This window comes from Streptomyces sp. NPDC043996, assembly GCF_056435225.1.
Genome location: NZ_JBWKEY010000005.1, coordinates 173,015 through 287,497, shown reverse-complemented (window position 1 = coordinate 287,497; position 114,483 = coordinate 173,015). Strand labels below are relative to the sequence as shown.

At 73.1% G+C, this 114,483-nt stretch carries 96 protein-coding genes and 1 pseudogene (2 of these 97 only partly in view); 50 read left to right on the top strand and 47 right to left on the bottom strand.

Annotation, left to right across the window (positions count from 1 at the left end; translation table 11 throughout):
- Nucleotides 1-321: the 3' portion of a DUF1266 domain-containing protein gene (locus tag AC07A4_RS15390; protein WP_478598057.1), read on the top strand. It extends 942 nt beyond the left edge of the window; only the last 321 of its 1,263 coding nucleotides appear in the window; the start codon falls outside the window, past its left edge; it ends in the stop codon at nucleotides 319-321.
- A gap of 2 nt (nucleotides 322-323) precedes the next feature.
- Here AC07A4_RS15390 and AC07A4_RS15385 read toward each other — a convergent pair whose 3' ends face one another.
- The 5 genes from AC07A4_RS15385 to AC07A4_RS15365 form a co-directional block, all read right to left on the bottom strand.
- Nucleotides 324-878 (bottom strand): hypothetical protein, encoded by a 555-nt coding sequence (locus AC07A4_RS15385; RefSeq protein WP_478598054.1) that lies wholly within the window; start codon nucleotides 876-878, stop codon nucleotides 324-326.
- Nucleotides 879-905: 27 nt separating this feature from the next.
- Nucleotides 906-1,313: a peptide-methionine (R)-S-oxide reductase MsrB gene (msrB, locus tag AC07A4_RS15380; protein WP_478598052.1), complete on the bottom strand. Its 408-nt coding sequence runs from the start codon at nucleotides 1,311-1,313 to the stop codon at nucleotides 906-908.
- A 14-nt stretch (nucleotides 1,314-1,327) separates the two neighbouring features.
- On the bottom strand, nucleotides 1,328-2,734 hold the full coding sequence (gene murC / locus AC07A4_RS15375) for a UDP-N-acetylmuramate--L-alanine ligase (protein WP_478598049.1): 1,407 nt from the start codon (nucleotides 2,732-2,734) through the stop codon (nucleotides 1,328-1,330).
- Between the two features lie 385 nt (nucleotides 2,735-3,119).
- Nucleotides 3,120-3,593 (bottom strand): indole-3-glycerol phosphate synthase, encoded by a 474-nt coding sequence (locus tag AC07A4_RS15370; RefSeq protein WP_478598047.1) that lies wholly within the window; start codon nucleotides 3,591-3,593, stop codon nucleotides 3,120-3,122.
- 133 nt (nucleotides 3,594-3,726) lie between these two features.
- Entirely contained in the window at nucleotides 3,727-4,563 is an 837-nt protein-coding gene (locus tag AC07A4_RS15365; RefSeq protein WP_478598045.1) for a pyrimidine reductase family protein, read from the bottom strand.
- A gap of 46 nt (nucleotides 4,564-4,609) precedes the next feature.
- Between AC07A4_RS15365 and zapE the strand changes: the two genes are divergently transcribed.
- The 3 genes from zapE (at nucleotide 4,610) to AC07A4_RS15350 (ending at nucleotide 8,135) form a co-directional block, all read left to right on the top strand.
- Nucleotides 4,610-5,704 carry a cell division protein ZapE gene (zapE, locus tag AC07A4_RS15360; protein WP_478598042.1) on the top strand — a complete coding sequence of 365 codons (1,095 nt, stop codon included), beginning with the start codon at nucleotides 4,610-4,612 and terminating at the stop codon, nucleotides 5,702-5,704.
- Between the two features lie 57 nt (nucleotides 5,705-5,761).
- Nucleotides 5,762-7,144 carry an alkaline phosphatase PhoX gene (locus tag AC07A4_RS15355; RefSeq protein ID WP_478598039.1) on the top strand — a complete coding sequence of 461 codons (1,383 nt, stop codon included), beginning with the start codon at nucleotides 5,762-5,764 and terminating at the stop codon, nucleotides 7,142-7,144.
- 175 nt (nucleotides 7,145-7,319) lie between these two features.
- Nucleotides 7,320-8,135, top strand: coding sequence for a polyphosphate kinase 2 family protein (locus AC07A4_RS15350; RefSeq protein WP_478598912.1), 816 nt, complete (start codon nucleotides 7,320-7,322; stop codon nucleotides 8,133-8,135).
- Nucleotides 8,136-8,139: 4 nt separating this feature from the next.
- Here AC07A4_RS15350 and AC07A4_RS15345 read toward each other — a convergent pair whose 3' ends face one another.
- Nucleotides 8,140-9,288: a methyltransferase gene (locus tag AC07A4_RS15345; protein WP_478598037.1), complete on the bottom strand. Its 1,149-nt coding sequence runs from the start codon at nucleotides 9,286-9,288 to the stop codon at nucleotides 8,140-8,142.
- Between the two features lie 258 nt (nucleotides 9,289-9,546).
- Between AC07A4_RS15345 and AC07A4_RS15340 the strand changes: the two genes are divergently transcribed.
- Together AC07A4_RS15340 and AC07A4_RS15335 are read left to right on the top strand one after the other, a co-directional pair.
- Entirely contained in the window at nucleotides 9,547-10,428 is an 882-nt protein-coding gene (locus AC07A4_RS15340; protein WP_478598034.1) for a polysaccharide deacetylase family protein, read from the top strand.
- A 24-nt stretch (nucleotides 10,429-10,452) separates the two neighbouring features.
- Nucleotides 10,453-11,181 carry a peptidyl-tRNA hydrolase gene (locus AC07A4_RS15335; RefSeq protein WP_478598031.1) on the top strand — a complete coding sequence of 243 codons (729 nt, stop codon included), beginning with the start codon at nucleotides 10,453-10,455 and terminating at the stop codon, nucleotides 11,179-11,181.
- A gap of 5 nt (nucleotides 11,182-11,186) precedes the next feature.
- Here the strand turns inward: AC07A4_RS15335 and AC07A4_RS15330 are convergent, their stop codons facing one another.
- A complete protein-coding gene (locus AC07A4_RS15330) occupies nucleotides 11,187-11,795 on the bottom strand; it encodes a hypothetical protein (protein WP_478598029.1) in 609 nt (202 codons plus the stop codon).
- A 252-nt stretch (nucleotides 11,796-12,047) separates the two neighbouring features.
- On the opposite strand from AC07A4_RS15330, the gene AC07A4_RS15325 reads away from it, so the two are divergent.
- From AC07A4_RS15325 to AC07A4_RS15300, 6 genes are all read left to right on the top strand, one after another.
- The gene (locus tag AC07A4_RS15325; RefSeq protein ID WP_478598909.1) at nucleotides 12,048-12,815 is read left to right on the top strand and encodes a DUF4142 domain-containing protein; all 768 of its coding nucleotides are present in this window, start codon (nucleotides 12,048-12,050) and stop codon (nucleotides 12,813-12,815) included.
- Between the two features lie 100 nt (nucleotides 12,816-12,915).
- On the top strand, nucleotides 12,916-14,205 hold the full coding sequence (locus tag AC07A4_RS15320) for an MbnB/TglH/ChrH family RiPP precursor modification enzyme (RefSeq protein ID WP_478598026.1): 1,290 nt from the start codon (nucleotides 12,916-12,918) through the stop codon (nucleotides 14,203-14,205).
- A gap of 148 nt (nucleotides 14,206-14,353) precedes the next feature.
- Entirely contained in the window at nucleotides 14,354-15,442 is a 1,089-nt protein-coding gene (locus AC07A4_RS15315) for a TIGR04222 domain-containing membrane protein (RefSeq protein ID WP_478598023.1), read from the top strand.
- Nucleotides 15,443-15,693: 251 nt separating this feature from the next.
- Nucleotides 15,694-16,476: a DUF4142 domain-containing protein gene (locus AC07A4_RS15310; protein WP_478598021.1), complete on the top strand. Its 783-nt coding sequence runs from the start codon at nucleotides 15,694-15,696 to the stop codon at nucleotides 16,474-16,476.
- A gap of 72 nt (nucleotides 16,477-16,548) precedes the next feature.
- Nucleotides 16,549-17,340, top strand: a complete 792-nt coding sequence (locus AC07A4_RS15305) for a TIGR04222 domain-containing membrane protein (protein ID WP_478598018.1) — start codon at nucleotides 16,549-16,551, stop codon at nucleotides 17,338-17,340.
- Between the two features lie 127 nt (nucleotides 17,341-17,467).
- Entirely contained in the window at nucleotides 17,468-19,126 is a 1,659-nt protein-coding gene (locus tag AC07A4_RS15300) for an alpha/beta hydrolase (protein WP_478598016.1), read from the top strand.
- A gap of 48 nt (nucleotides 19,127-19,174) precedes the next feature.
- Here the strand turns inward: AC07A4_RS15300 and hemQ are convergent, their stop codons facing one another.
- Complete coding sequence (hemQ, locus tag AC07A4_RS15295; protein WP_478598013.1) at nucleotides 19,175-19,894, bottom strand: hydrogen peroxide-dependent heme synthase; 720 nt, start codon at nucleotides 19,892-19,894, stop codon at nucleotides 19,175-19,177.
- A 4-nt stretch (nucleotides 19,895-19,898) separates the two neighbouring features.
- The gene (gene hemG / locus AC07A4_RS15290) at nucleotides 19,899-21,377 is read right to left on the bottom strand and encodes a protoporphyrinogen oxidase (protein WP_478598010.1); all 1,479 of its coding nucleotides are present in this window, start codon (nucleotides 21,375-21,377) and stop codon (nucleotides 19,899-19,901) included.
- 163 nt (nucleotides 21,378-21,540) lie between these two features.
- Here hemG and AC07A4_RS15285 point away from each other — a divergent pair, with 163 nt between their 5' ends.
- From AC07A4_RS15285 to AC07A4_RS15245, 9 genes are all read left to right on the top strand, one after another.
- Entirely contained in the window at nucleotides 21,541-22,578 is a 1,038-nt protein-coding gene (locus AC07A4_RS15285; protein ID WP_478598008.1) for a DUF4349 domain-containing protein, read from the top strand.
- A 98-nt stretch (nucleotides 22,579-22,676) separates the two neighbouring features.
- Nucleotides 22,677-24,053, top strand: coding sequence for an FAD-dependent oxidoreductase (locus tag AC07A4_RS15280; RefSeq protein ID WP_478598005.1), 1,377 nt, complete (start codon nucleotides 22,677-22,679; stop codon nucleotides 24,051-24,053).
- 564 nt (nucleotides 24,054-24,617) lie between these two features.
- The gene (locus AC07A4_RS15275; protein ID WP_478598003.1) at nucleotides 24,618-26,789 is read left to right on the top strand and encodes a hypothetical protein; all 2,172 of its coding nucleotides are present in this window, start codon (nucleotides 24,618-24,620) and stop codon (nucleotides 26,787-26,789) included.
- Nucleotides 26,790-26,974: 185 nt separating this feature from the next.
- Nucleotides 26,975-28,522 carry a GT4 family glycosyltransferase PelF gene (gene pelF / locus AC07A4_RS15270; protein ID WP_478598001.1) on the top strand — a complete coding sequence of 516 codons (1,548 nt, stop codon included), beginning with the start codon at nucleotides 26,975-26,977 and terminating at the stop codon, nucleotides 28,520-28,522.
- Nucleotides 28,523-29,566: 1,044 nt separating this feature from the next.
- Nucleotides 29,567-30,910: a hypothetical protein gene (locus AC07A4_RS15265; RefSeq protein ID WP_478597998.1), complete on the top strand. Its 1,344-nt coding sequence runs from the start codon at nucleotides 29,567-29,569 to the stop codon at nucleotides 30,908-30,910.
- A 26-nt stretch (nucleotides 30,911-30,936) separates the two neighbouring features.
- Nucleotides 30,937-31,938, top strand: a complete 1,002-nt coding sequence (locus AC07A4_RS15260) for an SDR family NAD(P)-dependent oxidoreductase (protein WP_478597995.1) — start codon at nucleotides 30,937-30,939, stop codon at nucleotides 31,936-31,938.
- 24 nt (nucleotides 31,939-31,962) lie between these two features.
- Nucleotides 31,963-32,676, top strand: coding sequence for a nucleotidyltransferase family protein (locus AC07A4_RS15255; RefSeq protein WP_478597993.1), 714 nt, complete (start codon nucleotides 31,963-31,965; stop codon nucleotides 32,674-32,676).
- 7 nt (nucleotides 32,677-32,683) lie between these two features.
- Nucleotides 32,684-33,616: an NAD-dependent epimerase/dehydratase family protein gene (locus AC07A4_RS15250; RefSeq protein WP_478597990.1), complete on the top strand. Its 933-nt coding sequence runs from the start codon at nucleotides 32,684-32,686 to the stop codon at nucleotides 33,614-33,616.
- Nucleotides 33,613-34,272 (top strand): spherulation-specific family 4 protein, encoded by a 660-nt coding sequence (locus AC07A4_RS15245; RefSeq protein ID WP_478597987.1) that lies wholly within the window; start codon nucleotides 33,613-33,615, stop codon nucleotides 34,270-34,272. Before AC07A4_RS15250 ends, AC07A4_RS15245 begins: the two co-directional genes overlap by 4 nt.
- 2 nt (nucleotides 34,273-34,274) lie before the next feature.
- Here AC07A4_RS15245 and hemE read toward each other — a convergent pair whose 3' ends face one another.
- The gene (gene hemE, locus AC07A4_RS15240) at nucleotides 34,275-35,339 is read right to left on the bottom strand and encodes a uroporphyrinogen decarboxylase (protein ID WP_478597985.1); all 1,065 of its coding nucleotides are present in this window, start codon (nucleotides 35,337-35,339) and stop codon (nucleotides 34,275-34,277) included.
- Between the two features lie 357 nt (nucleotides 35,340-35,696).
- Between hemE and AC07A4_RS15235 the strand changes: the two genes are divergently transcribed.
- The 5 genes from AC07A4_RS15235 (at nucleotide 35,697) to AC07A4_RS15215 (ending at nucleotide 42,414) form a co-directional block, all read left to right on the top strand.
- A complete protein-coding gene (locus tag AC07A4_RS15235) occupies nucleotides 35,697-36,356 on the top strand; it encodes a DUF3000 domain-containing protein (protein ID WP_478597983.1) in 660 nt (219 codons plus the stop codon).
- Between the two features lie 245 nt (nucleotides 36,357-36,601).
- Nucleotides 36,602-37,264, top strand: coding sequence for a response regulator transcription factor (locus AC07A4_RS15230; RefSeq protein ID WP_030687574.1), 663 nt, complete (start codon nucleotides 36,602-36,604; stop codon nucleotides 37,262-37,264).
- Nucleotides 37,265-37,342: 78 nt separating this feature from the next.
- A complete protein-coding gene (locus tag AC07A4_RS15225; protein ID WP_478597981.1) occupies nucleotides 37,343-38,626 on the top strand; it encodes an HRDC domain-containing protein in 1,284 nt (427 codons plus the stop codon).
- A 432-nt stretch (nucleotides 38,627-39,058) separates the two neighbouring features.
- Nucleotides 39,059-40,285 (top strand): thiolase family protein, encoded by a 1,227-nt coding sequence (locus tag AC07A4_RS15220; protein WP_478597979.1) that lies wholly within the window; start codon nucleotides 39,059-39,061, stop codon nucleotides 40,283-40,285.
- Complete coding sequence (locus AC07A4_RS15215; protein ID WP_478597976.1) at nucleotides 40,282-42,414, top strand: 3-hydroxyacyl-CoA dehydrogenase NAD-binding domain-containing protein; 2,133 nt, start codon at nucleotides 40,282-40,284, stop codon at nucleotides 42,412-42,414. The genes AC07A4_RS15220 and AC07A4_RS15215 overlap by 4 nt, the downstream gene beginning before the upstream one ends.
- Nucleotides 42,415-42,471: 57 nt before the next feature.
- On the opposite strand, the gene AC07A4_RS15210 is transcribed toward AC07A4_RS15215, so the two are convergent.
- Complete coding sequence (locus tag AC07A4_RS15210) at nucleotides 42,472-43,506, bottom strand: PLL family lectin (protein WP_478598907.1); 1,035 nt, start codon at nucleotides 43,504-43,506, stop codon at nucleotides 42,472-42,474.
- Nucleotides 43,507-43,625: 119 nt separating this feature from the next.
- On the opposite strand from AC07A4_RS15210, the gene AC07A4_RS15205 reads away from it, so the two are divergent.
- Nucleotides 43,626-43,994, top strand: coding sequence for a PIN domain-containing protein (locus AC07A4_RS15205; RefSeq protein ID WP_478597974.1), 369 nt, complete (start codon nucleotides 43,626-43,628; stop codon nucleotides 43,992-43,994).
- A 23-nt stretch (nucleotides 43,995-44,017) separates the two neighbouring features.
- On the opposite strand, the gene AC07A4_RS15200 is transcribed toward AC07A4_RS15205, so the two are convergent.
- From AC07A4_RS15200 to AC07A4_RS15180, 5 genes are all read right to left on the bottom strand, one after another.
- Nucleotides 44,018-45,091: a C40 family peptidase gene (locus tag AC07A4_RS15200; RefSeq protein ID WP_478597973.1), complete on the bottom strand. Its 1,074-nt coding sequence runs from the start codon at nucleotides 45,089-45,091 to the stop codon at nucleotides 44,018-44,020.
- A gap of 26 nt (nucleotides 45,092-45,117) precedes the next feature.
- A complete protein-coding gene (locus tag AC07A4_RS15195; protein ID WP_478597971.1) occupies nucleotides 45,118-45,600 on the bottom strand; it encodes a poly-gamma-glutamate biosynthesis protein PgsC/CapC in 483 nt (160 codons plus the stop codon).
- Nucleotides 45,597-47,366, bottom strand: coding sequence for a poly-gamma-glutamate synthase PgsB (pgsB, locus tag AC07A4_RS15190; protein ID WP_478597968.1), 1,770 nt, complete (start codon nucleotides 47,364-47,366; stop codon nucleotides 45,597-45,599). Before pgsB ends, AC07A4_RS15195 begins: the two co-directional genes overlap by 4 nt.
- 5 nt (nucleotides 47,367-47,371) lie before the next feature.
- Nucleotides 47,372-49,600 (bottom strand): HAMP domain-containing protein, encoded by a 2,229-nt coding sequence (locus AC07A4_RS15185; RefSeq protein ID WP_478598904.1) that lies wholly within the window; start codon nucleotides 49,598-49,600, stop codon nucleotides 47,372-47,374.
- Between the two features lie 268 nt (nucleotides 49,601-49,868).
- On the bottom strand, nucleotides 49,869-51,071 hold the full coding sequence (locus tag AC07A4_RS15180; RefSeq protein ID WP_478597965.1) for a CapA family protein: 1,203 nt from the start codon (nucleotides 51,069-51,071) through the stop codon (nucleotides 49,869-49,871).
- Nucleotides 51,072-51,163: 92 nt separating this feature from the next.
- Here AC07A4_RS15180 and AC07A4_RS15175 point away from each other — a divergent pair, with 92 nt between their 5' ends.
- Nucleotides 51,164-52,072 (top strand): hypothetical protein, encoded by a 909-nt coding sequence (locus AC07A4_RS15175; RefSeq protein ID WP_478597963.1) that lies wholly within the window; start codon nucleotides 51,164-51,166, stop codon nucleotides 52,070-52,072.
- 123 nt (nucleotides 52,073-52,195) lie between these two features.
- Here the strand turns inward: AC07A4_RS15175 and AC07A4_RS15170 are convergent, their stop codons facing one another.
- The 10 genes from AC07A4_RS15170 to AC07A4_RS15125 form a co-directional block, all read right to left on the bottom strand.
- Nucleotides 52,196-53,719 carry an amino acid permease gene (locus tag AC07A4_RS15170; protein WP_478597961.1) on the bottom strand — a complete coding sequence of 508 codons (1,524 nt, stop codon included), beginning with the start codon at nucleotides 53,717-53,719 and terminating at the stop codon, nucleotides 52,196-52,198.
- Between the two features lie 707 nt (nucleotides 53,720-54,426).
- Complete coding sequence (gene dxs, locus AC07A4_RS15165) at nucleotides 54,427-56,364, bottom strand: 1-deoxy-D-xylulose-5-phosphate synthase (protein ID WP_478598902.1); 1,938 nt, start codon at nucleotides 56,362-56,364, stop codon at nucleotides 54,427-54,429.
- Nucleotides 56,365-56,588: 224 nt separating this feature from the next.
- Nucleotides 56,589-57,890, bottom strand: coding sequence for a sugar ABC transporter permease (locus AC07A4_RS15160; protein ID WP_478597959.1), 1,302 nt, complete (start codon nucleotides 57,888-57,890; stop codon nucleotides 56,589-56,591).
- Complete coding sequence (locus AC07A4_RS15155; RefSeq protein ID WP_478597957.1) at nucleotides 57,887-58,681, bottom strand: ATP-binding cassette domain-containing protein; 795 nt, start codon at nucleotides 58,679-58,681, stop codon at nucleotides 57,887-57,889. The genes AC07A4_RS15160 and AC07A4_RS15155 overlap by 4 nt, the downstream gene beginning before the upstream one ends.
- Nucleotides 58,682-58,871: 190 nt before the next feature.
- A complete protein-coding gene (locus AC07A4_RS15150) occupies nucleotides 58,872-59,969 on the bottom strand; it encodes a substrate-binding domain-containing protein (protein ID WP_478597955.1) in 1,098 nt (365 codons plus the stop codon).
- 122 nt (nucleotides 59,970-60,091) lie between these two features.
- Nucleotides 60,092-61,291, bottom strand: coding sequence for an ROK family transcriptional regulator (locus tag AC07A4_RS15145; RefSeq protein WP_478597952.1), 1,200 nt, complete (start codon nucleotides 61,289-61,291; stop codon nucleotides 60,092-60,094).
- Between the two features lie 228 nt (nucleotides 61,292-61,519).
- Nucleotides 61,520-62,452 (bottom strand): carbohydrate ABC transporter permease, encoded by a 933-nt coding sequence (locus tag AC07A4_RS15140; RefSeq protein WP_478597950.1) that lies wholly within the window; start codon nucleotides 62,450-62,452, stop codon nucleotides 61,520-61,522.
- Nucleotides 62,453-62,469: 17 nt separating this feature from the next.
- Nucleotides 62,470-63,399, bottom strand: coding sequence for a carbohydrate ABC transporter permease (locus AC07A4_RS15135; RefSeq protein WP_478597948.1), 930 nt, complete (start codon nucleotides 63,397-63,399; stop codon nucleotides 62,470-62,472).
- Nucleotides 63,400-63,448: 49 nt separating this feature from the next.
- Complete coding sequence (ngcE, locus tag AC07A4_RS15130; protein WP_478597945.1) at nucleotides 63,449-64,885, bottom strand: N-acetylglucosamine/diacetylchitobiose ABC transporter substrate-binding protein; 1,437 nt, start codon at nucleotides 64,883-64,885, stop codon at nucleotides 63,449-63,451.
- A 454-nt stretch (nucleotides 64,886-65,339) separates the two neighbouring features.
- Nucleotides 65,340-65,858 (bottom strand): ankyrin repeat domain-containing protein, encoded by a 519-nt coding sequence (locus AC07A4_RS15125; protein WP_478597943.1) that lies wholly within the window; start codon nucleotides 65,856-65,858, stop codon nucleotides 65,340-65,342.
- Nucleotides 65,859-65,998: 140 nt separating this feature from the next.
- Between AC07A4_RS15125 and AC07A4_RS15120 the strand changes: the two genes are divergently transcribed.
- Nucleotides 65,999-69,868 (top strand): GH92 family glycosyl hydrolase, encoded by a 3,870-nt coding sequence (locus AC07A4_RS15120; RefSeq protein ID WP_478597940.1) that lies wholly within the window; start codon nucleotides 65,999-66,001, stop codon nucleotides 69,866-69,868.
- Here AC07A4_RS15120 and AC07A4_RS15115 read toward each other — a convergent pair.
- Entirely contained in the window at nucleotides 69,822-70,295 is a 474-nt protein-coding gene (locus tag AC07A4_RS15115; RefSeq protein ID WP_478598899.1) for an ATP-binding protein, read from the bottom strand. The genes AC07A4_RS15120 and AC07A4_RS15115 overlap by 47 nt on opposite strands.
- A gap of 84 nt (nucleotides 70,296-70,379) precedes the next feature.
- On the opposite strand from AC07A4_RS15115, the gene AC07A4_RS15110 reads away from it, so the two are divergent.
- Genes AC07A4_RS15110 through AC07A4_RS15095 form a run of 4 tightly spaced genes read left to right on the top strand, consistent with a single transcriptional unit; the run spans nucleotide 70,380 to nucleotide 74,023 of the window.
- On the top strand, nucleotides 70,380-71,207 hold the full coding sequence (locus AC07A4_RS15110) for a helix-turn-helix domain-containing protein (protein WP_478597937.1): 828 nt from the start codon (nucleotides 70,380-70,382) through the stop codon (nucleotides 71,205-71,207).
- On the top strand, nucleotides 71,204-71,401 hold the full coding sequence (locus tag AC07A4_RS15105) for a DUF397 domain-containing protein (protein WP_478597935.1): 198 nt from the start codon (nucleotides 71,204-71,206) through the stop codon (nucleotides 71,399-71,401). The genes AC07A4_RS15110 and AC07A4_RS15105 overlap by 4 nt, the downstream gene beginning before the upstream one ends.
- 9 nt (nucleotides 71,402-71,410) lie before the next feature.
- Nucleotides 71,411-72,088, top strand: coding sequence for a DUF7019 family protein (locus AC07A4_RS15100; protein WP_478597932.1), 678 nt, complete (start codon nucleotides 71,411-71,413; stop codon nucleotides 72,086-72,088).
- Nucleotides 72,089-74,023: a HEAT repeat domain-containing protein gene (locus AC07A4_RS15095; RefSeq protein WP_478597930.1), complete on the top strand. Its 1,935-nt coding sequence runs from the start codon at nucleotides 72,089-72,091 to the stop codon at nucleotides 74,021-74,023.
- 174 nt (nucleotides 74,024-74,197) lie between these two features.
- On the opposite strand, the gene AC07A4_RS15090 is transcribed toward AC07A4_RS15095, so the two are convergent.
- Nucleotides 74,198-74,926, bottom strand: a complete 729-nt coding sequence (locus AC07A4_RS15090) for an ArsR/SmtB family transcription factor (RefSeq protein WP_478597928.1) — start codon at nucleotides 74,924-74,926, stop codon at nucleotides 74,198-74,200.
- Nucleotides 74,927-74,994: 68 nt separating this feature from the next.
- Here AC07A4_RS15090 and AC07A4_RS15085 point away from each other — a divergent pair, with 68 nt between their 5' ends.
- Nucleotides 74,995-75,639, top strand: coding sequence for a flavin reductase family protein (locus AC07A4_RS15085; RefSeq protein ID WP_478597926.1), 645 nt, complete (start codon nucleotides 74,995-74,997; stop codon nucleotides 75,637-75,639).
- Nucleotides 75,564-75,758 (top strand): annotated as a pseudogene (locus AC07A4_RS15080) (hypothetical protein); the annotation flags it as partial. The gene AC07A4_RS15085 and the pseudogene AC07A4_RS15080, both read left to right, overlap by 76 nt.
- Nucleotides 75,759-75,786: 28 nt before the next feature.
- Here AC07A4_RS15080 and AC07A4_RS15075 read toward each other — a convergent pair.
- Entirely contained in the window at nucleotides 75,787-76,734 is a 948-nt protein-coding gene (locus tag AC07A4_RS15075; protein WP_478597923.1) for a GlxA family transcriptional regulator, read from the bottom strand.
- Between the two features lie 71 nt (nucleotides 76,735-76,805).
- Between AC07A4_RS15075 and AC07A4_RS15070 the strand changes: the two genes are divergently transcribed.
- Nucleotides 76,806-77,153, top strand: coding sequence for a cupin domain-containing protein (locus tag AC07A4_RS15070; RefSeq protein WP_478597921.1), 348 nt, complete (start codon nucleotides 76,806-76,808; stop codon nucleotides 77,151-77,153).
- A gap of 136 nt (nucleotides 77,154-77,289) precedes the next feature.
- Complete coding sequence (locus AC07A4_RS15065) at nucleotides 77,290-77,682, top strand: VOC family protein (protein ID WP_478597918.1); 393 nt, start codon at nucleotides 77,290-77,292, stop codon at nucleotides 77,680-77,682.
- A gap of 63 nt (nucleotides 77,683-77,745) precedes the next feature.
- On the opposite strand, the gene AC07A4_RS15060 is transcribed toward AC07A4_RS15065, so the two are convergent.
- Both AC07A4_RS15060 and AC07A4_RS15055 read right to left on the bottom strand, forming a co-directional pair.
- Complete coding sequence (locus tag AC07A4_RS15060; protein WP_478597915.1) at nucleotides 77,746-78,621, bottom strand: hypothetical protein; 876 nt, start codon at nucleotides 78,619-78,621, stop codon at nucleotides 77,746-77,748.
- A 320-nt stretch (nucleotides 78,622-78,941) separates the two neighbouring features.
- Nucleotides 78,942-79,565 (bottom strand): MerR family transcriptional regulator, encoded by a 624-nt coding sequence (locus tag AC07A4_RS15055; RefSeq protein WP_478597912.1) that lies wholly within the window; start codon nucleotides 79,563-79,565, stop codon nucleotides 78,942-78,944.
- Between the two features lie 91 nt (nucleotides 79,566-79,656).
- Here AC07A4_RS15055 and AC07A4_RS15050 point away from each other — a divergent pair, with 91 nt between their 5' ends.
- On the top strand, nucleotides 79,657-80,994 hold the full coding sequence (locus tag AC07A4_RS15050; protein WP_478597909.1) for a flavin-containing monooxygenase: 1,338 nt from the start codon (nucleotides 79,657-79,659) through the stop codon (nucleotides 80,992-80,994).
- Between the two features lie 67 nt (nucleotides 80,995-81,061).
- Here the strand turns inward: AC07A4_RS15050 and acnA are convergent, their stop codons facing one another.
- Nucleotides 81,062-83,776, bottom strand: coding sequence for an aconitate hydratase AcnA (gene acnA / locus AC07A4_RS15045; protein WP_478597907.1), 2,715 nt, complete (start codon nucleotides 83,774-83,776; stop codon nucleotides 81,062-81,064).
- Nucleotides 83,777-84,335: 559 nt separating this feature from the next.
- Here acnA and AC07A4_RS15040 point away from each other — a divergent pair.
- Entirely contained in the window at nucleotides 84,336-85,865 is a 1,530-nt protein-coding gene (locus AC07A4_RS15040; RefSeq protein ID WP_478597904.1) for a helix-turn-helix domain-containing protein, read from the top strand.
- Nucleotides 85,866-86,138: 273 nt separating this feature from the next.
- Here AC07A4_RS15040 and AC07A4_RS15035 read toward each other — a convergent pair whose 3' ends face one another.
- A complete protein-coding gene (locus tag AC07A4_RS15035; protein WP_478597902.1) occupies nucleotides 86,139-86,537 on the bottom strand; it encodes a RidA family protein in 399 nt (132 codons plus the stop codon).
- On the bottom strand, nucleotides 86,534-87,679 hold the full coding sequence (locus AC07A4_RS15030; RefSeq protein WP_478597899.1) for an acyl-CoA dehydrogenase family protein: 1,146 nt from the start codon (nucleotides 87,677-87,679) through the stop codon (nucleotides 86,534-86,536). Before AC07A4_RS15030 ends, AC07A4_RS15035 begins: the two co-directional genes overlap by 4 nt.
- Before the next feature lie 139 nt (nucleotides 87,680-87,818).
- Between AC07A4_RS15030 and AC07A4_RS15025 the strand changes: the two genes are divergently transcribed.
- Together AC07A4_RS15025 and AC07A4_RS15020 are read left to right on the top strand one after the other, a co-directional pair.
- A complete protein-coding gene (locus tag AC07A4_RS15025; protein WP_478597897.1) occupies nucleotides 87,819-89,489 on the top strand; it encodes an AMP-binding protein in 1,671 nt (556 codons plus the stop codon).
- Between the two features lie 9 nt (nucleotides 89,490-89,498).
- Complete coding sequence (locus AC07A4_RS15020; protein ID WP_478597895.1) at nucleotides 89,499-90,308, top strand: PaaX family transcriptional regulator; 810 nt, start codon at nucleotides 89,499-89,501, stop codon at nucleotides 90,306-90,308.
- A gap of 7 nt (nucleotides 90,309-90,315) precedes the next feature.
- Here AC07A4_RS15020 and AC07A4_RS15015 read toward each other — a convergent pair whose 3' ends face one another.
- On the bottom strand, nucleotides 90,316-92,640 hold the full coding sequence (locus tag AC07A4_RS15015; protein WP_478598897.1) for a bifunctional salicylyl-CoA 5-hydroxylase/oxidoreductase: 2,325 nt from the start codon (nucleotides 92,638-92,640) through the stop codon (nucleotides 90,316-90,318).
- Nucleotides 92,641-92,642: 2 nt separating this feature from the next.
- On the bottom strand, nucleotides 92,643-93,470 hold the full coding sequence (locus AC07A4_RS15010) for an enoyl-CoA hydratase family protein (protein WP_478597893.1): 828 nt from the start codon (nucleotides 93,468-93,470) through the stop codon (nucleotides 92,643-92,645).
- Between the two features lie 151 nt (nucleotides 93,471-93,621).
- Between AC07A4_RS15010 and AC07A4_RS15005 the strand changes: the two genes are divergently transcribed.
- Nucleotides 93,622-94,101, top strand: coding sequence for an ATP-binding protein (locus AC07A4_RS15005; protein WP_478597891.1), 480 nt, complete (start codon nucleotides 93,622-93,624; stop codon nucleotides 94,099-94,101).
- Between the two features lie 211 nt (nucleotides 94,102-94,312).
- Here AC07A4_RS15005 and argF read toward each other — a convergent pair whose 3' ends face one another.
- The 5 genes from argF to AC07A4_RS14980 all read right to left on the bottom strand — a co-directional run bounded on the left by argF (nucleotide 94,313) and on the right by AC07A4_RS14980 (nucleotide 102,183).
- Complete coding sequence (gene argF, locus AC07A4_RS15000; RefSeq protein ID WP_478597888.1) at nucleotides 94,313-95,329, bottom strand: ornithine carbamoyltransferase; 1,017 nt, start codon at nucleotides 95,327-95,329, stop codon at nucleotides 94,313-94,315.
- Between the two features lie 133 nt (nucleotides 95,330-95,462).
- Nucleotides 95,463-96,689: an arginine deiminase gene (locus tag AC07A4_RS14995; protein WP_478597886.1), complete on the bottom strand. Its 1,227-nt coding sequence runs from the start codon at nucleotides 96,687-96,689 to the stop codon at nucleotides 95,463-95,465.
- A gap of 171 nt (nucleotides 96,690-96,860) precedes the next feature.
- Nucleotides 96,861-99,449 carry a polynucleotide kinase-phosphatase gene (locus AC07A4_RS14990; RefSeq protein ID WP_478597884.1) on the bottom strand — a complete coding sequence of 863 codons (2,589 nt, stop codon included), beginning with the start codon at nucleotides 99,447-99,449 and terminating at the stop codon, nucleotides 96,861-96,863.
- Entirely contained in the window at nucleotides 99,446-100,957 is a 1,512-nt protein-coding gene (locus AC07A4_RS14985) for a 3' terminal RNA ribose 2'-O-methyltransferase Hen1 (protein WP_478597882.1), read from the bottom strand. Before AC07A4_RS14985 ends, AC07A4_RS14990 begins: the two co-directional genes overlap by 4 nt.
- A 161-nt stretch (nucleotides 100,958-101,118) precedes the next feature.
- Complete coding sequence (locus tag AC07A4_RS14980) at nucleotides 101,119-102,183, bottom strand: GlxA family transcriptional regulator (RefSeq protein WP_478597880.1); 1,065 nt, start codon at nucleotides 102,181-102,183, stop codon at nucleotides 101,119-101,121.
- Between the two features lie 132 nt (nucleotides 102,184-102,315).
- Here AC07A4_RS14980 and AC07A4_RS14975 point away from each other — a divergent pair, with 132 nt between their 5' ends.
- On the top strand, nucleotides 102,316-103,254 hold the full coding sequence (locus tag AC07A4_RS14975; protein WP_478597877.1) for an NAD-dependent epimerase/dehydratase family protein: 939 nt from the start codon (nucleotides 102,316-102,318) through the stop codon (nucleotides 103,252-103,254).
- Between the two features lie 41 nt (nucleotides 103,255-103,295).
- On the opposite strand, the gene AC07A4_RS14970 is transcribed toward AC07A4_RS14975, so the two are convergent.
- Nucleotides 103,296-104,219, bottom strand: a complete 924-nt coding sequence (locus AC07A4_RS14970) for an LLM class F420-dependent oxidoreductase (RefSeq protein ID WP_478597874.1) — start codon at nucleotides 104,217-104,219, stop codon at nucleotides 103,296-103,298.
- Between the two features lie 261 nt (nucleotides 104,220-104,480).
- On the opposite strand from AC07A4_RS14970, the gene AC07A4_RS14965 reads away from it, so the two are divergent.
- Nucleotides 104,481-104,723 (top strand): hypothetical protein, encoded by a 243-nt coding sequence (locus AC07A4_RS14965; protein WP_478597871.1) that lies wholly within the window; start codon nucleotides 104,481-104,483, stop codon nucleotides 104,721-104,723.
- A 197-nt stretch (nucleotides 104,724-104,920) separates the two neighbouring features.
- Here the strand turns inward: AC07A4_RS14965 and AC07A4_RS14960 are convergent, their stop codons facing one another.
- The 4 genes from AC07A4_RS14960 to AC07A4_RS14945 form a co-directional block, all read right to left on the bottom strand.
- Complete coding sequence (locus AC07A4_RS14960) at nucleotides 104,921-105,418, bottom strand: DUF6099 family protein (RefSeq protein WP_478597869.1); 498 nt, start codon at nucleotides 105,416-105,418, stop codon at nucleotides 104,921-104,923.
- Between the two features lie 394 nt (nucleotides 105,419-105,812).
- A complete protein-coding gene (locus AC07A4_RS14955) occupies nucleotides 105,813-106,136 on the bottom strand; it encodes a nucleotide pyrophosphohydrolase (protein ID WP_478597867.1) in 324 nt (107 codons plus the stop codon).
- A 25-nt stretch (nucleotides 106,137-106,161) separates the two neighbouring features.
- The gene (locus AC07A4_RS14950; protein ID WP_478597865.1) at nucleotides 106,162-107,343 is read right to left on the bottom strand and encodes an AAA family ATPase; all 1,182 of its coding nucleotides are present in this window, start codon (nucleotides 107,341-107,343) and stop codon (nucleotides 106,162-106,164) included.
- A gap of 171 nt (nucleotides 107,344-107,514) precedes the next feature.
- Nucleotides 107,515-107,895 (bottom strand): cell division protein SepF, encoded by a 381-nt coding sequence (locus AC07A4_RS14945; RefSeq protein WP_030682464.1) that lies wholly within the window; start codon nucleotides 107,893-107,895, stop codon nucleotides 107,515-107,517.
- Between the two features lie 213 nt (nucleotides 107,896-108,108).
- On the opposite strand from AC07A4_RS14945, the gene AC07A4_RS14940 reads away from it, so the two are divergent.
- The 6 genes from AC07A4_RS14940 (at nucleotide 108,109) to AC07A4_RS14915 (ending at nucleotide 113,570) form a co-directional block, all read left to right on the top strand.
- The gene (locus tag AC07A4_RS14940) at nucleotides 108,109-108,336 is read left to right on the top strand and encodes a hypothetical protein (protein ID WP_478597862.1); all 228 of its coding nucleotides are present in this window, start codon (nucleotides 108,109-108,111) and stop codon (nucleotides 108,334-108,336) included.
- A 44-nt stretch (nucleotides 108,337-108,380) separates the two neighbouring features.
- Nucleotides 108,381-110,615, top strand: coding sequence for a heavy metal translocating P-type ATPase (locus tag AC07A4_RS14935; RefSeq protein ID WP_478598896.1), 2,235 nt, complete (start codon nucleotides 108,381-108,383; stop codon nucleotides 110,613-110,615).
- Entirely contained in the window at nucleotides 110,612-111,106 is a 495-nt protein-coding gene (locus AC07A4_RS14930; protein ID WP_478597860.1) for a copper chaperone PCu(A)C, read from the top strand. Before AC07A4_RS14935 ends, AC07A4_RS14930 begins: the two co-directional genes overlap by 4 nt.
- A 118-nt stretch (nucleotides 111,107-111,224) precedes the next feature.
- Nucleotides 111,225-111,863, top strand: a complete 639-nt coding sequence (locus AC07A4_RS14925) for an ATP-binding cassette domain-containing protein (protein WP_478597857.1) — start codon at nucleotides 111,225-111,227, stop codon at nucleotides 111,861-111,863.
- Nucleotides 111,864-111,906: 43 nt separating this feature from the next.
- Nucleotides 111,907-112,815 (top strand): metal ABC transporter permease, encoded by a 909-nt coding sequence (locus AC07A4_RS14920; protein WP_478597855.1) that lies wholly within the window; start codon nucleotides 111,907-111,909, stop codon nucleotides 112,813-112,815.
- A complete protein-coding gene (locus tag AC07A4_RS14915) occupies nucleotides 112,734-113,570 on the top strand; it encodes a metal ABC transporter solute-binding protein, Zn/Mn family (protein ID WP_478597852.1) in 837 nt (278 codons plus the stop codon). The genes AC07A4_RS14920 and AC07A4_RS14915 overlap by 82 nt, the downstream gene beginning before the upstream one ends.
- A 52-nt stretch (nucleotides 113,571-113,622) precedes the next feature.
- On the opposite strand, the gene AC07A4_RS14910 is transcribed toward AC07A4_RS14915, so the two are convergent.
- Nucleotides 113,623-114,483, bottom strand: the 3' portion of a protein-coding gene (locus AC07A4_RS14910) for a class I adenylate-forming enzyme family protein (protein WP_478597849.1). Its footprint extends 795 nt past the window's final position; only the last 861 of its 1,656 coding nucleotides appear in the window; its start codon lies off the right edge, out of view; the stop codon is at nucleotides 113,623-113,625.

Genomic DNA, 114,483 nt, shown 5'->3' with positions numbered 1-114,483 from the left:
GCCGACGGTCTGCTGCCCGCGGACGGCCGGGTGTCCTCCGTGGCCGCGTGGGACGTCGGGCGCGCCTCCAAGATGGCCCGCTGGGGCCGCGGCGCCCGCTACGCGACCCACGCGGAGCTGGAGTCCGCCCTCACCCGCGCGTCCGCCGCGGCGAAGGAGGCCTACGGCTCGTGGGAGGAGTTCTCCGCGGGCTACGTCCTCGGCCGCTGTCTGCACTTCGACGAGGAGGAGTTCGGCGCCTGGTACACCACGGTGCTCGCCGCCCACCGGGCCCTGACGAGCGACCCGGACAGCCCGTGGCTGACGGTGCCGTTCCGCTGACGTCACCCCCGCGGCGGGAGCCGCCCGGCCAGCGTCCCCGGCGGCACCCGCGCCGCCTGTGCCGCGTCCTGAGGCGGCAGCTGTCCCGCGTACCCGCCCTCGGTCCACACCAGCTTCTTGAACTGCTCGGGGGTCAGCAGGCCCCGCCAGGGCGTGCCGCGGGGGCAGAACACCGCGTCGCAGCCGGGGCAGTAGCGGGCGGGGCGCCACAGGCGCTCGGCCCGGGCGGCGCCCGCCCGCACGGTGGAGCGCCTCCGCCGGTCCTCACGCAGGACGAGGGACGTCACGACGACGATCACCACGGTGAGGGCGAGCGCCCCGAAGACGTACAGCGGCTTGCCCTGCCGCTCGCCCATGGCGGCCCAGCCGAGCGTCAGCGCCACGAGCACGGCGCCCTCGGCGGCGTGCCCGAGTGCCGTCCGGGCCGCGAGGGGCGCCTTGCGCAGGCGCCCGCGCAGGGACCTCGGGCCCGCGGCCTCGTCCACCGCGACGGCTCCGGGCCCGCCGCAGCCGGGGCAGCTGGCACCGGCCGGCCGCGCGGCTCCCGCCGTTGACATGCCGCCACGCTACTCGCGCGGGGCGGCTTAGTCGTCGGCCGGGGTAAGGCGAAGCGAGATCGAGTTGATGCAGTAGCGCTGGTCCGTGGGGGTCGGGTAGCCCTCGCCCTCGAAGACATGGCCCAGGTGGGAGCCGCAGCGGGCGCAGCGGACCTCGGTGCGGACCATGCCGTGCGAGGTGTCCGAGAGCAGCTCGACGGCGTCGCTGTCCTTGGGGTCGTAGAAGCTCGGCCAGCCGCAGTGCGACTCGAACTTCTCGGTCGACCTGAAGAGCTCGGCGCCGCAGGCACGGCAGGAGTAGACGCCCGCGGTCTTCGTGTCCGTGTACTCGCCCCGGAACGCGGGTTCCGTGCCCGCCTGACGCAGCACCGCGTACTCCGCGGGGGTCAGCTCGGCGCGCCACTGCTCGTCGGGCTTGTCGACGTCGTACGACATGGAACGCATCCCCTTTACTTGGACGGCTGGCCCAGGTGGTCCAGGATCCGCGGGCCGAGGTCGGTGACGTCGCCCGCTCCCATGGTGAGAACGAGATCGCCGGGGCGGGCCATTCCCGCGATCAGCTCCGGCGCGGTGGCCTGGTCGGCCGCGGCGCGCACGTCGGCGCCCGCGGCACGGGCGGCGTCGATGATGAGTGCGCTGGTCACACCGGGGATCGGGTCCTCGCGCGCGGGGTAGATGTCGAGCACCACGGAGGCGTCGGCGAGGGCCAGGGCCGCGCCCATCTCGGTGGCGAGCTCCTGGGTGCGCGAGAACAGGTGCGGCTGGAAGAGGACGAGCAGGCGGCTCTCGGCGGCGGCGCCGCGCATGGCCTCCAGGTCGGCGGTCATCTCCGTCGGGTGGTGCGCGTAGGAGTCGATGACCTGGACGCCCGCGGCCTCGCCCTTGAGCTGCAGGCGGCGCTTGACGCCGGTGTACGAGGCGATGGCGGGGGCCAGCTCGGCGGCGGGGATGCCGAGGGCGGCGCCCGCGGCGAGCGCGGCGACCGCGTTGAGCGCGTAATGGCGGCCGGGGACGGAGACGGCGAAGCGCAGCTCGGTGCCGTCAAGGACGGCGGTGACCTCGCTCTTGAGGCCCTTGGGGGTCACGTCCGTGACGCGCACGTCGGCGTCGGCGGCCTCGCCGTAGGTGACGACGCGCGGCCCGGACGGCTTCTTCGCCAGGCGTCGCGTGAGCTCCCTGGCGCCTTCGTGGTCGGCGGAGATCACCAGCGTGCCGCCGGGCACGATTCGGTCGGCGAACGTCTCGAAGGACTCGTAGATCTCGTCCATGGACGCGTAGTTGGCGTGGTGGTCGAGCTCCACGTTGAGGACGATGGCGACCTCGGGCGCGTACTTGTGGAAGCTGCGGTCGCTTTCATCCGCCTCGGCGACGAAGATCTCGCCGGTGCCGTGGTCGGCGTTGGAGCCGGGCGCGTCCAGGTCGCCGCCGATGGCGTACGACGGGCTGAGGCCGAGCGCGGCGAGGCTGACCGCGAGCATGGACGTGGTGGTCGTCTTGCCGTGCGTACCGGCCACGGCCAGCGGGCGCGCGCCCTCCATCAGCGCGGCAAGCGCGTCCGAGCGGTGCACGACCGGGATGCCGAGCTCGGCGGCGCGGGCCAGCTCCGGGTTGTCGGCGCGGATCGCGGAGGAGACGACGACGCAGCTGGCGTCGTCGGCCAGGTGCGCCGCCGCGTGCCCGATGTGCACGGCCGCGCCGCGCGCGCGCAGGGCGTCGGCGGTCGCGGAGTCCTTGGCGTCACTGCCCGCGACCTGGGCGCCGCGCTGGGCGAGGATCTTCGCGATGCCCGACATCCCGGCGCCGCCGATGCCGATGAAGTGCGGTCGGTCCATGGCGGTGGGAAGGCCGGATGCCATACGAATTCTCTCCGAAGCTGCGGTGACGTTAGCGGCCCCCACCCTACTGTCCCCACCTCACCACCTGAGGACGAGCACGCGGCGCGGATACTCAGCCCGTCCGGCGTTTGAGGACAAGCGCGAAGCGCGGTGATCCAGCCCGTCCGGCGCTTGAGGACAAGCGCGCAAGCGCGATGATCCAGCCTGTCCGGCGTTTGAGGACAAGCGCGCAAGCGCGGGTATTTCAGCCCGTCCGGCGTTTGAGGACAAGCGCGCAGCGCGGTGATCCAGCCTGTCCGGCGTTTGAGGACAAGCGCGCAAGCGCGGGTATTTCAGCCCGTCCGGCGTTTGAGGACGAGCGCGCAGCGCGAAAGCGGGGCCCGCCGGGCGAGGCCGAGCGCGGCGGCTACGGCTCAGCGTGGGAGAACAGCTTCAGCACCGGCACCCCCACCTTGTGCCGCGCCCGCGAGGCCCAGTCCCGGTGGAAGAACTCCTCCACGTAGTGGGGGTCGGTGAGCACGATGACCTCATCCGCCCCCGCCGCGTCCACGAGCTCACGCAGCGCGTCCAGCGGGTGGTCCTCGATGAGCCTGCCCTCGGCCCTGCCGCCCGCCGCCCGCAGGGCGGTGAGGGACACGGCCAGGGCCTGCTCGCCGGGCTCGACGGCCGCGGCCCCCTCGGGCACGCTCCCCTCGCGCGCGGCCTCGTCGAACTCGCCGAGCGCGACGTCGTCGATCGCCCGCAGCAGGCGGTCCGCCTGGTCGCCGCGGGGCTGCAGGAGCACGTGGAAGGTGACCGGCTCGTCGCCGTGCAAGGTGGTCACGAACTCCACGTCGGCGGACGTCAGGGCCTTCTCGATCATCAATACGCTTGTGAACACGACAGGCGCCCTTCTCCTCCGTGGGCCGTGGCAAAGGCCCCTGCGGAAACCATCCTGCCCCGCGCCTGGACGGGGGCTGCGCACTTTAGTGTGCCCCGCCGAAGCGAAACGGAACGGTGGATTCCGCCGATTCTCAGGACCGACGGTATCGGGTGAAGAGGAACCCGGCCTCTTCCAGTACGGACACCAGTGCGAACCGTGCGGGTACGGGTACCCCGGGCCCCCCGGCGATACGCTGCGCCCCGCCCGCCGTGAGCATCGGGGAGACCGTCAGGCACAGCTCGTCGAGCGCGCCCGCCGCCACGAACTGGCCGAGCAGCCGCGGCCCGCCCTCGGTGAGCTGCCGCGTGAGCCCCCGCTCGGCGAGCTCCCGCACGGCCCGCTCGGGCTCCACCGCGGCCCCGTCACCGGCGATCACGACCTCGGCGCCCGCCTTGCGCGCGGCCCGGACGCGGTCGGCGGGCGCCCCCGCGCCGGTCACCACGAGCGTGGGCGTCAGGGGCGAGGTGAACAGCGGCAGCGTGTAGTCCAGGTCGAGCCCGGCGCTGACCACGGCGATGGCGGGCGCGGGGGCCTGGCCCGCGGCCGCGCGCCGCCCGGCGAAGGCCTCCCGCGCGCGGGCCGGGCGGTAACCCTCCTGGCGTACCGTCTCGGCCCCCACGACGACCACGTCCGCGAGGCCCCGCAACGTACCGAAGATCCGCATGTCGGTGGCGTCGGAGATGGGCTGGGAGCGGCCGTCGTGCTGGGCGGCGCCGTCGAGCGTGGAGACCATGTTGGCGCGCAGCCAGGCGCCGCGGGGGCGGTCGGCCGCGGGCGGGTAGGCGTACGCGTCGGCGAGCTCGTCCAGGGTCCACTCGCGGTCCCCCTGAGGGGTACCGGAACCGGTACCGGAATCAGCACGGGAACCAGCCCTGGAATCCGCGCTGGAATCGGCTGTGTGGTCGGTCACAGGGAACAGGCGTCGCATGCCCGGCAGTCTTACACGGCGCTGATCAGGCCTACAGTGGAGAACCGTGTCAGCCACCACCGCTGCCCCCGGGCAGAGCGCCATACCCGAAGCGGGCCCCTCGTCCCTGTGCGCCCGCGAGCCGCGCGTGCCCGCGGACCGTCTCGTCGCCGAGATGGTGCCGCCGCCGCGCTTCGACGCGGTCCGCTTCGACACGTACATCCCGGACCCCAACCAGCCGAGCCAGACCGCGGCCGTCGGGGTCCTGAGCGCCTTCGCGGGCGGTCTCGGCGGGGCGCACGCGAGCGGCTCCGGCAAGCGCCGCTGGTTCCAGCGGGCCAAGCCCGCCGCCCCGAGTGGCCCCCGGGGCGTCTATCTGGACGGCGGCTACGGCGTCGGCAAGACCCATCTGCTCGCCTCCCTGTGGCACGCCACCCCGGCCGAGCCCGCGCTGAAGGCCTTCGGCACCTTCGTGGAGCTGACGAACCTGGTCGGCGCGCTCGGCTTCCAGCAGACGGTCAAGACCCTCAGCGGCCACCGCCTGCTGTGCATCGACGAGTTCGAGCTGGACGACCCGGGCGACACGGTCCTGGTGTCGACGCTGCTCGGCAAGCTCGTCGACGCGGGCGTGGCGCTCGCCGCGACCTCCAACACGCTGCCGGGCAAGCTCGGCGAGGGCCGGTTCGCCGCCGCCGACTTCCTGCGGGAGATCCAGGGCCTTTCCGCGCACTTCAAGGCCTTGCGCATCGACGGCGACGACTACCGCCACCGGGGGCTGCCCGAGGCCCCGGCGCCGTACACCGAGGAGCAGGTCACCAAGGCCGCGTACGCCACCGAGGGCGCGAGCCTGGACGACTTCCCGCACCTGCTCGACCACCTGGCGCGGGTCCACCCGAGCCGGTACGGCGCGCTGACCGACGGCCTCAAGGCGGTCTGCCTGACCGACGTCACCCCGGTGCCGGACCAGTCGACCGCGCTGCGCCTGGTGGTGCTCGCCGACCGGCTCTACGACCGCGAGGTGCCGGTGCTGGCCTCCGGCGTCCCCTTCGACCGTCTCTTCGGCGACGACATGCTCAACGGCGGTTACCGGAAGAAGTACTTCCGGGCGATTTCGCGGCTTACGGCGCTGGCCAGGGACGCCAAGGGGCTCGTGCGCGACTGAGTCGCGTGGTACACACATGCGGGTCATGTTCCTGTCCGCCAGCAGGAGGTTGCCCGTATGTCCGACACACGACCCAGCGCGACCAGACGTCAAGTGCTCGCCCGCACCGGCGCCTTGGGCGCGTCGATCGCGTTCACCGGTGCCCTGTCCGAACTGTTCGCGGGGACCGCGACCGCGGCCGCCCAGGGCAAGGCGGGCTACGGCCCGCTCGTGCCCGACCCCCAGGGCCTGCTCGATCTGCCTAAAGGTTTCCGCTACAAGGTCCTCTCCCGCGAGGGCGACCCGCTGCGCTCCGGCGAGGGCAGGGTGCCCAGCAACCACGACGGCATGGCCGCCTTCCGCGGCCGCCGCGGCGGTGTGCACCTGGTGCGCAACCACGAGAACCGCGTCACCGCGAAGATCGGCGTGCCGACCGTCGATGGACTGACCTACGACCCGGCCGCCAAGGGCGGCTGTACGGCGCTCGCGCTCGACCACCGGGGCGACGTCACCGGCGAGCGCGTCGCCATCGCGGGCACCGCCGTCAACTGCGCGGGCGGGCCGACGCCGTGGGGCACCTGGCTGACCTGCGAGGAGACCGAGGACAAGGCCGGCACGAACGGCTACACCAAGGACCACGGCTTCATCTTCGAGGTCGACCCCGTCGACCCGCGCCGCACCGGCGCCGTGCCGCTGACGGCGATGGGCCGCTTCCAGCACGAGGCGGTCGCGGTCGACCCGTGGCGCGGCGTGGTGTACGAGACGGAGGACGCGTTCCAGAAGCCGTTCGGCCTGTTCTACCGCTTCCTGCCGGACCGCCCCGAGGGCGGCCGCGGCTCCCTGCGGGCGGGCGGCCGCCTCCAGGCGATGCGGGTGCCCGGCGTCCCCGACCTGTCGGCGGTCCAGGAGCCCGGCGCGTCCTTCCGCGGCGTCGAGTGGGTCGACGTACCGGACCCGCTCGCGGTGTCCACGCCCATCCGCCACCAGGACTTCGGCCCGAAGGGCATCACCCACGCCCAGAAGCTGGAGGGCTGCTACTGGGGCGGCCGCTGCGTCTACTTCGTGTCGAGCTACGCGCGCAGAACGGAGGGCTCGGCGGGCGACCACTACGGCCAGGTCTGGCGCTACGACCCGGCGCGCCGCTGCCTCACCCTGGTGATCGTCTTCGGCCCGGACACCGACGTCCAGCTGCCCGGCGAGTCCCCCGACAACATCTGCCTGGCCCCGAGCGGCGGCCTGATGGTGTGCGAGGACGGCGGCGGCGCCCAGCACGTGTACGGCGTGACGCGCGGCGGCCGGGTCTACGCGATGGCCCGCAACGCCAAGGACATCGGCACCCCTGAGGAACCCGAGTGGGGCGAGTTCGCGGGCGTCACCTTCTCGCCCGACCACCGCACGATGTACGTGAACTGCTACACGCCCGGAACGACGTTCGCGGTGACGGGCCCCTGGCACGAGTGACCCCCGTGCCCTACGAGTAGCGCCGGTTCCTCCCCGGACGCAGGATCAGGGGAGGAACCGGAAGGGGTGCGCGGTGGCGAAGTCCAGGAACCCGAAGAAGCCCGGGAAGCCCGGGAAGCCCGGGAAGCCCACGAAACCCGGAAAGGCCGCCGCCCGCCTCTCCGACCTGCTGCGGATGCCCGAGGGCGACCGGATCGACCTCTCCTCGTACGACGCCCGGGCCACGCCCGGCGGTCCTTCCGGCAAGGCGGACGGGCTCCTGGCGACCGCCCGTCTGGGTGAACGTCTCGCGGACCTCCAGGAGCGGCTGTACGCGGCCAGCACGCAAGGGGAGCGGCGGCGCCTCCTGCTGGTCCTGCAGGGGATGGACACCAGCGGCAAGGGCGGCACCGTCAAGCACGTCATCGGCCTGTTCAACCCGTCCGGCTGCCGCATCAAGGCGTTCAAGGCGCCCACGCCCGAGGAGCTGAGCCACCCGTTCCTGTGGCGGATCGCGCAGGCGCTGCCCAAGGCCGGCGAGATCGGCATCTTCGACCGCTCGCACTACGAGGACGTCCTCATCGCCCGCGTCCGCGAGCTCGTGCCGCGCAGCCAGCTGGGCCGCCGCTACGGCCAGATCAACCGCTTCGAGCAGTCCCTAGCCGACGACGGCGTGACGGTCGTCAAGTGCTTCCTGCACATCTCATACGAGGAGCAGCGCGGCCGCCTCCTGGAGCGCCTCGACAACCCCGACAAGCACTGGAAGTTCAACCCCGGCGACATCGCCGAGCGGGCGCTGTGGCCCGCCTACCAGGAGGCGTACGAGCTGGCCCTAGAGCGCTGCTCGACGCCGTCGGCCCCCTGGTACCTGATCCCCGCCGACCGCAAGTGGTACCGCAACTGGGCGGTCAGCACGCTGCTCCTGGAGCACCTGGAGGCGCTCGACCCGCGCTATCCGAAGGCGGACTTCGACGTGGCGGAGTGCCGTCGGCGGCTGCTGGCCGAGGGCTGACCGGCTAGTCGGCGGGGGCGAGCCGCCACAGCGATGTGACTTCGGCGCCGCGGGCGGCGTGCAGGGGGTCGCTGGCGTCGGAGGCGCGGGGGTGGCGGGGCTTGGCGTCGTGCCGGTCCAGGACGCGCAGGCGGGCCGCTTCGAAGGCGTCGAGGAGTTCCTGCCGGGTCCTGAGGCCCAGGTGCTCGGCCAGGTCGGAGATGATCAGCCAGCCCTCGCCGCCGGGCTCCAGATGGTCCGCGAGCCCCGCGAGGAAGGCCTTCAGCATGGCGCTGTCCGGGTCGTACACGCCCTGTTCGACCGCGGAGGTCGGCCGCCCCGGGAGCCAGGGCGGATTGCACACGACGAGCCCGGCCCGCCCGGCCGGATACAGCGCGCCGCCGTCCACCACGTCAACGTGCCCGCCGTGCCCGAGCCGCTCCACGTTGTCCCGGGCGCAGGCCAGGGCGCGCGGGCTGCTGTCGGTGGCCGTGGTCAGGCCGACGCCCCGGTGGGCGAGGACCGCGGCGAGGACGCCGGTGCCGGTGCCGAGGTCGAAGGCGGTGCCGGTGGCGCCCCGCGCGGGCGCGGGCAGCGGGGCCGCGGCGACCAAGTCGACGTACTCGCCCCTGACCGGCGAGAACACCCCGTAGTGCGGGTGGATACGGCCGCCTGCGGCCGGGATCTCCACGCCGTTCTTGCGCCATTCGTGGGCGCCGATGACGCCGAGGAGCTCGCGCAGCGAGACGGCGGTGCGGCCCTGGGGCGGGCCGTAGGCCTCCGCGCAGGCCTGCCGGACGTCCGGGGCGCGGCGCAGAGCGAGGCCGTGGTCGTCCTCCAGGACCACCAGGAGCATGCCGAGCACCCGGGCGCGGTGTCCGCGCGCCTGGCGGTGCCGGTGGAACGTCTCGGCCGGGGTGGACCCCGGCTTCGGCGAAAGCCGGTCCAGGCGCCGCCCCAGCGCCTTCAGGAGCTGCCGGGCACCCTGGTAGTCCCCGCGCCACAGCAGCGCGGTGCCCTCACAGGCCAGGCGGTACGCGAGGTCGGCCCGCGTCCGGTCGTCCGCGACGGCCACCTTGCGGGGAGCGGCCATCCCGCTCTCGGAATGCCAACGGGCCCCGCGAGTGGCCCCGGACTCCGGCCCCGAGGGCTCGGTCCAGCTGATGTCGGACATCGACGCGCAGTCACTCCTAGCAGTCACCAGGGCGCCGATGGACGCCCCCAGGACGATGACACACGGCGCCCACCACTCCAAACGAAGCGCGAGATCCAGCCCGTCCGGCGTTTGAGGACGAGGCGCGAAGCGCCCATGCTTGTGAGCGGGGCCCGGGGCGGCAGCCCCGGTTTCGGGAAGGGGCGGGCCTGGGGCGCACCGCGAGGGACACCCACCACTTACCCGATTTACCGCCCATATCCAGATACCGTCCCCTCCGTGATCACCCGCACCCAGAGGTGGACCACCACCCTCGCCCTCACCACCGCCACCCTCACCGCCTGCTCCACCCCCACCAACATCCCGGCAACACCCCCACCCCCACCCGCCGCCACCACGAGCCCCACACCCCCACCCCCACCCCCCACCCTGGCCCCCGGCCCCCAGGGCCTGACCCCGGTCTTCAAGAACGCCCCCCGCACGGGGGGCGACACCGTGGCGCTCACCTTCGACGCCGACATGACCGCCGACCAGGGCCCCCGGGCCACCGCGGGCGAACGCTTCGACAACCCGGCCCTCGTCGCCACCCTGCGCCGCCTGAAGGTCCCGGCGACGTTCTTCATGACGGGCCGCTGGGCCGAGCAGTACCCGGACCAGGCACGGGCCATCGGCGGGGACCCCCTCTTCGAGGTGGCCAACCACTCGTACAGCCACTACGCCTTCACGGGGAACTGCTACGGCCTGCCGACCCTGCCCCGCGCCCGCATGCGCGCCGACGTGGAGCGCGCGTTCACCGCGTTCCGCCGCGCGGGCGTCCGGCGCCCGGTGCCGTACTTCCGCTTCCCCGGCGGCTGCCACGACCGCGCGGCGCTGCGGGCGCTCGCGCCGGGCGGGGTCACGGCGGTGCAGTGGGACGTGGTGGGCGGCGACGCGTTCGCGACGGACCCGGACGCGGTGGCGCGGCAGGTCCTGGCGGGGGTGCGCCCGGGCTCGGTGGTGGTCCTGCACTGCACCCACAGCGCGGCCCCGGCGACGGAGCGCGCGGTCCGCCGCATCGTGCCCGAGCTGCGCGCCCGCGGCTTCCGCCTGGTCCGGGTCTCGGAGCAGATCGGCGCCGCCCGCGCCCGGGGCGAGGCCCGGGGACCGTCCGGAAAGGGCTGATCAGCGCCCTGGCAGACTGGACGGGTGACCGCTTACGAACCCCAGGCCCACAGCCCCTTCCGTGCCGAGCCCTCCGCGCGGGACGAGGCGCCGCAGTTCGTGCTGCCGCTGGTGGCCCGCATCGAGCGCGGCGCTCCCCCGGCCCGTACGGACGCCCTGGAGACGGCGGCGCGGGCGGTCCTGACGATCCTCAGCGACGAGCGCGCGCACGGCGAAGGCGTGTGGGCGCGGGCGATGCGGGACTGGCAGGACGCCCGCATCCGCAAGGTGGTGCGCAGGGCGCGGGGCGCGGAGTGGCGCCGCGCGGAGGCGCTCGACGGCATCACGGTGGGCGGCGCCGCGGCGGAGGTCCGCGTCTATCCGCCGGTGCCGCTGGACGGCTGGCCCAAGGACCTGGTCAAGCTCCAGGTCTCGGGCACGGAGCTCGACGACCCCGAGCCGCCGCTGCCCCCGGACCCGGACGCCCCGGTCCTGTGGCTGAACCCCGAGGTCACGATGTCGGCGGGCAAGACGATGGCGCAGGCGGGCCACGGCGCGCAGCTGGCGTGGTGGGAGCTGTCCGGCGAGGACCGCGCGGCCTGGCGGGACGCGGGCTTCCCCCTCGCGGTGCGCACCGCGACGCCGCCGCTGTGGCGCGAGCTGACGGCCAGCGGCCTGCCGGTGGTGCGGGACGCGGGCTTCACGGAGATCGCCCCGGGCCCGACCGTCGTCGCCGAGGGCGGCCGCCGCCTCTGCCCGCTGCCCCGCCACTGACACGGCTACTTGACGTTCCCGCCGAAGACCACCGCTTCCATCGCGTAGTCCGGGGTGACCTCGATCTGCACGTACGTCTGGGACTTGGGCAGTTCGCAGGCCACCCGGGCGGTGATGGCGCGGCCGGGGCGCAGATGGGTGCGGGGCGGTCCGTGGAGGCCGCGCTCGCTGTCGAAGATCTCCTCGCCGTCCCGCGCGGCGGTGCCGTACTGGCACAGGACCGAAAGATCGCCGACGTCGACGACCTTGCCAGTGCCGTTCTTGAGCTTCAGGGTGAAGGCGACGTACGGGGTGTTCTCCGGCGCCGCGTACGCGCTGGAGACGCCGCGGGCGAAGCGGGACAGGGAGACCTCGGTGCCGTTGTCGTAGACGGCGGTCTCGGTGAGCTTCCACGTGCCGTCGCCGCGCGCGTCCCGTCCGTCCGCGCCGGGCATCCCGGAGGGCTCCGGGGTGGACTTCGGGGGATGCGTCGGGACCTCCCGGGTGCCGCTCGCCGTCACCGTCTCGGTGACCGTGACGGCCGGGCGCGGCTTGCCGTCGCCGTCGCCGCAGGCGGTGAGCGCGGTGGTGAGGACGGCCGCGGCGAGCAGCGCGGCGCCGGCTTTCCCGTGCATGGTGGTGCCCCCCAAGTGCGGTACGCGGGCCACCAATTGTGGAGTCGGCGTGTACGCCGCGTTCGGCTTCCGGGGCGCTTCGTGGCCGATACGTGACCGAGCCGCGCCCCTGATGTGAGGGGTGACTCCGGTCACACCCCCGCATACCCCTGAACGCGCCCCTCGCGCCTCCCGTACCTTCCCGTACCACCAACTGGCTTGGACGGGGGTCCAGGAGCGGCCCGGGAGGCACTGTTGCGGCGCACCATGCCCATCAAGCACATCAACGGCACGGCTCTGATCGTCGCGGCCCTCGTCGTCACCGTCGGCGCCCTTGCCTTCCCCGTGTGGTCGTACGCGGACCGCTCGGGAACCGGCGAGGCGAACCTCAACGCCGGGAGCGTGTCGACGCGTTGGGGCCCGCTTTCGGCCACCGACCGGGACTTCCTGGTGCGGGTGCGGCTCGCCGGTCTGTGGGAGATCCCGGCCGGGCAGCAGGCCGTGGAGCGGGCGCCGACCAAGGCCGTCAAGGAGGCGGGCGACCATCTGATCGTCGGCCACACCGACCTGGACGAGCGGGTGCGCTCCGTCGCCTCGCAGCTCGGCGTGGAGCTGCCCAACCAGCCGAACGAGCAGCAGCAGGGCTGGCTGCGGGAGCTGACGCGGGCGCGCGGCGACACCTACCCGCGCAAGTTCGCGAACCTGCTGCGGGTCGCGCACGGCAAGGTGTTCAGCCTCGTCGCCCAGGTCCGGGACAGCACCCGCAACTCGCTGGTGCGCCAGCTGGCGACGGACGCCAACCAGACCGTCCTCGACCACATCACCATGCTCGAAGGCACCGGCTTCGTCGACTTCGACGCGATCGCGGACGGCAACGCCGCGAACTCCACGGCGAGCCCGACAGGACCGCCGCCGCCCGGCGGCGACGCGCCCCCGCGGCCCGACCCCGCGGGCCCCACCGGCGATGTCTCGGGCACCTCACGGCCATCGCCCGGGCCTCCAGGGACCGTGAACACCGATCGTCCCGAACCTCAAATGTAGCTCTGAATCCGCTGATCAGAAGGTTCGGGCACCCCGGTCACGGTCATGACACCGGCGTCGAAGGAGGATGGCGAGAGCATCCGAGGAACCGGGGGGAATCATGGTGCGACTGGGTACGGGGATCGGCTGGCGACCGGAGATCGCCGACGCCGTGGAGCGCATGCCCGGCGTCGACTGGGTCGAGGTCGTGGCGGAGAACGTCTGCCCGGGGCATCTGCCCGAGGCGCTGCTTCGGCTGCGCGAGCGCGGCGTCACGGTCGTGCCGCACGGCGTCGGCCTGGGGCTCGGCGGCGCCGACCGGCCCGACGAGCACCGGCTCTCCGCGCTCGCGGAGCGTGCGGAGGCCCTGGGCGCGCCGCTGGTCACCGAGCACATCGCGTTCGTACGGGCCGGTGGTCCGCTGACCGCGACCCAGCAGCTGGAGGCGGGCCACCTGCTGCCGGTGCCGCGCACCCGGGACGCGCTCGCGGTGCTGTGCGAGAACGTGCGCGCCGCGCAGGACGCCCTGCCCGTGCCGCTGGCGGTGGAGAACATCGCCGCCCTGGTCTCCTGGCCCGGCGAGGAGATGACGGAGGGGCAGTTCCTGTACGAGCTGGTGGAGCGGACCGGCGTACGGCTGCTCATCGACGTCGCCAATCTGCACACCAACCACGTCAACCGCGGCGAGGACCCCGCCAAGGCGCTCGCCGAGCTGCCCGTGGAGGCCATCGCGTACGTGCACGTGGCGGGCGGCTTCGAGCGGGACGGGGTCTGGCACGACAGCCACGCGCACCCGGTGCCCCAGGCCGTCCTCGACGTGCTCGCCGAACTCGCCGCGCGCACCGCGCCGCCGGGCGTGCTCCTGGAGCGCGACGAGAACTTCCCCGAACCCGGGGAGCTGGAGCGGGAGCTGGCCGCGATCCGCGCCACGGTGACGACGGCCGCCCCGCCCGCGGCCGCCGCCGAGCGGCCCGCCCGCGTGGAGCCCGCCCCGCCCGCCGTCCGCGAGCGCGTCGCCCTGGCCCAGGCCTCGCTCCTGTCGGCCCTCGTGGCCGGGACGCCCGCGCCGGAGGGCTTCGACCGGGCCAGGATCGCGGTGCAGAGCCGGGCGCTCGCCGCCAAGCGGGCGGACGTGGTGGCGAAGGTCGCCCCTGAGCTGCCGGAGATCCTCGGGCCCGGCTACCGCGAGGACTTCCTCGCGTACGCCGCGCACCGCCCGATGACCGCCGGATACCGGCGCGACGCCCTGAACTTCGCCGAGCACCTGCTGCTCGCGGGCCGCCCCGAGGACGCCGACGCGCGCGGCCGCCTCACCCGCTGGTGGCTGGACCGCTCGGGCCCCAAGCCTCTGGAAGGACGCCCGGTCACCCGCTGGCTGCGAGCGGCGCGCTTCGCGCTGCGCAGAGCCTAGGGGCGGGGGCGGGCCCGGCGGCGCGCCCCCGGGGCGTGGGCCGCGCGGGTCCCACCGGTCCGGTGCGCGGGCCGCCGCACGAGCGGCATCACTTCGATCACATCTCGTCCGGCCCTGGCGGCCGGGCGCTTCACGGGGGACCCATGTCATGCGGCACACACCAGCCAGTCACGTCACGCACAGCCACGTCACGCACCTAGCGACCCCGCAGCACGAGGCCGCCGAGGCCTTCATGGTCGCCTACTTCCTGTTCCTCGCCGCCTTCTGCGCGGTGCTGGTGATCGGCGTCGCCGTCGCCCGGCGTCGCTCCGGGCGCCTCGCCGGGATCACCCCGGCCGGCTCCCTGGACGACGCGTATGAGGCCGCGTTCCTCGCGGGCGGCCCCGGCCGGGTGGCCGACGCCGCGCTCGCCGCGCTGCGGGAGGCGGGGCACGTCGCCATCGCGCACCCCGGTGTCGTCGGCGTCGCCCCGGGGGCCTACGCCCGGCACCCGGTGGAGCACGCGGTGCTCGCCACGTACGCCGCCGCGCCCAGCGGCGCCCTCAACTGGCTGCGCGCCGCCGTGATGCGGGCCCCGGCCGTGCAGGCGCTCGGGGACGCGCTGACCGCCCGCGGCCTGATGGTGCCGCCCGGGCCGATGCGCCCCTGGCGGCGCCGGGCCTTCGCCTTCGCGCTCCTGTGCGTCGCGGTCGTACCGCTCGGCCTGCTCATCGAGACGACGGTCTCGAACGGGCCCTCCGACCCCGTCGTGCCCGATGCGGCGTTCCTGCTCGTGGTGCCCGGCATCGTCATCGGCGTGCTCTGCTCGCGGGCCGCGAGGGACCGGGCGACCGCGAAGGGCCGGTTCGCGCTGAAGCTGCACCGCGTCCGCACCCGCAAGCAGGACCTCGGCGCGGCCCACCAGGTGGCCGTGCTCGGGCTGCGCGGCATTCAGGACGCCGACCTGCGCAAGGAGTTCACTACGGCGCGCCGGCTGCGGGTGGGCCACCCGCCGACCGTCCCGGTCTCCGCGTCCTCGGCGCACCCGGGCCCCCTCGCCGTGTGGACCGGTGAGCCGATCACCTGGTGCGCGGGCGACTCCGGCTGCGGCGGTGCCAGCTGCGGCGCCGCGAACCGCGACGGCGAGGGCGGCGGGCGCGGCTCCGGCTGCGGCAGCGGAGGCGGCTGCAACGGCGGCGGGGGCTGCGGATCGAGCTGCGGGGGCGGCTGCGGCGGGGGCGGCGGGGGCGGCGACTGAGGCCCGGCACAGGAACAACGGCTGGGGCGGGAGCGTGGCCGGGCGTCACGCTCCCCGCTCTCCCGGGTGGGCGGAGCGCCGCGTACGCGCCCCGCCCCCAGGGCCCTTCACCGGCCCCTCCACCATCCCGCGGGCGTGCGCGACCGATCCAAGTCCGCGGGATCGTACGGACGTTGACGTACGCGGCGCGCTCAGGCGGCGCCGCGGCCCTCCGGCACGCACTAGCGTGCGGTGGCGCTACAGGAGGCGTCATGCGATCCCGATTCATCACGCGATCCCGATTCATCACCGGCAACGGCCTCGTCCTCGCGGGGCTCGTCGCCACCCTGGCCGCCCTGGCCTTTCCCGTCTGGTCCTACGACGACCGCTCCGGCACCGGTCTCGACGCCCTCAAGGCGCAGACCGTGTCGACCGAGTTCGGGCCGCTGTCCGCGCTCGACCGGGACTTCATCACCAAGGTGCGCCTCGCGGGCCTGTGGGAGCTGCCCGCAGGGCAGCAGGCCGAGGAGCGCGGCACGAGCCGCGCCGTGCACACCGCGGGCGAGCACCTCGTGGAGGGGCACACGTTCCTCGACGCGCGCGTGCGCGAGGTCGCCGCCGCGCTCCGCCTCGAACTGCCCAGCCAGCCCACGGCCCAGCAGCGGCGCTGGCTCGCCGAGCTGAGCGCGGCGCGCGGGGCCGCGTACGACACGGCGTTCGCGAACGTGCTGCGGCTCGCGCACGGCAAGGTGTTCGCCATCGTCGCGGAGGTCCGGGCCAGCACCCGCAACTCCCTGGTGCGGGCGCTCGCCGACGACGCCAACACCACCGTCCTCGACCACATCAAGGTCCTGGAGGCCACCGGGCTCGTCGACTTCGACGCCCTGGCCCGCGCGGCCGCCTCCGCGGCGCCCGGGCCCGTGACCCGCTCGCCCGCGCCGCCGGGCCCGGTGGACGGCTCCCCTCCGCCCGCGACCCCCGTCACACCGACCCCCGAGTTCTCCCTGCCGCCCGCCGTCTCCCGGCCCAAGCCTCCCCCGCGCCCCGGCCCCTGACCGGCGCGGAGGGCGTCCACATCCTGGAAACCCGGTGGCGCCGTCACAAGGCCTTCACATAGAAACGGCCGCATGGTCTGGCTTCCGTTGCTGCTTCTCGCCTGCGCCCTCGCCGCCGTGTCCTGCGGGCGGCTGTGCGTGGCCGCCGTGCGGGCCGCCGCCGCCGAGGCCAAGGGCGCCCACCAGGCGCGCCAGCTCACGCTCTACGAGGCGGCGTTCCTGTCCGGCGGGCCCGCGCGGGTGGCCGACGTGACGCTCGTGTCGATGGCGCGGCGGCGCCGGCTGCTGCTCGCGCACACGGGCTGGGCGACCGTCGTCGACCCCGTCGCCGGGGACGAGATGGAGCGGTCCGTGCTGGGCGCCATCGGCCCCGGCGGGCAGTCGCGGATAGCGCCGGTGCGCCGGGCGGCGGCCGCCGCCGACGCCGTGCGGGTGCTCGCCGACCGCCTGGTCGCCGCGGGGCTCGCCGTGCCGGACGGCGCCTGGTCGGGCATCGCGGGCGCAGCCCGGCAGGTGCGGGCCGCGGCGGCCGCCGTGGCGGTGCTCGGCGGCTGCGCGACGCTCCTTCCCGGGCAGGCGCGCGGCGGCGGCCTGCCGGTGGCCGCCTGGTTCGCGCTGCCGCTCGTGCTGACCCTGAGCTGCCTGGCCATCGCCCGCTTCGAGGTCCCGGTCACGCGCTGGGCCTCGCCCGCCGGGCAGCGGCTGCTCGGCGCGCTGCCCTCGCGCGACGGACTGACCGCCGTGGCCGTGCGCGGCGTCCGCGCGCTCAACGACCCGGGCCTGCGGGCCGCGCTCTCGCACCGGGACCCGAACCTGGACGGCCACCGCGAGACGGGCCACGAGACAGGCCAAGGGGGTCATTGAGCCGACACCGGCGGGCCGGTGCTTTACCTGGCGAGACCACGGGCGAATCATCCCTTTCATCACATCTGACCGCGCCTGCGCGCGTCACCCCCGGCCCTGAGCCGCACGAAAGGGACACCCCACAGCGATGAGAGCCGTAGCCGCCGCCCTGTACGCCACCGCCGGATCCCTGGTCCTGACCGCCCTCGTCGCCGCCCCCGCGGACGGCTCCCCCGCCGCCTCCACCAGCTCGAAGACGTCCCCCGTCCCCGAGGCGCACGGCACCGCCGTCGCCGCCGCGCGCGCCGCGGCCGCCGGGATCCGCTTCGGCGCCTGTCCCGCCGCGGAGGGCCTGCCGCCGTCGGTGCGCTGCGGCACCGTCACCGTCCCGCTCGACTACGCCCGCCCCGACGGCGAGCGGATCTCCCTGACCGTCAGCCGCGCCGAGGCGAGCGGCCGCCACGGCGGGCACGAGGTCGCGCGGCAGGGCTCGCTGGTCTTCAACCCGGGCGGACCCGGCGCGTCCGGCATGTACTTCCCGCTGGTGCGGGGCCTGCCGGAGTTCCAGCGCCTGGCGGCCGCCTACGACCTCATCGGCTACGCCCCGCGCGGCGTCGGCCGCTCCGCGCCGCTGTCCTGCCAGGACCCCAAGGAATTCACGAAGGCGCCCACGCAGTCGCCGGTCGTCCCTGACGCCGCCGACAAGGCCGAGCGCGTCGAGCGGGCGAAGGCCTACGCGCGCGGCTGCGCCGAGCGGACCGGGGACGCGCTGCGGCACTACACCACCCTGAACAACGCCCGCGACCTGGACGTCCTGCGCGCCGCCCTCGGCGAGGAGAAGCTCACGTACATGGGCGCCTCGTACGGCACCTACTTCGGCGCCGTGTACGCGACGCTGTTCCCGACGCACGTGCGCCGCATGGTCTTCGACTCGGCCGTCAACCCGGACCCGGACCAGATCTGGTACGCCAACAACCTCGACCAGTCCGCCGCCTTCGAGCGGCGCTGGGCGGACTTCCGCGCCTGGGTGGCCAAGCACGACAAGACGTACCGCCTGGGCACGACGCCCGAGGACGTGCTGCGCGCGTACGAGAAGGTGCGGGCGGCGGTGACGCGGAAGCCCGCGGGCGGCACGGTCGGCTCCGACCAGCTGCACTCGGCGTTCCTGCAGGCCGGGTACTACGACGACTACTGGCCGATGCGGGCCACGGCCCTGTCGCAGTTCCTCAAGGGCAATCCGCGGCCGCTCGTCGAGCAGGCCGGGCCGCGGCCCGCGGCGGCCGCCGAGGACGAGAACGGCAACGCCGTGTACACCGCGGTCCAGTGCAACGACGCCGCCTGGCCCACCGACTTCCGGGTGTGGGACCACGACAACACCGACCTGGCGCGTGAAGCCCCGTTCGAGACGTGGGACAACGCCTGGATGAACCTGCCGTGCGCCTACTGGCCCGCGCCCCGGCAGGAGCCGGTGGACGTGTGGGCACCGGCGACCGCGCTGCCGCCGACGCTGATCCTGGCCGCCGAACGGGACGCGGCGACGCCGTACGCGGGCGCCCTTGAACTGCGCGACCGGCTCGGCGGCTCGGTCCTGGTGACCGAGCGCGGCGCGGGCACCCACGGCATCGCGGGCGGCCCGAACGCCTGCGTGAACGCCCACATGGACGCGTACCTGCTGGAGGGGCGGCTGCCGGACGCGGACGCCGAGTGCGGCCCGCACCCGGAGCCAGGTCCCCTGTCGGGCGCGCGGGCGGCGGCCCCGGCCGAGCGGGCCGGGGTCTGGCCCCGGGCGGCCCTGCCGCGCCGCTGAGCCGCTGAGCCGCCGCGCCCCGGGCCGGGGCGCGGCGGTCGCGCGGTCCTAGGCGAGGCCGTCCACGAGGTCCGCGACGGACTTGCGGCGGCCGGTGTAGAACGGCACTTCCTCACGTACGTGCATCCGGGCCTCGGAAGCGCGCAGGTGGCGCATGAGGTCGACGATGCGGTACAGCTCGTCGGCCTCGAAGGCGAGCAGCCACTCGTAGTCGCCGAGCGAGAAGGAGGCGACGGTGTTGGCGCGCACGTCCGGGTAGCCGCGGGCCATCTTGCCGTGGTCGGCGAGCATGCGGCGGCGGTCCTCGTCGGGCAGCAGGTACCAGTCGTAGGAGCGCACGAAGGGGTAGACGCTCACGTAGTTCCGGGGCGTCTCGTCGGCGAGGAACGCCGGGATGTGCGACTTGTTGAACTCGGCGGGGCGGTGCAGCGCCATGTTCGACCACACCGGCTCCAGGGCGCGGCCGAGCTTGGTGCGGCGGAAGAGGTTGTACGCGGTCTGGAGCTCGTCGCTGGTCTCCGCGTGCCACCAGATCATGACGTCGGCGTCGGCCCGGAGCCCGGACACGTCGTAGACGCCACGGACCGTGACGTCCTGGGACGCGAGTTTGTCGAACAGCTCCTGGACTTCGTCCGCGTAGCCGAGGCGGCTCTCGGGAAGGGCGTCGCGGAGCTTGAAGACCGACCACAGCGTGTAGCGGATGACCTCGTTGAGGTCCTTGGCCTTCTTGCCCGCGTTGGGGATCTTGGCGGGGGCGTCGTCACTCATGGGGCTATTCTCCCGCGCCGCCGTGCAGGCTCCGCACCGGGTGGGCGGTGAGCTCCGCGACGCCCGCGAGGTCCCCCGCCAGCTGGTCGACCGCCGCGTACGCGCTGGCCACGCAGGCGGGGATGCCCACGCCGTCGTACGCGGCCCCGCACACCGCGAGGCCGGGCAGGCGCCCCACGTGTGCGCGGACGCGGGCCACGCGCGCGTGGTGGCCGACGGGGTACTGGGGCAGTCCGTCGTGCCAGCGGGTGACGCGGGCGGCGACGGGCCGGGCCGTGAGGCCGACGGCGGCGCGCAGGTCCGCGCGCGAGACGTCGATCAGCTCGCTGTCGTCACGCTCCAATTCCTTCTCCTCGCCGTGGCGCCCCACCGAGGTGCGCAGGACGCACAGGCCGGGGTTCTCGGCGGCGATCCAGCCCCATTTCTGGGAGGCGAACGTGGACGCCTTGATGGTGTGGCCGTCCACGGGCGGCACGAGGAAGCCGCTGCCCTCGGGCAGGTCCACGTCGGCGCGCCGGTAGGCGAGGGTCATCAGGGCCATGGAGGCGTACTCGACGGCGCGCAGCTCGGCGGCGGCCGCGGGGGCGGCGTCGCCCAGGAGCCGGGCCGCGTGCGGGGCCGGTACGGCGAGCACCACGGCGTCCGCCTCGATCAGGGCGTCGTCGACGAGCACCTCCCAGCCGTCGGCTCCCGCGTGGCGCAGGCCGTGCACGGGGCTGTTCAGGAGGATCTCGCCGCCGCGGGCGCGCACGGAGTCCGCGACGGCCAGCGGCAGCCGGCCCACGCCGCCCTCGATGCCCATGAACACCGGGCCCGTCCGCTGCCGCGCGGCGGCCTGCTCCTGGAGCGCGCGCACCCCGTCGAGCAGGGAGGCGTGGGCGCGGGCGGCTTCGTACAGCTGGGGCACGGCCATGCGCAGCGACAGGCGGTAGGCGTCCCCGGCGTACACCCCGCCGAGCAGCGGCTCCACCAGGCGGTCGACGACCTCGCGGCCGACGCGCGCCGCCACGTACTCCCCGACGGCGATGTCCTCGCCGACGTCGGTGGGCGGCAGCTCCGCGTCCCGCGCGATGCGCGCGATGCCCTCATCGGACACCACGTCGGCGAGCGCCGACGGGTCGCCGGGCACGCCCATCACATGGCCCTTGGGCATGGGGCGCAGGGCGCCGCGCGTCCACAGCGATGCGCTCGCCGTGGCGGGCGCCTGGAGCGCGTCGGCGAGGCCCACTTCGCGGGCGAGGGTGACCGCCTCGGGGCGGCGCGCCAGCATCGACTCGGCGCCGAGGTCGACGCGGGCGCCCTCGATCTCGCCGGGCAGGAGCTTGCCGCCGACGCGGCCGGAGGCCTCCAGGACGGTCACGCGGGCGCCCGTTTCGAGCGCCCGGTGCGCGGCGGCGAGTCCGGCGATGCCGCCGCCCACGACCACGACCCGGGTCCGCTGTCCGCCGTGCCCCTGACCTGTATGGGTGTCCGCTGCGCGCATGCCCCCACTGTCTCAGACGGCCCCGCGGCCCGGGCGGCGGTGTCCCGCCGGGCCGAGTCCCGCCCGTGACCTCGCCGGAACCGCTTCGGAACCGTCGGGGCCGAACGAGACGGGCGCCTCGGCCGTCGTAGGGGCACAGCCACGACGAGCTCGGGGGTACGGGATGGGGACGGGCGGGGCATCGAAGAAGACGGCGCGGGGCGGGGGCGCGCGGGCCCTTGCCGTCGCGCTGCTCGCGGGCGCGCTCGCGCTCGCGGGGTGCGGCGGGGGCGGGAGCGACGACGGCGGCGGCAAGGGCGCGGCCCGGCCCGAGCGGGCGGCGGCCGGTGACAGCGGCGCGGACGTGGCCCAGGGCGACGAGGGCGCCGCGCGCGAGGGCGGGCAGGCGGGCGGCAAGGCCAAGCGGCCGCCCAAGGACTTCCGGCCCGAGGGCCCGCACGTCATCCGCACCGTGACGCTGACCGTGCGCGTCAAGGACGTGCCGAAGGCCCTTGAGCGGGCGCGCGCGGCGGCCGAGGAGGCGGACGGCCTGGTCGGCGACGAGACCACGGACCGCGACGGGCGCGGCCGGGAGCGCTCGCGGGTGGTGCTGCGCGTCCCGCAGGAGCGGTACGAGGGGGTCCTCGACGACCTGGAGGGCACCGGCAGGCTCGTGGAGCGCAGCGCCAAGGCCGAGGACGTCACCGAGGAGGTCGTCGACGTCGAGAGCCGGATCAAGACGCAGCGGGCGAGCGTGGCGCGGGTGCGGGTCCTGATGGACAAGGCCACGAAGATCAGCGACATCGTGTCCCTGGAGGGCGAGCTGAGCACGCGTCAGGCGGACCTGGAGGCGCTGCTCGCGCGGCAGGCCTCGCTCAAGGACCGCACGGCGCTCGCGACGATCACGCTCACGCTGACCGAGTCCCCCTCGGGCGGGGGCGGGGGCGACGGCGGGGGCGACGAGCCGACGTTCGTGGACGCGGCGAGCGGCGGCTGGGACGCGTTCGTGACGATGCTGCGCTGGGTGTCGGTGGCGCTGGGCGCGGCGCTGCCGTTCGTGGCGGGCGCGGCGGTCCTCGCCTTCGCGTGGCTGCGCTGGGGGCGGACGCGGCGGCCGGGCGCGGGCCGGGCGGCGGCGCCGTCGGCCGCGCCTGAGGCCGCTCCGGTGCCCGCGCCGCCCCAGCGGGCCCCCGCGGCCCCTCACACTCCGGACGGTGACTGACCGTTCCGGTGGGGTGCGTTGTCCGACGCCACGGGGGTGGGCGTCGGGCAACGCGCCCGTGCTCCTGGGCCGTTGACCGGCGACGTAGCGTGGGACGCATGAGCGAACGACTGGTGGTCATCGGAGGCGACGCGGCGGGCATGTCCGCCGCGTCACAGGCACGCAGGCTCAAGGCGCCCGGCGAACTGGAGATCGTCGCGTTCGAGCGCGGCTCCTTCACCTCCTTCTCGGCGTGCGGCATCCCCTACTGGGTCGGCGGCGAGGTGTCCGAGCGCGACGACCTGATCGCGCGGACGCCCGAAGAGCACCGGGCCCGCGCGATCGATCTGCGGATGCGAACAGAGGTGACGGAGATCGACCCGGCCGGGCGCCGGGTGCGCTCCCGGGACCTCGCCTCGGGCGCCGAGGAGTGGACGGCGTACGACAAGCTCGTGATCGCCACCGGCGCGCGGCCGCTGCGGCCGCCGCTGCCCGGCATCGACGCGCCGGGCGTGCACGGGGTGCAGACGCTGGACGACGGCCAGGCCCTCCTTGACACCCTCGCGGGCACCGAGGGCCGCCGTGCCGTGGTGATCGGCGCGGGCTACATCGGCGTGGAGATGGCGGAGGCGCTGCTGCGCCGCGGCTATGAGGTCACGGTGGTCAACCGCGGCGAGCAGCCGATGTCCACGCTCGACGCGGACATGGGGCGGCTCGTCGGGGACGCGATGACGGGCCTGGGCATCGCGATGGTGAACGACGCCGAGGTCACCAAGATCCTCACGGGCGAGGACGGGCGGGTGCGGGCGGTGGCCACCGAGGACGCCGAGTACCCGGCGGACGTCGTGGTGCTCGGGATCGGCGTCCGGCCCGAGACGGGGCTCGCGCGGGCCGCGGGCCTTCCGCTCGGCGAGCACGGCGGGCTGCTCACCGACCTGGCGATGCGGGTGCGCGGCCCCCTCGCGGACGGGGCGATCTGGGCGGGCGGCGACTGCGTGGAGGTCCTCGACCTGGTGTCGGGGCAGACGCGGCACATCGCGCTCGGCACGCACGCCAACAAGCACGGCCAGGTCATCGGCTCGAACGTGGGCGGGGGTTACGCGACGTTCCCGGGCGTGGTGGGCACGGCCGTGAGCAAGGTGTGCGACCTGGAGATCGCGCGCACCGGGCTGCGGGAGAAGGACGCGCGGGCGGCGGGGCTGCGGTACGAGGCGGTGACGATCGAGTCCACCAGCCGGGCCGGGTACTACCCCGGGGCGGCCCTGATGACGGTGAAGATGCTGGCGGAGCGGCGCACGGGGCGGCTGCTCGGGGTGCAGATCGTGGGCCGTGAGGGGGCCGCCAAGCGCGTCGACGTCGCGGCGGTCGCGCTGACGGCGCGCCTGACGGTGGAGCAGATGACGGCCCTGGACCTCGGCTACGCCCCGCCGTTCTCCCCGGTCTGGGACCCGGTCCTGGTCGCGGCCCGCAAGGCGGTCCGCGCGGTGGGCGTCTGACCGGTTCGATCGCCGCTCCGCGGCTCGTCCTCAAACGCCGGACGGGCTAGAACTGCCTCAGCCACGGCCGTGCGCAGTCAGCCCGTCCGGCGCTTGAAGACGAACGCGCCAGCACGACGATCCAAGCCCGTCCGGCGTTTGAGGACGAGCGCGTCAGCGCGACAGTTCGAGCCCGTCCGGCGATTGAGGACGAGGCGCGGAGCGCCGATCGACGGGGCGCGAACACGCCGGGCGCACGCCCCACCGGTGCAGACGCCAAGTACTTCGGTGGCGAGGCAGGGCGAACCCCCGTGAGCGGCCACGCGTTCCCGAAGACGGTGCAGGCGTCAACGATCCACGGCTCCCCACCCCACCCGCACACCCCCTGTCGCGGGCCTCAGGAGTTCCCCGTTCTTTTCCGCCAGATCTCGCGGAATCGGCGCGGCACCCCCAGGCGAGTCGCACCATGTGACGCGTCAGAGCGGCACGGGCACGCACCGCGACGTGTACACGGGCCGTTGGGGGGCGAGCCCTGCGGTGCGTTCCCTCGCCGCGGAACCGACCGTGGAGGGGACCGCGACCAGAATGAACCGCACCACTCGAGCGGCGGCACTCGGGGCCGGCGCTCTGCTCATCGCGCTCTCGCTGCCCGCCCGACCGGCGGTGGCGGCGGGGCAGCCCCGGATCGACCTACGCGTCCTGGTCGTGACCGACGGAGGTCCCGCCACCGCGGCGATCGCCGCCGAACTCACGGCCGCAGGCACCCCGTTCACCACCGTCGACCTGCGCCAGAGCGGCCGTCCCGCAATCGACGCGGGCTTCCTCGCGGACACCGTGGACGGCAGGCCGCGCGCCAGGTTCCAGGCCGTCGTGCTGCCCGACGACAACCCGTTCGGGTCCGGCTCGGCGGAGTTCGCCGCGCTCGCCGCCTACGCGCGGACGTACGACATCCCGCAGGTGGACGCCTACACCTACGCCCGCCCCCAGACGGGCCTGAACACCCCGGAGTACAGCGGCCCCCTCGACGGCACCCGCGCCGAGGTCACCGCCGAGGGCAGGGCGGGACCGTTCGGCTATCTCGCCGGGGCCGTGCCCTTCGAGGACAACTCGCCCACGGTGACCGAGAGTTACGGCCATCTGGCGAAGCCAGCGCCGGGCGCCGACTTCACCCCGTACGTGGACGCGGCGATCCCGGGCGGCTCCGGGCGCGGCGCGCTCGTCGGCGAGTACCGCGGCGACGGACGGCGCCAGCTGGTCGTGACGTTCGTGTACAACCGGCACCAGCGGCAGTTCGCGCTGCTCGCGCGCGGCGTCGTCGACTGGATGACGCGCGGGGTGCGCCTCGGCTCGTCGCGCCAGCACTTCTCCGTGCACGTGGACGACGTGTTCGGCTCCGACGACCGCTGGGACCCCGTGCTCAACTGCACGCCCGGCGACGTCGACTGCGAGCCCGGCCAGGGCACCCGGGACGGCATCCGGATGGCGCCCGCGGACGCCGCCCGCGCCGCCGCCTGGTCCAAGGACCGCGGCCTGCCCCTCGACCTGGCCTACAACGGCGGCGGCAGCGAACTGTTCCGCGACGAGAACGACGGCGAGGACCCGCTCGCGGACGCGCTCGTCGACGAGCCGGACTCCTTCCGCTGGCTCAACCATACGTACGACCACCCGTTCCTCGGCTGCGTCCAGGACACCGCGCAGGTGCCCTGGAAGTGCGCGCGGAACCCCGACGGCACCACCCGCTATGTGTCCCGCACCGACATCGACGAGCAGATCGCCGACAACAGCGCGTGGGGCTGGGACAACGGTCTCCCGCTGGACGACGAGGAGTTGGTGACGGGCGAGCACTCCGGCCTGAGGGTGCTTCCGCAGCAGCCCGACGACAACCCGAACCTGGCACCGGCGCTGCGCGACAACGGCGTGGGCTGGCTCGGCTCGGACCACTCGCGCGAGCCAGGACAGCGCCAGGTCGGCCCGGCCCTGACCGTGCCCCGCTACCCGATGAACGTCTTCTACAACGCGGGCCGCGTGGCCGAGCAGGTCGACGAGTACAACTGGATCTACACGCGCAAGGCCGACGGCGGCAGCGGCCTGTGCGAGAGCTCGCCGGTCACGACGTGTCTGGACAAGCCCCTGGACCTCACGACCGGGTACGCCGACCACATCGTGCCCGTGGAGGCGTCGATCGCCCTCGGACACGTCCTCTCGGGCGATCCGCGCCCGCACTTCGTCCACCAGTCGAACCTCGCCGAGGACCGCATCGCCTATCCGGTCCTCGACCGCGTGCTCGACGCGTACGCGTCGCTGTTCGCGCCGTCCGCGCCCCTGGTCACCCTGCGGATGGCCGACATCGGCGCCGAACTGCGCTCCCGCGCCGCCTGGGACGCCGCCCTCGACGCGGGCCGCGTCACCGCGTACCGCGTCGGCGACACCGTGACCGTGCAGGCGCCGCCGGGCGTGGCGGCGACGGCCACCATGCCCGCCGGGACCCGGCGGCAGCTCCCCACCGGCGATGACGCGTTCGGGGCGCCCTACGCGGGCAGATCCTCGGGCTGGGTCTCCCCCGATCCGCTCCAGGACCGCGTCACGCTCACGCTGCCGTCGGCGCCTGCGGCGAGCGGTCCGGCGAGCGGTCCGCCCGGTGGGGCCCCGAAGGCCGACACCGCCGCCCCACGGCTCCCCGTGCCGCCCGGCGCGGCGCGGCACGTGCCGCCGGGGGCCGCGGGTCACACCCCCGCGCCCCTCCCGGCCGGCCGCTGAACCAGCGCGCGCCGGGGCCAACGGGGGCCGTCGCTCCCGCCCGCGCGGCGGGAACGACGGGGAGCCCCCTCCCCCACTCACTCCGACTCACCCCCCACCCCTCTCGCACCCAGGCGACGCGGCGCGTCCCCCACCTCCGGCACCTCGCCGCCCGCCCCGCGCAACGTCCTCGGGGAGCCCCACCCATGCCCACGCCGTCCGCGACGGTGCCGTTGCCCGCACCCCCCGCCCGCCCCCGCGTCACCCTGCTGACCGAGGGCACCTACCCGCACAGCCACGGCGGCGTCAGCGTCTGGTGCGACCAGCTGGTACGGGGTATGCCCGACGTCGACTTCGACGTCATCGCGGTCACCGGCACCGGGTGCGAGGCCCTCGCCTGGGAGCTGCCGCCGCACGTGACCGCGCCGGTCTGCCTGCCCCTGTGGGCCCCGGCCCCGCCCGGCCGCGCGCCCCGCGCCCGTACCCGGCGCCAACTCCTGGCCACCTACGAGGAGTTCCTCGCCACGCTGCTCGACCCGGCCGCCGAGCACGGCTTCGCCCCTGCCCTGTACGAGCTGGCCGCGCACGCCAGGGCCGGAGCCCTCGGCCCGGTGCTGCGCTCGCACCGCGCGGTCGCCGCGCTCGCCTCGGTGTGGCGGGCGCCCGGACTCGCGGTCGCCGGGGCCCGGCCCAGCCTGCACGACGCCGTCACGGCGACGGGCCTGCTGGAGCACGCGCTGCGCCCGCTCGCGGCGCGTCCGCCCGAACACGGCGTGGCCCACGCGGTGAGCGGCGGCATCGCGGCGCTGCCCGGCCTGATTGCCCGTCACGAGCACGGGGTGCCACTGCTGCTGACCGAGCACGGCGTGTATCTGCGCGAGCGCTACCTGGGCTACCGCACGGGCCCCTACCCCTGGCCGGTGAAAGCGGTGCTGCTCGGGTTCTTCCGGCTGCTCGCCGAGGAGTCCTACCGCGGCGCCGCGCTGATCACGCCGGGCAACCGCTACAACCGGCTCTGGGAGGAGCGCGGCGGCGCCGACCCCGCGCTGATCCGCACCGTCTACAACGGCGTGGACCCCGAGGCGTTCCCGCCCGCGGGCCCGGAGCCCGGAGCGCCCACCCTGAGCTGGGCCGGGCGCGTCGACCCGATCAAGGACCTGGAGACGCTGATCCGGTCCTTCGCCCTGGTCAAGAAGCGGGTGCCCGAGGCGCGACTGCGCCTCTTCGGCGGCACCCCGCGCGGCGGCGAGGCCTACCGGGAGCGCTGCGAGGCCCTCGCCGCGTCCCTCGGGCACGGTGCCGCGGTGGTCTTCGAGGGCCGCGTCGAGCACATCAAGGACGCCTACGCGGCGGGCAGCGTGGTCATGCTGTCCAGCATCAGCGAGGGCTTCCCCTTCACCCTGATCGAGGCGATGTCGTGCGGGCGCGCCACGGTCTCCACGGACGTCGGCGGGGTCCGCGAGGCCGTGGGCGACGCCGGGCTCGTGGTGCCGCCGCGCTCCCCGGAGGCCATGGCCGAGGCGGCCGTCACCCTGCTCCTCGACCCCGCGCGCCGGGCCGCGATGGGCGAGGCCGCCCGGCTCCGCGTCATCGAGCAGTTCACCCTGCGCCAGACGGTGGAGGCGTTCCGGGAGATCTACCGCGAGCTGTCCACGGCCCGCACCCCACCCCTCCACGACACCCACGAACCCCCGCTCCCCACCCGGTCACCGGCCAATCCGGCCCCCCGCACCGAAGGCGAGGCCGCCGGATGAGCGACCCAGCCCCGCCACCCCACGAGAACGGGCCCCCAGAGCACCACCCACCGCCCTGCGCACTGCCCGCCAACCACCCCGGGAGGTGCCCCCGCGCCACACGGCCGCAGGGCCGGAACCCGCGGCCACGGCCAGCCACCCGTCCTGGGCCGCGCCCGACGCCGCCACCACGCCCCGACCCGGCGCCCCAAAAAGCCCAGCGCCAGGTGGCACCGGCCGCCCCGACGGCCCCCCACCGACAGCGAGGCGGCCCCATGAGCGGCCCCACACCCCTACCACCACACGAGAACAGCCACGCCGCACTCACGCGGCACCACCCACCGCCCTGGGCACTGCCCACCAACCACCCCAGACACGGCCCCACACCACCCACCCGCAGGGCCAGGACCCGCGCCCAAGACCAACCACCCGCCCGCCGCCCGCCCTGGGCGGCACCCGACGACGCCGCCACGCCCCGACCCGGCGGGACCCACCCCCCAGACGCCCAGCGCCAGGTGACATCAGCCGCCCCGACGACACCTCCCGACACTCCGGCGCCTCGGCCCACCCCCACACCACCACCCCCCACCGAAAGCGAGGCCGCCACATGAGCGGCCCCAACGCCCTGCCGCCCCGCGAAGACGGCCACGACGCACTCACACAGCGGCACCCACCACCTTGGGCACCGCCCGGCGACCTCCCCAGGCGCGGCCCCGCACCACGCAGCCGCAGGGCCGGACCCACAGCCACCCGACACCGCCCAACACCCCGCCCCACCCCCACACCACCACCCCCCACCGAAAGCGAGGCCGCCACATGAGCGGCCCCACAGCCCTGCCACCACACGAAGACGGCCACGACGCACTCGCGGCGCGGCGCCCACTCTCCTGGGCACCGCCCGACGCCCACCCAAGACACGGCCCCACACCACACGACGGCACGACCGGACCCACAGCCACAGCCACCCGACACCGCCCAATACCCCGGCCCACCCCCACGCCACCCGGCCGCAGGGCCGGAACCCACGGCCAGCCGTCCGCCCGGCGCCGACGCCCGTCCTGGGCGGTGCCCGACGACGGCGGGGCGCCCGCCGCGCCGGACGGGGCCCGCCCCCGGAACCCACGCCCCGACCTGCGCCCGGCCCGCCCCGACGACCCCGTCGACGCGCTCGCCGTCGAGCTGGCCGATGCCGTCGAGACCGCCGTGCACCCCTATGAGGTCGCCGCGGTCCTGGAGTCGCGGGGCATGACCGCCGACCGCGTCCAGGAGGCGTACGGGCACCCGGACCTGTTCTCGCTCGCCGACGCGCTGTACCGGCGGGTGCCGCGCGGCCAGCCCGAGCCGCCGCCGCCACCCGACCCGTGGCGGCCCGACCACGCCCGGTGCGCGCTGCGCGGGCTGCTGTTCGCGCTGCCGGGCGTCGCCTATCTCCTTGCCGCGGGCGCCTGGGGCGCGGCGGGCCCGCACGGTCTGATCGCCGCCGCGCTGGTGTCGTGGGCCTGGTCGCAGGCGCTCAGCCACCGGGCGTACGTACGGCTCGCCGCGGGGCGCCACGAGGCCGCGCGCGCCCTGCTGCGCGGGGCCCCGCCCGGCGTCGCCCTCGCCTGCCTCGCGGGGCTCGCCGTGGCGGGTCCCGGGGCCGCCGCCGTGTTCGCCGCCGGGCAGTCCTGCTACCTCGCGGCCGCCGGGGTGCTGCTCGTGCTCGGCGGTGAGATGCCGCTCGCCGCCGCGCTCGCCCCCGTCGTGGCGGGCGCGGCGGCGCTGCCCTGGTGGCAGCCGCCCTGGGCGCTGCGCCTGGCGCTGCCCGCGCTCACCGTGCTGCTCGCGGCGGGCGCGGCGGGGCGCGCGCTGCGGGCCGCGCTGCGCGCCGACCCGGCGCCCGGGCCCGCGCCGCGCCTCGCGCGCTCGCTGCCCTACGGCCTGTTCGGCCTGGCGGCGGGAACCCTCGCGACGGTCGCGGGCCAGCGGGACCCGTACGCCGTCATCGTGCTGACCCTGAGCATGGGCCCCGCCGAGTGGCTGCTGTACCGCTACCGAGGGCTCGCCGTGGCCGCGCTGCGGGCCTCCGCCACGCCGCTGGGCTTCCGGCTGCGGTCCGCCCGCGCGCTCGGCCTGTGCGTGGCGGCCTACCTCGCCGCCCTCGCCGTGGCCGCCCCGCTGCTCGACGGGCCGCCCGCGCCGCTGCTCGCCCTGGGCGCCGCCCTGTGGACGGCGCTGCTGCTCCAGGCGTTCGGCGCGGCCTGGCCGTCCGCCGCGCTCTGTCTGGGCGCCGCGGTCACCGCCGTGGCGCTGCCCCGTCTGACCCAGCTGCCGCCGGACACCGCCCAGCTCCTGGGCTGTTCGGGCGCGTCGGTGGCCCTGCTCGGCGCCGCCGTCGGCCACTTGGGCCGCCCCACCGCCCACCTCTGAACCACCCACGACCGCCTGGAGATCACATGACGTCCGCTCCGCTCGCCGCCGTCACCGGGGCCGAGGGCTTCATCGGCTCCCACCTCACCGAAGAGCTCGTCGCCGCGGGCCACCGCGTGCGCGCGATGGTCCAGTACAACTCCTTCTCGTCGTACGGCTGGCTGGAGGCCCTGCCCGCCGACGTGCTCGCCGAGGTGGAGGTCGTCCTCGGCGACGTGCGCGACCCGGGCTCGGTCCGGGCGCTCGTCGCCGACGCCGAGACCGTCTACCACCTGGCCGCCCTGATCGCGATCCCGTACTCGTACCAAGCGCCGCACTCCTACGTCGACACCAACGTCACCGGCACCCTCAACGTCCTCGAAGCCGTGCGGCACGCCGAGGTCCCGCGCCTGGTGCACACCTCCACCAGCGAGACGTACGGCACCGCCCAGACCGTGCCGATCACCGAGGACCACCCGATCAACACCCAGTCCCCGTACGCCGCTTCGAAGGCGGGCGGCGACCGGCTCGCCGACAGCTACCACGCGAGCTTCGGCACGCCCGTGGTCACGCTCAGACCGTTCAACACCTTCGGCCCGCGCCAGTCCATGCGGGCCGTCATCCCGGCCGTCATCGGCCAGGTCGCGGCGGGGTCGCGCACGATCACGCTCGGCGATCCGCGCCCCACCCGGGACTTCACGTTCGTCAAGGACACCGCCCGCGCCTTCCTGGCCGTGGGCACCGCGCCCGGGGACGCCGTCGTCGGGCGCACCCTCAACGCCGGTACGGGCGGCGAGATCTCCGTCGGCGACCTGGTGCGCCTCATCGGCAAGGTGATGGCCGCCGACCTGGAGATCACCGAGGACAAGCGCCGCGTCCGGCCCGCGGCCTCCGAGGTCATGCGCCTGGTCGCGGACGCCACCCGGCTGCGGCAGGCCACCGGCTGGGCCCCGGTCCACTCCCTGGAGGAAGGCCTCGCCCGCACGGTCGCGTTCTTCCGCGACCCGGCCAACCTGGCCCGCTACAAGACGGACGTCTACAACATCTGACACCCAGTCACAGGGGAGCTCCCCATGCACGCAGTCATCCTCGCCGGAGGCAAGGGCGTCCGGCTCCGCCCGTACACCACCGCGCTGCCCAAGCCGCTGGTCCCGATCGGCGACCAGCACGCGATCCTGGAGATCGTCCTTCGCCAGCTCGCGGCCGCCGGGTTCACCAGCTGCACCCTCGCCATCGGCCACCTCGGCCACATCATCCGCGCCTACGTCGGCGACGGCTCCCGCTGGGGGCTCGGCGTCGGCTACTCCACCGAGGACAGCCCGCTGGGCACCATGGGCCCGCTCCTGACGATCATGGACAGGCTGCCCGAGCGCTTCCTCGTCCTGAACGGCGACATCCTCACCGACCTCGACTACGCGGACGTGCTGCGCCGCCACCAGGAGTCGAAGGGGCCGCTGACCATAGCGACGTACCCGCGCGAGGTGCGCATCGACTTCGGGGTGCTCACCACCGAGGACAGACGCGTGGTCGCGTTCACCGAGAAGCCGAGCGTGGACTACCGCGTCTCCATGGGGGTCTACGGCGTCTCCCGCGACACCCTCGCCCCCTACACGCCGGGCCTGCCGCTCGGCTTCGACGAGCTGGTCCTCGACCTGCTGAAGGCCGGGAACCCGCCGCACGCCTACGAGTTCGACGGCTACTGGCTCGACATCGGCCGCCCGGACGACTACGACCGCGCGAACGCCGAGTTCACCACGCACCGCGCCCTGCTGCTCAAGGGAGCGTGAGGCAGCCATGCGGATCCTCGTCCTCGGCGCGAGCGGATACCTGGGCGGGCACGTCGCCGGGCGGCTGCGCGCCCTGCCCCGCGCGCGGCTGCTCACCGGCGGCCGGACGCCGGGCGCCGACCTGCGCTGCGACCTCGCCACGGCCACGCCCGGCGGCCTGGCGGAGCTGCTCGCGCGGTCCGCGCCCGACGCCGTGGTGAACTGCGCGGGCGCGGTCGGCGGCACCGCCCTGACCCTGACGGAGGTCAACTCCCGCGGCCCCGCGGCGCTGTGCGAGGCGCTGCGCGCGGCGGCCCCGGGGGCGCGCCTGGTGCACCTGGGCTCGGCCGCCGAGTACGGCCCGCAGCCGCGCGGCGAGCCCACCGGCGAGGACGCCCACGCCCACCCGGTGGCTCCGTACGGCGCCAGCAAGCTGGCGGGCTCCCTGGCGGTCCTTTCGTCCGGCCTGGACGCGGTGGTCCTCCGGGTGACGAACCCGGTGGGCCCGGGCGCCCCCACCGCGAGCCTGCCGGGGCGGCTCACGGCCGAACTGCGGCGCGCGGTGGGCGTGTCGCCGCACGCCACGGTCCGCGTGGGCGATCTGTCCGCGTACCGGGACTTCGTCGACGTGCGGGACGTGGCGGCGGCCGTGGCGCTCACCGTGACCGCGCCCGCCCCGGTGCCGCGGCTGCTCAACGTGGGCGGCGGCCGGGCCGTCGCCGTGCGCGACCTGGTGCACGCCCTGGTGCGCGCGGCGGGCTTCCGGGGCCGGGTCGAGGAGTCGCTGCCCGCCGTCGGCCGCTCCGCCGCGGTGCCCTGGCAGTGCGCCGACGTCACGGCCGCCGCCCGCGCGCTCGGCTGGCGGCCCGCGCACTCCCTCGCGGACGCCGTTGACGCGCTGTGGGCCGCGGACGGCGCGCCCGCCGCCGCGCGCCGGGAGGCCCCCGTGGAGGGGCCGTGAGCACGCTGCTCGTGCCGCTGTACGTCCACCCGGCCGTGGACCCCGCGGCCTGGCGGGCGCTCGTCAGGGCCGCGCCCCGGCTGTACGGCGTGGTGCTCAACGCCGCCGACGGTCCCGGCGCGGCCCCCGACCCGGCGTTCGCCTCGGCCGCGCGCGAGCTGCGCGCGGCCGGGGTGCCGGTCCTTGGGTACGTCGACACGGCGTACGGCGAGCGCGCGGTCCGCGAGGCCGCCGCCGACCTCGACCGGCACCTCGCCTGGTACCGGGTCGACGGCTGCTTCTTCGACCGGGTCGCGCCCGGCCGCCGCGAGCTGCGCCACTGCAAGCGCCTGGTGCGGTGCGCGCGGGGCCGCGGGGCGGCCCCGGTGGTCCTGAACCCGGGCACGCACCCGGCACCGGGCTACGCGCGCGCCGCCGACCTGCTCGTCACCTTCGAGGGCCACTGGACGACGTACCTACGGTCGTTCAGCGCCCCGCCGTGGACGGCACGGCACTCCCCCGACCGCTTCTGTCACCTGGTCTACGGGGTGCCGCCCGCACTCGCCCCGCTCGCCGCGCGCACGGCACGCCGCCGCGGCGCGGGCGTGCACTGCGCGACGCCGGGGGCGGGCCCCAACCCCTGGAGCACCCCGCCGGTGCCGCGCCTGGAGGTGTGAGGTCAGGAGGCCGTACGGGTGTGCACGTGCTCCACGAGCCGCGTCAGGGCGTCGGGGTCGGTGCTGGGCAGGACGCCGTGGCCGAGGTTGAACACATGGCCCTCCAGGCCCGCGGCGGCGGCGAGCACCTCGTCCGCCTTCGCCTCGACGGCCTCGCGGGGCGCGAACAGGACGGCGGGGTCGAGGTTGCCCTGGAGCGCCTTGCCGGGGCCGACGCGGCGGGCGGCCTCGTCCAGCGGCACCCGCCAGTCGACGCCGACGACGTCGGCTCCGGCCTCGCCGAGCAGCCCGAGCAGTTCGCCGGTGCCGACGCCGAAGTGGATGCGCGGCACGCCGTACGAGGCGACCGCGTCGAAGACCTTCCGCGACGCGGGCATGACCGAGCGCCGGTAGTCGGCGGGCGCGAGGGCGCCCACCCAGGAGTCGAAGAGCTGCACGGCGGAGGCGCCCGCCTCGATCTGCACCTTGAGGAAGGCGCTGGTGATCTCCGCGAGCCGGTCGAGCAGGTCGGCCCACAGCTGCGGGTCGCCGTACATGAGCGCCTTGGTGTGCTCGTGGTTGCGGCTCGGGCCGCCCTCGACGAGGTAGCTCGCGAGGGTGAACGGCGCACCGGCGAATCCGATGAGCGGCGTCGCGCCGAGCTCGCCCGTGAGCATGCCGATGGCCTCGGTGACGTACGAGACGTCGTCCGGGGTGAGGTCGCGCAGCCGCGCGAGGTCGGCGCGCGAGCGGATGGGCCGCTCGACGACGGGCCCGACGCCGGGCTTGATGTCGAGGTCGATGCCGATGGCCTTCAGCGGGACGACGATGTCGCTGAAGTAGATCGCCGCGTCGACGCCGTGGCGGCGCACCGGCTGCAGCGTGATCTCCGTGACCAGGTCGGGCCGCATGCAGGACTCCAGCATGGCGGTGCCCTCGCGGACCTTGCGGTACTCCGGCAGGGAGCGCCCGGCCTGCCGCATGAACCACACGGGCGTGTGCGGCACGGCCTCACGCCGGCACGCCTTCAGAAAGGCGGAGTCATACGTCGCGGTCTGCTGGCCGGTGGCCTCGTCATTGACACTCACCCGCAAAGTCTCGCACGGAGCGAAGCCACGCTTGAAAGCCGTCCAGACCAAGCGCGCGGCGCGAGACCCCCGGCCAGGCAATCTCAGCCACCGGCGCCCAGAACAAGCGCGCAGCGCGACAACCCCGGGCCAGGCAATCTCAGCCCGTCCGGCGTTTGAGGACAAGCGCGCAGCGCGACAAACCCAGGCCAGGCAGTACCAGCCCGTCCGGCGTTTGAGGACGAGCGCGAAGCGCGACAAACGCCCCCCAAGGCCACGGGAGAACGGCACCCCGGAGAGAGCGGAGCGCATCCCGCGAGGGGTGCCCGGGGGTGTCTGTGCCTGCACGAGCCCGCCGTTCCCCTTAATCTTCCCCGCATGGCTGCGGCTCAGGGACAACGGTCGGACGGCGCCGACGAGATGGACAGCGCGCGGGAGGCGGTGGCGGACACCGCTCCGCCGCCGTTCCGCGCCGCGGTGGACGGGCTGCGCGGGGCACGGCTGCGGCCGCAGATCGAGGTGGAGCCGACCCGGCCGCCCCAGCGCCTCGCGCCCTTCGCGTACGCCCTTGAGGCGGCCGTCGTGGAGGACGACGAGGACCTGGCGGACGGGCGGCTCGTGCTGTTGCACGACCCGGCCGGGCACCCCGCCTGGAACGGGCAGTTCCGGCTGGTGACGCTGGTGCGGGCGGAGCTGGAACCGGAGATGGCGGCCGACCCGCTGCTGCCGGAGGTGTGCTGGTCGTGGCTGACGGGCGCGCTCCAGACGCGCGGCCTGTCCTGCGGGGATCCGAGCGGCACGGTCACCCGGGCCGGTTCGCACTACTTCGGCGGGCTCTCCGAGCGCCCGCCCGCCTCCCAGATCGAGATCCGCGCCTCGTGGACGCCGCGGGAGGGCGCGGGGGGCGTGCCGGACACGGGGGCGCACCTGGCGGCCTGGTGCGAGCTCCTGAGCCAGATCGCGGGCCTGCCGCCCGCGGGGCCCGTGGACGGCTCGGTGGTCACGCTGCCGCAGCGCCGGGGGCCGCGCAGCGGCTGATCCCGGGCACCGCGCCGGGGTGGGGCGTGTGCGCCGGCTTGACGCGCCGGGTCGGGGATACCGCCAGGTGAATGGTCGGATGATCGATCACATGTCCGAATCGCCCGAATTTGTTACTCACCAAATCGTGATCATCCCCTAAAGGCGGCCGCACCAGGTGCCGAAGAGGTCTGTGACCTTGAAACGTACGGTTCGCCCCGGCTTCTTCCCCGAGCCGGCCCGTCCCGCCACCCCCAGGAGGCCTGGTGTCCGTTCTCCTCGAGCAGCCCGCAAGCCTGGTCGCCTACCGCCCGAACAAGCCGACCGCCATGGTCGTCGTGGCCGACCCCCGCGTCCGCTCCACCGTGACCCGCCACCTGTGGGCCCTCGGAGTGCGGGACGTCATCGAGGCCTCGTCCATCGCTGAGGCTCGTCCCCGCATCGGCAACCCCCGCGACATCTGCGTCGCGGACGTCCACCTTCCCGACGGCTCCGGCCTGACCCTCCTGTCCGAGACCCGCGCCGCGGGCTGGCCCAACGGCCTGGCCCTGTCCGCCGCCGATGACATCGGCGCCGTGCGCAACGCCCTCGCGGGCGGCGTGAAGGGGTACGTCGTCACCGGCACCCGTACGAACGTCGGGCTCCCCACCCGACCCGGTGCCGCCCCCATCGGCTCCGCCGCCGCCCGCATGCACCGCCGCCCCCCGGGTGCCCCGAGCCACCCGGGCGGCTACCGCGAGTTGTCGGGGCGGGAGGTCGAGGTCCTCCGGCTCGTCGCCGAAGGGCAGTCGAACAAGGCGATCGGCGTCTCGATGGGCCTGTCCGCCCTGACCGTCAAGAGCCACCTCGCCCGCATCGCCCGCAAGCTCGGCACCGGAGACCGGGCGGGAATGGTAGCGGTGGCCCTGCGCACCGGCATCATCCACTGACCGATTTACACCCCCTGAGCGCCCGTCGACGTAACGTTCCGTCGACGGGCGCCGTCCGTTCACAGATACCCTTGACAGGTGACCGACGCCCAAGAGACCGCAGCAGACAGCTCACTGCGAACCACCGGAGGCGCTCCTCCGGACGAAGGCGTCACAGGCGTCTCCGTCGACGGGACACCCACTCCGCTGCTCGAACCGCGCGACGGCATCCCGCCCGTCGTCTCGGACCCGGACACGCTCGCGCAGGTCATCGCGGCATTTGCCGCCGGTACGGGACCGGTGGCCGTGGACGCCGAGCGCGCCTCCGGCTACCGCTACGGCCAGCGCGCGTACCTCGTCCAGCTCCGCCGCGAAGGCGCGGGCACCGCGCTGATCGACCCCGTCGCCTGTCCCGATCTGTCCGGCCTCGGCGAGGCCCTGGCCGACACCGAATGGGTCCTGCACGCCGCCACGCAGGACCTGCCGTGCCTGCGGGAAATAGGCATGATTCCGTCGACCCTGTTCGACACGGAGCTCGCCGGGCGCCTCGCCGGGTTCCCGCGCGTCGGCCTCGGCGCGATGGTCGAGAGCGTCCTCGGCTTCGTCCTGGAGAAGGGCCACTCCGCCGTCGACTGGTCAACCCGCCCGCTGCCCGAGCCCTGGCTGCGCTATGCCGCGCTCGACGTGGAGCTCCTCGTCGACCTGCGCGACTGCCTGGAGAAGGAGCTCGACCGGCAGGGGAAGCTGGAGTGGGCCCGGCAGGAGTTCGACGCCATCGCCAGCGCCCCGCCCGCGCCGCCCCGCAAGGACCCCTGGCGGCGCACGTCCGGCATGCACAAGGTGCGCCGCCGCCGTCAGATGGCGGTGGTACGGGAGCTGTGGACGGCCCGGGACCGCATCGCGCAGCGCCGTGACGTGTCGCCCGGCAAGGTCCTCAGCGACGCCGCGATCGTGGAGGCCGCGCTCGCGCTGCCCGCGAACGTGCACGCCCTCACCGGCTTGCCCGGCTTCGGGCACCGCATGGGGCGCCGCCAGCTCGACCAGTGGCAGGCCGCGGTGGAGCGCGCCAAGGCGCTGCCCGAGGCGGAGCTGCCGCAGCCGGGCCAGGCCGTGACCGGGCCGCCGCCGCCCCGGTCCTGGGCCGACCGTGACCCCGCCGCCGCGGCCCGCCTGTCCGCCGCGCGGGCCTCTGTGTCGGAGCTGGCCGAGCGGCTGAGCATGCCGCAGGAGAACCTGATCACCCCGGACACCGTCCGCCGGGTGTGCTGGGAGCCCCCGGCTCCGGCCTCCCCCGACACCGTGGCCGAAGCCCTCGCGGGCCACGGCGCCCGCCCCTGGCAGATCGAACTGGTAGCCCCGGCCCTGGCCGCCGCCCTGGCCTGAGCCCGGCCCTTCCCTGCGGGTGGGTGGACGGTTACCCGCCGCTACCGCGGCGGGTTTCTCCCACCCACCCACCCGTTCACCCGGCGGTGCCACCTGCGACCGGGACGCGGAGCGCTGCGGCTGGTGCCGAGCGCGCGGGCGGACTCCCCCCCACCCACCCCCTCACCCGCAGCGCGGTGAGGCCGCTGGCGCGCCGTGCTGCCCGGAGGCTTGGCCTTGCACTCCCGAGCGAACGGGTGGGCGGGTGGGAAACCCCCGCCGCGGTAGCGGCGGGCACCCCCCCACCCACCCGCACCGCCACTCGCACCCCCACCCCACCCCCACATGTGACATGCACCTCCCCCGGGCAGCCCTTGGCCTACTAGTTACCGGTAAGTAGCATGACCCCAGGAAGCGCGCCGCAGGCGCACCGCACCCTGGAGGAGAGCCATCGTGCCTCGTACCGTCAGGGACGTCGTTTTCGTCGACGGCGTCCGCACCCCGTTCGGCAAGGCGGGTCCGAAGGGCATCTACCACGAGACCCGTGCCGACGATCTGATCGTGAAGGCGATCCGGGAGCTCCTTCGCCGCAACCCGGCCCTCGACCCGGCCAAGATCGACGAGGTCGCCGTCGCCGCCACCACGCAGATCGGCGACCAGGGGCTCACCATCGGCCGCACGGCCGGGATCCTCGCGGGCCTTCCGCAGTCGGTGCCGGGCTACTCGGTCGACCGGATGTGCGCGGGCGCGCTCACGGCCGTCACGACGACCGCCGGGTCGATCGCCTTCGGCGCGTACGACGCCGTGATCGCCGGTGGTGTCGAGCACATGGGCCGCCACCCGATGGGCGAGGGCGTCGACCCGAACCCCCGGTTCGTGAGCGAGAAGCTCGTCGACGAGTCCGCCCTGTTCATGGGCATGACCGCCGAGAACCTGCACGACCGCTACCCCTCCATCACCAAGGAGCGCGCGGACGCGTACGCCGTGCGCTCGCAGGAGAAGGCGGCCAAGGCCTACGCCAACGGCAAGATCCAGCAGGACCTGGTGCCGATCTCCATCCGGAACACCAACGCCGAGGTAGGCGAGACCGGCTGGGGCCTGGCCACCCAGGACGAGCCGATGCGCCCGGGGACCACCCTGGAGAACCTGGCGGGCCTCAAGACGCCGTTCCGCACGCACGGCCGCGTCACCGCGGGCAACGCGGCGGGTCTCAACGACGGCGCCACCGCCTCGATCATCGCCTCCGAGGACTTCGCCCGGGAGAACGGGCTTCCGGTGAAGATGCGGCTGGTGTCGTACTCCTTCGCGGGCGTCGAGCCGGAGGTCATGGGCTACGGCCCGATACCGGCCACGGAGAAGGCGCTCGCCCAGGCGGGCCTGAGCATCTCCGACATCGGCCTGTTCGAGATCAACGAGGCCTTCGCCGTCCAGGTGCTCGCCTTCCTTGAGCACTACGGCATCGCCGACGACGACGCCCGCGTGAACCAGTACGGCGGCGCCATCGCCTTCGGCCACCCCCTCGCCTCCTCCGGTGTCCGTCTGATGACGCAGCTGGCGCGGCAGTTCGAGGAGCAGCCGGAGGTCCGCTACGGCCTCACCACCATGTGCGTCGGCTTCGGCATGGGCGCGACGGTCATCTGGGAGAACCCGCACCACAAGGACGCCGGAGGCGACAAGTGAGCACCACCACCGCTGAGCTCCTGAAGGGTGCCGCCGAGCTGTTCCCGGACGAGGTCGTCACGCAGGCGCACGTACGCCACCTCGACCTGCCGTACGGGGCCGGGCGCTTCGCGCTGATCACCCTCGACAACGGCTTCGACCACACCAAGCCGACCACCTTCGGCCCGCAGTCCCTCGCGCACCTGAACGCCGCGATCGACCAGGTCGAGAAGGAGGCCGCCGAGGGCGAGATCGTCGGCGCCGGCGTCACCGGCAAGCCGTTCATCTTCGCCGTCGGCGCCGACCTCAAGGGCGTCGAGCTCCTGAAGCGGCACGAGGACGCGCTGGCCATCGGCAAGGGCGGCCACGACGTCTTCAAGCGCCTCGCGGGCCTCGCGGTGCCGACGTTCGCGTACTACAACGGCGCCGCCATGGGCGGTGGCGTCGAGGTCGGTCTGCACTGCACGTACCGCACGGTGTCGAAGGCGCTGCCCGCGTTCTCGCTGCCCGAGGTCTTCCTCGGCCTGGTGCCGGGCTGGGGCGGCTGCACGCTCCTGCCGAACCTGATCGGCGCGGACCGCGCGGTTTCGGTCATCATCGAGAACTCGCTGAACCAGAACAAGCAGCTCAAGGGCGCGCAGGTCTTCGAGCTCGGCATCGCCGACGCGCTGTTCGAGGGCGCGGACTTCCTGGAGCAGTCCCTGCTGTGGACGGCGTCCGTCCTCAAGGGCGACGTCGAGGTGGCCCGCGCCGACGTCGACCGCGGCGAGGCCTGGGACGCGGCGGTCGCCCGCGGCCGCGCGATCGCCGACTCCAAGGTGCACGGCGCGGCCCCGGCCGCCTACCGCGCCCTGGACATCATCGCCGCCGCGAAGGACGGCGACGCGGCGAAGGGCTTCGACGCCGAGGACACGGCGCTCGCCGACCTCATCATGGGCGGCGAACTGCGCTCCGGCATCTACGCGTTCAACCTGGTGCAGAAGCGCGGCAAGCGCCCCGCGGGCGCCCCGGACAAGAACCTGGCGCGCCCGGTCACCAAGGTCGGCGTCGTCGGCGCCGGTCTGATGGCCTCCCAGCTGGCCCTGCTGTTCCTGCGCCGCCTGGAGGTGCCGGTCGTCCTGACCGACATCGACCAGGAGCGCGTCGACAAGGGCGTTGCCTACGTCCACGCCGAGATCGACAAGCTCCTCGGCAAGGGCCGGATCAACCAGGACAAGGCCAACCGCCTCAAGGCCCTGGTGACGGGCGTCCTGGACAAGGCCGAGGGCTTCGCCGACGCCGACTTCATCATCGAGGCCGTGTTCGAGGAGATCGGCGTCAAGCAGCAGGTGTTCGCGGAGGTGGAGGCCGTGGCCCCCGCGCACGCGATCCTGGCGACGAACACCTCGTCCCTGTCGGTCACCGAGATGGCCTCGAAGCTGAAGCACCCCGAGCGGGTCGTCGGCTTCCACTTCTTCAACCCGGTCGCGATCCTGCCGCTCCTGGAGATCGTGCGCGGCGAGCAGACCGACGACGCGTCCCTGGCCACGGCCTTCGGCGTCGCCAAGAAGCTGAAGAAGACCGCGGTCCTGGTGAAGGACGCCCCGGCGTTCGTCGTGAACCGCATCCTGACCCGCTTCATGGGCGAGATCCAGAACGTCATCGACGAGGGCACCTCGGTCGAGGTGGCGGAGAAGGCGGTCGAGCCGCTCGGTCTGCCGATGTCCCCGCTGGTGCTCCTGGAGCTGGTCGGCCCGGCCATCGGCCTGCACGTCTCGGAGACGCTGAACCGCGCCTTCCCGGAGCGTTTCACCGTGTCGCCGAACCTGAAGGCCGTCGTCGAGGCGGGCAAGCGCGGCTTCTACGTCTACGACAGCGGCAAGCCGGAGCTGGACCCGGAGGTCGCCGCGCTCCTGAAGCAGGGCGACTCCGTCCTGACCGAGGAGCAGGTGCGGGCCCGTGTGCTCGACGCCGTCGCCCAGGAGATCGGGCTCATGCTCGACGAGGGTGTCGTCGCCGAGGCGCAGGACATCGACCTGTGCCTGATCACCGGCGCGGGCTGGCCCTTCCACCTGGGCGGCATCACGCCGTACCTGGACCGCGAGGGCGTCAGCGAGCGGGTGAACGGCAAGCGGTTCCTGGAGCAGGGGCTCGCCAGCGTCCCCGCGTGAGACGATCCGCGCGCATGAGTGCCCGGCACGCCGACTGGCGTGCCGGGCACCGGCGTGTCAGCGGCCCGTGACCGGCTGCTCCCAGGCCTTGAGGGCGAGGCCCGGCTCGTCCTTGCGGCGGGTCAGGCGCAGCGCGTCGGTGCCGGGGACGTAGGTCGCCGCGACCACCCGGCCCTGGGCGTCCTCGGCGAGCGCGATCCGGGTGTCGACGGGCAGGGCAGGGCCCGACTCCGTCCACCAGGCGCCCGCCGACTCCAGTTCGGTGGGGTACGCGGCGAACGCGACCCGGCCGCTGTCCGCGCGCTGGGCGAGCAGCGTGCAGTCGTGGCCGTCGAGCGAGCAGCGCACGGCGGCGACGGGCCCCGGGCCCGCGGCGGTGAGCAGCCGCACCGGCTCCTCCTCGCCGCGCCAGGCGCACAGCTCGCCGTCCTCGGCGGTGAAGAACAAGGTGGTGTGCTCGGCGGACGTGGCGAGGGCGCGCAGGGTGCCGGGGCGGGCGCGGAAGGGCAGCGGCTCGTCCATGACGGGCACCTTGCCCGGCCCCGACTGGCGCCAGCGCAGGATCGCGTCCGGCGTCGTCGCGTACGCCACGACCCGGCCGGACCCCGCGGTCACGACGGCGAGTTCGCCCCGTACGTCCGTGCCCTTGAGGTCCCGCCAGGGGCCCCAGCCGCCCTTCTCGCGCTGGCCGCGCATGCTCACGCCGCCGCCCCGGTTCGGTACGAACACATGGGCGCGGCCCTCGGCGTCGACGGTGACGGCGGGCACGCCGGTGCGGTCGCCCGTCTTGTTCGGGTGGCCGAGCGGGTTCCAGTCGAGGGCGGCGAGGTGGGGCTGGAAGTGCGTGGCGTGCACCAGGCCGGACTCGCCGGGGACGGTGGGGCGCCAGGACACCAGGTGGGCGTAGGTGTCGGCGCCCTGGGCGACGGCGAGCACCGGGTGCACGCGCTGGTCGCCGCCGAGCACGCGGGGCGGGGACCAGTCGCCGCCGGGCAGGCCCTCCGCGCGGCACTCGACGGTGTCGCCTTCGGGTCCGAAGACGTAGACGCACAGGCTGCCGCCGCGTCCGCGTATGAGCCAGTCGCCGTTCACGGCCGAGGTGCTGAGGGCTGGGGGCATGCGGCTATTCCGGGGCGATGGAGGGTTGCGGTGCCCCCCACTCTAATGGTCCGGGGCCCGGTGGCCCCACCCGGGCGTGCGACCCTGGCCGCATGGAGAGAGTGACCCTGGTGGTCGATGCCGCGAACGTGGTCGGTTCAGTGCCGGACGGCTGGTGGCGGGACCGGCGGGGGGCCGCGGAGCGGCTGCGGGACCGGCTTGTGGCGGTCGCCGCCGAGGGGGTCCCCGGGGTGCCCGGGCCGCTGGACGTGGTCCTCGTCGTGGAGGGCCGGGCCCGGGGTGTGGAGTCCGTGCCCGGGGTGCGGGTGGAGTCCGCGCCCGCCAGCGGCGACGACCACATCGTGCGCGTGGTCGCCGACGCCGCGGGCCCGTGCGTGGTCGCCACGGCGGACCGGGAGCTCCGGGACCGGGTCAGCGCGCTCGGTGCGGTGTGCGTGGGGCCGCGGACGGTGCGGCCTTAGCTACCGGGCGGCCCGGGGGCGGACTACAGCCTCTTCGCGCTGCGCAGCGCCGCCGCGTAGTACCCGTTGCCGTCGAGGCGCGACGTGCCGCCCTTGTCGCCGATCGTCGGTCCGTTGACCTCTTCCCGGCTGGAGATGAAGATCTTGTGGCCGTCCGCGTCGTGCCCGAGGAAGATGCCGACGTGGTCGAGGCGCTGCTTGGTGCGGGCGTCGAGCTTGAAGAACACCAGGTCGCCGGGCTGGACGACGTCGATGGTCTTGGGGCGGTCGGTGGCGCCGACGCCCTTGAGGGGCAGGACGGGCGCGCCGACCTTGCCCCGGGCCATGCCGTTGGCGGTGCGCGGCAGACCGTCACCGGCGTCGTCGCTGGCCATCAGCGGGTAGCGCGCGCGGTAGCCGAAGACGGTGCGGATGAACCCCGAGCAGTCGATGGCGCGGGCCCGCTTGGCCTCGGGCTGGATGGTCGTGCCGTCGCGGAAGGTGTAGGGGATGCCGAGGTAGTCGTAGAAGTCGGACTGCTCCTCGCGCAGGTCGTTGCCCTGGCTGCCGTTGGGGTTGAGGGGTCCGAAGTTGGCGTCGCCCGCGTAGGCGATGCCCTCGTCGTCCTTCTTGACCGGCGCGCCCTGCACGTACTGGAAGGAGATGGCGAAGACGTCGTCCTCCTCGCTGCCCGCGTACTGCTTGTACCAGTCCTTGAACCACTTCTCCTTCTCGGCGCCCTTGCGCCAGACCTCCGGCATCAGGCGGACCCAGTCGTCGGTGACGACGCGGGACTTGGTGCTGGTGGGCTCGGCGAAGGTGCGGCTCGGGCCGGTGAGCGTCGCGGTGCGCGCGCCGTCGGTGAACGAGGCGAGCACCTTGCCGCCCTCGGTGCGGAGGACCGAGCGGTCGGGGTTGCGCAGGCGCTCCCAGGACTGCTTGCCGCCCTGCGCCGAGGCGCCGTTGTCGAGGCGGCCGGGACTGTCGGTGACGGCCTGCACCTCGGGCGTCTTGTCCTTCTCGTCCTTGCGCAGTTCGACGGTCAGGAAGGCACTGCCCGCGAGCAGGGCGAGCACGGTCGCGGCGTGGAGGGCGGGGCGCTTCTTCTTGGGCGGCATAGGTGGCTCCGGAAGTCGGGACGGATTCAGGCGGAGGGCATGAAGCCGAGGAGGATCCCGGCGGTGAGGACGACATAGGCCATGAGGGTCACCGAGCCCGTGGCGAGCAGGGTGGGCCCCTTGGGCTGGCGCACCAGCTGGTAGGCGATCAGGCCCGGCACGATGAAGCCGAGGGTCTGGTTGCTGTACATCAGCGGGAATTCGAGGGAGAGCACGATCATCACGGTGGCCTGGAGCACCACGCCGGTCAGCACGACCGCCGCGAACAGGCGCTTGCCGTACAGGATGATGAAGCGCTGCATGAGGAGCGTGCAGACGTACGTCAGGACGGTGACGCCGACGACCATGGCGGCGCGCTGGAGGTCCTCGACGAGAGTCAGCGCGAGCCAGCCCGGCGTGATCATGCCGCCGGGCGACAGGTTGGTCGTCAGATAGCAGACCAGGGAGAAGAGCAGCCCGAGCGCGATGCCGATCGCGGCGATCTCGGGGGTGAGGACGGAGGGGATCAACGGGGCTCTCCTGGGCTGTGCCACTGCTGCGGGTCGTCGGCGGCGGGGGAAGCGGGCGGGACACGCGGCTCGAACAGGCCGCGGGGCTCAGCGGGCTGAGCGGGCTCGGGTGCGTGCGGCACCTGCTGGTGCGGATACGCCTCGTACGGGGCGGGCTCGTACGCGGCCTCCTGACCGTAGGGCTCCTGACCGTAGGGCTCCTGCGGCACGTAGGCGTCCTGCTGCGCGTGGCCCTGGTGGCCCTGCGCCGCGTACGCGTCGTACTGCTGGTGCTGGTGCTGGTGCTGGTCGTAGCCCTGCTGCCCGTACTGCGCCTGCTGTCCGTGCTGGGCGTACTGCTGCTGGTCGTAGCCCTGGTGCTGCGCGTACTGCTGCTGGTACGCCCCGTACGGCTGCTGCTCCGCGGCGCGCTGGGCGGGCACGTGCACGGGCGCGGCCGGGGTGAGCTGGTGGTGGGCGTAGCGGTGCTCGTACGCCTCCGGGTAGTGCTGGTACGGGTCGATGTGCGGCTCGTACAGCGGCGTCGACTGGGTTTCCTCGGGGCTCGCGCCGGGGGCGGGGGCCGCCGCGGCGGGCTCCTCGCTCTCGTCGGCCGGGAGTTCCGCGAGGTGCTCCAGGAGCACCTCGCCCTGGCCGTGGATGTTGCCGATGGCAACGAGCGAGGAGTTCGGGCCGAGCTGGCCGAGCAGCTGCCCCATGAACTCCTCGGGGTCGCGCCGGTCGCCGCCGAGGTCGACGGCGCGCGAGCGCCACTCGGCGGGGATGGCGTCGATGGCGGACTTGGCGGGGTGGCCGATGACGAAGACCTTCTCCGGCTCCAGGTCGGGGATGATCTCGCCCATCTGGCCGTTGCGCTCGACGCGGTCGGGGCGGCAGTTGATGACGACGTTCAGCGGCCGGTGGATGGCGCCGAGGTCGAGCAGCTGGTTGATGTTCATCAGCGTCGACTCGGGGTCGTTGGCCGCGAACACGTTGGCGAAGCGGAGCTTCTTGTCGTCGTGGGTGACGTACCGCTCGACGGAGAGGACACCGGGGTCCGGCGGCGCGTCGTACATGCCCTGCAGGGCCGTCTCGCGCTCCACGCCGAGGAGTTCGGCGACCTTCAGGGCGATGGCCACGTTCTCCTTGAACGTGAACCAGCTGAAGCCGCGCAGCTCCTCGTCGCTGACCGTGTCGGGGTCGGCGTAGATGAGCTGGCAGTTCCGGGCGTCGGCCTCCTCCTTGAGGATGTCGAAGCGGTCCTTCTCCGCGGTGACGCAGATCCCGTCCTCCGGCATGGACCGGGACAGGGAGCGGGCGACGTCGTCGAGGGTGGGGCCCATCTCGGCGAGGTGGTCCTCACGGACGTTGCACAGCACGCCGATGGTGGAGCGGATCAGCTTGGACTGGTTGATCTCCTGGAGCGCGGGCATGACCGCCATGCACTCGATGACCAGGGCGTCCGGGTTGTACGCCGCCGCCCGGCGCACGATGCCTATCTGCTCGACCACGTTGGCGATGCCGAACTTGCGGTAGACCGGCTCCTCGGTGGCGTCCGGGTGGATGAACCGGGCGGCGGTGCCGGTGGTCTTGGCGACCGTGGTCAGATCGCCGCCGCGCAGCGCGCCCGCGCACAGGCGGGTGATGGAGCTCTTGCCGCGGATGCCGTTGACGAGCACCCGCGTGGGTATGTGCTCCAGGTTGGTGAAGTGCCGCCGCTGCTCGATCACCCCGGCGACGAGCAGGACGGCGCAGCACACCACGAGCACGGTGAAGAGGAAGTACACGGCGTTCAGTTCCTTCCGGCGAGCGGCGCCGGGGCACCGTCCCGCTTGCGCTGCGAGCCCAGTTGCTGCCGGATGAGCTCCAGGCTGCGGGTGACGGCGCCGACCTCGTCGTGGTGGACCGGGAAGAGGACGGTGCGGCGGTCGCCGTCCGCGAGCTTCTCGGCCTGGTCGGCGAGGTTCCGCAGCGGGCGTACGACGACGATGTGCAGCCAGCCCAGGCAGGCCGCGGCGGCGGTGATGCCGAGAAGACCGGCGAGGACCGTGCGGTTCTGCAGCGTGTACTCGGGGATCGGCAGGCCGGACGCGGGCTGCCAGCTCACCACGGTCCAGCCGACGGACTCGGCGGCGCCGCCCCCGGCGAACGGGGACGCGGCGGCGATCTCGATGTCGTCGCCGTCGCGGTACAGCACGCCGCTGGGCCGCGGGTTGGCGCCGACCTTCTGCCCGGCGCCCTCGACGAGGCGGTCGAGACGGCCCGCGGGCAGGCCCTGGAACTCGCGGTAGCCGGTGTTGCCGCCGAGGATCTTGCGGTCCTTGTCGACGACGCGGACCGTGCCGAGTCCCGGGCGCTTGAGCAGCGAGTTCAGGAAGTCGATGCGGAACTCGCCGACGACGGCGGTCCCGGCGCGGCCCGGCACCTCGGCCGTGCCCAGGATCACCGGCTCCTTGCCGTCGTCGTCGAGGACGCGGATCGCGCGCGCGGACGGCTTGTCACCGGCGGCGCGCGGGTCCGAGCCCGCCTCGGAGAGGACCTCGCCCTTGGCGTCGAGCACGTACAGGGACCGGTAGCGGCTGTGCTGGTTGAGGGTGTTCTCGAGGACCTTGTCGATCTCGTCGGGCTTGGTGCGGGCGCCGATGAGCGAGGCCACCGAGGTGAGGTCGGCGTGGCCCTCGTTGAGGGCGCGGCGGACCCGGTCGGAGATGGTGTCGGTGCGCTCGCGCTGGTCGTTGACGAGCTGCTGCGGCACCTGGACGTCGTCCCCGGCGCGGTTGAGCAGGAGAAGCAGCGGCGCCGACCACACGAGCAGCAGCACGCCGCAGACCGCGAGGAGCGTGCGGGCGCCCGGCTTGCGGCGGCCCTTGGGGGTCTTCGCGGCGTCGGCGCTCTCGCCGAGCAGCTGGCGGCGCAGCCGTTCGAGGGCGGCGCCGATGCGGGCGGCCTCGCCGTGCTTGGGCACGGTCACCGGGCGGCTGAGGTCGCCGCGGGTGAGGCGGCGGCTCTCCAGGAAGAGCCGGATCAGCGGGCGCTGCACGGTGCGCAGGAGCACGAACACGGTCAGGCCGCCGATGAGGAGCAGGGCGCCCGCGGCGATCAGGCCGAAGGCGGAGCTGTCGGCGCGGTCCTCGTCCTCGGTGACGGGCACCATGGCGACGACGCTGAGGCCGAGCCGGGTCGCCACGGTGGACTCGCCCGCCTCGGGCGCGGCCAGGGAGGCGTAGCCGCCGATGGCCCGCTCGCCGAGGAAGCGCTCGCCGATGAGGTGGCCGCTGACGCCCTTGTAGCCGCCGGAGCCCGGCTCCTTGGACATCAGCGGGTGCTGGCGGGACTTCTTGGCGGCGGCGCGGGCGAACGACTTGATCTGCTGGTTGGCCTGCTTGACCTCTTGGCGCTCGGTGGGCCCGCTGACCTGCTCGGGCTCGGGGATGCCGTCGGTGCTGAGGATGCGGCCGTCCTGGCCGACGACGGCGATGGAGCGGAACTCGCCGAGGCTGATGCCGGGGAAGCGCAGGCTGCTGGAGGCGACGAGCAGCTGCTGCGGCTGTCCCTTCCAGGTGAGCACGGCGAAGGACAGCAGCCGGGTCTCGCCGTTCTCCAGGCGGACCATGCGCGGCTGGAGGCCGTCCTCGTCCTTGAGCTTGGCGCGGTCGATGGCCGCGAGCGGCACGTTCTCGCCGCGCGCGGCGAGGAGCTTGCCGGAGCGGATCTCGACGACGGCGGTGCCCATCCACTTCTGGTACACGCTGCTGATCTTGTCGAGCACGGCGTCGGCCTGGACCGGCTCACCGGCGTTGAAGAGACCGGCGGTGCGCGTCAGGTCGGTGACGGACTCGTCGATGGAGGCGCGCAGCGCGATGGCGCCGTCCTCGGCGAAGTGCTGCTGGGACTGCTTGACCGCTTTGGGGACGGCCTCTTGGCCGACGCGGCCGAGGGTGAGGGCGGTGACGCCCGCCAAGGCGAGGAGCAGGACCGACAGGACGGCTATCGGCGGCCGGATGCCGCCGATGAGGGACATGTCGGTCCTTCGGCGGACCTTGTGCCGCCGCTTCGTGGGCGAAGCGGCCAAGGGGGTGCTCCTCTCCTGGAGTGACACAGTGTGGTGACACGGCGTGTGGGAATCGCGCCATGGCGTGACAGGACGCACGGGGCGATCGGAATGTCATGACCCATGACGGGGCTGGATGGATGTACGAGAATAACCAGGTGTGAGCTACGTCAAAGATCCATCCCCGGCCCGGCGTTGACCCGCACCGGGGAATTCACCTGCGGTTCTCCGGAACTTCTCAGTCCGGCATGTTCTGCAACGGGACGAGCCCGTGGCTGCCCGCCCCGCGGTTGAGCAGGGTGCCCTCGGTGCGCTCGAAGGCGACGCGATAGCGGGAGCGCCGCTCGCCGCCGACGTCCTTGCCGTCACGCAGCGTGGTGGCGACATCGAGGAGCCGGTAGTCGTGCACGGCCCCCTTGGGCAGCTTCCCGGCCTCGTCGGGGTCCGGCGGGATCTCCAGGAACGTCGGCACGTACTTGGCGTTGACGTCCCAGCCCTTGTCACGCTTGGTGAACTCGAACCAGCCGATGACGCCTTCCTCGGTCAGGCCGCTGGGCTTCTCGTGCCGTGCGACCTGGTTGCCGAGCCCGTACGCGATCCAGGTGTCGCCGATCTTCTCCATCGGCTGTACGACGTGGGCGTGGTGACCGATCACCAGGTTGATGCCGGTCTCCTTGGCGATCCTGCGGGCCAGCTCGACCTGCGGGGTCCCGGCGTTGGGCTGGTACTCCTTGCCCCAGTGGATGCTCAGGATCACGACCTCGGCGCCCGCGGCGCGGGCCCGCTTCTCGGCGGCGGCGATGGCGTCGAAGTCGGTGAGGTTGGCGATCCACGGCTTGCCCTTGGGGACCTCGTGGCCGTTGAAGTTGAGCGCGTACGACAGCTGCGCGACCTTCACGCCCTTGACGTTCGTGATCAGCGTCTTCTTCGACTCGGCCTCGGACCGGTACGAACCGGTGTGCTTCAGGCCCGCCTTGTCGAGCGCGTCCAGGGTCCGGGTGACGCCCGCGGCCCCGTGGTCGATCGAGTGGTTCGAGGCGGTGGAGCACTGGTCGTAGCCGACGCCCTTGACCGCGGTGGTGATCTGCGGGGGCACGGCGAAGTTCGGGAAGCCCTCGAACGGGCCCTCGGGGGTGCCCACGACCGGCTCGAAGTGGCAGATGCCGAGGTCGGCCTTGCTGATCACGGGCTTGATCCCGGCCATCAGCGGTCCGAAGTCGATGCCCTGCTCGCCCTTGCCCGTCGCCTTGGCGTCCTTGCGCGCCTGTTCGGTGAGTTGCGGGTGGATGAGGACGTCGCCCGCTGCGGCGACGGTGAAGGTGGGGTCGCCGGCGGACTTGTCGTCGTCGGAGCCGCCGAAGGGGCCGCAGGCGGTGCCCGCGGCGAGGACGAGCGAGGCTGCTGCGCTGACCGGTATGAGCCTGCGAGAGGGACGTGTCATCACGGGGATATCTTTATACAACCATGACTCGCGCTCCAATTCGGTTCATAACAAAAGCAAAGCGACGAGGGCCCCTTACCTTGGTGGCCCTGGTGGCCCTGGTGACCGCCGGGATGGTCCTGAGCCTCACTCAGTGCGGCTCACCCTCCGAAGGACCGGGCGGCCACGCGCGCGCGGGCGTCGAGGAGGACCTGGAGGAGCGGATCACCTCGTACACCGCCTCCTTCCACGAGGACAGCGGCTACCGGCGCCCCTCCTACGACCAGCGCCGCGCCGCCGCCCAGGGCGTCGCCCTCCTTGTCGACCGCGAGCGCCGCCGGGCCGAGCGCCGCCTCGCGGACGTGGACATGGAGGTGCGCACCCTCACCGACGCCGCCACCGGGCGGCGCTACGCGGAGGTCGTGGACCGCTCCGAGGACGCGGCGTCGCCGCGCGGCTGGGGGCGCGTGTACGTGGACCTCGACCACCCGGTGCGCTGGTCCGCGCAAGTGCCGCACCCCGTCGCCGACCTGGAGACCGAGCGGCTCGGCGCCGCGCTCATGCGCCGCTCCCCCGGCGGCGTACTCATCATCGCTGGCGCACATCGCAAAGCCGGACGCGGCGACGAGGCCGATGTGGCGCACCAGCGGAAGAGCGTGTTCCACGCGATCTGCGACGAGCTGGCCGACCGTGGACTGCCCGGCGTCCAGCTGCACGGCATGGCCGATGGTTCGGCCCCGGACCACGACGTGGTCGCCTCCACGGGCCGGGGCCGCGCGGCCGTCCACGAGGGCCGCGATCTGGCGCGGGCGCTGAGCCGCAGGGGCTATGAGGTGTGCCGCGCCTGGGCCCGGCCCTGTCCGCTGGAGGGCCGGGCCAACGTCCAGGGCCGCAACGCCAAGGCCAAGGACACCCCGTTCCTGCACGTCGAGTTCGCCCCGAAGCTGCGCGAGCGCCCGAGGCACCGGCGGGCGGCGGTCGCAGCCCTGGCCGAGGTCACCCGCGACTGGCACCGCTCGTAGCCCACGGCCGCCGCCCGCGTTCCTGACCCTGCTTCTGCCCGTCTTCTTGTCCGGCGGGCCCGCCCCGCCCGGTCCGTACGGCCCCTCAAGGCTGCCCGGCCGGGTCGTCGGGCCCCCGGGCGGCTACTGGGAGTCGCGCCCCGGCGGGCGCAGCACTTCGCCCACCGTCGTCTCCTCGTGCTGTCCCAGGCGGCTGTGCGAGCGCCCGTAGAGGAAGTACACGACGACGCCGAGCGCCATCCAGCCCGCGAAGCGGACCCAGGTCTCGGCGGGCAGGTTGAGCATCAGCCACAGCGAGGCGGCGACGGAGACGATCGGCAGGACCGGCACCCACGGGGTGCGGAAGGAGCGGTGCAGATCGGGGCGGGTGCGGCGGAGGATGATCACGCTGACGGCGACGATGACGAAGGCGAACAGGGTGCCGATGTTCACCAGCTCCGCGAGTTCGCTCAACGGGGTGAACCCGGCCACGACGGCGATGATCACACCGAGGAGGATAGTCGGCCGGTGCGGGGTCTTGAAGCGCGGGTGGACGCGGGAGAAGAAGCGCGGAAGCAGCCCGTCGCGGCTCATCGCGAAGAACACCCGGGTCTGGCCGAGCAGCAGGATCATGCAGACCGTGGTCAGGCCGACGGCGGCGCCGAAGCTGATGAAGCCCGCGTACCAGGGGTGCCCGGTGGCCTTGAACGCGTCGGCGAGCGGGGCGTCCACGGACAGCTCGCTGTAGTGCTGCATGCCGGTGACGACGATCGACACGGCCACGTACAGCGTCGTGCAGATGAACAGGGAGCCGAGGATGCCGCGCGGCATGTCCCGCTGCGGGTTCTTCGTCTCCTCGGCGGCGGTGGCCACGATGTCGAAGCCGATGAACGCGAAGAACACGACCGAGGCGGCGGTGAAGATGCCCATCACGCCGAAGTTGGCGGGCGCCCAGCCGAACATCAGCTGGATCAGCGGCGAGTGCAGACCGCTGCCCGCCTCCACCGGCTGCGACTCAGGGATGAACGGGTCGTAGTTGTCGCCCTTGATGAAGAACGCGCCCGCCACGATCACCACGAGCACGACCACCACCTTGATCGCGACGACGATCGAGGTGATCCGCGCGGACAGCTTCATGCCGAGGACGAGGATGCCGGTGAGGACGAGGACCAGCGCGGCGGCGAGGATGTCGAAGCCGAAGCCGTCGGCGCCGTCGCGCCCGCTGAGCGCCTCCGGCAGCTGCCAGCCCGCGTTGTCGAGCAGCGAGGCGATGTACCCCGACCAGCCGACGGCCACCACCGCCGTGCCGAGCGCGAACTCCAGGACGAGGTCCCAGCCGATGATCCAGGCGGGCAGCTCGCCGAGTGAGGCGTACGAGAACGTGTACGCGGACCCGGCCACGGGGAGCGTGGACGCGAACTCCGCGTAGCAGAGCGCCGCGAGCGCGCAGACGACGCCGGCCACGACGAAGGCCAGGGCGACGGAGGGGCCCGCGTTGTTCTTGGCGACGGTGCCGGTGAGGACGAAGATGCCGGTGCCGATGATGACGCCGACGCCGAAGACCGTCAGGTCGAGGGCGGACAGGGATTTCTTGAGCGCGTGCTCGGGTTCCTCGGTATCGAGGATCGACTGCTCGACCTTCTTCGTCCGGAACAGGGTGCTGCTCACTGGCGTACCTCCCACGCGTGTCGTCTTCGACATGATCGAGAGGGGACGTACTCCGGGTGACCCGGCGCGGGCCGATTCACGCGAAGGGAGCCGTTACCTGGGGCTGACTGGGTGGACTCCCCCCACGGTACGCCGGGGGTCCCGCGGCCGCGGTGGGGTTTGTCTCTCCCACCCACCCGCCCGTGCGACCCGTCTGGCGACTGCGGCTTCCCGCCCTTCCCTGCCGCTACCGCGGCAGGTTTTCTCTCCCACCCACCCACCCGTGCCGGCCGTATGGCGGTTGCGGCTTCCCGCTTCCCCGCCGCTAACGCGGCGGGTTGTTCTCCCACCCGCCCGCCCGTGACGGCCGTATGGCGACTGCGGGTTCCCACCCCGCCTGCGGCGAGCAGGGGCTGACCCGCAGCAAACGGCGGAAAGCAGGAACCCGCACCCGCCCCACGGCCCGCACGGGTGGGTGGGTGGGAAAGACCCCGCCGCGATAGCGGCGGGACAGAGCAGGAGGCCGCACCCGCCATACGGCCCGCACGGGCGGGTGGGTGGGGGGAACAACCTGCCGCGGTAGCGGCAGGAAGAGGCAGGAAGCCGTACCCGCCCGGCAGACCGCACGGGCGGGTGGGTGGGAGAACTACCTGCCGCGGTAGCGGCGGGAACCCGCACCCGCCCGCGGCGGACCGCACCGGCGGGGCCGCCAGCCCGGCCCGGCGGCGTCAGTCGCGTACCGGCGCCTCGACGGAGTCCACCGCGGTGGAGCGCCCCCGCTCCTCCCGGCCGTCCAGCTTGGCCACGAGCCCCGTGACCTGACGGGCGACGTCCGGCGCGGTCAGGCCGATCTCGGTCATGACCTCCTTGCGGGACGCGTGGTCGAGGAAGCGCGGCGGAATGCCGAAGTCGCGCAGCGGCACGTCCACGCCCGCGTCGCGCAGCGCCTGCGCGACCGCCGAACCGACGCCCCCGGCACGGGAGTTGTCCTCGACGGTGACGACGACCCGGTGCTGCTCGGCGAGCGGCGCCATCGCCTCGTCGACGGGCTTGACCCAGCGCGGGTCGACGACGGTGGTGGAGATGCCCTGCTTGTCGAGGAGGTCGGCGATCTCCAGGCACATGGGGGCGAGGGCGCCGACGGAGACGAGGAGCACGTCGGGCCGGGCGACGGCGTCCGGGCGGCGGAGCACGTCCATGCCGCCGACGCGGGCGACGGCCTTGACGGCCGGGCCGACCGCGCCCTTGGAGTAGCGCACGACGGTCGGGGCGTCGTCGACCTCGACGGCCTCGCGCAGTTGCAGGCGGACCTGGTCGGCGTCGCGGGGCGCGGCGATCCGCAGGGTGGGCACGCACTGGAGGATCGACATGTCCCACATGCCGTTGTGGGAGGCACCGTCGGTGCCGGTGACCCCGGCCCGGTCGAGCACGAACGTGACGCCGCACTTGTGCAGGGCCACGTCCATCAGGAGCTGGTCGAAGGCGCGGTTGAGGAAGGTGGCGTACACGGCGAAGACGGGGTGCAGGCCGCCGGTGGCGAGTCCGGCGGCGGACACGGCCGCGTGCTGCTCGGCGATGCCGACGTCGTACACCCGGTCGGGGAATTCCTCGGCGAACTTCTTCAGGCCGACCGGCTGGAGCATGGCGGCGGTGATCGCCACGATGTCCTCGCGCTCGTGGCCGAGCTTGACCATCTCCTCGCCGAAGACGGACGTCCAGTCCATGCCGCCCGCGGCGATGGGCAGGCCGGTGTCGGGGTGGATGGGGCCGATGCCGTGGAAGTGGTCGGCCTCGTCCTGCTCGGCGGGCTCGTAGCCGCGGCCCTTCTCGGTGAGGCAGTGCACGATGACCGGGCCGCCGAAGCGCTTGGCGCGCTGCAGCGCGGACTCCACGGCCTCGATGTCGTGGCCGTCGATGGGGCCGACGTACTTCAGGCCGAGGTCCTCGAACATGCCCTGGGGGGCGATGAAGTCCTTGAGGCCCTTCTTGGCGCCGTGCAGCGTCTCGTACAGCGGCTTGCCGACGACGGGGGTGCGCTCCAGGAGGTCCTTGCCGCGGGCGAGGAAGCGCTCGTAGCCGTCGGTGGTGCGCAGGGTGGCCAGGTGGTTGGCGAGGCCGCCGATGGTGGGGGCGTAGGAGCGCTCGTTGTCGTTGACGACGATGACGAGGGGGCGGTCCTTGGCGGCGGCGATGTTGTTCAGGGCCTCCCAGGCCATGCCGCCGGTCAGGGCCCCGTCGCCGATGACGGCGACGACGTGGTCGTCCTTCTTCAGGACCTCGTTGGCCTTGGCGAGGCCGTCGGCCCAGCCCAGGACGGTGGAGGCGTGGCTGTTCTCGATCACGTCGTGCTCGGACTCGGCGCGCGAGGGGTAGCCGGACAGGCCGCCCTTGCCGCGCAGCTTGTCGAAGTCCTGGCGGCCGGTGAGCAGCTTGTGGACGTAGGCCTGGTGGCCGGTGTCCCACAGGACCTTGTCCCTGGGCGAGTCGAAGACGCGGTGCAGGGCGATGGTCAGCTCGACGACGCCGAGGTTGGGGCCGAGGTGGCCGCCGGTCTTGGCGACCGCGTCGACGAGGAAGCCACGGATCTCCTTCGCCAGCTGGGTCAGCTGCTCAGGGCTGAGCCGGTCCAGATCGCGCGGTCCCGTGATGCGGGTCAGCAGCGGCACCCGTGCCTCCTTGCAGTAGAGCGTGTAGCGCTGTTCGAGCATTGCCGGGCCTGTCGAGTCTAATGTTCCGCCGTTGACGGCGGAGTCCGGCCCGGGAGTCGTACCTCACGCGATCGGCCGTAAACCGACTGGTACGCATGGACCGGATGGGAACAGGTGTTCCCCTGGGGGCATGCCTGTGCCCGGCACCGGAACGGCCGGTGCCGGGCACGGGACCCTCGGGATCAGGCGCGGCCTGCGGACTTCTGCGTCCGCCGGGAGACCGAGTCGATCACGACGGCGGCGAGCAGGACCGCTCCGGTGATCATGAACTGGATCTCGCTGGCCATGCCTTCCAGGTTCAGCCCCTGCTGGATCGACTGGATCACGAGCATGCCGAGCAGCGCGGACCAGATCTTGCCGCGGCCGCCGAAGAGGCTGGTGCCGCCGATGACGGCCGCCGCGATCACGATCATCAGGGTGTTGCCGCCGCCGAGGCTCTTGGTGGCGCCGCCGGACAGGCTCGCGATGAACAGGCCGCCGAAGGCGGCGAGCATGCCGGAGATCGCGAAGACCAGGATGCGCACCCGGTCGACGTTGATGCCCGCGCGGCGGGCCGCCTCCGCGTTGCCGCCGACCGCGAAGACCTGGCGGCCGAAGGTGGTGCGCCGGACCACGAAGTCCGCGATGACGAGCACCGCCAGGAAGAGCACCAGGGCGAGCGGAAGGCCGCGGGCGCCCTTCGGCTCGTTCAGGAAGTACGCCACGACGAAGCACAGGACCGCGAGGACGCCGCTGCGCAGCAGGATCTCGCTGAGCGGCCGCGAGGGCAGCCCGGCCGTCTTGCGGCGGCGGGAGTCGTACAGCTGGGCGAGGCCGTAGCCGACGACGGCGACCAGGGCCAGGCCGTAGGCCGCGGCCTTGTCGGCGAAGAAGTGCGCGGTCAGGTCCTCGACGACGGAGCCGGCGGGCGTGTTGATGCTGCCCTCCTTGCCCATCAGCCAGATCTGCAGGCCGCTCCAGCCGAGGAACCCGGCCAGGGTGACGACGAAGGCGGGCACGCCGACCTTGGCGAAGAAGGTCCCGTGCACGGCGCCGATGGCCGCGCCGCAGGCGATGGCGAAGAGCACCGCGGCCCAGTCGCCCCAGCCGTGGTTCACGCTGAGCACCGCCCAGACGGCGGCGGCGACGCCCGCGACGGAGCCGACGGACAGGTCGATCTCGCCGAGCAGCAGCACGAAGACGATGCCGACGGACATGATGCCGACGCCGGAGGCGAACACGGCGATGTTGGCGAGGCTGGAGGCGGACAGGAACTTGTCGTTCTGCAGCTGGAAGACCAGGGCGATGACGATCAGGCCCACGACGACGGGCAGCGAGCCCAGCTCGCCGCCGCGCACCTTGCGCAGGAACTCCGTCCAGTACCCGGCGAAGCCCTGCTCGCGCACGAGGAGACGGGGGTCGACGGCCGCGGCGGGGGCCGCGGACGGCTCGGCGTCCACGGGAGCCGTGGGCTTGTCCAGGGGGGTCTTGGCGAGGTCGCTCACTTCGCGTCCTCCTTCGTGGCGGTACGCGCCCGGCGGCGGGTCACGGCGTTGTCCGTGGCGCCGGTGATGGCGGCGATGATCTCTTCGGGGGAGGTGGCCTCGACGTCGAAGACGCCGTTGTTGCGGCCGAGGCGCAGCACCGCGACGCGGTCGGCGACGGCGCGCACGTCGGCCATGTTGTGGCTGATCAGGATGACGCCGTGGCCGCGCTCGCGCAGGCGCTCCACCAGGTCGAGGACCTGGGCGGTCTGCTCGACGCCGAGGGCCGCGGTGGGCTCGTCGAGGATGACCACCTTGGGGTCGCCGACCAGGGCGCGGGCGATGGCGACGACCTGGCGCTGGCCGCCGGAGAGGGCGGCGACGGGGATGCGGACGCTCGGGATGCGGATGGACAGGGTGTCCAGGAGCTCCCGGGCGCGCTTCTCCATGCTGATCTCGTCGAGCACGGACGCGGTCGTCAGCTCGCTGCCGAGGAACAGGTTGGCGACGACGTCGAGGTTGTCGCAGAGCGCGAGGTCCTGGTAGACGGTCGCCACGCCGAGGTTCTGGGCGTCGTGGGGGCGGCCGATGCGGACTTCGCGGCCCTCCCACTCGATGGCGCCCTCGTCGATGGGGTGGACCCCGGAAATGGTCTTGACCAGCGTCGACTTTCCGGCGCCGTTGTCGCCGACGAGGGCGACCACCTCACCGGTGTGGATGTCGAGGTCTACGTCCGTGAGCGCCTGGACGGCGCCGAACCGCTTGGAGACCCCGCGCAACGCCAGCACGGGCGTAGCGGACACGTGAATCATCTCCTTCACCGCCTCAAGTGGCGGGGATGGTGTGCGTGCGGCACGAGGGGGGTGCCCGCACGAAGGACTTCAGGTCAGTCCGGCGTCCGCCCTCCGATTGCGGGGCGGAGTGATGGGGCGGACGCCGGACCAGCACGGGAGGTGTCTCGCGGCCTGGGCCGCACGTCAACACCCTTGCACCGGCCGGGGGTTACTTGATCCCGGCCTCGTCGCACGCGGCCTTGAACTGCTTGGTGCAGATCTCGCTGGCCTTGTAGACCTTGTCCTTGACGATGGTGTCGGCGACCTGGTCCTTGGTGATGGCCTGGGCGTCGTAGAGCTTCGCGGGGATGCCCTTGAAGTCGCCGCTCAGGGAGTCGACCTTGCGGTCGATGAGGCTGTCGATCTTCTTGTCCTTGAGCAGGCGGACGGCGATCTCGGCGGTGGTCTCGGCCTCCGGCTTGATCTGCTTGTAGATCGTGAAGGCCTGGTCGCCGCTCAGCAGGCGCTGGATGCCGGCGAGCTCGGCGTCCTGGCCGCCGACGGGGACGTCGATGCCGCGCTGCTTGAGGGCGGTGATGATGCCGCCCGCCATGCCGTCGTTGGCGGAGTAGACGCCGTCGATGCCGTCCTTGCCGAGCTTGTCGATGGCGGTGGCCATCTTCTTGTTGGCCTCGTCCGGCGACCAGTCCGGGATGTCCTGCTCGTACACGACCTTCTTGACGTTCTGGTCGAGTACCGAGTGGGCGCCCTTCTTGAAGAACGGGGCGTTCGGGTCCGTCGGCGAGCCGTTGATCATGACGACGTTGGAGCTCTTGGCCTTGGACCCGAGGGCCTTGACCAGGGCGCCGCCCTGCAGGCGGCCGATCTTCTCGTTGTCGTAGCTGACGTACGCGGCCAGCGGCCCCTCGGCGAGACGGTCGTACGCGACGACCTTGACGCCCTGCTTGTCGGCGCGCTCCACCCAGCCCTTGGTGGACTTGTAGTCCACCGCGTCCAGGATGATCACCTTGACGCCCTGCGTGATCAGGGCGTCGAACTGCTTCTTCTGGGTCTCGATGTCCTGTGCGGCGTTGTTGTACTTGATCTCGCAGTCGCCGCACAGCGACTTGATCTTCGACTCCATGATCGGGCGGTCGAAGGTCTCATAGCGCGTGGTCTTGTTCTCCGGCAGGAGAAGACCGATGGTCTTTCCGTCGCCGTCGCTTCCGCTGTCGTCGTCGCCGCCGGCCTCGCCGCACGCGGCGAGGGCCATGGCCATGGAAACGCTGGCTGCGCCTATGACGACGCGACGCGTCAATGCGTTCATTTGGGGGTGCCTCCCTGACGTGGCCGCGTCGTTGCGGCCGAGGTGGCTCGAAGTCAACTCGGCCACCCGACACGCGTCAAGGAGTAAATCCTTAACGAGATGACAACGGTGCCATGCGTTATCTAAGTGAAGGCAGGTGTCGCGGTCGGGAGTGAGCCGTCCAAAAGGGTGGAATCCCCCATCTCGCTGAGCGCGAGGGCGAGCGCCCCGAGCACCTCGGCGCGCGAGCCAAGTGCTCCGGGAAGCACGGACAGTTGACGGGCCGCGCTCGGGATCGCGTACCGCCCGACGGACTCCCTGATCGGCTCGAGGACCAGGTCGCCCGCCTCCGCGAGGGCGCCGCCGAGGACCACCCGGCTGGGGTTCAGGAGGTTGCAGAGGTTCGCGACACCGCTGCCGATGTGGCGCCCGACGTCCGCGATCACCCGGCGGCAGCCCGGGTCCCCCTCCCGGGCCAGGGCCACCACGCGCTCCATGGTCAGATCGGTGCCGTGGCTGGACTGGAGCAGCGGGAGCACGTACCGCGCGGCGGTGAAGGTCTCCAGGCAGCCGCGGTTGCCGCAGCGGCAGACCGGGCCCGACTCGTCCAGGGTGATGTGCCCGATCTCCCCGGCGGTGCCGCCGGGCCCGCGGTAGATCCGCCCGCTGATCACGAGCCCGGCGCCGACGCCGCTGGCGACCTTGATGTACGCGAGGTCCTGCACGCCCCGGCCGCCGCCCCAGACCAGTTCGCCGAGGGCGCCGAGGTTGGCGTCGTTGTCCACGTGCACGGGCACGCCGAGCCGGTCTTTCAGCTCCTCGGCGGGCTTGGTGCCCGCCCAGCCCGGCAGGATCGAGGTGGAGCCGAGCGTCCCGGACTCCACGTCGATGGGCCCGGGCACGCCGACGCCGACGCCCGCGACCTTGGCGCGGTCCACGCCCGCCTCCTCGATCAGGCGGCCGACCAGGCGCTCGGCCCGGTCGAAGCCCTGCGCGGCGGAGGAGTCCACGTCCAGCGGCTCGGACTCCTCGGCGAGCACCTTGTGGGCGAGGTTGCCGAGCGCGACGCGCAGGTGGGTGTGGCCGAAGTCGACGCCGATGACCATGCCCGCGTCGCCGCTGAGCGAGACGCTGCGGGCCCGGCGGCCGCCCGCCGAGGTGGGCGTGACCTCGACCGTGCCGCCGTCCTTGAGCTCGCGGACGATGTTGGAGACCGTCGCCGCGGAAAGCCCCGTCGACCTGGCGATCTCCGCCTGCGTGAGTGATCCCGCGAGCCGGACCGCGCGCACGACCCGCTCAAGGTTTGCTCGGTGCAGCGACGACTGCGACCCCGGAGTCTCCATCGACTCATCCACTCCCGCCCTATGGCGGACGGCTTCCTCGCCGCCCGTACAAGTTGTGAACTCCAAGCTCCGCTGAAGGTGTTACCGGAGTCAAGTCCTTGAGGGAAATCGGACCCCCGCTCGGGGCCCCTGGCGGGCGACGCGCGCGGGCCGGGGCCCTGGCGGGAGGGTCACCCCTGCCCGCCGGACCCCGGCCCGCACACGGGGCACGGTCGTCCCGTGCCGGGTTTACTTGATGGTGGCGGCCGTCAGTCCGGACTGGACCTGGCGCTGGAAGGACAGGTACACCACGAGCACCGGGATCATGGAGATGGTCATGCCCGCGTACAGGGCGGGCAGGTCGGTCTCGTAGTTCCCCTGGTTCATCAGGCTCACCAGGCCCTGCGCGAGCATCGAGCGGTCCTCGTCGCCGCCGCTCTGCTTCTGCATCAGGGTGAGCGGCAGGATGTACTGGTTCCACTGCCCCAGGACGTTGAAGATCCCCACGCTGATCAGGCCGGGCTTCGCCATCGGAAGCATGATCTGGAAGAACACCCGGGTGTGCGAGGCGCCGTCGATGACCGCCGCCTCGTGCACGGCCGTGGGCAACGTCCGGAAGAACGAGTGCAGATAGAACACGGTGAAGGGCAGCGAGTACGCGATGTACACGAGGATCAGCCCTTGGTAGGTGTTCAGCATGCCCAGGCGGTCGACCATGAAGTACAGCGGCACCAGGGCGAGGAACACCGGGAACATCGACCCGGCCACGAAGAAGTAGAAGATGAAGCGGTTGCCCACGAACTCGTAGCGGGCCAGGACGTACGCCGCCATCGCGCCGAGCAGCATCGTGAGCGGGACCGAGATGATCATCACGATCACTGTGTTGAGCAGGTAGTCGCCGACGCCCTTCTCCCAGCCGCGCTGGAAGGCGTCGAAGGTCCACTCCGAGGGCCAGGCCCAGGCGCTGGACTTGATCTGCGAGTCGGTCTTGAAGTTGCCGAGCAGGATCCAGCCGAGCGGCAGGACGATCATGATCGCCCAGAGCACCAGGAAGCCGTGCGAGAAGGCGTTGAGGGTCTTGCCCTCGAACCGGTCGCGGCGGCCGGGACCGCCGCGTCCGCCGCCGCGCTGGCCGGGCACGTCGACCAAGGTGGCGGTTGGTTGCGTCGCGGGAGCCGTCATGTCGCTCGCGCCTCCCTCTAGTACTCGATGCGGTCACGGCGGCTGACCCGCAGCGTGACGATGGACACGATCAGAGTGAGCAGCAGCATCACCACGCCCATGGCGCAGGCGTAGCCGCTCTTGCTGTACGTCTGGAAGTTCCGCATCAGGTACGTCGAGATGACCTCGCTGCTGTGGTCGGGGCCGCCCCCGAAGTCCTGCGACGTCAGCGTGGAGATGAGCAGGAACGCGTCCATGGACAGGATGGCGAGGAACACCCACGCGGTCTGGATGGTGTCCCAGAGCAGGGGCAGCGTCACCCGGAAGAAGGTCTGCACGCGCCCGGCGCCGTCGAGCAGCGCGGCCTCGTAGATGTCCCGGGGGATGGACTGCATGGCGGCGGAGAACAGCACCATGTAGAAGCCGGCCCCGGCCCAGACCATTACGAAGACGATGCACCACAGGACCAGGTCGGGGTCGTTCAGCCACTCCGTGGGGTGGTTCTTGTCGCCGAGGCCGACGGCCTGGAGGCTGCCGTTGATCAGGCCCGAGTCGTCGCCCCGGTAGACCGCCTTGAAGAGGATGGCGAGGATCGCGACGGACAGGACCTGCGGGAAGAAGAACACGATCCGGTAGAAGGCCGAGCCCTTCACCCCGCTCACCCCGCCCGCGCCGCCGCGCCCGCCGACGTTCACCATGAAGGCGAAGAACAGCGAGAGCAGGATGGTGAGGGTGGGGACGAGGATCAGGAGCAGGGCGTTGTGCTGGAGCGCCTTGAGGAAGACATCGTCCTTCGCCAGGTCCTTGTAATTGTCGAACCCGACGAAATTGAAGTTCTGCGACGCGCCGCTCCAGTCGGTGAACGAGTAGCTGATGGTCTGGATGTAGGGCCAGATCACCAGCAGGACGTAGAGCCCGACGGGGAGGACGAGGAATCCCGCGATGAACGGGTACTTTTTCCGATGCATAACACCTTGCTCCTGATTGTGCCCGGCCGCTTCCCCACCCTTTCCGGAGTTACTTCTTCTTGTCCGTCTTCTTCGCGGCTTCCTTGTCCACGGCCTTCTGGCAGCGCTCCAGCCACTTCTTCGGCGTGATGCGCTTGGCCATCAGCTCACCGGTGGCGTTCTGGATCTCCACGTCCAGTTCGCCGTACCACTCCGAGTAGCGGAAGTTGAAGCGCTCATCGACCGGGCAGTCGTCGACGGCGGCGAGGGCGGTCTTGATGCCGGGGCGCAGCTGGACGCTCTTGTCGACGTACTCAGGGCCGAGCACGGACAGCGAGCTGGCCTCCTTGGCGAAGGCGGTGGCGCCCTCCTTGGACAGCATCCGGCGCAGGAACTCCAGGCCGCCGGGCACGTTCTTGGCCTTGGACGGCACGATGAAGGGCTCGTCGGCGCCGACGCGCACGGCGTGCAGCTTCATCTGGGAGTCGGGGAGCAGCGGCAGCGGCAGGAACGTCATCTCGAAGTCGTCGGGCGTCTGCTTGGCCTGCTCGTTCTCGATCCACGAGCCGGACGGGATGAAGACCGCCTTGTACTCGTTCCACTTCGTCTGGGCCTCGGTGTGCTCCAGGGAGTTGGTGCCCGGCATGAGCAGGCCCTTCTCCACGATCTCGTAGATCGCCTCGACGGCGCGCTCGGCGGCGTCGTTGCCGACGAACGCCTTGGGGTCGAGGTTGTCGATCTTCTTCACGGCGTCCATGCCGCCGGTCTTGGCGATCAGGTCCATGATCACGATGTTCATGTAGTACGGGTACTTGCCCTGGTGGGCCAGGCCCCCGATGCCCTTGGACTTGGCGTCCTTCATGATGTCCAGGAGCTGGTCCCAGGTCTTGGGCACCTCCCAGCCGTGCTTCTTGAAGAGCTTGCCCGAGTACCACAGGCCCCAGGCCGCGTAGACGTAGAACAGGGCGTGGAACTTGCCGCCGAAGGTGCCCTGTTCGATGGTGCCGGGCAGCATGATGTCGCGGATCTTCTTGCTCGGGTCGTCGATGGACGGGGCGTCGAGCAGCTGGGTGAGGTCGGTGAGGTGGCCCTCCTTGAAGAGGGTGTCCAGCTTCATCTTCTTGGAGCCGGAGTCGTCGACGACGTCCGGCGGGTTGCCCTTGTTGAAGCGGGGCTGGAGCTTGCCGGTGACGTCCTGTTCGCCGGTGTGGGCGACCGAGCCGCCGTACTTCTTCTCGAAGGACGCCTCCCACGCCTTGGCGTAGGCGTCGCCGTAGCCGCCCTTGAAGATGAAGACGTCCAGGTCGTTGTCCTTGGCGACGCCGAAGGGGTTCTCCTTGGTCTTCTTGACCGTCTTCGCCTTCTTGTCGTCGTCGCCGCCACCGGAGGCGCACGCGGACAGGAAGCTCATCGTGGGGACGGAGATGATGCCGAGGGCGACACCGCGCTTGATCAGATCGCGGCGGCCTACGCCGGGGGTGCCGGACGTGCCAGAGGTGGTTCCCATGCTCAAGTCCTCGCCTTCTCCAGGACTCAGGCGGTGAACGGGACCTCCCCGGCACCGCGGTGTGGTGAATCTGGGGCTGTGCGATGGTGCGGGATGCGTCCGGCGGCGGAGCGCGGTCGTCGCCGTGGTCGGGGGACCGGGCCGTCCGGACGCGCACAGGTATAGTCCACTCGCGCCCGGGCAAGCAAGATCGAATGCAGGTTTGGCCTGCCACCTTTTCCGAGTTGAGACCTCCCCGAGAGGAACTGGCGCCGAACTGGTCTCCGATTGGTATGGGCCTTTTGGAAAGTCCAATTCCCTGGTGAGGGCTGTGTCTTGACGGCCGGGGTACGAGGGGTGCGCGCCCGGGGCGCGCGTGCCTCTCCTTCACGCACCCCCTCGTGCTCCCACACACCTCCTGTGACGGGTTTCCCCACCGGGCCCCCACCGGGCCCCACCGGCCCCCACCGCCCCCTCACCCCGCTCCGGCCACCCCCGACTCCAGCTCCACGATGACCCGCGCGAGCGCCCGCCCCCGCTCCCGCGCCTCCTCGCGCCCCCGGCAGCGCAGGCACTCCTCGCCCGCCAGGGTCCGGGCGCGGGCCACCTGCCGGGCGCCCCGGTCCAGAAGCAGCCGCACCACGTCGAGGCGGCCGCCGAACGCGGCCCACTCCAGGGCCGTTCGGCCGCGGCCCTCGCCCTCCAGATCGGCGCCCCGGTCGAGCAGCAGCGCCACCGCGTCCGCGTGGCCCTCCATCGCCGCCACCATCAGGGCGGTCGCCGCGCCGTCCCGGCGGGCGTCGGGGCGCGCGCCCGCGTCAAGCAGGAGCCGCACGACGTCCGTGTCGCCCCGCGCGGCGGCCAGGACCAGGGGCGTCTCCCGCGCGGACGCGCCGCCGTCGTGCCCGGGGTCCGCGCCGCCCGCCAGCAGGTCCGCCACGGTGCCCGCGTCGCCCGCCTCGGCCGCGGCCCGCAGCCGCTCGCTGAGATCCATGGGGTCACCGTCGCACGTACCCCCCGGTTCCCGCCATCGACCCTCGCCAACACCCTTGACACCACTCGACACTTGCCGCCCTACTGGTCTCGCACGGTGACCTGACAACGTTGTCCGGCTGGGCAGGGAGGGACTTGAGGATGGGAACGGGTTACAGACGCGGACCCCGGAGGCGGGGTCCGGGGACGGCGGGTGTCATCGGCGCCGCCGCCGTGGCGCTGGTCGTGTCCTCGCAGGGCGCCGCCGTCGCGGGCCCCGCGGAACGGCCGCGCGCGGAGCGGGAGTTCAGCTCTTCGTTCGAGGCGGGCCAGCCCGCGCCGGACTGGCTGAACACCGTGGAGACGGGCCCGGACGGCAAGAAGCGCGCCGCCGGGGTGAACGGCGGCTACACCTCCGGCATACCCGGCGGCGTCAACGACCGCGTCGTGGGCGTCAAGGCCAGCGGTGAGCACAGCGGCTCCGGCGAGGTCAAGGAGAACCTCGTCGACGGCGAGAAGACCACGAAGTGGCTGACGTTCGCCAAGTCGGGCTGGGTGGAGTACACCCTCGACTCCCCCGCCAAGGTGGTGCGGTACGCGCTGACGTCGGCGAACGACCACGCGCCGCGCGACCCGAAGAGCTGGACGCTCCAGGGTTCCACGGACGGCGAGACGTGGAAGGACCTCGACAAGCGCGAGGGGGAGACCTTCGGCGAGCGGTTCCAGACCAAGACGTACGACTTCGCGGGCGACACCGCGTACCAGCACTTCCGCCTTGACATCTCGGCCAACAACAGCGCCGGTGAGATCCAGCTCGCCGACCTCCAGTTGTCGATCGGGGGCTCGGACACGCCCGCGCCGCCCGAGGACATGCAGAGCGCGGTCGACCGGGGCCCGGCCGGGTCGCCGACGGCGAAGGGCCGCGCGGGCTTCACCGGCAAGCAGGCCCTGCGGTACGCGGGCACGCACACCGCCGAGAAGCGCGGGCACTCGTACAACAAGGTCTTCGACGTGGACGTGGAGGTGGGCCGGGACACCGAGCTCGGGTACCGCGTCTTCCCGTCGATGGATGACGAGGACTACAAGAAGTCGCCGTACGACGCGACGAACGTGGCCGTGGACCTGGCGTTCAGCGACGGCACGTATCTGAGCGACCTGAAGGCGACCGACCAGCACGGCTTTCCGCTGACGCCGCGCGGGCAGGGCGACGCGAAGGTCCTGTACGTCAACCAGTGGAACGACGTGGCGTCGCGGATCGGGGAGGTGGCGGCGGGCAAGACCGTCGACCGGATTCTCGTGGCGTACGACTCCCCCAAGGGCCCGGTGAAGTTCCGTGGCTGGGTGGATGACATCTCGCTGGCACAGAAGGCACCGCCGAAGCCGAAGGCGCACCCGTCGGACTACGCGTCCACCATCCGAGGCACCCAGTCCTCCGGCGGCTTCTCGCGCGGCAACACCATTCCCGCGACGGCCGTGCCGCACGGCTTCAACTTCTGGACGCCGGTGACGAACGCGGGCAGCCTCGACTGGCTGTACGACTACTCGCGGCGCAACAACGACGACAACCTGCCCACCCTCCAGGCGTTCAGCGCGAGCCACGAGCCGAGCCCGTGGATGGGCGACCGGCAGACGTTCCAGGTCATGCCGTCGGTCGCGAAGGACACTCCGGACGCCTCGCGGTCGGGGCGGGCGCTGGCCTTCAAGCACGAGAACGAGACGGCGCGCCCGCATTACTACGGCGTGCGGTTCGAGAACGGCCTGAAGGCCGAGATGACGCCGACCGATCACGCGGCGATGTTCAGGTTCACCTATCCCGGTGACGACGCGAGCGTGGTCTTCGACAACATCGAGAAGACGGGCGACACCACGCACAAGGTCGGCCTGACCCTCGACAAGGAGAAGGGGATCGTCTCCGGCTACTCCGACGTGAAGTCGGGTCTGTCGGCGGGCGCGACCCGCATGTTCGTGTACGGCACGTTCGACCGTCCGGTCACGGGTGGCGGCAAGCTGGACGGCGGCGGCACCACGGACGCCACCGGCTACTTCCGCTTCTCGCCGGGCAAGGACCGCGAGGTCTCGCTGCGCCTGGCCACGTCGCTGATCAGCGTCGACCAGGCGAAGGCGAACCTGGACGCGGAGATCCCCGCGGGCACGTCCTTCGGAGAGGTCAAGGACGCGGCGCAGGAGAAGTGGGACGACATCCTCGGCCGGGTCGAGGTGGAGGGCGCGAGCGAGGGCCAGCGCACCTCGCTGTATTCCAGCCTGTACCGGCTCTACCTGTACCCCAACTCCGCCTTCGAGAAGGTCGACGGCAAGCACAAGTACGCCTCGCCGTTCACCAAGCAGCCGAACCCGGACACCCCGACCCACACCGGCGCGAAGATCGTCGAGGGGAAGCCATACGTCAACAACGGCTTCTGGGACACGTACCGCACGACCTGGCCCGCGTACTCACTCCTCACCCCGAAGAAGGCGGGTGAGCTGGTCGAGGGCTTCGTGCAGCACTACAAGGACGGCGGCTGGACCTCGCGCTGGTCCTCGCCGGGTTACGCGGACCTGATGACCGGCACGTCCTCCGACGTGGCGTTCGCCGACGCGTATGTGAAGGGCGTCAAGGGCTTCGACGCGAAGGCGGCGTACGACGCGGCCGTGAAGAACGCGACGGTCGCGCCCGACAAGTCGGGCTACGGCCGCAAGGGCATGACGAACGCGCCGTTCCTCGGCTACACCCCGTCCGAGACGCACGAGGGCCTGGCCTGGGCCCTTGAGGGTTACGTCAACGACTTCGGCATCGCGAAGATGGGCGCGGCCCTCTACAAGAAGACGGGCGACAAGCGCTACAAGGAGGAGTCGTCCTACTTCCTCAACCGCGCCCGCGACTATGTGAAGGTCTTCGACTCCAAGGCCGGTTTCTTCCAGGGCAAGGACAAGAAGGGCACCTGGCGGGTGCCGTCCGACAAGTACGACCCGCGCGTGTGGGGCTACGACTACACCGAGACCAACGGCTGGGGCTACGCCTTCACCGCCCCGCAGGACTCGCGCGGCCTCGCCAACCTGTACGGCGGCCGCAAGGGCCTCGGCAAGAAGCTCGACACGTACTTCACGACCCCCGAGACCGGCTCCGCCGAGTTCGCGGGCTCCTACCCCGGCGTCATCCACGAGATGACGGAGGCCCGTGATGTGCGCATGGGCATGTACGGGCACTCCAACCAGGTCGCGCACCACGCCACGTACATGTACAACGCGGCGGGGCAGCCCTGGAAGACGCAGGAGAAGGTCCGCGAGGTGCTCTCGCGGCTCTACACCGGCAGCGAGATCGGCCAGGGCTACCACGGCGACGAGGACAACGGCGAGCAGTCCGCCTGGTATCTGTTCTCCTCGCTCGGCTTCTATCCGCTGGTCATGGGCAGCGGCGAGTACGCGATCGGCTCCCCGCAGTTCAAGAAGGTCACCGTGCGCCTCGACAACGGCGGCACGTTGGTCGTTAAGGCTCCGAAGAACAGTGCGCGGAATGTGTACGTGCAGGGGCTGAAGGTCAACGGTAAGAAGTGGACCTCGACGGCTCTGCCCCACCAGGAGATCGCCCGGGGCGGCGTCCTCGAATTCGACATGGGGCCGAAGCCGTCCGCCTGGGGTTCGGGCAAGGGCGGCCAGCCGGTGTCCGTCACGGACGACGACAAGGTGCCGTCGCCCCGCGAGGACGCGACGAAGGTCGAGGGCGAGCTGTTCGACAACTCCTCGGCCACGTACGCCGATGCGGCCTCCGTGGTGGTGCCGGTGACCGGTCGTACCAAGGCCGTCCAGTACACCCTCACCTCCGCCGACCGCACCAAGGCTCCGCGCGGGTGGGTCCTCCAGGGCTCGCCCGACGGCGAGAAGTGGAAGACCGTCGACAAGCGGTCCGGCGAGTCCTTCGCCTGGGACCAGCAGACCCGCCCGTTCACGGTGAGCGATCCCGGCTCGTACGTGAAGTACCGCCTCGTCTTCACCGGGGGCCGGGCCGCCCTCTCTGAGGTGGAACTGCTGCGCTGACCTGACCGAACTCGGCCCAGACCACCTTGCCGGGGGTGCGCTCCGCGACGCCCCAGGTGTCGGCCAGGGCCGCCACCAGAAGCAGGCCGCGCCCCGACTCGTCGGCAACCCCTTCGCCGACGGGCCGGGGCCGGCCGTTTCCGCTGTCGTGGACCTCTACGCGTACGCCGTCCACGCCGTCGTGGATGAGGCGCAGCCGGAAGCCCCGCCCGGGCGGGGCGCCGTGCAGCAGGGCGTTCGTCGTCAGCTCGCTGACGCAGAGGGTGATGTCGTCCACGCGGTGCCTGATCCGCCAGGCGGCGAGCACGGAGCGCGTGAACGCGCGGGCCTCCGGGATCGCTTGGCGCTCTCGGGGGTAGAGGCGTTCGTGGAGGGGAGCGGGTGGATATTTGTCATTCACGTGACGAGAGTCACACTGCGTGGTCATCATGGGGCAGTGAGCGAGGTCGTACGCGGCGGTTGTACGACCTCGCACCGGTAAATCCCTGGAATTCGGTGGGAGTTGTACCCCATGAGCGGCTCACGGCGACGGTCACGCAAGAACGCATCGGCGATGAAGATGGTGGGGGCGCTGCTCGCCGTCCACCGGGAGGCCGCCGGGTACACCCAGAGATCGCTCGCGAGTCACTTCTGCATCAGCGAGGATCAGGTCGCGTCCATCGAGCAGGGGCGGCGCCCCTTGAAGATGGACCTGGCGGTCCAGCTCGACGAACTCCTAGGCACCAACCGGACATTGGAGACTGCGGTCGACCACATGCCGGAGGTGGATCTGGTTCCGCGCTTCGCTGAGGAGTTCCTGGATCGGGAGAAGGAAGCGATCGCGATCTCGTCGTACGAGAACCAGGTGCTGCCCGGACTGCTCCAGACAGAAGGGTACGCTCGCGCGGTCTTCCGCAGCCGCGTTCCAGTCCTCGACGAGGACGAAATCGAGCAGTTCGTCGCCAAGCGGCTCGAACGCCGGGAGCTCTTGCATCGCAGGGTGCCACCGAGCACCAGCTTCGTGATCTGGGAGTCCGCGTTGCACGATCGCCTTGGCGGGAAGGCGGTCTACGCCGAGCAACTGCGCACCTTGCGCGAGTTCGCAGAGCTTCCGGGGCTCGCCATCCAGATCCTGCCATTCCAACGCACCACACACGCTGCGCTCGACGGGCCCTTTGTGTTGCTGGAAACACCCGACCACCAGCGGCTTGCCTACACCGAGTCCCAGCGCGGCAGCCATCTGATCTCAGATGCAGACGAGGTGGCGATCCTCACTCTGAAGTATGCGATGCTGCGGTCAACGGCCCTCAACCCAGAGGAAACGAAGGGCCTGTTGGACCAACTGCTAGGAGAGCAATGAGCAGTAGCAGCGCGCTTGAGTGGTTCAAGTCCAGCTACAGCGGCAGCGAGGGCGGCAACTGCTTGGAGGTGGCGACCGAACCCACCGCCATCCACATCCGTGACTCAAAGGAGCCCGGCAGAGGGCACCTCACGATTACCCCCACAACCTGGACCACCTTCCTGGCCCTCCCCCAGATCCACCAGAACGCCTGACCACGGCGCGTGCGGTACTACTTCTACGTCTCCACAGCGAAGCTGGACATGCTCTACGAGCAGATCCCGCCCAAGCTGCTCCGGCGGCTCGCCGTCGAGGCGAAGGTCGACCTGAAGGTCCTGAGCGTCGCCGTGCAGTCGCCGCGTGCCGACACGAGTACGTACGACCGCCTGGACCTCGTCGAGACGTACCTGGAGCGGGAGTTCGACGTCAGCTGGATGTCGGAGCCCTCCGCCTGGTTCCGGGGTGACCTGGGGCTGCGGGTCGCGGGGTACGGCGAGGCGAACAGCCCGACGCTGATGACGGGCCGCGACGGCGACACGGTCGTCGCGCTGATCGGGTCCTCGCACCACCTGATCGGCTATCAGGTGGGCGCCGACATGCAGCGGGTCGGCTTCTCGGGGCTGCCGTCGATCTTCCGGCTGCTCCAGGAGATCCCGCCGGAGTGGGAGCGGCAGTTCGACGTGCGCTGGCGGGGACGCATGCCGAGCCGGGAGAACGTGACGCGCGACGTACTGCACTGCGCCGAGGCGCTGACCGTGCCGCCGATGTACTGCGAGTTCCTGGCCAGGAGGCTGCTGACCGGCACCGTGACGCAGGAGGACGGGCGGGAGGTCACGGTCGTCGTCGGGACACCGCTGTACGTGGCGATGTCGGACCGGATGCCCGAGGACGGGGAGGTCTGAGTGGAGCGGGCGCCGACGATCTCCGAGCTGGCGCGCATGCGCACGGCGGGCGATGTCGCGGGGCTTTGCCGGGCTTCGCGGTCGGAGGACCACGACCTCGCCGTGCACGCCCTGCAGCTGCTGGGCGGTTGCGAGGGGAGGCCGGAGGCCGCCGAGGCGCTGCTTGACTGTCTGCGGCGGCGGGACCAGCGCAACGGGACGCGGTGGCAGGCCGCCCGTTCCTTGGGGAGGCTGCGGGAGCGCCGCGCGGTGCCCGAGCTGCTGCGGCTGCTGAACGACGCCGAGGAACGCGACGGGCGGGCGCAGCTGTACAAGCCCGCGTGTGACGCCCTGATCGCCATCGGCGGGCCGGAGGCCGTGCGTGGACTCGTGGGCCTGTGCGGCGAGCTGGCGGCCGGTCGCGGGCACTGGACGGTACGGGTGCTGGACGCGCTGGCGCGGCTGCGCGCGCCCGAGGCGGTGGTGCCGCTCCTGGTCGCGCTCTGGGAGTACCTGCCCGAGCGCGCGGAACGCGTGGTGCGGACGCTGGGCGCGATCGGCGACCCGCGCGCCGCGTCCGCCCTGCTCGTGCTCGCGCACTCCCCCGCCTCGGACGTCCCGCTGCGCCGGGCCGCCGTCGCGGCGCTCCACGCGCTGCCCGAGGCGGACTGGCCGCCCGCGCACCAGTGGCCGTCCGCCGCCCAGCTCCTCCAGGTCCCCCAGCGGGACCCGGACCCCGAGACGGCACGCCTGGCGACCGCTCTGCTCGCCCGGACCGAGGACGGCCGGGACCACCTGTGGAACACGCTGCGCGCGGCATCGGGCGCCCCGCCCCACGCCGTGGCCGCCGTCTGCGCGCACATCGCGGAAGAGCCCGGCCGCCACGCCGTACCGGACCCCGGTGAACGCCGTGCCCTGCTCCGGCACCACCTGCGCGATTCGCCCGTGCCGAGCGTGCGCCGGGCCGCCGCGCGGGCCCTCTTCGCGTACGCGGGCGCCGCAGCGGGTGACGCGCTCCTTGAGGCGCTGGGCGACGCGCCCCTCAGTGACGCCGTGCCGGACCTCGTGGCCCAGTTGCCCGAGCCGCCGCTCCACCAGCTACTGGGCCTCCTCACCGGCACGGATCATGCCGTGGCCCAACGGCAGGGCGCCGCACGGGCGTTGGGTGCCGTCGGCCACCCGGCCGCCGTCCCGGAACTGCTTGCCGTCCTCGCGGACGAGGAGGCCCCGGCGGCGCTGCGTACGGACGCCGTGGACGCGCTCGGCGCCCTGCGGCACCCGGAGGCCGCCGCGCCCCTCGCGGACCTGGCCCAGGACGAGGAGCGGCCCGGCACACAGCGCGCCCGCGCCGTGCGCGTCCTCGGCCTGATCGGCGCCCCGGAGACCCTGCCGACGGTGCTCGCCTGCGCGGACTCACCGCACGAGGCGGTGCGGGCGCGGGCGGTGGCGGCCCTCGGCGGGTTCCCGGTCGCGCGGGCGGCCCAGGCGCTCAGGGCTCTCGTCACGCCGGACGCCGACCCCGACCTGGCCCGCGCGGCCGTGCGGGCCCTCGGCCGGATCGGCGCCCCGGCCCTGCCCGCCCTCGTCGAACTCGCCGACGCCGCGAGGGAGGACGTGGCCGCCGCACTCGTCGCGGCGCTCGCCGCCCGCCCCGAGGGCGAGGCGCTCGCCGCGCTGGGACGGCTCGCCGCGTCGCCCCCGGCACAGAGAGCCGCCGCCGACGCGCTCAGCACGCGCGGCACACCCGACTGCGCCGCTCCCCTGGCGTCGTTCCTCCACCCCGACGTCCATCCCTTCACCCGCGAGGCCGCCGTGCGCGGCCTGCTGAGGATCGGCACCGACGAGGCCCACGAGCACGTCCTCGCGCACTGCCTCGCGGCGACGCACCTCTACGGCTGGCAGGTCGAAGCCCTGGACGTGATCGCCGAGGCCCGTGGAGTGCGGCTCGGCCGCTAGGGCCTGTCGTCAAATCCCCCGCCTGCCGCGCGGCGCCTGGCACGCACGCTCGCCGCGTTGCCGAAAGGCCCTAGTAGCTCCGCTACGAGGACCTTCCGGCGCCTTGCGATCGCACGCACCAGACGCCGCGCGGCCCGCCCTTCGGGCGAACGGCGGGGGATTTGACGACAGGCCCTAGGAGCGTGGGTCAGTAACGGACCAGTCGTCGGACGGGCCGAGGTGGTCCCGGAGGGCGCGCTGGCCGGTGTCGGTGAGAGCGACGGCGCGGCTGGTGCCGATCTGAGTGATCCAGCCGGAGTCGAAGGCATGCCGGCATACGGCGGCACCGACGGCGCCGGCCAGGTGGGGGCGGCGTTCTGTCCAGTCCAGGCATGAGCGGACAGGCGGACGCCGCTTGCCGGGCGGAAGGGTGATGCCGAGCTTGTTCAGCCAGGCGGTCCCGTTGCCGGTGAGCGTCAGTCCATGCTCCCAGTCGAGTAGTCCCCGATCGGTCATGGCCGTGGTGATCGCGACCCCGAGGGCGCCGGCGAGGTGGTCGTAACACGTGCGGGCGCGGGCCAGCGCCCGGCTGCGGTTGACAGCCGGCAGTGAGTGGGGCGGGGTGGCTCGTAGAGGCGCCATTGAGGCAAGGTTCTCGATCAGTTCCGCCGTGGCGGGGTCGGCCAGGCGAACGTAGCGATGACGGCCCTGACGCTCCTGTGCCAGCAGTCCTCCGGCGACAAGGAGGTTCAAGTGCTCAGTCGCGGTCGAGGCGGCCACCCCGGCATGGCGGGCCAACTCGGTCGCGGTCCAGGCCCGGCCGTCCAGCAGCGCGAGGCAGAACCCCGCGCGGGTGTTGTCCGCCAGGAGACCGGCCAGGGCGGCCAGGTCCGGGCCTTCGGCATGCGCGTCACGGCTGTTCATCACCGTCCATCATCCACCAGGGATCCTTCGGCGCGCGCCGAAGCTTCTCCGCCCTACCGTCGGGTCCCATGAACACCCTGACGCCGGACAGCGCGCCCGCCGACACCTCGGCGGACCATGTGACCATCACACCGAGCATCCTGTACTTCGGAACACCCGTGGTGCTGCTCTCCACGGAGAACGAGGACGGCTCCTTCAATCTCGCGCCGATCTCCTCGGCCTGGGCACTGGGCCAGGTAGTCGTCCTGGGTGTGGGGGTCGAGGGGCAGACCGCGCACAACCTCCGCAGCCGGCCCGAGCTCGTGATCAACCTGCCCGCGCCGACCCAGTGGCCGGCGGTGGAACAGCTCGCGCCGCTCACCGGGCGCATCCCCGTGCCCGTGAACAAGCAGGGCGCCTTCCGATCCGAGCGGGACAAGTTCGCGGCCGCCGGGCTGCGACCTGAGCCCTCCGCGCTGGTCCGGCCGCCCCGGGCCGCCGAATGCCCCCTGCAACTGGAGGCCCGTGCCGCCCGGGTCCAGCCCGACGTCTCCGGCGTGTTCCTCATCGTCGAAGCCCAGGTGCTCAAGGTCCACGCCGATCCGCGCATCGTCGTCCCCGGCTCTCAGCACGTCGACCCGGCCAGGTGGAGCCCGCTGATCTACAACTTCCGCCACTACTACGGACTCGGCCCCGAGCTCGGCCACAGCTTCCGTTCCCAGACACCCCGCTGAAGCAACGCATGGCCCGCACACTGCGGACCAAGCCCGGTAAGGCCGCCTACCGACACCGGAAAGCCATCGTCGAACCAGTCTTCGGACAGATCATGACCTGCCGGAACGGCCGCCAGCTGACCGCTTACCCGTTACTGGGACACGCTCCTAGGGTCGCGCCCGGAACGCCCGCCGGTAAGCACCCGGTGTCGTACCGAGTGCCCGTACGAAGCGCCGGTGGAGGTTGGTGGCCGAGGAGAGGCCGACCCGGTGGGCGATCGCCTCCAGCGGAAGGTCGGAGGACTCCAGGAGTTCGCGGGCCGCCGTGATGCGCCGGGAGAGGAGCCACTGCCCCGGGGTCGAGCCCAGCTGCTCGGTGAAGCGGCGGGCGAGCGTGCGCCCGGAGACGCCGACGTGCGCCGCCAGGTCCTCGACGGAGAGGGACTCGCCGAGGCGTCCCGTCGCCCACTCAAGCAGTGGAGCGAGCGATCCTTCGATCTGCGCGGCGTGCGGCGGCGCCGTGAACTGGAGCTGCCCGCCCTCGCGGTGGGGCGGCATGACCATGCTCCGGGCCACGCGGGCGGCGTAGTCGGCGCCCTGGTCCCTGCGCACCAGGTGCAGACACAGGTCGATGCCCGCGCCGGAGCCCGCGCTCGTGGCCACGTCGCCGTGGTCCACGTACAGCACATCCGGATCGACCTGGACCGCCGGGAACCCGGCGGCCAGCTCCGCCGCCCGCGCCCAGTGCGTGGTGGCGCGCCGCCCGTCGAGGAGGCCCGCTCGCGCCAGCGGGAAGGCGCCGGTGCAGATGCTGGCCACCCGCGCCCCCCGGTCGTGCGCGCGACGCAAGGCCGCCACGATCGCGGCGGACGGCGGCTCCTCGGTGGGCAGCCACCCGGGGACCACCACGGTGTCCGCCCGGTCGACCTCCTCAAGGCCTGAGGCGACGGACATGTCGTACCCGGCGAGCGTCGGGACCGGCCCCGGGTGCTCGGTGCACACGCTGAACGTGTAACGCCGGGGGATTCCGGAGCGCTCGATGCCGAACACGTCCGCCGCGCAGCCGAGTTCGAAGGTCGACTGAGGGGGGTGGACCAGGGCGACCACATGATGCATGGCAGGAAAGTACAGCAGATTGTCATTTCTGACACTGGGCCGGGGGCGCGGTGGCCGGACAGGCTGGCCCCATGACCACGAACTCCCCGCTGACCGGGCGGCACACCCCCGGATACACCTGGTCCCACGTCCGCGACACACCCGTCCGCGAGCTCTTCCCCGGCATCCGCCTTCGCCCGCTGTGGCAGGGGGAGAACGGCGCGAGCGCCCAGGTGGTGGAGCTGGATCCGGGCGCGTGCTGGCAGGGCCTGGACGTGCACGACCCGGGCCCCGAGGAGGTGTTCGTCGTGTCCGGCGTCTTCAACGACGGCGAGCGCGACTACCCGGCGGGCACCTTCCTCCACGCTCCCGCGGGCTCGTCACACGTTCCGCAGACGGCGACGGGGTGCACCCTGTTCGTCTTCTACCCGGAGGGGTGACGCGACCGGCGGCGCCGCCCGCTCCGTCCGGGTCGACACGTCTCCGGCGGCCTGCTTAAGATCCACCCCAGCATCGCGTGCCGGTCACTGTCTGGGTGAGGCATGGAGGTGCCGGAGATGCCCTCGGAGGCATTCCATGTCCGTACAGCTCAACCACACGATCGTCCACGCCCGGGACAACCGGGAGTCCGCCACTTTCTTCGCGGACCTGCTCGGACTCGACATCACCGCCGAATGGGGCCCGTTCATCGCGGTGGACCTGGCGAACGGCGTCACGCTCGACTTCGCCACCATCCCCGCCGAGCACATCACGCCGCAGCACTACGCGTTCCTGGTCACCGAGGCCGAGTTCGACGCGGCGTACGAGAAGATCACCGAACGGGGCCTCGCCCACTGGGCCGACCCGCACCAGAAGCGGCCCGGCGAGATCAACCGCAACGACGGCGGCAAGGGCGTCTACTTCCTCGACCCCGCGGGCCACGCCATGGAGCTGCTCACGGTGCCGTACGGCGGCTGGCCGCGGAAGTAGCGGGGACGAGGGGCCGCACGGCCCGTGAGGTGCGACCCCTCGCGCTCATGGGGGTGCCGGGGTTCAGCAGTTCAGGGCCGTGTCCCCGGAGTCGACGGCACAGCTGTCGGTGCCCGCGCCGCCGTCGGCGGTGTCACCGGCCGCGCCGTCCTTGACGTCGATGGTGTCGTCGCCGTTGTTGCCCTTGAGGGTGTCGGTGCCGTGGCGGTCGATGAGGGTGTCGTTGCCTTCGCCGCCGCCGACGGTGTCGTCGCCCGCGCCGGAGTGGATGACGTCGTTGCCACCGGCGCCGTAGACGATGTCGTCACCGGCCAGGGCGCAGATCACGTCGTCGCGGTTGATGCCGGACAGGACCTCGGGCCCGTTGCTGCCGACCAGCGTGCAGCGGTGGGCGTTGTTCACCGTGGTGTTCCGGGCGGCGGAGTTGTCGCCGGTGTTCGCGTCGGGCTGGTCCGCGGTCGCCGTGGCGGTGGCGGTGACCGTGCCGGTGGACGTCGGCGACAGGGTCAGCGCGACCGTCGCCGCACCGGAGGCGGCCAGGCCGTCGAGCGCGCAGGTCGCCGTGGCCCCGGAGACGGTGCACGAGCCCTGCGACGCGCTGGCGGACAGGATGCCGGTGGGCGCCCCCGTCAGGGTGATCACGACGGTGGCGCCGGTCGCCGCGTCGGGGCCGTTGTTGGTGAGCGTGACGGTGTCGGTGAGGGTGCCGCCCAGCGCGAAGGGGTTCGCGGAGTCGGCCACCGCGACGGCCAGGTCGGCGCCGGGCTCCGGGGCGGCGGTGTCGGCCGACGCCGCCGACGCGATGCCCAGGAGGCCGGACGCGGCGAGCAGAAGGCCGCCGAGCAGCGGCGTGACACGGCGTGGCGCACGACCGCGCTCCAGCGGTGTCCGACCGCGTCCTAATCGCGGTCCACTAGGTCGTACGTTGGCGCATCTCACAGGAGACTCCCGCGGGGAAGGGGCGGTCCCGGTGCCCCGGAACGGCCCGGCTGAAGTGGTGGAGACCATTCGTCGGCGTACGAGCGCCCGGAGCATCCCACAGGCCCCAGGCCCACGGCACCGCCCGGATCGCGACACCCGGCCACGCGCGGACCCTCCCGCCCCACCGTGCCTGCGCCGCTCCAGGAACGCTCAGGCCTCCCACGGGCCCCGGCATCCGGACACCGTCGTACGCCCCACACTCCTCACGCCCATCAGACCCTACGGACAACGGCGCACCGCCCCTCGCACCACGGCAGCACGCACGACGCCCCCGCCCCTCACCCGGCACTGCGGCGGGCGCGGTAGGCGCGCTGGCGGCAGGCCGGTGAGCAGTACGTCCGGGGGCGGCCGCGCGAAGGCCTCGGCACCAGGGCCCGGCAGCCGGGGCAGGGCTTTTCGTCACGCGCAGGGGCCGGGGCGGTGTTTTCGTCACGTGGCGGCCCGGCGCGCCGGGCCGCGCGGGCGGCGGTGGCGAGGTCCCCGCCCGGGACGCGCCCGCGCGGGGTGTGCGCGGCCAGCTCATCCTCCAGGACCGGGCAGTCCCCCGCGATGTCGTCGTCCGTGCAGAGCCGCGCGTGCCGGAGGTACCCCCGGGCCGCCTCCAGCTCCGCGATCTGCCGCTCCACCTGCGCGAGCTGGACGTCGATGGCGTCCCGCCAGGCGTCGCGCGCGGCCTTCCCCGAGGTGACGACGGCGGCCTGGTCCAGGGGCATCCTGCCGACCACGCAGCACAGATAGGCGAGGCCGATGCGGCGCAGGTCGGTGTCACCGTAGCGCCGCTTGCCGCCCTCGCGGGCGGGCGGGTTGAGCACGCCCCGCCGCTCCCACCACCGCACCGTGGACGGCGCCAGGCCGTACAGGGCCGCCGCTTCGCCGATGGAGACCGCACCGCTTCGCTTCATGAACTGAGTTGACATCAAGCCGACTTGAGAAGGCAAGGTCTTACTTAGGTTTACCTAAGTAGCCGCGTCAGCGCGGCAGGAGGGTCCGGTTATGGCAGCGGGCAAGCGCATCGAGAACACCGAGCACGTCGAGCACACCGAATACGTGGAGACCGTCGTCATCGGCGCCGGGCAGCAAGGGTGCGGAGTGGCCGGGGCCCTCCAGGAGCAGGGGCGCGAGGCGCTCGTCCTGGAGCGGGGCGAGATCGCCCAGGCCTGGGCGCACGAGCGGTGGGACAGCCTGCTGATCGGGAGCGGCAACCGCTCGCTGCGCTTCCCCGGCTGGGAGTACGAGGGCGACGACCCCTACGGCTGCCCCTCGGGCCCCGAACTGGCCCGGCGCCTGCGCGGGTACGTGGCGGAACGCGGGCTCCAGGTGCGCCAGCACACGGCAGTCGAGAGGGTCGAGTGCCCGCCGGACGCCTCCGCCCACGACGACGTGCGGTTCAGGACCCACCTGGCCACCGGCGGCGTCATCGCGTCCCGCAACCTCGTCGCGGCCGTCGGCGGGTACGCGGCCCCGCGCACCCCGGCCCTGGCCGCCGACGTCGACCCCGCCGTCCGCCAGGTCCATTCCCACGCCTACCGCAACCCCGGCGCCCTGCCGGACGGGGCCGTCCTGGTGGTCGGCGCGGGCATCAGCGGCCAGCAGATCGCGGACGAGCTGGTGGACGCCGGGCGGCGCACGTACCTCGCGGTCGGGCGGCACCGCGCGTGGCCGCGCCGCTACCGGGGCCACGGCATCCAGGAGTGGCTCGGCGCGCTCCCCTCCCTGTACGAGGACTTCGGGGCCGTGGGCGGCGACGGCGGGCCCGTCCTGCCGGGCCTGCCGGTGACCGCCATCCGGGACAAGCGCGCCGACCTCAACCTGGGCACCCTGGCCGCCAAGGGCGTCACCCTGGTCGGCTCCGTCCGCGCGGCGGACGGCCACGAGCTGCACCTGAAGGACAACGTCGTCGCCGTCGCGGAGGAGTCCGCCCGGTCGTTCCGGCGGGCCCTCGACATCATCGACGCCCGCGTCCGCGAGCGGGGCTTCGCCGTGCCCGAGGAGCGGCCCGCGCCCGAAGTCTCCCTGGCGCGCGTGGCCGACTTCGGCGAGCGCCTCGACCTGGCCCGCCACGGCATCACCGCGATCGTCTGGTGCACCGGCTTCGGCCCCGACTACCGCATCCTGCCGGACCGCGTCCTCGACGAGCACGGCGCGCCGATCCAGGAGAAGGGCCTGCTCGGGGCGGTTCCCGGGCTGTACTACGCCGGGCTCCCCGACGGGAACTCGATCGCCCCCGCGGGCATCGAGGCGAACGTGGAGAACGGCCGGTTCATCGCCCGCCTGATCCACGTCGACCACACCATGCGCTCCGGGGCACCGGCGGCCTTCGTCACCGCGTGAGACGCGACGAGGGCCGCACCCCCGGAGCCTTCCGGGAGTGCGGCCCTCAGCCGCGTACCGTGACCGCTTACTTGCTGATCAGGTTGCGCAGCACGTACTGCATGATGCCGCCGTTGCGGTAGTAGTCCGCCTCGCCGGGGGTGTCGATGCGGACGACCGCGTCGAACTCGACACCGGTGTCGGTGGTGACCTTCACCGTGCTCGGGGTCGTGCCCTCGTTCAGCTCGGTGACGCCCGTGATGGAGAAGGTCTCCTCACCGGTCAGGCCGAGCGAGTCGGCCGACTGGCCGGCCGGGAACTGGAGCGGCAGGACGCCCATGCCGATGAGGTTCGAGCGGTGGATGCGCTCGTACGACTCGGTGATGACGGCCTTGACGCCGAGGAGCGCGGTGCCCTTGGCGGCCCAGTCGCGGGACGAGCCCGAGCCGTACTCCTTGCCGCCCAGGATGACCAGCGGGGTGCCGGCGGCCTGGTAGTTCTGCGAGGCGTCGTAGATGAAGGAGACGGGCGAGCCGTCCTTCGTGAAGTCGCGGGTGTAGCCGCCCTCGGTGCCCGGCGCGATCTGGTTGCGCAGGCGGATGTTGGCGAACGTGCCGCGGATCATGACCTCGTGGTTGCCGCGGCGCGAGCCGTAGCTGTTGAAGTCGCGGCGGGCCACGCCGTGCTCCGTGAGGTACTGCCCCGCCGGGGTGTCGGCCTTGATGGCACCGGCCGGGGAGATGTGGTCGGTGGTGACCGAGTCGCCCAGCTTCGCCAGGACGCGGGCGCCCGCGATGTCGGAGACCGGGGTGGTCGCCATCGTCATGCCCTCGAAGTACGGGGGCTTGCGGACGTAGGTGGACTCGGCGTCCCACTCGAAGGTGTTGCCGGTCGGGATCGGCAGCGCCTGCCACTGGGCGTCGCCAGCGAAGACGTCCTGGTAGGACTTGTTGAACATGTCCTCGCCGATGGCGTTCGCCACGACGTCGTTGACCTCGGCCTCGGTCGGCCAGATGTCCTTCAGGAAGACCGGCTTGCCCTCGGTGTCGGTGCCGAGCGCCTCCGTGGTGATGTCCACCTTCATGGAACCCGCGAGGGCGTAGGCGACGACCAGCGGCGGGGACGCCAGGTAGTTCATCTTGACGTCGGGGTTGATGCGGCCCTCGAAGTTCCGGTTGCCGGAGAGGACCGACGTCACGGCCAGGTCGTGGTCGTTGACGGCCTTCGAGACCTCCTCGGGCAGCGGGCCCGAGTTGCCGATGCAGGTGGTGCAGCCGTAGCCGACCAGGTTGAAGCCGACCTTGTCCAGGTACGGGGTGAGGCCCGCCTTGTCGAAGTAGTCGGTGACGACCTTCGAGCCCGGGGCGAGGGTGGTCTTGACCCACGGCTTGCGGGTCAGGCCCTTCTCGACGGCCTTCTTCGCGACGAGCGCGGCCGCGACCATCACGTACGGGTTCGACGTGTTGGTGCAGGAGGTGATCGCGGCGACGGTGACGGCGCCGTGGTCGATCTCGTACGTCGAGCCGTCGGGGGCGGTCACGGTGACCGGGTTCGACGGGACGCCGTTGGAGGTGGCCGGGGCGTCGGAGGCCGGGAAGGACTCCTTGCCCGCCTCGTCGGCGGTGTCGACGTAGTTGCGCACGTCGAGGGCGAACTGCTGCGAGGCGTTCGCGAGGACGATGCGGTCCTGCGGGCGCTTGGGACCGGCGATCGAGGGGACGACCGTGGAGAGGTCAAGCTCCAGCTTCTCGGAGAAGTCCGGCTCGGCGGCCGGGTCCAGCCACAGGCCCTGCTCCTTGGCGTACGCCTCGACGAGCGCGACCTGCTGCTCGGAGCGGCCGGTGAGCTTGAGGTAGTTCAGGGTCTCGCCGTCGATCGGGAAGATCGCGGCGGTGGAGCCGAACTCCGGCGACATGTTGCCGATGGTGGCGCGGTTGGCCAGCGAGGTCGCGGCGACGCCCTCGCCGTAGAACTCGACGAACTTGCCGACGACGCCGTGCTTGCGCAGCATCTCGGTGATCGTGAGGACCAGGTCGGTGGCGGTCGTGCCCGGCTTCAGCTCGCCGGTCAGCTTGAAGCCGACGACGCGCGGGATCAGCATGGAGACCGGCTGGCCCAGCATCGCGGCCTCGGCCTCGATGCCGCCGACGCCCCAGCCCAGGACGCCCAGGCCGTTGACCATCGTGGTGTGCGAGTCGGTGCCGACGAGGGTGTCGGGGTAGGCCTGGCCGTTGCGGACCATGACCGTGCGCGCCAGGTGCTCGATGTTCACCTGGTGGACGATGCCGGTGCCCGGCGGGACGACCTTGAAGTCGTCGAACGCGGTCTGGCCCCAGCGCAGGAACTGGTAGCGCTCCTTGTTGCGGCCGTACTCCAGCTCGACGTTCTGCGCGAACGCGTCGTTCGTGCCGAACTTGTCGGCGATGACGGAGTGGTCGATGACCAGCTCGGCCGGGGAGAGCGGGTTGACCTTCGCCGGGTCGCCGCCCAGCTCCTTCACGGCCTCACGCATCGTGGCGAGGTCCACGACGCAGGGGACACCGGTGAAGTCCTGCATGATCACGCGGGCCGGCGTGAACTGGATCTCCTGGCTGGGCTGGGCCTGCGAGTCCCAGCCGCCGAGGGCACGGATGTGGTCGGCGGTGATGTTGGCGCCGTCCTCCGTGCGGAGCAGGTTCTCCAGCAGGACCTTGAGGCTGTACGGCAGGCGGGCCGAGCCCTCCACCTTGTCCAGCCGGAAGATCTCGTACGACTCGTCGCCCACCTGCAGCGTGCTGCGGGCGTCGAAGCTGTTCGCCGACACGACAGTCTCCTTCATATATGTGCGCGTTCCACCGCATCCTGCCGTCACGCCTCTTGGCCGATCCGCTAAGGTAAGGCTAAGTTAGGTAACCCTTACCGCCGGACTGGCGATGCGTACGGCTGCGGTGCGCCTCGGCAGATATCTCGATGTCGAGATAACTCTAATACATCCTCCGCGCGCGTGCTGGCGTGGGCGCCTTCAGCAGGGCTTCGCGCTGCGCGCTCGTCCTCAAACGCCGGACGGGCTTGGTACGCCTCGCGCGCCTTGCGGGGCGCTTCGCGCTGCGCGCTTGTCCTCAAACGCCGGACGGGCTTGATCTGCCGCGCGCGCCCTGGCGTGCGCGCCCCAGGGCCCCGCATGAGTCGACGCTCCGCCAAGTGGTCGAGTTCCCCGTCGCTGGCGTGCGACACGTTCGCGGCCCGGGCACAGTGGTGCACGGCGCTCACCTGCGGCTCAACGGGCGCCGGGCGGGCCGCGCCTGACGGGTCGGAACCAGCCAGTCCACTAATGGCCTACCCCGACGCGCGCCTCATCTCATATCTGAGATAGCCTCTGGCGCATGGCAGACGACTACCTCGTACGCATCGGCAAGCTCATTCGTGACGCCCGGCAGCACCGTGGCTGGACACAGTCGCAGCTGGCCGAGGCGCTCAACACCAGCCAGAGCGCCGTCAACCGCATCGAGCGCGGCAATCAGAACATCAGCCTTGAGATGATCGCCCGCATCGGCGAGGCACTGGACAGTGAAATCGTCTCGCTCGGGTACTCGGGTCCGATGCACCTGAGGGTCGTCGGCGGCCGTCGTCTCTCCGGCTCGATCGACGTCAAGACCAGCAAGAACGCCTGCGTGGCCCTGCTGTGCGGCTCCCTGCTCAACAAGGGCCGCACGGTCCTTCGCCGCGTCGCGCGCATTGAGGAGGTCTACCGCCTCCTGGAGGTCCTCAACTCCATCGGCGTGCGCACCCGCTGGATCAACGACGGCGTCGACCTGGAGATCGTGCCGCCCGCCAAGCTCGACATGGACGCCATCGACGCGGACGCCGCCCGCCGCACCCGCTCGATCATCATGTTCCTCGGCCCGCTGCTGCACCGCATGGACCGCTTCCGCCTGCCGTACGCGGGCGGCTGCGACCTCGGCACCCGCACGATCGAGCCGCACATGATCGCGCTGCGCCGCTTCGGCCTGGACATCGCCGCGACCGAGGGCCTCTACCACGCGGAGGTCGCCCGGGACGTCACGCCCGACCGCCCGATCGTCCTGACCGAGCGCGGCGACACGGTGACGGAGAACGCGCTGCTCGCCGCCGCCCGCTCCGCCGGGACGACCGTCATCCGCAACGCCTCCTCCAACTACATGGTCCAGGACCTGTGCTTCTTCCTGGAGGCGCTCGGCGTCAAGGTCGAGGGCATCGGCACCACGACCCTGACCGTGCACGGCGTGCCGGAGATCGACGTGGACGTCGACTACTCCCCCTCCGAGGACCCGGTCGAGGCGATGAGCCTGCTCGCCGCCGCCGTGGTCACCGAGTCGGAGCTCACCATCCGCCGCGTCCCGATCGAGTTCATGGAGATCGAGCTCGCGGTCCTGGAGGAGATGGGCCTGGACCACGACCGCTCGGCGGAGTACGCGGCGGACAACGGCCGCACCCGCCTGGTGGACGTCACCGTGCGCCCCTCCAAGCTGGAGGCGCCCATCGACAAGATCCACCCGATGCCGTTCCCCGGCCTGAACATCGACAACGTCCCGTTCTTCGCGGTCATCGCGGCCTCGGCGCAGGGCAAGACCCTCATCCACGACTGGGTCTACGACAACCGCGCGATCTACCTCACGGACCTCAACCGCCTCGGCGGCCGCCTCCAGCTCCTCGACCCGCACCGGGTGCTCGTCGAGGGCCCCACCCGCTGGCGCGCCGCCGAGATGATGTGCCCGCCCGCGCTGCGCCCGGCCGTGGTCGTGCTGCTCGCGATGATGGCCGCGGAGGGCACGTCCGTGCTGCGCAACGTGTACGTGATCAATCGGGGCTACGAGGACCTGGCGGAGCGGCTGAACTCCGTTGGGGCGCAGATCGAGACGTTCCGGGACATCTAAGGACGTCCCGTCCGGTCGGCTACGGGTGCGCTCCGCTGGGGCCTTCGCGGGGCGCCCCAGGCCCACCCCTTCCCGATCCGGGTGCGGCTGCCCCCGTTCCCCCGCTCACAGACAGTTGGCGCTTCGCGCCTCGTCCTCAAACGCCGGACGGGCTGGAGATCCCGGCCGTGGCTGAGACAGATTCAGCCCGTCCGGCGTTTGAGGACGAGGCCGAAGGCCGATTGCTTTTCGGGGGTCCAGGGGGCGGAGCCCCCTGGCTCGGGACGGGGCGGGTTAGGGGAGTACCGCGAAGCCGTCCAGCTCCACCAGGCACTCCTCGTCCCACAGCCGCACCACCCCGATCACCGCCATCGCGGGGTAGTGGCGCCCCGCCAACCGCTTCCAGACCGCCCCGAGTTCACGGGCGTGCAGGCGGTAGTCGGCGACATCCGTGGCGTAGACGGTGACCCGCGCGAGATCCGCGGGCGTGCCGCCCGCCGCGCGCAGGGCGGCGAGCAGGTTGGCCAGGGCCCGCTCGAACTGCTCGGGAAGGGTGGCCCCCACGACCTTGCCGTCGGTGTCGAGGGCCGTCTGCCCGGCGAGGAAGACGACACGGCCGCCGGTGGCCACGACGGCGTGGCTGAAGCCGGTGGCCGGGGAGAGCTCGTCGGGGTTGAGGCGCTCGGGGCTCACAGGGACTCCTTGGGGGCGGGGGCAGGGGCGGGGGCGTACAACTGCTTGGCGATGACGGCGCGCTGGACCTCGCTCGCACCCTCGTACACGCGCGGCGCACGCACCTCGCGGTAGAGGTGCTCAAGGAGGTGCCCGTGCTGGAGGGCGCGGGCGCCGTGCAGCTGGACGGCGGTGTCGACGACGTACTGGGCCGTCTCCGTGGCGAAGAGCTTCGCCATCGCCGCGCGGCCCGCGATGCCGGGCTCCCCCCGGTCGTAGGCGGCCGCGGCCGCGTACACGAGCAGGCGCGCGGCCTCGGTGCGCGTGGCCATCTCCGCGACCTGGTGGGACACCGCCTGGAGGTCCTTGAGCTTGCCGCCGAACGCGTCCCGCGCCGCGGTGTGCGCGAGCGTCGCGTCGAGCGCGGCCTGGGCCATGCCGACGGCGAACGCGCCGACGCTCGGCCGGAAGCGGTTGAGGGTGGTCATGGCGACCCGGAAGCCCCGGTCCACCTCGCCGAGCAGGTCGCCCGCGGTGACGCGCACGCCGTCGAAGGCGAGCGCCCCGATGGGGTGCGGCGACAGCATCGCGAGCGGGGTGCCGGTGAGGCCCGCGCGGTCGGCGGGCACCAGGAAGGCGGTCACGCCGCGGGCGCCCGCGCCGGGCGTTGTACGGGCGAACACGGTGTAGAAGTCGGCCTCGGGCGCGTTGGAGATCCAGGTCTTCTCGCCGGTCAGGCGCCATGCGCCCGCGCCGTCGGGGGTGGCGGCGAGGGCGAGGGCGGCCGCGTCCGAGCCCGCGCCTGGCTCGGAGAGCGCGAAGGCGGCGATCGCGCGGCCCGCGCGCGTGGGCGGCAGCCAGCGCTCCCGCTGCGCCGCCGAGCCGTACGCGTGCACGGGGTGCGCGCCGAGGCCCTGGAGCGCGAACGCGGTCTCCGCCTCCGTGCAGACGCGGGCGAGGGACTCGCGGGTCAGGCACAGGTCCAGGGCCCCGGCGGTGAACAGCCCCTCCAGGAGGCCGAGTTCGCCGAGGGCCTCGGTCAGCGGCCGGTTCACGCGGCCGGTCTCGCCCTTCTCCGCGAGGGGGCGGAGCCGGTCCCCGGCCAGCTCCCGCAGCCGGGCACAGTGAGCGATTTGTTCTGGATTGAGCGAGAATGCTGTCATCTCTGGCCTCTCCCCTGGCGCGGGGCGCCCGCGCACGCCCCGTACGGTATATCGCGAAGTGTTGACTGTCGTCACCATCACGATACGCTCGTTGGGCGAGCCCATCACTACGCCCGACCGGCAAAGGTGGCGAGGCGCCATGGAGACCACAGGGGCAACCAACAGCGAGAGCGGCGGGGTGCCCACGGGGCACGTCGACACGTTCGCGCGTGAGCACCTCCCGCCGCGCGAGCACTGGCCCGCGCTGGTGCGCGACCGGCCGGAACTGCACTATCCCGACCGCCTCAACTGCGGCGCCGAACTGCTCGACAAGTCCGCCGAGCGCCATGGCGCGGAGCGGCCCGCGTTCCGCTCGGGCGACGGCACGGTGTGGTCGTACGGCGAGCTCCAGGACCATGTCGACCGGATCGCGCACGTGCTGACCGACGAGCTCGGCGTGGTCCCGGGCAACCGCGTCCTGCTGCGCGGCGCCACCTCGCCCTGGCTCGCCGCCTGCTGGCTCGCGGTGATGAAGGCGGGCGCCGTCGCGGTGACCGTCCTCGCCCAGCAGCGGCCGCAGGAGCTCGCCACGATGTGCGAGATCGCGCGGGTCTCGCACGCGCTGTGCGACGCCCGCGCGGTCGACGGCCTGACCAAGGCCGGGGTGCCGGGCCTGCGCGTGACCACGTACGGCGGCGAGGGCCCCGACGACCTCCTGGCCCGGGCGGCGGCCCAGGAGCCGCGGCCGTACGCCGCCGTGGACACGGCGGCCGACGACGTCGCGCTCATCGCCTTCACGTCCGGCACCACCGGACGCCCCAAGGGCTGCATGCACTTCCACCGGGACGTCCTCGCGATCGCCGACACCTTCGCGCGCCATGTGCTCAAGGCCAGGCCCGACGACGTGTTCGCGGGCAGTCCGCCGCTCGGCTTCACCTTCGGCCTCGGCGGCCTGGTGGTCTTCCCGCTGCGCGTGGGCGCGTCCGCCCTGCTCCTGGAGCAGGCGGCCCCCCGCCAGCTGCTGCCCGCGATCGCCGAGCACGGGGTGACGGTCCTCTTCACTGCCCCGACGGCGTACCGCACCCTCCTTGAGGAGCTGGACGCGCCGGGCGCCGCGCACCCCTCGCCGCTGGCGTCGCTGCGCCGCTGCGTGTCCGCGGGTGAGAACCTCCCCGCCGCCACCTGGCAGGCCTGGCACGAGCGCACCGGGCTGCGCATCATCAACGGCATCGGGGCGACCGAGCTCCTGCACATCTTCATCTCCGCCGCCGACGACGCCATCCGGCCCGGCACCACCGGGCTGCCCGTGCCCGGGTGGCAGGCGCGCGTGGTCGACGCCTCGGGGGTGCCCGTGCCCGACGGGGAGCCGGGTCTGCTCGCGGTGCGCGGCCCGATCGGCTGCCGGTATCTGGCCGACCCACGGCAGCACGACTACGTACGGCACGGCTGGAACGTCACCGGCGACACCTACGTCCGGGACGCCGACGGCTACTTCCACTACGTGGCCCGCGCGGACGACATGATCATCTCGGCGGGGTACAACATCGCGGGCCCGGAGGTCGAGGAGGCCCTGCTGCGTCACCCGGACGTGGTGGAGACCGCCGTCGTCGGCCGCCCCGACGAGCGGCGCGGCCAGGTGGCCGTGGCGTACGTGGTGCTGCGCGCGGGCGCCCGCGCGGACGCCGAGCGGCTGCGCGAGTTCGTCAAGGCGGAACTCGTGCCGTACAAGTGCCCGCGCGAGGTGGTGTTCCTGGACGCGCTGCCGCGCACGGCCACCGGCAAGCTCCAGCGCTTCCGGCTGCGGGAGCCCGGCCCCGGCGCCGGGGCCTAGAGTGATCACGTGTCCGAGCAGCACACCCCCAGGTCCCTGATCGTCACCTTCTACGGCGCGTACGGCCGCGCGGCGCCCGGCCCCGTCGCGGTCGCCGAACTCGTACGGCTCCTCGCCCCGGTGGGCGTGGACGCGCCGTCCGTGCGCTCCTCGGTGTCCCGCCTCAAGCGCCGCGGCCTCCTGGTCCCGGCGCGCACCGCCGCCGGGGCCGCCGGATACGCCCTGTCCCCCGACGCCCGGCAGCTCCTCGACGACGGCGACCGCCGCATCTACCCCGACGCCGCCGGGCGCCGCGAGGGCGGCTGGGTCCTCGCCGTGTTCTCCGTCCCGGAGTCCGAGCGCCACAAGCGCCACGTCCTGCGCTCCCGCCTCGCGGGCCTGGGCTTCGGCACGGCGGCCCCCGGGGTGTGGATCGCGCCCGCCCACCTCTACGAGGAGACCCGGCACACCCTCACCCGCCTGGAACTCTCCTCCTACGTGGACCTGTTCCGCGGCGAGCACCTGGGCTTCACGCCGACGGCCGATGCGGTGTCCCGCTGGTGGGACCTCTGTGCCATCGCCAAGCAGCACGAGGCGTTCCTCGACCGCCACGAGCCGGTCCTGCGCGCCTGGCGCGACCGCCCGGACACGCCCCCCGAGCCCGCCTACCGGGACTACCTCCTCACCCTCGACTCCTGGCGCCACCTCCCCTACGTCGACCCCGGCCTGCCCCCGGACCTCCTCCCCGGGGACTGGCCGGGGGCCCGCTCGGCGGAGGTGTTCCGGGGCCTTGACGAGCGGCTGCGGGAGGCCGGGGCGGGGTTCGTGGCCGGGGCCTGAGCGGGGGTCAGCGGGGAGCGGCGGGCGACTCCAGGCTCAGCCTCGGCTTCGGGGCGTCCGTGCGGCCCGTCTGGGGGCGGCGGCTGCCCGCGCGGTACTGGAGGGGCCAGGTGACGCCGGGGCCCTCATAGGACTGCTCGGCCGCGGCGTGGAGGGTCCAGTGGGGGTCGTAGAGGTGGGGGCGGGCCAGGGCGCAGAGGTCGGTGCGGCCCGCCAGGAGCAGGGAGTTGACGTCGTCCCAGGAGGAGATGGCGCCGACGGCCATGACGGGGATGCCGGTCTCGTTGCGGATGCGGTCCGCGTACGGGGTCTGGTACGAGCGGCCGTACGCGGGCGCCTCGTCGGCGACGACCTGGCCGGTGGACACGTCGATCGCGGTGGCGCCGTGGGCGGCGAAGGCGCGGGCGATCGCCACGGCGTCGTCGGCGGTGGTGCCGCCCTCGGCCCAGTCCGTGGCCGAGACGCGGACCGTCAGGGGCCGCTCGGCGGGCCACACCTCACGGACCGCGTCGAAGACCTCCAGGGGGAAGCGGAGCCGGGCCTCCAGGGAGCCGCCGTAGACGTCCGTGCGCTGGTTGGTGAGCGGGGACAGGAAGCTGGACAGCAGATAGCCGTGGGCGCAGTGGAGTTCGAGCAGGTCGAAGCCCGCGCGGGCCGCCCGGCGCGCGGCGGCGGCGAACTGCTCGCGCAGGGCGGGGAGTTCGTCGGCGCGCAGGGCGTGGGGGGTCTGGTTGCGGGGGGTGTACGGGAGGGGGGACGGGGCCACCAGGGGCCAGTTGCCCTCGGGCAGGGGCTCGTCGATGCCCTCCCACATCAGGCGGGTGGAGCCCTTGCGGCCGGAGTGGCCGAGCTGGACGCCGAGCGCGGTCGCGGGGGCCTGGGCGTGGACGAAGTCGACGACCCGCGCCCAGGCGTCGCCCTGCTCGTCGGTGTAGAGACCGGCGCAGCCGGGGGTGATGCGGCCCAAGGCGCTGACGCACACCATCTCGGTCATGACCAGGCCCGCGCCGCCCAGGGCCCGCGCCCCCAGGTGGACCAGGTGGAAGTCGCCGGGGACGCCGTCCACGGCGGAGTACATGTCCATCGGCGAGACGACCACGCGGTTGCGCAGCGTCAGGCCGCCGAGGCGGAACGGGGTGAACATGGGCGGGGTGTCCGCGGGGCAGCCGAAGTCGCGCTCCACCGCGGCCGTGAAGTGCCCGTCGCGCAGCCGCAGGTTGTCGTGGGTGACGCGGCGGCTGCGGGTGAGCAGGTTGAACGCGAACTGGCGGGGCGGCTGGTCCACGTAGAGGGGCAGTTCCTCGAACCACTGGAGGCTGGCGCGGGCGGCGCGCTGCGTGGAGGCGACCACCGGGCGCCGCTCGGCCTCGTACGCGGCGAGGGCCGCGGGCACGTCGGGCTGCTCCTGGAGGCAGGCCGCGAGCGCGAGGGCGTCCTCGACGGCGAGCTTGGTGCCGGAGCCGATGGAGAAGTGCGCGGTGTGGGCGGCGTCGCCGAGCAGGACCGTGTTGCCGTCGCTCCAGCGGTCGTTGACGACCGTGCGGAAGACCAGCCAGGAGGAGTTGTTCGAGCGCAGGGAGCGGCCGCCGAGGGCGCCCTTGAATATCTTGGCGCAGCGCTCGATGGACTCCGCCACGTCCCCGTCGGCGAAGCCCGCCGCGCGCCAGACCTCCTCGCGCATCTCGACGATGACCGTCGACTCCGTCGGCGAGAACGGGTAGCCGTGCAGCTGCATCACGCCGTGCTCGGTCTCCGCGATCTCGAAGCGGAACGCGTCGAAGGCGAAGTCGGCGGCGAGCCAGATGTAGCGGCAGCGGTGGCCGGTGACCGTGGGCCTGAAGACGTCGGCGCCCGCCTCGCGGGTCGCGCTGTGCACACCGTCCGCGGCGACCACCAGGTCGTACGCGGCCGACAACTCGGCGGCGGGCGGCGCCTGGGCGCGGAAGCGGAGGTCGACGCCGAGTTCGCGGCAGCGCTCGTGCAGGACCGCGAGGAGGCGGCGGCGGCCGAGGGCCGCGAAGCCGTGGCCGCCGGAGGTGTGCCGGGTGCCGCGGTGCACGATGTCGATGTCGTCCCAGCGGACGAAGCGCTCCTGGAGTGCCGCGTAGACGACGGGGTCGGCGTGCTCGATGCCGCCGAGCGTCTCGTCCGAGAGGACGACGCCGAAGCCGAAGGTGTCGTCGGGCGCGTTCTTCTCCCAGACGGTGACCTCGCGCTCCGGGGCGAGCCGCTTGAGCAGCGCCGCGGCGTACAGACCGGCGGGGCCGCCGCCGACGACGGCGACGCGGCGGGCCAGCGGGGCGCGGCGGGCGCCGGTGGCCGAGGGCTCCATGGTCACCGCCCCCGCCACTTCGGGGACCGCTTGGCGGTGAAGGCCGCGTGGAACTCGGCGTAGTCCTCGCCGTTCATCAGCAGGGCCTGGGTGGCGGCGTCCAGCTCCACGGACGCCGCGAGCGGCATGTCGAGCTCCGCGGTGAGCAGGGCCTTGGTCTGCGCGTACGCCAGGGCCGGGCCATCGGCGAGGCGGCGGGCCAGGGCGGCGGCCCTCTCATCCGCCCTGCCCTCCTCGGTCAGCTCGCTGAGCAGGCCGATCCGCTCGGCCTCCGGGGCGCGCACCGGCTCGCCGAGCATCAGCAGACGGGTGGCGTGCCCGAGGCCGACCACCCGGGGCAGCAGATACGCGGCGCCCATGTCGCCGCCGGACAGGCCGACCCGGGTGAACAGGAACGCGAACTTGGCCGAGGGGTCGGCGATCCGGAAGTCCGCGGCGAGCGCGAGGACCGCGCCCGCGCCCGCGGCCACCCCGTGCACGGCGGCGACCACCGGGAAGGGGCACTCGCGCAGAGCGCGCACCACCTGCCCGGTCATGCGGTTGAAGTCGAGCAGCTGGGCGGTGTCCATGGCGAGCGTGGCGCCGATGATCTCGTCGACGTCACCGCCCGAGCAGAAGCCGCGGCCCTCGCCCGCGAGCACCAGGGCGCGCACCGACTTGTCCCGGGACAGCTCGGCGAGCAGGTCGCGCAGGTCGGCGTAGGCGCCGAAGGTGAGCGCGTTGAGCTTGTCCGGGCGGGCCAGGGTGACGGTGGCGACGCCCTCGTCGCGGGTGAGGCGCAGATGCTCCCACTCTGGGGTGCGGGCTGCGGAGCCGGTGAAGGGACTCATGACGTGCGGCCTCCTCGGCGGAGTGGGCGGACGCGTTCCCCTCTCGAAGCTATCACCGATCCATGACTGTCGTCATGAGTGCGCGATATACCGAGGTCCCGGAACGGGCCGACCAACGGCCCTGGCCGCCGTCGGCTTAGGATTCGTACGGTTGAAAGCAGGATCGCGGGACCACGGACCGCGCCGGCCCCCCTGCTCGCCGAACGGACGCGCCTTGCCCGAACCGCACTCTCCCGCCAGCTGGCGCATCGCCCTGCCGCACACCACGGCGGCCGTGCCGATCGCCCGTGCGCTGGTGCGCACGGCGCTCACGGACATCGGCTCCCTGGCCGACACCGACACCGCGGAGCTGCTCACCGCGGAGCTGGTGGCCAACGCCGTGGAGCACGCGCCGGGGCACGCACCCATAGAGCTCCTGATCGAGCTGCTGCCCACGCAGTGCCAGGTGGAGGTGCGGGACTCCAATCCGGTGCCGCCGGGGGATCTCACCGCGCCCGTCGTGGGCGGCGAGCCCGACCCCTGGCAGGAGCACGGGCGCGGACTCCTGCTGATCCGCACCCTCAGCTCGGCCTGCGGCCACCGGCCGACTGCGTCGGGCAAGGCGGTGTGGTTCCGCTTGACGGCGCCCTAGCGGGGCTCCCCAATCCCGCCCCTTCCCGAAACCAAGGGGCTCCGCCCCCTGGACCCCCAAAAGCAATCGGCCTTCGGCCTCGTCCTCAAACGCCGGACGGGCTGAAATCTGCCGGTTGCGGCGATCTTTCAGCCCCTCCGGCGTTTGAGGAGCGGGGTCTGGGGCGGAGCCCCAGTTCGGGAAGGGGCGGGTCTGGGGCGTCCCACGCGGGTCAGGGGGCCAGCGTCGCGACCAGGACCGCCTTGATCGTGTGGAGCCGGTTCTCCGCCTCGTCGAAGACGACGGAGTGCTCCGACTCGAAGACCTCGTCGCTGACCTCCAGCCAGTCCCGCCCGTGCCGCCCGGCCACCTCGCGGGCCAGGGACGTCCCGAGGTCGTGGAACGCGGGCAGGCAGTGCAGGAACTTCACGCCGGGATTGCCGGTGGCGCTCAGGACGTCCCGTGTGACGGCGTACGGGGCGAGGTCGCGGACCCGCTGGTCCCAGACCTCCGCGGGCTCCCCCATGGACAGCCAGACGTCGGTCGCGACGAAGTCCACGCCCGCGACCCCGGCGGCGACGTCCTCGGTGAGCGTGATCCGCGCCCCGGAGTCAGCGGCGAGCTCGCGCGCGCGGGCCACCACGTGCTCGGCGGGCCAGTAGGCGCGGGGCGCCACGATGCGTACGTCCATGCCGAGGAGCGCGGCGGTGACGAGGTAGGAGTTGCCCATGTTCAGCCGGGCGTCGCCGAGGTAGGCGAACGCGATCCGCTCCAGCGGCTTCGCGCAGTGCTCGGTCATCGTGAGGACGTCGGCGAGCAGCTGCGTGGGGTGCCAGTCCTCGGTCAGGCCGTTGTAGACGGGCACGCCCGCGTGGGCGGCGAGCGTCTCGACCGTCTCCTGGGCGTCACCCCGGAACTGGATCGCGTCGAACATCCGGCCGAGGACGCGCGCGGTGTCCCGCGCGGACTCCTTGGTGCCGATGTGTGACCCGGACGGGTCGATGTACGTCGTAAAGGCACCCTGGTCGGCGGCGGCGACCTCGAAGGCGCAGCGCGTGCGCGTGGAGGACTTCTCGAAGATCAGCGCGATGTTCTTGCCGCGCAGCCGCGGCGCCTCCGCACCCGCCTTCTTGGCGGCCTTCAGCTCCGCGGCCAGGGCGATCAGGCCGCGGAACTCGTCGGCGGTGAAGTCCAGCTCCTTGAGGAAGGGGCGGCCGGTGAGGCCGGGGCCGGGCGAGCCGTTCGCCATGGGGGCGCTCCTGGGGTGCGAAGACATGACGTTGAAAGTCTATACGATCAGCCACATTTATATGCACGCCCTACGAGCCCACCGGCGGGTGCGCGCTCCGGGCCCGCCCGGACATCCTCCCCCGGCCCCGCCCTCAGGCCCCGACCGCGTCCCGCTCCACCGGGCAGCTCATGCAGCGCGGGCCGCCCCGGCCCCGGCCGAGCTCGCTGCCGGGGATCTCGATGACCTCGATGCCCTGCTTGCGCAGATACGTGTTGGTCGTGGCGTTGCGCTCATAGGCGACGACCACGCCCGGCTCGACCGCGAGGACGTTGCAGCCGTCGTCCCACTGCTCGCGCTCGGCGGCGTGCACGTCCTGCGTCGCGGTGAGGACCCGGATGCGGTCGAGGCCGAGTGCCGCCGCGATGGCCCGGTGCATGTGCTCGGGCGCGTGGTCGGTGACCTTCAGCTCCTCGTCGACGCCCTGCTCGATGGTGTACGAGCGCAGCATGCCGAGGCCCGCGTACTGGGTGAAGGTGTCGCCGTCGACCATCGTCATCACCGTGTCCAGGTGCATGAAGGCACGGCGCTTGGGCATGTCGAGGGCCACGATCGTGGTCGCGGACCCGGCGGCGAACAGCTTGTGCGCGAGCATCTCCACGGCCTGCGGCTTGGTGCGCTCGCTCATGCCGATGAGCACCGCGCCGTTGCCGATGACCAGGACGTCGCCGCCCTCGATCGTGGACGGGTAGTCCGCCTGGCCCTGCGACCAGAGGTGCCCGACCTGGCCGTGGAAGAGCGGGTGGTGCTGGTAGATCGCCTCGAAGTGGACGGTCTCGCGCTGCCGGGCGGGCCAGCGCATCGCGTTGATCGACACGCCGTCGTAGATCCACGCGGAGGTGTCGCGCGTGAACAGGTGGTTGGGCAGCGGGCCGAGCAGGAAGTCGTCCAGGTCCATGCAGTGGAAGCGCACCGAGGTGGGCTCCGGGTGGCGCTCCAGGTACTCGCGCTTCGTCATGCCGCCGACCAGGGCCTCGGCGAGTTCGGCGGAGGGCAGCCCCTCGAACGCGGCGCGCAGGTGGTCCGTGGCGAGCGGGCCGTACTCCTTCTCGTCGAAGACGCGGTCCAGGACGAGCCGCCGGGCGGCGGGCACGTCGAGCGCCTCCGTGAGCAGATCACCGAACAGGTGGACCGTCACGCCCCGGTCGCGCAGCACGTCCGCGAACCCGTCGTGCTCCTGTCTCGCCCGCCGCACCCACAGGACGTCGTCGAACAGCAAGGCGTCCTTGTTGGTCGGCGTGAGCCGCTTCAGCTCCAGGTCCGGTCGGTGCAGTATGACGCGGCGCAGGCGCCCGGCCTCGGAGTCGACGTGGAATCCCATGTCCCCATCCTCACCTCTCCGGGGCCTCATGACGCGTCCAAAGCGCGCGGAAACAGGTCACGGGGCGGCGCGGCGGCGGCGCCCGCCGGTGTCCCGCCGGGCGTCCTGCCCGGCGGGACACCGGTGTTGCCTCCCACCGACCCCGCCTCGGCCCCCGCCTCGACCCTCGTGTCACAGACGCGGATCGACAGGTTCCGATTCCAGTGCGAGCACCGCGAACACCGCCTCGTGGACCCGCCACAGGGGCTCGCCGTCCGCGAGCCTGTCCAGGGCCTCCAGGCCGAGCGCGTACTCACGGATCGCCAGCGAGCGCTTGTGGCCGAGGAAGCGGCCGCGCAGCTTGTCCAGGTTCTCCGGACGCGTGTACTCCGGGCCGTAGATGATCCGCAGGTACTCCCGGCCCCGGCACTTGATGCCCGGCTGGACCAGGCGCCCCTTGCCGTCACGCACCAGCGCCCCGACCGGCTTGACGACCATGCCCTCGCCGCCGCGCCCGGTCATCTCCAGCCACCAGTCGGTGCCCGCGCGGACCGACTCCTCGTCGCCCGTGTCCACGTACAGCCTGCGCGTGGTGCGCAGCAGGCCCGATCCGTCGTGCTCCACCATGCGGTCGATCAGGGCCAGTTGCTGGTCGTGCGGCAGCCCGGCGAGGCTCTTGCCCTGGACGGCGAGGATCTGGAACGGCGCGAGGTGCACGCCGTCGAGCCCGTCGGTCGGCCAGCAGTAGCGGCGGTAGGCGTCGGTGAACGCGGCGGCGTCCGCGGCCCGTTCGCGCTGCGTGTCGAGCAGGCCGCCGACGTCGATCCCGCGGGCGGCCGCCGCCTCCAGGGCGTTCAGGGCGCCCGGGAACACCGCGCCGGACGCGGCGCCCACGGCCGCGTACTGCGTGCGCAGCAGGCCGGTGGCCTTCAGCGACCAGGGCAGCAGCTCGGCGTCGAGGAGCAGCCAGTCGGTGGCGAGCTCCTCCCACAGGCCGGCCGCGCCGACGGCGGCCCGCACCCGCGCGAGGACCTCCTCGGTCATCACCGGGTCGTCGAGGAACGGCCGTCCGGTACGCGTGCAGAGCGAGCCCGTGGGCCCGTCCACGCCGAACCGCTCGCGCGCCGCCTCCGCGTCCTTGCAGACCAGGACCACCGCGCGGGAGCCCATGTGCTTCTCCTCGCACACCACGCGCTCCACGCCGTCCGCCGCGTACTGCGCGAAGGCCTCCGCCGGGTGCTCCAGGTAGCCTTCGCGCCGCGAGGTCGCCGTCGGCGCCATCGTCGGCGGCAGGTACGGCACCAGGCGCGGGTCGACCGCGAAGCGGCTCATGACCTCCAGGGCCGCCGCCGCGTTCTCCTCGCGCACGGTCACGCGCCCGGCGTGCCGGGTCTCCACGACCCGGCGGCCGTGCACGTCGCCGAGGTCGAGGGGCCGCCCGTCGTGGCCGCCGGGCGCGTCGGTGCGCAGCGGCCGCGCCGGTTCGTACCAGACCTTCTCGGCGGGTACGTCGACGAGTTCGCGCTCCGGCCAGCGCAGCGCGGTGAGCTTGCCGCCGAAGACGGCGCCGGTGTCCAGGCAGATGGTGTTGTTCAGCCAGGTCGCCGTCGGCACGGGCGTGTGGCCGTAGACGACGGCCGCCTTGCCGCGGTACTCCTCCGCCCACGGGTAGCGCACGGGCAGGCCGAACTCGTCGGTCTCGCCGGTCGTGTCGCCGTACAGGGCGTGCGAGCGCACCCGGCCCGAGGTGCGGCCGTGGTACTTCTCGGGCAGGCCCGCGTGGCAGACGACGAGGGCGCCGCCGTCGAGGACGTAGTGGCTGACGAGGCCGTCGACGAACTCCCGCACCCGGGCGCGGAACTCCTCGCTCTCGCCGTCCAGTTGCCCGATGGTCTCGGCGAGGCCGTGCGTGTGCTGGACCTTGCGGCCCTTCAGGTAGCGGCCGAGCTTGTTCTCGTGGTTGCCGGGCACGCACAGGGCCTGGCCCGCGGCGACCATGGACATCACCCGGCGCAGCACGCCCGGGGTGTCCGGGCCGCGGTCGACGAGGTCGCCGACGAACACGGCCGTGCGGCCCTCGGGGTGGACGCCGTCGACGTACCCGAGCTCGCCCAGGAGCGTCTCCAGCTCGCTGGCGCAGCCGTGGATGTCACCGACGATGTCGAAGGGACCGGTGAGGTGGGACAGGTCGTTGAAGCGCCGCTCGGTGACGACCGTCGCCGTCTCGACCTCCTCGACGCCCCGCAGGACGTGCACCTTGCGGAAGCCCTCGCGCTCCAGGTGTCTGAGGGAGCGCTTGAGTTCGCGGATGTGCCGCTGGATCACGCGGCGCGGCATGTCCGCGCGGTCGGTGCGGGCCGCGTTGCGGTCGGCGCACACCTCCTCGGGCACGTCGAGCACGACGGCGATGGGCAGCACGTCGTACTTCCTGGCGAGCTCGACGAGCTGCTTGCGGCTCTCGCTCTGCACGCTCGTCGCGTCGACGACGGTGCGGCGGCCCGCCGCGAGCCGCTTGCCCGCGATGTAGTGGAGCACGTCGAAGGCGTCGCGGCTCGCGCTCTGGTCGTTCTCGTCGTCGGCGACCAGGCCCCGGCAGAAGTCGGACGAGATCACCTCGGTCGGCTTGAAGTGCCGGCGCGCGAACGTCGACTTGCCGGAGCCGGACGCCCCGACGAGCACCACGAGGGAGAGGTCGGTGACGGGCAGGACACGCGCCCGGTTCTCGCTGCTGTCGCGGCTTGCGCGGTTCTCGCTGCTCTCGCTGCTCTCGCTGCTGGTCATGCGGCCTTCTCCTCCTTCGCGGTCGTGGTGTTCTGCGTGGTCGTGGTGTCCTGCGCGGTCGTGGTGGCGGCGTCCCGTGTGAACGTGGCCATCTGGGTGGGCGGGCCCACCTCGGGGTCGTCGGGGCCCACCGGCGCGTACGCGACCTCGTACCCGTGCTGCCGTGCGACGCCGTCGGCCCACCGCCGGAACTCCGCGCGCGTCCACTCGAAGCGGTGGTCGCCGTGGCGGACGTGGCCCGCGGGCAGGGACTCCCAGCGGACGTTGTACTCGACGTTGGGGGTCGTCACGACGACGGTGCGCGGGCGGGCGGAGCCGAACACCGCGTACTCCAGGGCGGGCAGCCGCTCCACGTCGACGTGCTCGATGACCTCGCTGAGCACCGCCGCGTCGTACCCCTTCAGGCGCTTGTCGGTGTACGCGAGGGAGCCCTGGAACAGCTCCACGCGCTCCGCCTGGCGCTCGCCCATGCGGTCCAGCTTCAGCCGCCGGGCCGCCACGGTCAGCGCGCGCACCGACACGTCGACGCCCACGACCTTGGTGAACCGGGTGTCCTTCAGGAGCGCCTGCACCAGCTGGCCCTGCCCGCAGCCGAGGTCGAGCACCCGGGCCGCCCCGGCCGCTTCCAGGGCCGCGACGACCGCCTCGCGCCGCCGCACGGCGAGCGGCACCGGCCGCTCCTCCGTGTCGACGTCCTCGTTCACGGCGTTGTCGAGCTCCGTGACGTCCGTGTCGTCGGCGTCGGCGAGCCGCACCAGTTCGAGGCGCTCCCTGGCCGCGCGCGTCAGCGACCAGCGCCGCGACAGATAGCGGCTGGTGATCAGCGCCTGCTCGGGGTGGGCCGCGAGCCAGCCCTCGCCCGCGCGCAGGAGCTTGTCGACCTCGTCGGCCGAGACCCAGTAGTGCTTGGCGTCGTCGAGGACCGGAAGGAGCACGTACAGGTGGCGCAGCGCCTCGCTGAGCGTGAGCCGCCCGTCCTCGGCCTGAAGGACCAGGCGTACGTACCGCGACGCGCCCCACTGCGGGAAGCGCTCGTCCAGCGGCACCGGCTCGGCCTTCACCGTCCAGCCGAGCGGCTCGAACAGCGCCCGCACCAGGTCGGGGCCGCCGCGCGCGGGCAGCGCGGGGACCTCCACGCGCAGCGGCAGCGGCTGTGCGGCCCGCTCGGGCAGCGCCTTGCAGACCCCGCGCAGCGCGCTGGAGAAGACGGCGCTCAGCGCGACGGCGAGCAGCGAGGACGCGGCGTAGGGGCGGTCGTTCACGTACTGGGCGAGGGCCGCGTCCGGCGCGCCGCCGCGCCCCTTCCCCCGGCGCACCAGCGCCAGGGGGTCCACTTCGAGCAGCAGCGCGGCCGTGCAGCGCGCGTCGGACGCCTCTGGGTAGAAGACGTGCGCGCGGCCGTGCGAGGTGGAGAACGCCTGCGCCTTCCCGGGGTGCTTGTGCAGCAAGAACCCGAGGTCGGTCGCGGGGCGTTCAGGGGATCCTGTGGTGCTGATCGTCAGGAACACGGTGGGTCTGCCTTGGTATGCCTGTTGAGCTGCGGATGCTGTCGGCCCGTGGCGCACGGGTGCACATCGCGTGCACACGAGCCGCATGACGGCGGCTCCTGGCGGGATGGACCGCGGCAACGGACGGGCGCGCTGGGGGGATCACGGCGCGGGGCCTCTTCTCACCCCTCGCCTTCGAACGCGGGCGCCGCCTGCGATCGGCTCGCCGGTACGACGCCACCCCCCGGCGTGCCTGCACAAACGTACCTCTGTTGCGGTGATCGCACGCGGTCATTTTGGTGGCCTGAGCGGTGGGTGAACGCCGCGCGGTAGGCGCTGGGGGTCAGTCCGGTCCATCGGGTCAGGTGCTGGCGCAGGGAGTCGGTGGTGGCGAGGCCGCTGAGCCGGGCCACCTGGTCCATCGGCAGGCCGGTCGTCTCCAGGAGTTCCTGGGCCCGCAGGACGCGCTGGTGGAGCAGCCACTGGAGCGGGCTGAGGCCGGTTTCCGCGTGGAACTTGCGGGTCAGGGTGCGGATGCTGGTGCGGGCGTGGGCGGCGAGGTCGGCGCGGGAGAGCGGTTCGTGCAGCCGTTCCAGTGCCCAGCTACGGGTCGCGGTGAGGGCAGTGCCGGTCTCGGGCGGCAGCGGTGCCTCGATGAACTGGGCCTGCCCGCCCGGCCGCACGGGCGCCGCCACGACCAGGCGGGCCACCGCGTTGGCCGTCGCGGCGCCGTAGTCGGCGCGCACCAGGTGCAGGCAGAGGTCGATGCCCGCGGAGAGTCCGGCGGAGGTCAGGACGTTGCCGTCCTCGACGTACAGCACGTCGGGGCGGAGCTCGACGGCGGGGAAACGGCGGGCGAACTCCGCGGACTTGGTCCAGTAGGTGGTGGCGCGGCGGCCGTCGAGCAGTCCGGCCTGGGCCAGGACGAACGCTCCGGTGCAGATCGAGGCGACGCGCTTGCCCGCGGCCGCGGAGTCACGCAGCGCGGACAGGACGCGCGGGTCGATGTCGTGGCGGGCCGTGGTGCCGGTGACGATGACGGTGTCGGCGTCGTCGACGGCCTCCAGGCCGTGGGGGACGCCGACTTCCAGGCTGCCGCTGGTGGCGACGGCTCCCGGACGGGCGGTGCAGACGCGCACCTGGTAGCCGGGGGCGCCGTCGACCGACGTCTCGCCGAGCACGAGTTCGGGGATGGACAGGTCGAACGTGGTGGCCGGGGGGACGGCGATGACAGCGACCCGGTGCATGGCCCGAACCTCCGGATGATCGGCATTCGGGCCACTACCCTAATGATCACCTGGGGCGGAAGGTAGGGAGCACGTCGCCGCGGCTGTCGGGGCCAGCGGCCGATGCCCACCACCGCGACCAGGGAGAACACCGTGTCCTTGCACGTCATCATCGGAGCCGGAGCCACCGGATCGGCCACCGCCCGGCTGCTGGCCGACGCCGGAGAGCGGGTCCGGCTCCTCACCCGCCGCGGCAGCGGTCCTGCGCACGAGCGGATCGAACGCGTCGCCGCCGACGCCACCGACACCGCGCGGCTCATCGAGCTGACCCGCGGCGCGGCCACCGTGTTCAACTGCGCCATGCCGCCCTACGACCGCTGGCCGACGCAGTTCCCGCCGCTGGCCGCCGCCGTGCTGACCGCGGCCGAACGCGCCGGCGCGGACTACGTCATGCTCGGCAACACCTACGGCTACGGCCCCACCGCCGCAGCCGCCGCAGCCGCCGCCGAGGACCAGCCCCTGGCCCCGACCAGCGTCAAGGGCCGCGTCCGGGCCCGGATGTGGCAGGACGCCCGCACCGCCCACGACGCGGGCCGCGTGCGCGTGAGCGAGGTCCGGGCCAGCGACTTCCTGGGCGCGGGCGCCTACTCGCCATTCACCCTCATGGTGGGGGCGCAGATCCTCGCGGGATCGCCCGCCTCCTACCCCGGCGATCCGGACGCTCCGCACAGCTGGACGTACGCCGTCGACGCCGCCCGCACCCTCATCGCCGCGGGGCGCCACCCGGACTCCTGGGGCCGCGCCTGGCACGTACCCTCCACGTCTGAGGCGCCGGTACGGGAACTGGCCGCACGCCTGGCCGAAGCGGCTGGCGCGCCTGCCCCGCGGTTGGGGCGGATGACGGAGGCCGAACTCGAGGAGATCGGGCGGACCGACCCGGTCATGGCGGAGTTCCCGGAGATGCTCTACCTGTACGACCGGCCCGCCGTCCTCGACGCGTCGTTCACCGCGAAGACCCTGGACATCACCCCCACCCCGATCGACGAGGTCCTCGCCGAGATGGCCGCGGAGCGGGCCACGCCCGCCGTCTGACGGAGTCGATCGCGTGGTCCCGGGCGCGTGCCCGGCGGGGGTCAGGACAGCTGCGACTGCACCTGTGCGGAGATCAGCTCCAGGTGGTCCAGGTCGTCCAGGTCCAGGCACTGGAGGTAGACCCGGCTCGCGCCGGTCTCCGCGTACCTGCCGATCTTGTCGACGACCTCGGCGGGGGAACCCGCGAGGCCGTTGGCCTTGAGCTCGGCCACCTCGCGGCCGATGGCCGCGGCACGGCGGGCGACCTCGGCGTCGTCCTTGCCGACGCAGGCGACGAGCGCGTTGGAGTACACCAGCGCGTCGCGCCCGCGCCCGGCCTGCTCGGCGGCGTCGCGGACGCGCTGGAACTGGCGGGCGCTGTCCTCGACGGAGGCGAAGGGGATGTTGAACTCGTCGGCGTAGCGCGCGGCCAGGCGCGGGGTGCGGACCGCGCCGTGGCCGCCGATGAGGACCGGCACCTTGGCCTGGGCGGGCTTGGGCAGCGCGGGCGAGTCCGACAGCTGGTAGTACGTGCCGTCGAAGTCGAAGGTCTTGCCGACCGGCGTCTCCCACAGGCCCGTCACGATGGCCAGCTGCTCCTCCAGGCGGCCGAACTTCTCCTTCGGGAAGGGGATGCCGTACGCCTTGTGCTCCTCCTCGAACCAGCCCGCGCCCAGGCCCAGTTCCACCCGGCCGCCCGACATCTGGTCGACCTGCGCGACCTGGATGGCGAGGACGCCCGGCAGCCGGAAGGTGCCCGCCGTCATCAGCGTGCCGAGCCGGATGCGCCGGGTCTCGCGGGCGAGCCCCGCCAGGGTGATCCACGCGTCCGTGGGACCCGGCAGGCCGTCGGCCGCGCCCATGCGCACATAGTGGTCGGAGCGGAAGAAGGCGTCGAAGCCGAGGTCCTCGGCGGCCTTGGCGACGGTCAGGAGGGTGTCGTAGGTGGCGCCCTGCTGGGGCTCGGTGAAGATGCGAAGATCCATGGCTCCATCCTGCACGCTCGAACGCCCGTCAACCTCACTGGTCCCGCCGGTCCCCCGCGGCACCGGTCGGGTGAAAATGCGTCAACCCGGCGGCCGGTGCGGGCCCGCGCCAGTGACTGGCCCGAGCCGGTGATCGTTGCTCGGGCGGAGCCGGGCCGCCCGGCACCCGTGCCGGCGGCCGCGCCGGTGCGTCCGCCGCACCAAATGCCTCGACCGGCCGGAGCGCTTCCGGCCGCCGGGGCGCGGGCCGAGGAGGCCGTGATGTCCCAGGAAGCCGTGCCCGAGCAGGCGCACGACCCGTTCGCGCCGCAACAGGCGCGCGACCAGGTCGTGCCCGAGCAGCAGCGCGCCCTGCCGCCGGCCGGGCCGCAGGGCGCGCCCAAGGGCCTGCTGCAACAGATGGAGGAGTTGATGGCAGCGCTCAACGCGGATCTGACGCAACTGGACGCCGACCTTCAGGGGTCCACGCGGCCGCCCACGTCGGAGGGTGACCAGCGGGTCTGACCTCTCGGGTGCAGTGTTCGGCTGCGGGTGCCTCGTGGCTGGGCGCGCCCACGCGGCGGAGCCGCACATCGACACCGCCCCGCGCCCCTTCGGGGCGCAGCCCAGCAGAGGCGCAGCCCAGCAGAGGGGCGGCCCCGCAGAGGGGCGCCCCCCATAAGACGGCGGTCCGCGCATTTCAGCGCTCTGTGCGCGGGCCGTCAGCCCTCAAGCACCGCCCCTCCGCAGGTGTCGCGGGCCTGGTCGGCGGTCATGCGCTCGCGGGCCGCCAGTTTGCGGAGCATCTCCACGACGCGGTCCCTCGACTCGTCGGCCGCGTCGATCGACTCCATGCACTGCCAGTAAAGACCCTCGTCCTCGGCGGCCATCGCCACCGAGACGAGGGCGATCCCGGCCTCGGCGAGCAGGGTGCCGAGGCCGAGCAGCGTGTCGTGGGCGTCGGCGATTCCCGTAAGACCCGCCGCCCGTATCTCCTGTGCCGTGGAGCGCGGCGGGTCGAGCAGGCCGCAGCCGCGGCCGCTCAGCTCGCTCAGGCCGAGCGCCTCGCCCCGTAACTCCGGCGGCCCCGCGACCGCGAGGCGATGCCCGATCGCCTGGGCCAGAGCCTGGGACTGCCACACCTCCGCCACGATGGCCACCGGCTCCTGACTGCGCGCCAAGGCGCATCTCGTCGCCTCGATGAGCCGCATCGCATCCATGCGCCGTCCCCATTCATCCCGCGCCCACTCGCGGCACGTTCACCCGAACTCCCTTGTCCACTACCCACAGTGAGTGCCTTCCGTTCGAAAAGCCAGAGGAAGCCTGAAATCTGTGGACAAACTTACGACTGTGGACAATGCATCCACCCCGGAGAGTGACGAAGGGGTGTCTTGGCGGGACTTTTGGCGCGGCCTGCGGGTGGTGACTGCCGCCGACTTGCGGGGTGGATGGGCCCTGACGGCGCCGCCGGGCACGGCGGACGGGGGCCGTGGGGCGCACGCCGGGCGCTTGGCGAAGGGTGCGCCCTGCCGGTGCCGGGACGTGCGCGGGGCGGCGCGGGGCCGCCGTTCGCACAGCGCGGCGGGGCGGGCAGCGCGTCAGGGGGGCCGCGCGTCAGGGAGCCGGGAAGCGCTCCTCGTTGCGGTCGATCTTCGCCGCGAGCGCCGTCAGCGGGTCGATGCCGAGCACCTCGCAGAACTGGAGCAGATACGCGAGGACGTCGGCGACCTCGTCCGTCACGCGGTGGGCGGAGTCGGCGTCCTCCATCACGCGCGCCGACTCCTCCGGCGTCAGCCACTGGAAGATCTCGACGAGTTCGGAGGCCTCCACGCTGAGCGCGGCGGCCAGGTTCTTGGGCGTGTGGTAGGGCTCCCAGCGCCGCGCGGCCGCGAACTCGGCCAGCCTTCGCTGCAGTCCCGCTACATCGTGATCGGTCACGGGCCTCAGTCAACTACATCCCGGTTCATCCTGTTCGGCCGAGGTCCACCACGGTGACGCCGTCCGCCGCCGCGGCCCAGGTGGCGTCGGCGACGGCGCCGATGAGGCGGATGTGCCCGCGCCCGCAGGAGCGCGCCGCGAGGTCCGCGAGGGCCCGCTTCTGGCGCTGGTCCAAGCAGCGGTCGAAGCCGTCGGCGAGGACGGTCAGGCTCTGGTACGCCTCGGGGACCTCGGCCACCGGGTCGACCTCGAGGACCCGGGGCCCGGTGAGCAGCACCAGGGCCAGGGCCAGATACCGCAGCTCGCCGTCGCCGAGCCGCCCCACGCAGGTGCGCGTCCCGTCCCCCCGGTCGAGCACGGCCCGCAGCGCGCCGTCCACGGTCTGCTCGGCGAGGACGTCGGCGACGGGGCCCGCGCACCCGGCGCGCAGCGCGGCGACGAGCTGGGCGTGCCGGTTGCCGCACTCGGAGCGGGTGCGCCACAGGACCTCGGCGAGGTTGTCGCAGCCGCCGAGCAGACGGCCGGGGCGGGCGAGCGCGGAGAGCACGGGTTCGCGCATGTGGCCGGGGCGCGGGTCGCAGGCGAACACCGACCGCAGCGCGACGACGACCTGCTCGGCGGCGGCGAGCACGAGCCGCTGCCCGTCGGTCTTGCCCGCGACCCGCAGCGGGAGCAGCGCGGTGCCGAGCCGGTCGTCGGGCAGCGGCGCGCGGGTGACGGGGGCCGCGCCCGCCGTGTGCCAGGAGGCCTGGACGGCGCGGCGGCCGGGGTCGCGCAGCGCGGTCTCCAGGAGGGTGAGCCCGTCGCGGGTGAGCCGCTCGCCCGCGATGCGCAGCTCCGGCTCGGCCTGGACGGCGACGTCGAGCCGGACGGGGCCCGCGGGGCCATCGACGGTGCAGCCGATGCGGAAGCCGCGGCGGGCCTGGCCGTCGGCGCGGGCGCGCTCGGGCACGCAGCGGGCGGGCCGCGGGAACACGTCGACGAGTTCGGCGCCCGCGCCGAGCAGCGCGAGCGCCTCGTACGCGCGCAGTGCACTGGTCTTGCCGCTGCCGCTCGGGCCCGCGAAGAGTGTCAGCGGGCCGAGGCGGTACGTCGCGTTCCGGTGCCCGGCGAAGGCGGAGAGCCGCAGTTCGGTGACGCGCGGCCGGTCCCGGTCGGTCGCGGCCGCCGGATCCTGCGCGTACGTCCGGCGGGAGTGCACAGTCATGCACCGGAAGCTAAGCGGAAGTGGATCAGGCGAACCGTTTTGCCCAGCTGCCCTTCGCCCGATCGAGCGATCACCGCCTAAGAAGGCGCGTGAGCTGGGGAGTTGGGCTACGCGACCCCCTCCCGTGACCGGTCGCGAGACCCGCCGTCAGACCCGCCGTCAGACCCGCCGTCAGACGGTGGCCGCCTCCACCAGGCCCTGCACCTCGGTGTCGGGCGGCGAGAGCAGGAAGACGTTCTTCTCCACGCGGTGCATGCCGCAGCCGAGGCCGAAGACGACTCCGCTGCTGAAGTCGAGGACCCGCTTGGCGGTCTCGGTCTCGGCGCCGCTGAGGTCGAGCAGGACGGGGATCTGCGCCATGAGGTTCTCGGCGACCTCGCGGGCGTCGGAGAAGACGTTCACGCGCGTGACGACGAAGCGCCGCCGGGTCTCGGTCTCGGCGTCGGGCAGCGAGCGGTGCCCCGGCCACGACGGCCACTCGTTGCGGCCGCGCAGCGGCACGACCTGGGCGAGCCCCTCCCACTGTTCGTCGGTGGCTTCGTTGCTGGTCACAGAGCAACCCCGTCCTGCCTCGTCCTCAACGTCTGTACCAGGCAATTCTTACGTCAACTCACCCGGTTGGCCCAATTGCGACACGAGCGGGGCGCGGCGCGGCGGCCCCGGCGGCATCCGCGCGGGCCGGGAACTCTTCGGCCCGCGCGCCCGACTACCTGCCCGGTGCCGGGCGTCCGCTGCCCGCGCCGACGCCTCAGCCACGGGAGCGACATGTCAGGCCAGGCAAGCAAGCAGTCCACGTCACGGGGGTGGCGGCCGCCGCCCGCCCTGCTCGGGTTCCTCGTGCTGCTCGTGGTGGTCTTCGCCGTCTCGTACCAAGTCGGGGACTCGGTGGGGCCCGTGGCACCGGGCATGCGTTCCTCCACCTCGGACGGCGACGGCGGGTCCGGTGGCGACGGGGACGGCGGCGGTCACGGCGGACACGGCGGGCACGGCTAGTGGGCGCCGGGACGGCGACGACCACCGACCTGGTCGTCGGCGGCATGACCTGCGCGGCCTGTGTGAACCGCGTCGAGAAGAAGCTCGCCAAGCTGGACGGGGTCACCGCGACCGTCAACCTCGCCACGGGGCGGGCCCGGGTGACGCACCCCCCGGAGACCACCGCAGACGACCTCATCGCCGTCGTCGTCCGCACCGGCTACACCGCCGAACTCCCGGCGCCGCCCGCCCCCGTACCGGACGCGGGACCGGACCCCGTGGCAGCGGAGGCGGAGGACGGTGGTGGGGTGCGGGCCGAGCGGTCGCGGCTGCTCGTCACGGCGCTCCTTTCGGTGCCGGTGCTCGCCCTGTCGATGGTGCCCGCCTGGCAGTTCCGCAACTGGCAGTGGCTGTGCTTCGTGCTCGCGGCGCCGGTCGCGGTGTGGGGCGCGTGGCCGTTCCACCAGCGGGCGCTGCGGGGGCTTCGGCACGGGGCGGCCACCATGGACACGCTGGTGTCGCTCGGCGTCGCGGCCTCGTTCTCCTGGTCGGCGTACGCGCTGTTCCTCGGCGGCGCGGGCGAGCCGGGCATGCGGATGCCCTTCGAGGTGCTGCCGTCCGCCGGTGGCGGGGTCGCGCACGTGTACTTGGAGGCGGCGGTCGGCGTACCGCTCTCGGTGCTCGCCGGGCGGTTCCTGGAGGCGCGGGCGCGGGGCGCCACGGGGGCGGCGGTGCGGTCCCTCGCCGCGCTCGCCGCCAAGGACGTGACGGTGCGCGGCCCGGACGGCACGGAGCGGCGCGTGCCCGTCGCGCGGCTGCGCGTGGGGCAGGAGTTCACGGTGCGGCCCGGGGAGCGCGTCGCCACCGACGGCGTCGTCGTGTCGGGCGCGTCGGCGCTCGACGTGTCGCTGGTCACCGGCGAGAGCGCGCCCGTGGAGGCCGGTCCCGGGCAGGACGTGGTCGGCGGCAGCGTCAACACCAGCGGGCTGCTCGTCGTGCGGGCCACGGCCGTCGGCGCCGACACCCAACTGGCGAGGATCACCCGGCTCGTGACGGAGGCCCAGACGGGCAAGGCGCGCGCCCAGCGCCTCGCGGACGCGGCGGCGGGCGTCTTCGTACCGGTGGTCCTGACGCTCGCGGTCACCGTGCTCGGGTTCTGGCTCGGCGCCGGGGCGGACCCGCAGGCCGCCGTCACCGCCGCCGTGGCCGCCCTCGTCGTCGCCTGCCCCTGCGCGCTCGGCCTCGCCACGCCCACCGCGCTGCTCGCCGCCACCGGGCGCGGCGCCCAGCTCGGTGTCCTCGTCAGCGGGCCGCGGGCCCTGGAGACGCTGCGGCGCGTCGACACCGTCGTCCTGGACAAGACGGGCACGCTCACCACCGGGCACATGACCGTCACCGAGGTCACCGCCGTGGACGGCGGGCTCGGCCGTGACGCCGTGCTGCGGCTCGCGGGCGCGGTGGAGCGGGGTTCGGAGCATCCGCTGGGGCGCGCCCTGGTGGCGTACGCGCGTCAGGAGCTGGCCGAGGGGCCGCTGCCGCCGGTGACCGCGTTCCTGGCGACGCCCGGCGTCGGCGTCGAGGGCGTGGTGGAGGGCCGCCGCGTGGAGGTGCGCACGCCCGGGGAGACGCTGCCCGAGGAGCTGGCCGCCGCGCTCGCCGCGGCGGAGGCGGCGGCGCGCACGGCTGTCCTGGTGCGCGTGGACGGGGCCGACGAGGCCCTCGTCGCCGTCGGCGACGTGCTGCGGCCCGGCAGTTACCGCGCCGTCGACCGGCTGCGCCGCCTGGGCGTGGAGCCGGTGCTCGCCACCGGGGACCGCCCGGCCGTCGCGCACGCCGTGGCCGCCGAACTCGGCATCACCGAGGTGCACGCCCGCTGCACCCCCGAGGGGAAGGCCGAGCTCGTGGGGCGGCTGCGGGAGCGGGGCCGGCGGGTCGCGGTGCTCGGCGACGGCGTGAACGACGCGGCGGCCCTGGCCCGCGCCGACCTCGGCATCGCCATGGGCTGCGGCACCGACGCCGCCATCGGCGCCGCCGACGTGACGCTCGTGGGCGACGACATCGGGGCGGCCGCGACGGCCGTGCGCCTGGCCCGGCGCACCCTGGCCACGATCCGCGCCAACCTGGTCTGGGCGTTCGGCTACAACGCGCTCGCCGTGCCGCTCGCGGCCGTGGGCCGCCTCGGCCCGATGACGGCCGCCGTCGCCATGTCCGCGAGCTCCCTGCTCGTGGTCGCCAACAGCCTGCGGCTGCGCACCTGGGAGCCGGTGCCGCGCGCCGCGCGAGAGGGGATGCGCCGATGAGCGCCCTGTCCACCCGGGTGCGGGGCGGTCTGCTCGCCGCGCTCGCGCCGGTCATCGCCTGCGCGCTCACGCTGTGCGGGCTCGCCGCGTGGGTCGCCTCGGGCGCGGCGGGCTCACCCGCCCGGATCTCCGTGACGGGCGGGCGGGTGTTCCTGCCGTACGGCAATGTCAAGGAGACCGCCGCGTTCTTCCGGATCACCAACTACGGCGAGTCCGACGACGTCCTGCTGTCCGTGCGCTCCCCCGACGCCGACGACGTGATGCTCAGCAGGACCGTGGAGCGCGCGGGCGCGGGCGTCGAGTCGATGCGGATGGTGAAGTCCGCGGTGGTGCCCGCGCGCAAGCGGATCACGATGAAGCCCGAAGGACTCGACGTGATGCTCCGCCCGGAGCGGGCCCCGCGCCTCGGCGACGAGCTGCGGTTCGTGCTGCGGTTCCGGCACAGCGGGGAGGTGCGGGTGACGGCCGTGGTGGTCCGTCCCGGCAGCTGAGCGCGCCAGAACCGCGCACGCCCGTACGGGAACCCGGCGCGCCGCCCATCCGACTACTGCCGGGAGCACCGGGACACCGGGGACAGACACCGGGAACACAGAAGGCGGGTGACGGCCGATGGGCGGCCTCGACGTACGGGTACGGGGGATGACCTGCGGGCACGGCCGGGTCGTCGCCGTCGACGGCGTGGACCTGGACGTCGCCGCGGGCGAGCGCGTCGCGCTGACCGGGACGAACGGCTCCGGCAAGTCGACGCTCCTGCGCGCCGTGCTCGGCCTGCACAGGCCCGCCCGCGGCACCGTCCTCGTCGGCGGCCGCTCCACCGCGACGGCCGCCGACCGGGCCTGGCGGCGGCGCGCCTGCGCATGGGTGCCGCAGAAGCCCGCGACGGGCCGCTTCCCGCTGCTCGCGGGCGAGTTGCTGGACTCCAGCGGCGCGCCGGGGCCCGCCGCCGATGCCGCCGAGCGGCTCGGCGTGGGCCCGCTGCGGCGCAAGCCGCTGCACACCCTGTCCGGCGGGCAGCTCCAGCGGACGTACCTCGCGCGCGCGATCGGCTGCGTCGCCGCCGGGGCGGGGGTGCTGCTCGCCGACGAGCCCACCGCCGCGCTTGACTTCGCGGGGCAGGAGGAGGCCGCGGGGGCGCTCACGGCGCTGCCGGTCACGCTCGTCGTCGTCACCCACGACCGGGCGCTCGCCGCGCGCTGCGACCGGGTCCTGGACATGGCGGCGGGCCGCCTCCGGGAGGTGACCCCGTGACGGGGCGGCGCCGGGAGGCCCGAACTGGGGCTGAGGCCCGGTGATGAGTGTGCTCGCCACCGCTGACCTGGGCCTCATGCTCCAGCTCCTGCCCGTGCAACGCGCGGGCTTCGCGCTGCTGCTCGCCGCCGTCGGGCTGCCCATCGTCGGCGTCGTGATCGTCGGGCTCGACATCATGCCGGTGCGGTTCGCGATGATGCACGTCGCGCTGCTGGGCATCGCCGTCGGGCTGCTCACGGGCCTCGACCCGATGCTGTGCGCGCTCGTCGCCTGCGCCCTCGCCGGGGCGGGGGTGGCGCCGCTCGCCCGCACCCCGGACGGCCTCTCGGGCGCGATGGGCCTGCTGATGAGCATGGCGATCGCGGCCGCGCTGCTCGTCCTGTCGGTCTCCGGGGTCAACGCCTCCGGCGCGTTCGCGCTGCTGTGGGGGTCGATCCTGTCCGTCGGCACGGCCGACATCGTCGTCGTCGCCGTGCTCGCCGTCGCCGTGCCCGCGCTGTTCTTCTGGCGGCGGCGCGACCTCGCGCTGCTGCTGTACGACCGTGAGCTCGCGCAGTGCTCGGGGGTGCCCGTCGGGCGGCTCACCGTGGTCCTGCTCGTCCTGGTCGCCGTCGCGGTGGCCGGAGCGATCAAGCTGACCGGCGCGCTGCTCGTCGACGCGCTCACGCTGCTTCCCGCACTCGCCGCGCGCCGCCTCGGCAACCGGCTCACCACGATCGCGCTGTGGGCCGTGGCCATCGGCGTCGTCGTGAACGTCACGGGCTTCCTCTTGGCCCTGTGGCTGGACTGGCCGCCAGGCCCGGTCCTCGTCCTGCTGGCGGGGGCCGTCGTCCTCGCCGTCCACCTCATCCCCGAACGGAGCATCACCTCATGGCGCGCACCGGCGTCCCCACCCCCCACCGCCCCCAGCGGCCCCTCTCCCGTACCGCCCGCGTCGGGGCGCTCGCACTGACCGCCGCGCTCGCCCTCACGGCCACCGCCTGCGCCGACGAGAACCAGCCCAAGAAGACATCGGCGGGCGAGGACAACGGGCCCACGGTCGTCGCCACCACCACCTGGGAGGGCGCGTTCGCCAAGGCCGCGGGCGCCAAGGACGTCACGGTCCTGGTGCCGCCGTCCACGCACCACGCGCCCGACTACGACCCCAAGCCCTCCGACCTGGCGGCGGTCGCCAAGGCCGACTTCGTCCTTTACGCGCCGTTCGAGCCGTACGCCGACAAGATCAAGGAGGCGGCGGGCTCGGACGCCGAGCTGGTCCAGGTGAACCTCGACAACGACGCGACGAAGGCCGCGCGCGAGGTGACGCGGCTCGGCGGGCTCTTCGGCACCGAGGTCACGGCCGGGAAGTGGACGACGTCCTTCGAGCGGGAGTACGCGAAGCTCTCCAAGGACCTCAAGTCCTCCTGGCCCGGCGGCAAGGCGCCCGCCGTCGTCACCCAGGTGTTCACCGCGTGGTCGGCGCGGATGGCGGGCGCCCGCACCGTCGGCACGTACGGCCCGGAGCCGGTGAAGGCCTCCCAGGTCGCCGAACTGTCCCAGAAGAAGCCCGCGTTCGTGCTCGACAACGCCCATATGTCGACGGGTACGGTCCTGCCCGGCTCCGGCGCCGAGCAGGTGAAGATCGTCAACTACCCCGGGGACGACCTGGAGCTGCTGCCGGTGTACCGGGACGCGGCCGCGCGGCTGAAGAAGGCGATGACCAAGTAAGCAGTGACGGGTGTGTGGGCCCCGGCCGGGTCGGCCGGGGCCCACACGCGCGTCACACCTGCGCGGCGGCGGCCCGGTCCCGCAGCGCCGGACGGTCCGGCTTGCCCGCCGGGGTCAGCGGCAACTCGTCGACCAGGAGCAGCCGTTCGGGGTGCTTGGCGCGGTCGAGGCCGCGGCGCGCGAGGTGCTCGCCGAGGTCGTCGAGGGTGAGCGCCCCGTCCCGCGCGTCCGGCACCACGCAGGCGGCGAGCCGCTCCCCCATGACCGGGTCCGGTACACCGACGCACACCACGTCCCGTACCGCGGGATGGGAGCTGAGGGCGCGCTCGACCTCCGCCGGGCTGATGTTGGCGCCGCCCCGGATCACGACGTCCTTGAGGCGGCCGACGACGTGCAGCACCCCGTCCGCGTCGATCACGCCGAGGTCGCCGGTGCGGACCCAGCCGTCGGGGGTGCGGTAGCGGGCGTCGAGTTCGGGGGCGGCGACGTAGCACAGCGGGGTCATGGGGCCGCGGGCGACGATCTCGCCGACGGATCCCTCCGGCAGCGGCTCGTGGGTGACCGGGTCGGCGACGCGGATGTCGGCGACCCGGGGGTCGGGGCGGCCCGCCACGATGCCGTCCGCCCGCGAGGCGCCCGGGTGGCCCTCCAGACCCGTGTGGCAGTTGACGCCGTCCGCCGAGCCGTACAGGTTCACGACGGGACAGCCGAAGGCCTCGCCCGCGCGCTCGGCGGTGGTGGCGTCCAGCGGGGAGCCGCCGAGCACGAGCGCGGCGGGCGCGGGCAGCTTCTCGCCGTCGTCGTCCAGGCGGCTCAGCTGGTCCAGGATCATGCGGGCCATCGTCGGTACGCCGAGGATGTGCGTGGGCTCGTGCGCGCGGATCGCGGCGATCGCCGCCTCCGGCGTGAAGTG

Excerpts from the sequence above, each read along its gene's own strand:
- AC07A4_RS15180 (WP_478597965.1), bottom strand. The coding sequence starts at position 51,071 with ATGACACGTCCCTCTCGCAGGCTCATACCGGTCAGCGCAGCAGCCTCG.
- AC07A4_RS15055 (WP_478597912.1), bottom strand. The coding sequence starts at position 79,565 with ATGAAGCGAAGCGGTGCGGTCTCCATCGGCGAAGCGGCGGCCCTGTAC.
- AC07A4_RS15040 (WP_478597904.1), top strand. The coding sequence starts at position 84,336 with ATGGCAGACGACTACCTCGTACGCATCGGCAAGCTCATTCGTGACGCC.
- AC07A4_RS14970 (WP_478597874.1), bottom strand. The coding sequence starts at position 104,219 with ATGGATCTTCGCATCTTCACCGAGCCCCAGCAGGGCGCCACCTACGAC.
- AC07A4_RS14960 (WP_478597869.1), bottom strand. The coding sequence starts at position 105,418 with ATGGATGCGATGCGGCTCATCGAGGCGACGAGATGCGCCTTGGCGCGC.
- hemQ (WP_478598013.1), bottom strand. The coding sequence starts at position 19,894 with ATGAGTGACGACGCCCCCGCCAAGATCCCCAACGCGGGCAAGAAGGCC.
- AC07A4_RS15350 (WP_478598912.1), top strand. The coding sequence starts at position 7,320 with ATGCCCGAGGGCGACCGGATCGACCTCTCCTCGTACGACGCCCGGGCC.
- AC07A4_RS14915 (WP_478597852.1), top strand. The coding sequence starts at position 112,734 with ATGGCGCGCACCGGCGTCCCCACCCCCCACCGCCCCCAGCGGCCCCTC.
- AC07A4_RS15255 (WP_478597993.1), top strand. The coding sequence starts at position 31,963 with ATGCACGCAGTCATCCTCGCCGGAGGCAAGGGCGTCCGGCTCCGCCCG.
- AC07A4_RS15105 (WP_478597935.1), top strand. The coding sequence starts at position 71,204 with ATGAGCAGTAGCAGCGCGCTTGAGTGGTTCAAGTCCAGCTACAGCGGC.
- AC07A4_RS15025 (WP_478597897.1), top strand. The coding sequence starts at position 87,819 with ATGGAGACCACAGGGGCAACCAACAGCGAGAGCGGCGGGGTGCCCACG.
- AC07A4_RS15140 (WP_478597950.1), bottom strand. The coding sequence starts at position 62,452 with ATGACGGCTCCCGCGACGCAACCAACCGCCACCTTGGTCGACGTGCCC.
- AC07A4_RS15365 (WP_478598045.1), bottom strand. The coding sequence starts at position 4,563 with ATGCGACGCCTGTTCCCTGTGACCGACCACACAGCCGATTCCAGCGCG.
- AC07A4_RS15135 (WP_478597948.1), bottom strand. The coding sequence starts at position 63,399 with ATGCATCGGAAAAAGTACCCGTTCATCGCGGGATTCCTCGTCCTCCCC.
- AC07A4_RS15235 (WP_478597983.1), top strand. The coding sequence starts at position 35,697 with ATGGCTGCGGCTCAGGGACAACGGTCGGACGGCGCCGACGAGATGGAC.
- AC07A4_RS15285 (WP_478598008.1), top strand. The coding sequence starts at position 21,541 with ATGGGGACGGGCGGGGCATCGAAGAAGACGGCGCGGGGCGGGGGCGCG.
- AC07A4_RS15075 (WP_478597923.1), bottom strand. The coding sequence starts at position 76,734 with ATGCATCATGTGGTCGCCCTGGTCCACCCCCCTCAGTCGACCTTCGAA.
- AC07A4_RS15090 (WP_478597928.1), bottom strand. The coding sequence starts at position 74,926 with ATGAACAGCCGTGACGCGCATGCCGAAGGCCCGGACCTGGCCGCCCTG.
- AC07A4_RS15120 (WP_478597940.1), top strand. The coding sequence starts at position 65,999 with ATGGGAACGGGTTACAGACGCGGACCCCGGAGGCGGGGTCCGGGGACG.
- AC07A4_RS15200 (WP_478597973.1), bottom strand. The coding sequence starts at position 45,091 with ATGCCGCCCAAGAAGAAGCGCCCCGCCCTCCACGCCGCGACCGTGCTC.
- AC07A4_RS15345 (WP_478598037.1), bottom strand. The coding sequence starts at position 9,288 with ATGTCCGACATCAGCTGGACCGAGCCCTCGGGGCCGGAGTCCGGGGCC.
- AC07A4_RS15355 (WP_478598039.1), top strand. The coding sequence starts at position 5,762 with ATGTCCGACACACGACCCAGCGCGACCAGACGTCAAGTGCTCGCCCGC.
- AC07A4_RS15030 (WP_478597899.1), bottom strand. The coding sequence starts at position 87,679 with ATGACAGCATTCTCGCTCAATCCAGAACAAATCGCTCACTGTGCCCGG.
- AC07A4_RS14980 (WP_478597880.1), bottom strand. The coding sequence starts at position 102,183 with ATGCACCGGGTCGCTGTCATCGCCGTCCCCCCGGCCACCACGTTCGAC.
- AC07A4_RS15050 (WP_478597909.1), top strand. The coding sequence starts at position 79,657 with ATGGCAGCGGGCAAGCGCATCGAGAACACCGAGCACGTCGAGCACACC.
- AC07A4_RS15300 (WP_478598016.1), top strand. The coding sequence starts at position 17,468 with ATGAGAGCCGTAGCCGCCGCCCTGTACGCCACCGCCGGATCCCTGGTC.
- AC07A4_RS15315 (WP_478598023.1), top strand. The coding sequence starts at position 14,354 with ATGCGGCACACACCAGCCAGTCACGTCACGCACAGCCACGTCACGCAC.
- AC07A4_RS15155 (WP_478597957.1), bottom strand. The coding sequence starts at position 58,681 with ATGATTCACGTGTCCGCTACGCCCGTGCTGGCGTTGCGCGGGGTCTCC.
- AC07A4_RS15015 (WP_478598897.1), bottom strand. The coding sequence starts at position 92,640 with ATGGAGCCCTCGGCCACCGGCGCCCGCCGCGCCCCGCTGGCCCGCCGC.
- AC07A4_RS15305 (WP_478598018.1), top strand. The coding sequence starts at position 16,549 with ATGGTCTGGCTTCCGTTGCTGCTTCTCGCCTGCGCCCTCGCCGCCGTG.
- argF (WP_478597888.1), bottom strand. The coding sequence starts at position 95,329 with ATGGCGAACGGCTCGCCCGGCCCCGGCCTCACCGGCCGCCCCTTCCTC.
- AC07A4_RS14940 (WP_478597862.1), top strand. The coding sequence starts at position 108,109 with ATGTCAGGCCAGGCAAGCAAGCAGTCCACGTCACGGGGGTGGCGGCCG.
- AC07A4_RS15250 (WP_478597990.1), top strand. The coding sequence starts at position 32,684 with ATGCGGATCCTCGTCCTCGGCGCGAGCGGATACCTGGGCGGGCACGTC.
- AC07A4_RS15385 (WP_478598054.1), bottom strand. The coding sequence starts at position 878 with ATGTCAACGGCGGGAGCCGCGCGGCCGGCCGGTGCCAGCTGCCCCGGC.
- AC07A4_RS14935 (WP_478598896.1), top strand. The coding sequence starts at position 108,381 with ATGACCTGCGCGGCCTGTGTGAACCGCGTCGAGAAGAAGCTCGCCAAG.
- AC07A4_RS15010 (WP_478597893.1), bottom strand. The coding sequence starts at position 93,470 with ATGAGTCCCTTCACCGGCTCCGCAGCCCGCACCCCAGAGTGGGAGCAT.
- AC07A4_RS14995 (WP_478597886.1), bottom strand. The coding sequence starts at position 96,689 with ATGGGATTCCACGTCGACTCCGAGGCCGGGCGCCTGCGCCGCGTCATA.
- msrB (WP_478598052.1), bottom strand. The coding sequence starts at position 1,313 with ATGTCGTACGACGTCGACAAGCCCGACGAGCAGTGGCGCGCCGAGCTG.
- AC07A4_RS15150 (WP_478597955.1), bottom strand. The coding sequence starts at position 59,969 with ATGAACGCATTGACGCGTCGCGTCGTCATAGGCGCAGCCAGCGTTTCC.
- murC (WP_478598049.1), bottom strand. The coding sequence starts at position 2,734 with ATGGCATCCGGCCTTCCCACCGCCATGGACCGACCGCACTTCATCGGC.
- AC07A4_RS15085 (WP_478597926.1), top strand. The coding sequence starts at position 74,995 with ATGAACACCCTGACGCCGGACAGCGCGCCCGCCGACACCTCGGCGGAC.
- AC07A4_RS15110 (WP_478597937.1), top strand. The coding sequence starts at position 70,380 with ATGAGCGGCTCACGGCGACGGTCACGCAAGAACGCATCGGCGATGAAG.
- AC07A4_RS14950 (WP_478597865.1), bottom strand. The coding sequence starts at position 107,343 with ATGACTGTGCACTCCCGCCGGACGTACGCGCAGGATCCGGCGGCCGCG.
- ngcE (WP_478597945.1), bottom strand. The coding sequence starts at position 64,885 with ATGGGAACCACCTCTGGCACGTCCGGCACCCCCGGCGTAGGCCGCCGC.
- AC07A4_RS15280 (WP_478598005.1), top strand. The coding sequence starts at position 22,677 with ATGAGCGAACGACTGGTGGTCATCGGAGGCGACGCGGCGGGCATGTCC.
- pelF (WP_478598001.1), top strand. The coding sequence starts at position 26,975 with ATGCCCACGCCGTCCGCGACGGTGCCGTTGCCCGCACCCCCCGCCCGC.
- AC07A4_RS15065 (WP_478597918.1), top strand. The coding sequence starts at position 77,290 with ATGTCCGTACAGCTCAACCACACGATCGTCCACGCCCGGGACAACCGG.
- AC07A4_RS14930 (WP_478597860.1), top strand. The coding sequence starts at position 110,612 with ATGAGCGCCCTGTCCACCCGGGTGCGGGGCGGTCTGCTCGCCGCGCTC.
- AC07A4_RS15125 (WP_478597943.1), bottom strand. The coding sequence starts at position 65,858 with ATGGATCTCAGCGAGCGGCTGCGGGCCGCGGCCGAGGCGGGCGACGCG.
- AC07A4_RS15275 (WP_478598003.1), top strand. The coding sequence starts at position 24,618 with ATGAACCGCACCACTCGAGCGGCGGCACTCGGGGCCGGCGCTCTGCTC.
- AC07A4_RS14920 (WP_478597855.1), top strand. The coding sequence starts at position 111,907 with ATGAGTGTGCTCGCCACCGCTGACCTGGGCCTCATGCTCCAGCTCCTG.
- AC07A4_RS14990 (WP_478597884.1), bottom strand. The coding sequence starts at position 99,449 with ATGACCAGCAGCGAGAGCAGCGAGAGCAGCGAGAACCGCGCAAGCCGC.
- AC07A4_RS14965 (WP_478597871.1), top strand. The coding sequence starts at position 104,481 with ATGTCCCAGGAAGCCGTGCCCGAGCAGGCGCACGACCCGTTCGCGCCG.
- AC07A4_RS15260 (WP_478597995.1), top strand. The coding sequence starts at position 30,937 with ATGACGTCCGCTCCGCTCGCCGCCGTCACCGGGGCCGAGGGCTTCATC.
- AC07A4_RS15320 (WP_478598026.1), top strand. The coding sequence starts at position 12,916 with ATGGTGCGACTGGGTACGGGGATCGGCTGGCGACCGGAGATCGCCGAC.
- AC07A4_RS15185 (WP_478598904.1), bottom strand. The coding sequence starts at position 49,600 with ATGTCCCTCATCGGCGGCATCCGGCCGCCGATAGCCGTCCTGTCGGTC.
- AC07A4_RS14925 (WP_478597857.1), top strand. The coding sequence starts at position 111,225 with ATGGGCGGCCTCGACGTACGGGTACGGGGGATGACCTGCGGGCACGGC.
- hemG (WP_478598010.1), bottom strand. The coding sequence starts at position 21,377 with ATGCGCGCAGCGGACACCCATACAGGTCAGGGGCACGGCGGACAGCGG.
- AC07A4_RS15070 (WP_478597921.1), top strand. The coding sequence starts at position 76,806 with ATGACCACGAACTCCCCGCTGACCGGGCGGCACACCCCCGGATACACC.
- AC07A4_RS15330 (WP_478598029.1), bottom strand. The coding sequence starts at position 11,795 with ATGCACGGGAAAGCCGGCGCCGCGCTGCTCGCCGCGGCCGTCCTCACC.
- AC07A4_RS15205 (WP_478597974.1), top strand. The coding sequence starts at position 43,626 with ATGGAGAGAGTGACCCTGGTGGTCGATGCCGCGAACGTGGTCGGTTCA.
- AC07A4_RS15145 (WP_478597952.1), bottom strand. The coding sequence starts at position 61,291 with ATGGAGACTCCGGGGTCGCAGTCGTCGCTGCACCGAGCAAACCTTGAG.
- AC07A4_RS15310 (WP_478598021.1), top strand. The coding sequence starts at position 15,694 with ATGCGATCCCGATTCATCACGCGATCCCGATTCATCACCGGCAACGGC.
- AC07A4_RS15115 (WP_478598899.1), bottom strand. The coding sequence starts at position 70,295 with ATGACCACGCAGTGTGACTCTCGTCACGTGAATGACAAATATCCACCC.